Genomic DNA, 115,343 nt, shown 5'->3' with positions numbered 1-115,343 from the left:
TAAACTTTTCGGCCTTACTGGAAATCAGGGAAATCATGGAGAGGATGTGAAAGAGGTTTATTATTACCTCGATAGCACGCCTACCCATTCTTACATGAAATTTTTATACAAATACCCTCAGTCCGAATTCCCATATTCCAATTTAATACTTGAAAATAAAGTCAGAGGTAAACTGGATCCTGAATATGAATTGATGGATACCGGTGTTTTTGATGAAGATAGATATTTTGATGTTTATACCGAGTACGCTAAGGCTGATATGGATGATATGTGCATTCGTATTACAGTTCATAATAGAGGCCCGGAAACATCTACAATCCATTTGATTCCCACCATCTGGTTTAGAAATTTCTGGTCATTTTTGGAAGATCCTTACAGACCTTCAATTTCTGCAGATAAAAATAAGTCACTATTAGTTGAGCATAAAGACTGGGGATTGTACAATCTTTATTACGAAGGTAAACCTGATTTACTGTTTTGTGATAATGAAACCAATCATGAGTTGGTATATGGCCATGCTCCGACTGAAGGATATTGGAAAGATGGTATAAATTTCCATGTGGTAAATGGAAAACCTACTGTAAATCCTGATCTGAAAGGTACAAAGGCAGCATTGCGATATGCTTTGACAATAGAACCCGGACAATCCCAAGAAATCCGTTTAAGACTTAGTGATCAACCTACTCAGGATGCGTTTGAAGATTTTGAATTTATATTCAAATCAAGAATCAAAGAAGCTGATGTATTTTATGATGAACTTGCCGAAGGCATCACTGATCCTGATTTAAAAAAAATCCAGCGTCAAGCTTTTGCAGGAACACTTATTTCTAAACAGTTTTATTATTTCGATGTGTCATTGTGGTTGAAGGGGGATCCAGGATCTACTCCGCCACCGGAAAGACTCCATGGCAGGAATAAAGACTGGATGCACCTGAACAACATGGAAATTATTTCCATGCCTGACAAATGGGAATATCCCTGGTATGCAGCCTGGGATCTTGCATTCCATTGCATAACAATTGCAATGGTAGATCCGGACTTTGCGAAACGTCAGCTGATTCTATTGTTAAGAGAATGGTATATGCATCCGAACGGACAAATACCTGCTTATGAATGGAGTTTCAATGATGTTAATCCTCCCGTGCACGCATGGGCTTGCTGGAGAGTCTATGAAATAGAAAGGGATTTCTTCGGAAAAGGTGATATTAATTATCTTGAAAGAGTATTCCATAAGCTTATGCTCAACTTCACCTGGTGGGTAAACCGCAAAGACAGTGAGGGGCATAATATCTTTGAAGGGGGGTTCCTTGGCTTGGATAATATTGGTGTGTTTGACAGAAGTAGCCCATTGCCGACAGGAGGCAAGATAGAGCAAGCAGATGCGACCAGCTGGATGGCCATGTACTCTCTTAATATGCTTAGAATTTCACTTGAGCTTAGTAAGAATAATTCTTCTTATGAAGATACAGCTTCGAAGTTCCTTGAGCATTTCCTATACATTACAGGTGCAATTGTAAATCTTAATGGATCTAAGTACAGCCTTTGGGATGAAGGAGATGAATTTTTCTATGATGTGCTAAATCTTCATAACGGACAGTTCATACCAATGAAGATAAGATCAATGGTTGGCTTGATTCCGATATTTGCGGTTGAAACACTGGAACCTGAAATAATTGAAAAGTTCCCCCATTTCAACAGAAGACTTGAGTGGTTCCTTAATTACAGACCTGAACTGGCTAAACTGGTTTCAAGAAGAGAAATAGAGCATGAAGGCATAAGAAGAAGATTTTCTCTTATAAGACAAAATAAACTGAAAGCAATTCTGAAGAGAATGCTTGATCCAAATGAATTCCTCAGTGATTATGGTATCAGAGCACTATCAAAATTCCATAAAGATAATCCATATGAATTTCCGACTAAAGACCATGTTTATAGCGTTACTTATAACCCTGGTGAATCGGAGAGTGGAATGTTTGGGGGGAATTCAAACTGGAGAGGTCCGATTTGGTTTCCTGTAAACTATCTTATCATTGAGTCGCTGATGAAATTTTACAATTACTATGGCGATGAAGTGCAGGTTGAATGTCCTACAGGTTCGGGAGTAATGATGAATCTGAAAGAAGTTGCGGAAGAGATAAGCCGTCGTCTTGTAAAAATATTTGAGAAGGACGAGAACGGGAATCGTCCCGTCTATGGTGCGGATGAGAAATTCAGTAAAGATCCGCATTTCAAAGATCACATCCTGTTTTATGAATATTTCCATGGAGATAATGGAAGAGGAATCGGAGCTTCTCATCAGACTGGATGGACAGGATTGGTTGCAGCATTATTGAATACCAGATTTAAAGAGAAAAAAACTGCAAAGAGCAGTGCGAAAACCGCATCCGCAAAAAAATAACTGATTGCTGTTTATTAATTAATGGCAAAGAAGAAAAAAATAAAAAAAAGTTATAAGGCAGAGTCATCAGGCATACCATTTAAATGGTATGCCTGGGGGGCTTTGGCTTTATCCATTCTGACCTTGTATTATGTTTTTCTTTTTCCAAATTTCAAATCCCGTTCTGAAAAATTCTATTACTATCTTCCAGGCAGAGCTTCTTCACATTACCTTGCAGATTTGCTCAAAGAAGAAAATGTATTAAAGTCGTCCCTGACTTTTAAACTGGTAGCGACACTGTTTGACGTAAATGCCGATGAAGGCCTTTATGAATTTAAAAAAGGCTGGAATAATCTTCAGATCCTTTTTTATCTGAAAGGAAAGCCTGCTAAAGAAGCAATGTCCATTGATATTCCTGTAATAAGAAGTCGTAAGAAATTAATAAATCTGTTGTCTAAGGAAATCGGCGTAGAAGCAGATTCTTTAAGGGCAGCATTAAAGGATACTACCTATTTAAAGGAACTTTCAGGGTTGGATAAGGAAGCATTTTACAGTGTGTTTTTACCTGGTGAATTAAAGGTTTATAAAACATGTGACAGCTATCAATTGATAGACTTCGTTTATAGCAGGTATGAACAATTTTGGAACAACTGGAGGGCTGAAAAAGCTGAGGCGGCAGGATTACTTCCTGAAGAAGTTGTGATCTTGTCTTCTATTGTTTATTCGGAATCAAAATTAAAAGAAGAAATGCCAATGATTGCCGGTCTCTATATTAACAGATTAAATAATAATATGAGACTGGAATCAGATCCAACTGTTGTATTTGCACATAATAAATTTGACATTCGCAGGGTGTTTAATAAGCACAAACAGGTCAAGTCAAAGTACAATACTTACAGAAATAAAGGCTTGCCTCCCGGGCCGATAAGCACGATTCCATTATATGTGATAGATTCTGTGCTCAACTTTGTACCACATGAATTCATATATTTTTGTGCGAAAGATGATATGTCGGGATGCCATGTGTTTGCAGAGACCTTTGAAGAGCATAAGAAAAATGCCATCTTATATCAAAAAAAGCTTGACAGCCTGAAAGTAAAATAAAAAGTGCTGAAGTAACAACTTCAGCACTTTTTATTTTACTATTGGATAAGTGATTAGCTTACTTCTTCAGATATTGGAACCATAGTTAATATTTCCATCAAACCATCACTGATCATTCCTTTTACTTCTTCAGGTGTTTTACCTAATCTATCAGTAAGTTTTTCAATAAGTATTTCTTCTTTGGAAATCAGATTTCTTTTCTCACGTTGGGACATCCTGATTTTTCTAACAGCTTTATTGATGTGCCCCTGTACCTGTCTTAAATATCTCGACTTTTTCATAAAAGTATAATTAAAGTTTTCGAATCATTTTAAAAATGTATACCAATAACAGCAATCGTTTTAAATTGTTGTCCTGGATGGAAAATTTGCTGATTAATTTTATTTTGCAACCTTTAAACACAATAATTCAAATTTTCAATCTTGCTGAAAATAGCCTGGTCTAAAGAATTTAATCATCCTCTTCCGGAAGGTCATAGGTTTCCTATGATTAAATATGACCTCATACCGGAACAATTGCTTTATGAAGGAACAATTAACTCAGGAAATTTATTCCAGCCCACTTTTTTAAATGAAGAAAATATACTCTTAACTCATAAGGAAGAATATTGGCGCAAGCTTAGACATCTTGAATTGTCCCCGGCTGAAATAAGAAGGACTGGCTTTCCTTTAAGCAAAGAACTAATTGATAGAGAGGTAATCATTATGGGAGGGACCCATGAAGCATCTCTGTTTGCTAGAAAGTATGGTGTCGCATTGAATGTTGCCGGTGGTACACATCATGCTTATACAGATAAAGGGGAAGGATTTTGTCTGTTAAATGATAACGCCATTAGTGCTAATATTTTGATAGATCAAAAGCTTGCAACTAAAATATTGATAATAGATCTTGATGTGCACCAAGGGGATGGGACTGCTGAGATTTTTAAAAATAAAAATGAGGTTTTTACATTCAGTATGCATGGTGCCAATAATTTTCCTGCAAAAAAAGAAAAATCGGACCTTGATATTCCTTTACCAGATAAGACAGGTGATAAAGAATATCTGAAGATATTGGATATCACTTTGAATAACTTGTTTGAAAAAGTTCAACCTGATTTTATATTTTATCAATCAGGTGTAGATGTATTGTCAACCGATAAGCTTGGGAAATTAGGCCTTTCCAGGGAAGGCTGTAAACAAAGAGATTTTATGGTTCTGGATCTTTGCAAAAGAAATAAAATTCCTCTTACAATAAGTATGGGTGGAGGCTATTCTGAGAACATCAAAGACATTATTGAAGCTCATTGCAATACCTTCAGACTGGCACAAAGTATATTTTTCTGATAAATAAAAAGAGACAGCTTTAAAGACTGTCTCTCTTCTTAATTTTTTAAAATTAGTTTCTAAAACTGATAATAAAGCTGTTTATTTTCTTTCTTACGGAAATCGAATTTTATTGTCATTCCATCTTCAGGAATACAGTTAGCTTTTAGCTTTTTACCATTTAAACTTTTCATGACAAGATCACTTAAACTTGCATCATTGCTTTGAATTTTTTCTACAATGATTTCATTGTTGGAGTCAATATTAAACTTAAGTACAACAACACCTTCTGCTAAGGTCTTATCAAAATCAGGAGAGTTGATAATTTGATCCTTCAGTTTGGACGAAATGAAAGAAGGAGAACAATTATATTTAGATTTTTTCTTATCGTTTGCTGAAAGATCAGAAAACAATGCGCTTATCATCATGAAGGAAAGCGAAAAACAGATGAACTTTTTCATAATAGCCTCCTATGTTTAAGGTATAAGGATAACTTACTCAAAACACGTTAAAAAGTTAACGATATGGTCATAGAAAAATAAGAATAGATTAACATGGTATGTTTTAGAAAGAAATGGCTTATTCAACTGCTTGAAAATAAATAACTTTAAAAGTTATTTATGAATTAGTAATTTTTTAACTGTTTTGATTGGTGCAAATTTGCTGAAAGACAATTGAATCTTCTCATCCTGAAGTTTGAAGCTGAGAAGAGAAGCCAGGCCTATAAATAATATTAATACAGAGAAAATCAAATGGAATGTAATGCCTGCATCTAGCAAAATTCCTGTAATTAAAGGACCGATAGCTGTGCTTAAAATATTTATTGAAGTAAATACAGATTTAAGATTAGCAAGGGATTTTAATCCGTATATCTCTGCAATCATGCAAGATTCAATTGTAACACCAGAACCTACAGAAGCTCCGGCAAGAAACATTGCGCCAAAAATTGCATAAGGATGATTGATATATAATAAGGTAATAATGGACATAGCAAATGGCCATAAAAAGTATGGAAACACTTTGGTAGCACTTATTTTATCTAATAAACTTCCAGTAATAAAGGTTGAAATGAAGTTGCCGGATGCAAAGAATGGAAACGCAAAGGCTATCAGTTCGGGTGAACAGTTTTTACTTTGCGCTATCGGAACAAGGAAAAACATCAATGTTGTCACCAGAAACGACAATATAAATACAGGAAATGCAACGAGATAAAATCTTTGATCTTTAAAAAGCTTTTTAATTGTCCATTTTTTGTTGGAATGCTGTGGTTTTACTTTTGGTTTAGTACCCGGGAATTTTTCGATGACCTTATTTTTTTGTCTCAAAAGAAATATAGCGGGAATCAGTACTATGGCCAAGACCATTGAACTGTAAAAAATAGCCGGTCTCCACCCATAATGATGTACACCCCAGGCTACAACCAGCGGAAGAATCGCTTCTCCAAGAGGAGTGCCTATAATTGCAAGGCTTAGGGCTTTCCCTCTACATCTTTTAAATCTCTTACTTATGATTGTTAAAGAAGTATGATTCATAAGCCCTTGTCCTGAAAGTCGCATACCCAATACAGCAATAAACAGGAACACAAGATTATATGAAAAGGAAAGTAAACTGCAGGATACTACAAGCCCAATGGCTACCATCAATGAATACGTAAATATTTTAGTCTGATCTATAAGTTTACCAAGATAGAAAACTAAAATACCACTGGTAATGGTTGCAATTGAATATATAAGAGCAAAGCCAGTTGTTGTCAGCTGAAACTCTTTTATCATATCAGGTATATATAATGAAAAAAGAAAAGTCTTTCCGAAGCCTGCAAAAAATGTGAGAAGTATAGCAACGAAGAGAAGTTTTTTATTAGAATAAAACAACCTGAAGTAAATCATGTTCATATATACGTATTGGGAAAAAAATAGTGTAAAATTTAATTGCGAAAACTTAGATTTAAGCTGTATTGTTCATAATATAAAAGGAGGACCATATGGATTTAATACAAAAAGCTTACTCCTGGAAAGAAGTACATCGCGATTCGATGATAGTGGCGGGATTGAGAGTGCTTTTAGGTATATACCTGATGGTAAAGGGAGTTTTATTTATCTCAGACACAACTGCTTTACAGAACATTATCTCTACCAGTAGTATGGAGTTCGGAGCTGTGGTTATTGCTCATTATGTAGCGTTAATGCACCTTACGGGCGGAGTGCTGATTGCCATGGGGACTATTACCAGAGTAGCTGTGCTATTTCAGTTGCCTATATTGATCGGAGCTATAATATTTAATGCAAGAAATTATGTAATTACAATACATTCGGAATTGTTGATTTCAATACTTGTCTTGTTGTTACTCGTATTCTTTCTGTTTTACGGATCTGGTGTTTATTCTGCAGATTATTTGCTGAGAAAATATGATAATCAATAAAAGGTTCCGGTTAATCCGGAATCTTTTTATTTTTACTACTCATCTAAATAATTAAAGTGCATAATAATTACTTTTTTATATTCCAATTGGCATCTGAGCTTCGATTTTTGAAAGGTTTCGAGGTGATAGATTGTTTTAGTCAGCAAAAAGAAGAGCTAATTGTTGTGTTTCAGAAAGAGGAAAAAGAGTTTTTTATTCAGGCTTATTTTCAAAATACTTTTTCATGTTTATATTTTCCCGATGATTTCAGAAGGGCAAGGCAGAATTCAGTCACCCTTTTTCAGGAAATAATTGGGCTGAAAGTAACTGAAGTTAAAACCGCATTGAATGAAAGATGTATTATATGTTCTTTGGGGGCAGATAAATCACTTGTATTTAAGCTGTTTGGTAATCGGTCAAATGTAGTTCTGTTTGAACTTGATAAGGTTGTTAAAATTTTTAAGAATAACCTTAAACTGGATTTAGATTTGTCTCTGCAGCATCTAAACAGAACATTGGATCTTTCTCATGCAAGATTTAATGAATTAAACGGAAATCTTAATGTTTTCCTGCCAACCTTGGGAAAGGAAGCCGCTTCTTGGTTGGATAAAAGAGGGTATGAAGGAATGCCTCTTGAAAATAAATGGAGGAAACTAATTTCCTTGCTTTCCCATTTAGAAAACCCGCAGTTTTATATTGTTAAGGATGAAAAAGGGAAGCCTGTAATCAGCCTGTTGCCGGAGGATAATTATCATGAGAAATATGATAATCCGTTAAGGGCAGTAAACTCTTTTTATCGTCAGTACATAAAGGACCTTCATATCCATACAATCAAAGAGGAATTATACAGGGATATGGAAAGAAGGTTGAAGCATTCCAAAGCTGTAGTGGTTGATTCCCAGAAAAGACTCAAGGTGATTGAGGAAAGTATACCAATGGATCAGTCTGCCGATGTTATTATGGCTAATTTGCATACAATTCAGCAGGGCACTGAAAAAATTGTCTTATTTGACTTTTACAGAAATGAAGAGAGAGAATTTAAACTTAATTCAAAACTGTCTCCCCAGAAAAATGCAGAGGTTTTATATAAAAAATCTAAATCAAGGTTTAAGGAAATAGAAGTGCTTGAAAATCTAATTTTGCAAAGATTAGATTTGATTGAACAACTGGAAGTTGACAAAGAAACTGTAAGTAAAATTGACGATCCGAAAGAGTTAAAAAATTACCAGAATAAATATTTTAAAACAAAAGAAACAGAACGGATACTTCAGGAGGGGCCTTATAAAACCTATGATTATTTGGGATACAAAATTCTTGTAGGAAAATCAGCTAAGGCCAATGAAGAACTGACATTTAAAACCGGTAAAAAGGATGATCTTTGGTTGCATGCAAAAGATGTAGCAGGTTCACACGTTATTATTCAGCAAAGACCGGGACAGAATTACCCTACGCCTGTAATTGAGCGCGCCGCATCTCTTGCCGCTTTTTATTCAAAGAGAAAAACGGATTCTCTTTGTCCGGTTATGTATACACAGAAAAAATTTGTGAGGAAAATCAAAGGCGCAGCCCCAGGTATGGTAAAAGTTGAAAAGGAGACGGTGATTATGGTTGTTCCTTCCGGTATGGATTAGAGGTCAGCCTTTCAATCGTGATGATATTTTTCTCCCTTAATGATTGTAAAAGCTCTATATAACTGTTCCGTAAAAAATAATCTGACCATTTGATGAGAGAAAGTCATTTTGGATAAAGAAATTTTGTCTTTAGCTTTTTCATACACTTCATCGGAAAACCCAAAAGCTCCGCCAATTACAAAAATTAAGGCCTGAGCACCAGAGTTCATTTTTTTCTGAATAAATCCTGAAAACTCTCTTGAAGTGAAATCCTTTCCTTTTTCATCCAATAATATAAGTTGATCTCCAGCCGAAACTTTTGCCAATATAAGTTTTCCTTCCTCTTCCTTGAGTTTAAGAGTTGTTAACTTGGAACCTCCCTTTACATCAGGTATAATGATAAACTCAAAAGATATATAATGTTTTAGTCTGGAGACATACTTGTCAATTCCTTCATTCATGAAATCTTCTTCTGTTTTTCCTACGACAAGCAACTTTATTTTCATTATTTTGTATTAATTTGGGAAAAACAATTTTTAAATTGATAATAAAAATATCCTTTTTCCGGTTTTGATTCTGTAAACAAGGTTTCAATTTAGTTAGAATTGACAAAAAAAATAGGTGTGGTTTGAATGAAAAAATGGTTTTTTATACTTTTTATTAATTTCCTTTCTTTTAATCTATTTGCTCAAAATAAGGCTGATTCTTTAATTACAGTTTATCTGCAGGAAGCGAAGGTTTTAATCTCCAGAAATAATTTTAGTGAGGCTGAGAAGGCCATTAGAAAGGTTTTTGATACAAAAAACGTGCTTCCCGATGAGACGGTTTATCTGTATGGAGTTACTCAGTTTGGGCTGGGTAATTATAAAGGAACTATTGCGGCAATGGAAAAATACCTGAATTTAACAGGTAAAAAAGGCGAGTTTTATAATGAGGCACAACAATATATTAAAGATGCACATTGCCATGAATCGGGATACTATGAATCCATCGAATTATGTGACATGTGTTTTGGTAGCGGAGATGAAGAGGCGCCTTGTCCGAATTGCAGAGGTAAGGGAAAAATCTTATGCACTGTTTGCAAAGGTAGCGGTGTGAATCGTGACAGCAAAAGCTATGGGGATTCTTATCATAAATGCAGTAAATGTGAAGGTACGGGGCTAGGGAATTGTGGCCAATGCAAAGGAAAAGGGACAATACACATTGCTTGTATCAGTTGTCAGGGATCAGGAAAAATTAAAGTGAGGAAGAAATGCAATAAATAGATCACCAGGAGTATTTTTTCAGTCTTAATTTTTATTGATTATTTTTCCTGAAAATATTTCCCTTGGAAAATCAATCAGAAAACCAAAAAAGTGAGAAGCTGCTGTTATTTATTTTAGCAGCTATCAATTTTACCCACATCATGGACTTTGTAATCATGATGCCAATGAATCCCGTACTTCAGTCAGTATTGCATATCAATAATAAACAATTCTCCCTTTTAGTCGCAGCTTATGCTGCGAGCGCCGGTATATTTGGCTTTCTGGGGTCATTCTACATAGACAGGTTTGACAGAAAAACAGCGTTGTTAGCTCTATACACTGGCTTTATAATTAGTACTCTTGGATGTGCTTTAGCTCAAAGTTATAGTTTATTTCTAGTTGCAAGATTTATGGCCGGTGCCTTCGGTGGCATACTCGGAGCCTTAGTGTTGGCGGTCATAGGTGATGCTATTCCGGAAGAAAGAAGAGGGAAAGCTACAGGATTTGTTATGGCAGCTTTTTCCGCCGCTTCTATTGCTGGAATTCCTCTTGGTTATTTCCTCGCAGTAAAGATTAACTGGCATATGCCGTTTTTTTTAATTACTGCAATATCGTTGGTAGTATTGGTAGTTGCCTGGAAAACCTTTCCATCTCTCAGAAGCCATATTTCGATGGACATAAAACAAAATCCTTTTGCCTTGATAAAGCATATTTTTGGTAACTCCAATTTGTTGTGGGCTTTGTTATTTACTTTTGTCTTAATGATTGCTGGCCTTACTGTTATTCCGTTTATTAGTGACTATATGGTGAAGAATGTAGGCTTTGAAAAAGATCAAATAGCATATATCTATCTGTTTGGAGGACTTGCCACATTTTATTCCAGCCCTGCAATAGGGAGACTTGCAGATCTACATGGGAAAAGGAAGGTGTTTGTAATAATGGCATTGATTTCAATTATCCCTATTTTGCTTGTAACCAATCTGCCTCAAGTACCGAAATACGTAGCTTTCCTTGTTACTACCTCATTCTTTATTGCCTTCGGAGGAAGATTTGTACCTGCTATGGCCATGATTACTTCTAGTGTTGAAAGAAAGCAGCGTGGTGGTTTCATGAGTTTTAATTCATCTGTCCAACAGTTGTCATCTGCATTGTCTTCTATGTGTGGTGGACTAATTATTTCAACTACTCTTGATGATAAAGTCTCCGGATTTTGGAAGCTTGGACTTATAGCAACTATAGCCACTATCCTTTGTGTATTGATTTCTATGAAGGTTAAACAGGTGGAATAAAATAATAATATCAATGTTTGTCATATTGTATCCACTAAAATCTATATCTCAGAAATGTATAAAGATTCAACAGTAACAGAAGATTTTATTAGGGGGAAAAATGATGTACAGATGGCTCTCAGGGCTTCATCCAAACGCAAGCGGCTTAAGAAGAAAGTAACTATCACAGCCAATGCAAAGGATAAGCTGTATCTGACAATCTATTTTGGTTTGTTGATTTGTCTTGCAACACTAAAATATGTTCTGAAAATTGGATTGATATTCGATCTGGAAGTTTTTAATAATTTTCTTCCACATCAGCTTCAGATTAGTTCTAATCTCATACAAGCTGTCATGAGTGTGATGCTTGTTCTTACTCTTTCCAAATCAATTAAAGTTTTTTTTATAAACAGTATAGAAGAAACAGCAACCAGGTTCAATTTAAATAGAGTCCTCAATCTGATTTCAGGAGTTATATTAGTCTTGATAATAGTATCGATATTATTTGCAAATTGGTACACGGCAGTGGTATCTCTTGGATTGATTTCACTTGTTCTTGGATTTGCCCTTCAGACACCCATTACAAGTTTTATAGCATGGATTTATATCATTATAAATAAACCATTCAGAGTAGGAGACAGAATCCGAATCGGAGATATTACAGGAGATGTCATTGATGTTGGATACCTAGAAACTACTATTTGGGAAACATTGGGGGATGCTTTAGCTTCAGATCACCCTACAGGAAGGATAGCAAAATTTCCGAACTCGATTATCCTGAGCCATCATGTAATTAATTATTCATGGCCTTTGTTCCCTTTTATATGGGATGAGATTTCTTTTTTTATATCGTTTGAAAGTGATCTTGATTTCGTAAAAAAATCAATGATGGAAATTGCAAACAGAAAGCTAGGAGAGGAGTTTGAATCAACGGTGAAGATTTACCATTCAATTCTGAAAGAGACGGCAGTAGATGAGGAACATATAGATGATCGGCCGGTAGTTGATTTTAGAATCCATGAAAATACATGGATTCAGGCAAAGCTTAGATACCTCTCTGAACCATCAATTTCAGGAACACTCAAAACTGAACTTATAACAGATATTATTACGCATTTTAGGAAAAACAAAGATAAAGTAGGCTTGCCTACAACTTGAATGAAAGTTTTATGAGGTCATTTGTTTTATCGGATATTCACGGGTGTGCTATAACACTCAGACATATGGTAGAATCGATTATAAGTCTAACTAAGCAAGACTATTTATATTTCCTGGGGGATTATATTGATCGGGGGCCTGATAGCAAAGGCGTAATAGATTATATTATTGAATTAAAAGAAAGAGGACATAATGTAAGATGTCTTTTGGGGAATCATGAAGATATGCTGCTTCAAAGTTTTTCCGATACCACTTACGAAAAAATGTGGCTGTTAAATGGGGGGGATACTTCACTGAAGAGTTTTGGGGTATCAATAATACATGAACTTGAAGAAAAGTATATATCCTTTTTTAAAGGACTTGAGCTTTATATAGAACTGGAAGACTACATACTGGTTCATGCAGGCTTGGACTTTAAATCTGACAACATCTTTTCGGGAAAAGATGTGCTTGTATGGACAAGGTATTCAGAAGTTGATCCAATAAGAACAGGTAACCGTATTGTAGTACACGGCCATACTCCCATGGATCGTGAAAGGATTTTATCTAAGCTAAATTCTTCTCAGGAAAATTTTGAGATTAATATTGACGGGGGATGTGTTTATGCATTAAACCCAGGGCGAAGCGGATATTTATGCTGCCTTCAGCTTGAAACAAAGGAAATGTTTTTTTTGGAAAATCTCGAATTGGGATAATTACCATTCAACAGCTGGTTTAGAAGGAGTGGGCTTTACCTCTTCAACATGTTTCATAGCTGATTTTAAACTGTTGATTTGATTTTTTATTAGTTTATCATTGTCTGATTTATGATTGTCCCAGGATTTTTGAAATCCGGCAAATTTTTCTTCTTCTAAAGGCTTTTCTTTTCCAGATGGAACATACTGATAGTTCCTGTTTTGCTTATAATATTCAAAAACAAAATCACTAAAGTTGTATCGGTATTTATTGTCTTTTACTTCAATCAGTACATTATATTTGATTGCTCCATGAACTTGTTTTGAAACGACTCCCTTGTTATAAACAAGATAATACCCCTTAGCCATAACCTTACCTTCAGCAGAGTCAAGTTCTATTGATTTTGACGTGGATTGATGATGTTTGTAAATCCAGTTTTTAGCCTGTATATATAATTGTTGAACACTGGCTCCACTGTCAACGATTATGTCAGTATAGGTGATTTTGCCGTTTTGATCTTTAGGTAGATTGTCCTGAGCGAATGATGCCTTAAAGGAAAGAAGCGTAATAGTGATAAATATGAAAATTTTCATATTTTAAATGTATTAAAATAAATAGGTATATAAAACAAAAAAGCCTTCAAATTTTTCAATCTGAAGGCTTTTTGCGGACTGGACGGGACTCGAACCCGCGACCTCCGCCGTGACAGGGCGGCATTCTAACCAGCTGAACTACCAGTCCAATATTTTCAATAACTCTTTTCTAATCTTAAAAACCTAAACTTCTTTTCTGTTTCGGCTACCTCTTTCGTTTAAGGTGGTGCAAAGCTATACCTTTTATACATACAATGCAAGCCCCTCTCAAAAAAAAGTCTATATTTTTTTGATTTTTTTTATAATCTGTTCACTACCAGAATGAAAAAAATAGACAATTTTTGTTTTACATTTTGCAAAATCAGAAATAGGGGGGTGATTAATCTGTTTTTATATTGAGAATTTCGAGAATTGACAGAACTTCATTTTATTGAAATCCCTATTAAACAAAAAAAAGCTACCTGTATGGTAGCTTTTTTTTATAAAGAAGTAAATAAAGTTATTCTTTGGAAATTTTTCTGATAGATTTTCCTCTGTCTGTTTCTACTTCCATAAAGTAAATTCCATTACTCATGCTAGTCACATCAATCTGGTTCTCTGATTTAAGACTGAATACTATGCGACCAAGGTTGTCACGAATGACAACTGACTTGATATTCAGTTCTGTTTCAATAGAAATCTTTTCTGAAGTAGGATTAGGATAAATTAAAATGTCATCAACTTTTTCAATAGAACCTGTAATACCAGTACAAATACCATTTCCGACAACTAATGTACTTGATGTTTTACATCCAAGCATATCAGTCACAGAATACGTAAATGAACCAGCTTGCACGTTACTTAATTTTGAAGTTGCAGAAGACTGATTTTCCCATGTATATTGATATTCTGGAACACCACCACTTACAGCAAGGCTAATACTTCCGTCTGCGGCGCCTGGGCAACCTTCGTTCTCAATTACTGAGGTTACAGTCATTTTGGAAGAACTACTTGCAAGCTCAATTGATTTAGTAGCCTTACAGTTTTGATTGTCTGTAATCACCACTGTATAATTGCCTGGAGCTAGATCGCTGATATCTTCAGTTGTAAGAGCATTATTCCACTCAAATTTATATGGAATAGCACCTCCGCTTACTTTAAGTTCAATAGATCCGTCTTTATCATATGAACATTTCGGATTAGTTATTATTGCTGAAACAGATATTAACTGCGGTTCAGTGATTGTAAAGTCTTTAACTCCTGTACATCCTTTTCCATCTTGCACAAGTACACTATATGTACCCTTTCCAAGATCCGAAATCGAATTACCTGTTGAAGTGTTGCTCCAAGTATAAGTAAATGGAGTCGTACCTCCTAAAACTGATGATATTGTAATTCCTCCATCAGATTTGCCTTCACAGCTTGGATTGGTAATTACAGAATTGATAGTCATTGGATCAGGTTGATTAACTATTTCGGTAAATTCCTTTTTACATCCATTAGCATCAGTTACAGTCACTGAATAGGTTCCCGAAAATAGACTTGTGGCATTTGGTCCCATAACAACTGGAGGATTCCAGCTATAGTCATATGGGCTCGTCCCTCCGGACATCTTCACAGCAATTGAACCAGAGTTATCTGCAAAACATTTGGTATTGGTGACTTCAGTCGTTCCTGTTAATGCAAGTGGTTCAGTCACTGTTACAGATTTGGTAGCACTACAATTTTTACTGTCTTTAATGGTAACAATATAAGTGCCAGGGGCAAGATTGTTGGCAATAGAACTTGTACCTCCCGATGGTGACCAAGCATATGTGTATGCTGGTGTACCTCCAGTAGTCGTTAATGCTGCCCCACCATTTGAAGCCCCAAAACAACTAACATTTGTAGTGATAGCTGTAGCACTTATTGCATCAGGCTGGTTTATGGTAACAGATTTTGTTACTGAGCATCCGATGTCATCTTTTATTGTGCAGGCATAGTTACCCGCAGCAAGTCCGGATAAAGAAGCACTTGTCCCTATTGCCGGGGACCAGGTATAAGTATAATCTCCGCCACCTCCTGTTGCTGTTACACTTATAGATCCATCAGACTTTCCAAAACAACTTACGTCCGTTTGTACTGATGATACCTGAAGTGTAGATGGAGAAGTGATCGTTACAGATTTTTGAATTTTGCATCCGTTGGCATCTGTGATAGTGCATGTATAGATTCCAGCAGAAAGCCCCGTGGCTTTAGCAGCACTTCCTCCTGATGGGGCCCATGAGTACAAATAAGGAGAAGTTCCTCCCGTTGGAACTACTGTGGCCTCTCCGGAGCTTCCATCCAAGCAGGTTACGTTTTTCTGTGAAGTCGTAGCTGAAAGTGCTGCAGAAGGTCCATTTATCGTAACTGACTTTTCAATAAAACAAGATTTTGCATCTGTGATTTTACATACATAGGTCCCTGTGCTAAGATTTGACGCAGTTGCTGTTGTTCCTCCTGATGGTGACCAGATGAAAGTATAACCAGAAGTTCCTCCAGATGGCACAACAGTAGCACTTCCATTGTTTCCTCCGAAACAGCTTACATTTGATTGAGTAGAAGAAGCAGCAAGTTTCTCAGGTTGTGCAATGGTTACAGTTGAGGTTGCTTTGCAGCTTTTAGAGTCTGTGACCGTTAAAGTATATATTCCTGCAGAAAGAGTATTCGCAGTAGAAGCTGTTCCTCCGGAAGGAGACCATGAATAAGTGAATGGAGTATTTCCATTTGATGCAGTCGCAACAGCACTTCCATTATTTCCCCCAAAACAGCTTACATCTGTTTTTACAATTGAAATACCAATAGATGCAGGCTGAGTTATTGTAATTGTTTTTGTTGAATAACAACCTTTGTTGTCAGTAACAGTTACTTTGTAATCTCCGGCAGTTAAACCTGTTGCTGTAGAAGAAGTACTGGAAGCGTTAGTCCATGAATATTGATAAGGTGTTATCCCGCCTGTTGCGGTAATGGCAATAGTTCCGTTGTTCCCTCCATAGCAAGTTGAATTTGTTTGTGTTGCAGAAAGGGCAGGGCCTTGACAAGGAGCTAAAATCATTAGCTTAGGGCCATTACCATTTGTATTTTCTTTGGAGTTAAAATAGATCCTTGGAAAACTTTGATCTATATTTTTAAGAACTAAAGTGATTTTGGTTCTTCCTGCAGCTCTTTCGCTTTTAATATAATTAGTTACATCCCAATAATAAGTATTGTATGTATACCCGTTAACTACTGTTGTATCAAGAGCAATAGATGATATTGCAGGTTGATTGTTCCATGTGATAGTATTTTCTGTCCAGTTTGTTGAAGAAGTATACACACCTACAGCAATTGAAGATTTTTTATCTGTATCTGTTTCTTCTATATAACCATATAGTTTGAGCCTGGCAGACAAAATACTGTCTTTATAGTCAGAAATATCAAAAGTGATAAAAGTATTTCTGTTATTTCCTTCAGGTAAAAGTAATTTTGAAATCAGGAATTGTGGATCAAGTGTTCCGTAAGTCTTACTCTTAAATGTAGTATCGTACTTTGCATTTTGAATATATGCATCGTGTATTGGAGAATAGGAAGATGTATCCTGATAAATTCTTTTAAATACTGCAGTATAGGTTGTATTGGCCAGAGGGGTAGAGATGATCTGATCAGCACTTCCTCCATGAGCCCAATGATCAAATACATACGGAATACCATTAACAGATTGTGGTGAAACCGGACTGATTGCCCTTTCTATACCTTGTACTGAGAGGGTAGAATATGGAGACGTTTTTGGTTGTCCATCTATTTTTACTTGCAGACCGGCTGGCTCCGTAGCTAATGTAATCGTTGATTTTTTAGGGAAAATCTCAACATATGTAGTGTCTGTTAAACCAAGATTGTCTTTAACGACAAGTTTGATTCTGAACCATACATTATCTTCGGTTTCTCCTGATACCGGAATGGTAAAAGTTCCATTTTGTATACCAGTTAAAGGAAGTCCATCATGCACGTGTGTATTATGATGTAAATTAAAGAACCAGGTAAAGGAAGAGGCTGGTAAAGTACCATCTTCAGGGTCCGTTCCAGAACCACTAAATGTGATTACATCGCCACCTTTATAGAGCATTCCATTTGAAGGTGTTAAGATGGTTGCTACAGGTTTTGAATTTTTTGGGCCTACAGTAAGTGTGGCAATATTGCTCGTTACAGAGCCTGATGCATTAGTTACTTTAACTGAATAATCTCCTGCATCAGCTGTTGTAGTTGCAGCTATTGAATATGAAGGTGAATTTGAGTTAGGGATATTCTCTCCATTTTTCATCCACTGATATGTAAAAGGAGCAGTACCTGTAAGGGTTACAGAAAAAGTAACAGGCTGAGTCTCGAAAATGTTAGCACTAAGTGGTTGGTTTACAATTTCCGGGGCAGAATTTCCTGAATAAACTATTTTATAAACGGCTGAATTAGATCTACTCAGATAATAAATATTACCGTCAATTCCTGCATCAATTGCAATAGGAGCTCCGGCAACATTGGACGAAAAGGTCTGTCTCTTAAAGTTGTTGGCAGGGTCAATAAAATTAATCCAGTTGTTACAATAATCCATAAAGAAATACTTGCCAATGTATTTAGAAGGGTAATTAGTAGTTTCAGGATTAAAGAACGTTCCTCCTGTAATTGCACACCCGGTGCTGTCTGAAGTAGGATGTCCATATATATAGACAGGATTAGTAAAGTCAGGATTGCTGGAAACACCTTCTGCTGTAGGCCATCCATAATTCTTGCCGCCAATAGTGACGTCGTTTATTTCTTCCCAAGCATCTTGTCCTACATCATTCACAAAAATTTTACCTGTACCAGGTTGTATGTCAAAGGTAAATGGATTTCTTAAGCCATAAGACCAAACTCTTTTTCTCTTTTCTGAACCTGTGGGAAATGGATTGTCTGCCGGTGCTGTTCCATCAGAATTAATTCTAAGTATTTTGCCAAAATAATTGTCCAGGTTTTGAGAAACAGGAGGTGTTATTTTTTGTTGATTTTCCCCTGTTGCAATATATAGTTTTCCATCTTTTCCAAATGCCATGGCTCCGCCATTGTGGCTGACTGATTGATCACTTAGTGTCTCAAGTTCTAAAAGAATCAATTCGCTGCCTGAAACAACTACATCCCCATTCATAGTAAAACGGCTTACTCTATTGTGGATTCCGCTAGAGTTAACAGTGTAATATAGATATATATAATTGTTGGTCGCAAAATCTGGATCAAATGCCAGGCCTATCAAGCCTCTTTCGCTATAATTACCAAACTGCGGTAGGTAAACTGCTGTTTGAACAGTAACTGCGGGAGTAGACAGTAAATTTCCGTTTTTGATTATTCTGAGTTTTCCTTCCTGCTCACAGACAAAGATTCTACCATCTGGAGCACATACCATTACTGTTGGATTTGCAAGATTTGAAGCAACAACAGAATGAACAAAAGAAGCGGTTGGAACAGAAGATTCAACTAGTGTTAATGTTCCGAATATATCTGCAGTTTTATATGCAACGTTTTTATCAGATCCTGTCACAATTTCAGAGCCCATGAAATTATCTCGGCTTGAAGCTCCGTCATTGTCGCAATAAGCCATTGCCAGACCGATCTTTTTGTTTGCTACAAGATTTGCTTTTGGATTGTTAGCAGCTCCGTATACGAATGCGTCTGTATACATTGTTATGGCTACTTCCCAAGTATATACATCACCGTTTTTTGTCCATTTTACAGTGACATGGTCGTTGAAAAGATGAGGATTCCCGTCGATACCTACATCTACTGCATCCAGCAATGTAGAGATATGATAAGCAAAGGCATTATAATTTTTTTCATGTTCTCCTCCTGATTTATTCTCATCTAGAAGCACTTCAAAACAATCATCTTCCCAATAATTCACAAGTGGAGCTGCTGTCTTGTCACTTAAAGTATTATCTGTGATTTCTCCTAATATATAAAGTTTATTGGAATCCCATGAAGCTTTAAATCTTCCTGAAAAATCTGCTGCAGTCGGTGTTGAGCCCAGCCAAGTCTGATCAATATAATACCAGTTTGCTGAAGCCCAGCAGGCATCGCTTCCAACACCATCTATTACAGGAGCGGTCTGAGCCTTTGGAGCTTCATAGTCTCTGGCAAAAGATAATTGTGAAAACAAGGTGAGCAGCAATACCAGTCCCGTTTTCAATAAAAACTTTAATTGATGTGTCATTGTGTTTTAAAAAGAGAATTTATGATTTTAAAGTCAATCAATTATAAATAAAGTCCAATTTAATAATTTTGAGCCTTTAAATGAAATCAATTAATCGAAATGTTGGGTGAAAACCATACAGTTTTCCACTCATTCTTTTGGAAAAAGTAATCATTTTTAAGTATAAAAAAAGCCGTCAAAATTAAATTTTGACGGCTTTTTTTAATTTGAAAGACCTTTATAATTATACACTCAAGGTTTTCATTGCAGCCTTTCTTTCAACAACTTTCACTGCTGCTTTAACAATGTCATTAGCAGTCAACCCATATTTTTCCATTAGCTGATCAGGAGTTCCACTTTCTCCAAAAGTATCATTTACTGCAACAATCTCAAGTGGCGATGGATAATTTCTGGATAGGACTTGGGCAATGCTTTCTCCTAAACCTCCGCTGATTTGATGTTCTTCAGCAGAAACTGCACATTTGGTTTTTTGAACAGACTTAAGAATTGCAGCGGTGTCTAATGGCTTAATAGTATGGATGTTAATAATTTCAGCATCAATTCCTTTTTGCTCAAGAATTTCGCCAGCCTTTATTGCTTCCCAAACCATATGCCCGGTAGCAAAGATGGAAACATCAGCACCTTCATTTAAAAGAAGCGCTTTTCCAATTTCAAACTTTTGATCTTTGGGAGTGAAGTTTGGTACCGCAGGTCTTCCGAATCTAAGATATACAGGACCGAAATGATTTGCTATAGCAATTGTAGCAGCTTTAGTCTGGTTAAAATCGCATGGGTTGATTACGACCATATGAGGAAGCATTTTCATCATTCCAATATCTTCCAGAATCTGATGTGTAGCTCCGTCTTCTCCAAGCGTAAGTCCGGCATGAGATGCGCAGATTTTTACGTTTTTTTCAGAATAAGATACTGATTGTCTGATCTGGTCAAATACTCTACCCGTTGAGAAGTTTGCAAAAGTACCTGTATATGGAATTTTGCCTCCGATAGTCAATCCCGCTGCCAAACCTATCATGTTGGCCTCTGCAATTCCTACCTGAAAAAAACGATCTGGGAATTCTTTAATAAAATCCCCCATCTTTAATGAACCTATAAGGTCAGCACACAGACCTACGACATTGGAGTTCAATCTTCCTGCTTCAACCAGTCCTACTCCAAATCCTGATCTTGTATCTATTTTTTCTTCGAATGTAAATTTCTTCATTTTCTTAAGAGCAATAAAAATTTTAAGATGGATTAATAATCGCCAAGGGTTTCCTCTAGTTGTGCAAGGGCTTTTGCTAGTTGCTCATCATTTGGAGCTGCTCCATGCCATTTATGTGATCCCATCATATAATCAACACCATAACCCATTTCGGTCTTCAACAAAATTGCAATCGGCTGACCTTGTCCTGTTAGTGATTTGGCTTTTTGAAGTGTTTCTGTAACGGCCTCCATTTTGTTGCCTTCCGAACATTCAAGAACCCTCCATCCAAATGATTCATATTTAGCTTTTAGATTTCCAAGTGACATAACTTTATCGCATGGTCCGTCAATTTGTTGTCCGTTATAATCTACTGCAGCTATTATGTTGTCTACTTTGTGATGAGCAGCATACATTAAGGCTTCCCAAACCTGGCCTTCCTGTTGCTCTCCATCGCCCATTAAGACATAAACCAGTCTGTTATCTTTATTTAATTTCTTTGCTTGTGCTGCACCTACAGCCACAGATAGTCCCTGTCCCAGTGAACCAGAAGCGATTCTGATACCTGGAAGATGCTCTTCTGTTGCAGGATGTCCTTGTAATCTGGAGTTAAGTTTTCTGAATGTCCCTAGTTCTGAAGCTGGGAAATAACCGGCTCTAGATAGAACACTGTACCAAAGTGGTGAAATATGTCCGTTGGATAAGAAGAATAAATCTTCATTTATCCCGTCCATATTAAATTGGGTATTATGCTTCATTTCGCTGAAATAAAGCGCAACAAGATAGTCTGCGCAACCAAGTGATCCTCCCGGATGGCCTGAGCTGCAGCAATGTACCATTCTTACAATATCTCTTCTCACCTGTGAAGCAATTTTCTTCAGCTCCTCCACAGTGGTGGTCTTTTCGACATTTTCAATTAGCATAAATGATTGTTCCTGGTTTTATCCGATTTATTTTCTTGATTAAAAGAATTCTCAAGTGTAAACCTTTTATCAAACTGCTAATTTAATAATTATTTTTTAGCAAATTTTAATTTTTATAGGTGAGAGGTAACAGGAGTTAAGTAAAATCAAAATTATATTGGAAATGATTTGTATGTTTAATTTTAATTTACTGATTTTTAGGTATTTGAATTGTGGTGGGGCGAAAAATAAAAAGAGGCTGTACTTTAAAACACAGCCTCTTTTTTCAAAATTATAAATAATTTAAAGCAAGGTCATACGCCCGCTCATAGTATACGGATAAGTTTTTCCAGTCAAATGTTTCAGAAGAACTTTCAACCAGGTTTCGTTGGGTAATTCTTTCTCTTCTTGCCAGTTTAACAAATGAATAGAGCTGGTCCGTAAGCTGGTTAGCAGCTTCATCAAAGCTCTTGTATCTTCGGTTTACAACATAAAGTCCTTTTTCTTCATGTTGAGGGATGTTTGAAAGGATATAATCGCCAAAACCAGAAAGGTCACTTGTCACAGCCGGCACACCACTTGCGATAGATTCAAGCGGAGTATATCCCCATGGCTCGTAATAACTTGGAAAAATTCCCAAATGACAACCTCTTACAAACTGTCCGTATTCCATACCAAATAATGGGTTTGTAGGAGATATAAAGTCAGGATGATAAACGATTTTTACTCTGTCATACCAATTGTTAACCAGATTAGCAGTCCTTAGAAAACTAAGTATATCATCGTATTGATCGTGTATTAAATTATGCGTTACTACAAATGGAAGATGATTAGATTTCCAAGATTGCAGAGTTCTTCTCAATCTTAATCTCCAATACTCGTCTACAAAATTGTTGAGGTTGGGCATAGTAATGTCACCACTCGCTGCCGCTTCATTGAAAAGCCTTTCTCCAACCTGTTTTTCAATGGCTTTACAATCTTGTCTTATTTCCTCCATTACGGCTCTGGATTGAAGCACTGCTGGATTTATAGAGTGATAAGGTTGTTTGGTTACAAAGAACATGACAACTGTCATATCCATATTTTCCTGCCTCATTCTCCAGTTGAGCCTTGCAAGGGCTTCCAGTGTTAGGTCAAAACCCTTGTTTTTGTACTCATACCTGCCGGAAGTAAAGAAATAAAGTGTTTTATCAAGGTCGAAAGAGTAACTGTGAAAGAAATGACCCATGATAAACTGGTGAATCTTTTCTTTATATTCTTTATGAAGGTTTTGAAATTCGTGTAGAGCGGTAAATCGTTCTATATTTAGACCATTAGGCAGGATCAGATCAGCATTTCTACCAAGTAATGAAGCGCATTCTCTGGCTGTTACCTCACTTACTGTAGTAAATACATGTGCACCATGGGCGGCAGCACGCTCAATTTTAACAGAAGTTTCTATATTAAAATTAACAGCTTCTTTTTCCCAGTCGTAAAAAGGAAGATGGTCATAAAAATGAGCATCATTCATTGCAAGGTATCTCCCTAGAAGTGTTGCATGAGTTGTAAATACAGTAGTTGCCTGTAAGTTATCCCTTCTTATCGCCGGAATTGCGGTCCCAGCCATCCATTCATGGAAATGACCTATAATTTTTTTCTCCGTTACAAGTGTAAGCTCGGCGAAATATAATTTAACCAAATGCCCAAATGCGATAACCTGATTTATAAGATCATCACCTTCGGGAGAAGAAATTCCATGGTGCTCCCACAGAACATACTTAATTTCATTTAATTTATTATAAATACTAAAAGGGTTCAAAAGAATCACTCTGGGTTTTCCAGATACAAGCCAGTAGCCATAGTGAACTTCATATCCAAAACTTCTGAGTTGCTTAGCAGCCTGATAGAATGGATCATCTTCGTTTTCAACTGGTTCAAATTCAGCCGGCATTCTGCTATGAACGTATGGACCGATCAGACAATAGTTTTCATCCCACTTCTCAATCATGCTTGGGACCTTTGAACGAATGACGGTATAAATTCCGCCTACCTGATTGCAAACCTCCCAGGCAATCTCTACTAATAAGGTATCTGCATGTTTTTTATCCATTCAACTACTACTTTAAAGTTTAAAATATGTTAGGTTATTAATTGTTCCAAAATTAATTTTTAAAAAGACATATGGAAATAAAAGCAAGCGAATAGAACGAAAAAAAGCCATTTATGTTATAAATATTTTAAAAGTCCTTTCGTTTGCTGAAGATTATTAGTTCTTCAAACTCTTTGAGATGAAGATGAAAAAACTAAAAAAACCTTTTTTTGAAAAATTTATTCTCTATGAATAAAATAAATTTTAAGTTTAAGTTTTTGATTTTTAGTTGTTTGTATCTAAAGTTGTTTTGGGGTGTATGTTCAGAAATTATATTTTATAAATTTGCAGTAATACTATTGTTAACAAAATATGTTATTGGACTTTGAAAAACCAATCGCGGAACTGGAAGCTAAGTTAATTGATATGAAGTTGCTGGCTCAGGAAAATAATGTGGATGTTTCCTCTGCGGTTAAATCTTTGGAAGAAAAAATAAAGACTTTGAAAAAAGAAACTTACTCTAACCTTACCAGATGGCAGAGAGTGCAATTGTCCAGACATCCGGACAGACCATATACACTCGATTATATTAATGCCATAGCTGATAAATTTATTGAGTTGCATGGAGATCGTTCTGTAAAAGACGATAAAGCTATGATTGGCGGCCTTGCTCAGGTAGGTGATCATTCTGTAATGATTATTGGTCATCAGAAAGGACGAAATACCAAACAAAGACAATTGAGAAACTTCGGGATGGCTAATCCGGAAGGATACAGAAAGGCGCTTCGCCTTATGAAAATGGCAGAGAAGTTTGATGTTCCTATTGTTACGTTTATTGATACTCCTGGAGCTTTTCCCGGACTTGAAGCTGAAGAAAGAGGTCAGGCTGAGGCAATTGCCAGAAATATTAAAGAGATGTTCCTCTTAAAAGTGCCCGTTATCTGTATTGTAATCGGTGAGGGGGCTTCTGGTGGAGCTTTGGGTATTGCAATAGGAGACAAGGTCTTAATGTTGGAAAATACCTGGTATTCTGTCATTTCTCCTGAATCATGCTCTTCAATTTTATGGAGAAGCTGGGATTACAAAGAGCAGGCTGCGGAAGCTTTAAAGCTTACAGCAACCGATATGCATAAAAATAAAATGGTCGATGATATTATCAAAGAACCACTTGGCGGCGCTCACGTAGATCCTGTTGGAACAGCTAAGAAAATCAGAAAAGTAATAATCGATACAATTGATGAATTGTCAAAGTTATCATCTGAAGAAAGAATAGCTCAAAGAATTGAAAAATTTGGTGCAATGGGAGTCTTTGTTGAATAATCTCATTTTCTGAAGAAATAATAAAAGCTGTTTAGGAAACAATTAGAACCTAAACAGCTTTTTGTTTTTTATAAATGTCCGGTACTTTTTAGATCTATTATCTCAATGAATTTACACGTAATAAATACAGGATTTTTTAAGCTTGATGGCGGCGCTATGTTTGGTGTAGTACCTAAAACACTCTGGCAAAAGACTAATCCGGCTGATGATAAAAATCTATGCACCTGGGCTATGCGATGTTTGCTCATTGAAGATGGAAATAAACTAATATTAGTGGATACAGGGATTGGAGACAAACAAGATGATAAGTTTTTAAGTCATTATTATTTGCATGGAGAAGATACTCTGATGGAATCTATACATAAGGCTGGCTTTTCTGAAAATGATATTACAGATGTGATATTGACCCATTTGCATTTTGATCATTGTGGAGGAGCAACTGTATATAATAAAGATAGAACGAAAATTGAACCGGCTTTTAAAAATGCCGTTTATTGGTCTAATGAAGATCACTGGAAATGGGCTTCAATTCCCAATGCCAGAGAAAAGGCCAGTTTTTTAAAGGAAAATATATTCCCGCTGAGAGAAAGCGGCAAACTTGAGTTTGTTGGAATCAGAGAGGAGACGCCTTTTAGATGTATAGATTTTTTATTTGTGGACGGACATACAGATAAACAGATGATTCCTGTTATAGATTATAAGGGTAAGAAAATAGTTTTTGCTGCGGATCTGTTACCTTCTGTCGGACATATTCCTATTCCTTACATTATGGCATATGATACCAGACCATTGATCTCCATGCAGGAAAAGGAAATCTTTTTTACAGATGCAATTAGCAAAGATTATATAATTTTCCTGGAACATGATCCTGTGCATGAGTGCTGCACGATTCAGGAAACTGAAAAGGGATTCAGAGTAAAAGATACATTCAAATTAAAAGAAGTGTTGTAAATGAAAATCGGACTGACACTTTCCGGCGGAGGAGCAAGGGGTATTGCTCATCTTGGAATATTAAAGGCATTAGAAGAAAAAGGATTAAAGCCAGAAATGATTTCCGGCGTAAGTTCAGGAGCAATTGTCGGAGCTTTATATGCTGCAGGACTGAAACCTGAGCAAATTCTTGCCACGCTTATGAAACCCAGGATGTTTAAATACTTCAGACCGGCATGGAGCAAATTTGGCCTTTTAAATATGCAAAGGCTTATACCTATTTACAAACTTTATCTGCCTTGTCTGACTTTTGAAGAACTTAAGATAAAGCTGATAATTTCTGCAGCGGATTTGAAAGAAGGGAAAACCATTTATTTTGACAGTGGTAATCTCATTGAACCAATTCTAGCTTCGGCTTGTATTCCTTTGCTGTTTGCTCCTTTTGTTTATGGAGAAAAGAGGCTTGTAGATGGGGGTGTTATTAATAATTTACCTGTTGAGCCACTTATTGGAAAAGTGGATTTCCTGATTGGGGCTCACGTTAATCCTAATAATCCCAATTTTGAAGTTACATCAATAAAATCAATGGTGGAAAGAACTTTTAATCTGGCAGTTGGTTGTAATGTGAAACCGAGGAAAGATTATTGTGACTTGGTTATTGAGCCACAGGCATTATGTAAATATAGAATTTTTGATATAGGAAAAGCTGAAGAAATTTTTAACATAGGATATGAAAGTGCCTTAGAAGCAATTTGTAAGAATGAAAAAATAGAAAGTTTCCTTAGGCAGAAATTTTAATAATTGTAAATTTTTATTATTTGAAAAAGTAAAATTTATATTACAAAAGAATATCCAATCCATTCCCAAACTCTAATGAGTGAAGGATTTTGGATTTTTTAAGTTTTTATTTGAATTAAAAGTGAATTATTAGGATATTTGATAAGCAAAAAATCTCCACTCTTAGGATATGAAGAAACATTTAATAATTGCCGCCCTAGCCTTTACTGCAATTTCATCCGTTTCCGCACAAAACGACAAAGCAAAAGCATCAAAATCATCACCTTTTACTTATGTAAGTGCTGATGCGAAACTGACTAAGTACCATACCGAAGATGAGCTGAAAGGCCTTGGAAAACTGGAACTTACTCAGTTGTACATGGAAAGAATTAAAATCCTTACAGAAGTCGTTCCTTACCTGGCACTACAATCTAAGCCAGGGGCTACTCTTAAAGAAATGGGGATTCCGGAGACACCTTTGAATATTGAGCACGTTGAGAAAGAAGTAAAAAATAAAGGTACTTATCTCAGTGCGGTGCAAAATACTTTGGATGATATAATTCCTTATGCCGATAAAACCAATATTATCTGGTCTATTATGTTTTTTGAAGAGATTATAAAAAAAGCAGAAGCTGGTCACTAAAAATAAAAAAGTCCCGAATTCCGGGACTTTTTATTTTAATTTACTTTTAACAGGAAGTAATTCTTCTTCCCTTTTTGAACAAGTAGATATTTGTTTTGAAGTAATTTATAATCAATTCGTTGTTCTGATTCTATTTTTACTTTATTAATACTTACACCTCCTCCGGTTATCATTTTTCTAGCCTCTCCTTTAGATGCAAAAATTACATTCCCAGTAGCAACAGAAAGTAGATCAGTGATAGTAGGTGTTTCTGCCAGCACATCTTTAGTTATATCCACCTGAGGTACGCCTTCAAATACTGACAATAGGGTATCCTCGTCCAGACTTTCAAGATCTTCTGTAGTTGATTTGCCGAATAGTATTTCGGAAGCTTTAACTGCAGTCATATAATCATCTTTCGAATGAACTCGAGTAGTTATTTCTTCAGCCAGAGCCTTTTGAATTATCCGCAAATGAGGAGCTGTTTCATGCTCTTTCTCTAAGGCCTCAATTTCTTCTTTTGTCTTTAATGTGAAAATTCTAATGAATTTTTTAGCATCATCATCTGCACTATTTAACCAGAACTGATAGAACTTATATGGCGAAGTCATTGCTGGATCTAACCAGATATTACCACCTTCAGACTTTCCAAATTTGGTGCCGTCAGCCTTTGTCAATAAAGGTGTTGTCAACGCAAAAGCTTCTCCACCTTCCATTCTTCTAACAAGCTCTGTTCCTGCGGTAATATTACCCCACTGATCCGAACCTCCCATTTGAAGACGGCAATTTTTATTTTTATATAGATGAAGGTAATCGTAGCCTTGAAGCAATTGGTACGAAAATTCAGTAAATGAAATTCCGGTTTCAAGTCTCTTTTTAACAGATTCTTTTGACATCATGTAATTTACAGTCAGATGTTTTCCTACATCTCTCAAGAAACCGATAAAACTGAAATCTTTAAACCAATCATAGTTATTAACAACCTCAGCAGCATTATCTCCTGTGAATGCTAAGAATTTCGATAATTGTTTTTTTACACAGTTTTGGTTATGTGTTAAGGTTTCTTCGGATAGCAGTTTACGTTCTTCGGACTTCCCGCTTGGATCCCCAATCATTCCTGTAGCGCCGCCAACCAGAGCAACTGGTTTATGACCCGCGTTTTGAAAATGAACAAGTATCATCACCTGAACAAGATTACCTACCGTTAGTGAAGATGCAGTAGGGTCAAAACCTATGTAGCCCGCTGTAATTCCTTTATTCAGAAGTTCTTCCGTCCCCGGCATGATATCATGTACCATGCCTCTCCATTTAAGTTCTTCAACAAAATTTTTCATCATTCAGATATTAAAAGACCGCAAAGATAGGAAAATCAAACGATTCCTGAAGAAGTAGAACAGCAAATGTCATAATAATAATTTAGGCTCTGTTATTAAAAAATACTTAACTTTAACAGTTAATTAAATATTTAAATCGTGGCTGTAAGTCCTGAGAGTGTAATTAAAGATCTTAAAAGCGGAAAGTATGCTCCGGTTTATTTTCTGCAAGGGGAAGAGCCTTATTTCATAGACACAATCTCTGACTATATTGAGAAAAACTGTCTCAATGAAACTGAGAAAGGCTTTAATCAGACTATTCTGTATGGTAAAGATGTTAACATCAGTACGGTAATGCAAAATGCCAGAAAATTTCCTATGTTTTCTGATAAGCAGGTTGTTATTGTTAAAGAAGCTCAGGAAATTTCGGATTTGGGAAAAGAAGCTGGCGACAAGCTCCTGGATGCATATATTCAGAATCCCCTGGCTTCAACGGTATTGGTTTTTTGCCATAAATATAAAACGGTTGATGGAAGGAAGGCTATTGGAAAAAGCCTTGAAAAACATACTGTTTTCGTTAATTCCAAAAAGCTTTATGACAATAAAATTCCTGAATGGGTAGATGGTTATTTTACTGATAAAGGATTTAAAGTTAATCCAAGAGCAGCAGGAATGATCAGTGAATATATTGGCAATAACCTGAGCAGGATCGCTAATGAAATTGATAAGCTTCTGATCAATTTAAAGGAAAAAGTAGTCATAGACGAGGCTCTTGTTGAGAAGTATGTTGGGATTAGTAAAGAGTATAATGTATTTGAACTTCAGAATACGTTGGTTAAAAGAGATGTCCTAAAGGCAAACAGGATCCTTAAATATTTTGAGGCCGATCCAAAAAGCAATCCGGCTATTCCAATAATTGTCACCTTGTTCAATTTTTATACAAAGGTCCTCATGATCCACGCAGCGGAAGATAAGTCAGAAGGAGGGTTGGCAAAGTTGTTAGGGGTGAATCCATTCTTTGTTAAAGACTATATTGCCGCGGCGAAGAGTTATCCTCCGCAAAAGGTCATTAACATCATTCATTATATTCGGCAGGCAGATCTGATGTTAAAAGGAGTTGACAATGTGAGTGTCGGAGAGGGGGATATATTGAAAGAACTTGTTTTTAAAATTCTGCACTAATTCAAAAACAGGGTAATTAATCCGTTTTTAATTTTGATGATCCGATTCAATTTTTATTTTTACAAAAATAAAAATTGAAATAATACCGTTTACGCTTTAAAAATTCATATTAGTTTTATTAAATAAGGCACTATGCTGAAAAAACTTTTAATTTTTTCTTTTATACTCCTGGCTCCTCTTTTTGTGTTTGCACAGAATACAATGGTCAAAATTTCTTATGACCAGTTATTCAGAGACGGGGTTGAGTTATTAGACAAAGAAAAATATGCCGCTGCTCGAAATGCATTTGAGAAATATGTAGGTCAGGGAATAAATGACCTGAAAACCATAGATGCAGAATACTACATTGCCTTTTCTGCCTTAAATCTCTTTAATCCGGATGCAGAGCCGCTTTACAAGCATTTCATTTCAAAATATCCATATCATGCAAAGGCTTCCCTAGCTCATTTTGATCTTGCTACTTTTTACTACAATTCAAAAAAGTATGAAAAGGCGATTCAGTATTTCGAAAAAGTAAATCATGAAAACCTCAATGAGGAGCAGCAACTCGATGCTAATTTTAAATTGGCCTATTCATATTTAAATATGAAAGCTTTTGACAAAGCAGCTCCATTATTTAACAAAATTAAGGGAGGTCAGCATAAGTATACTTATGCTGCCAGTTATTATGCGGGTTATCTTGAGTTCAGAAATGGTGAATATGATGCAGCTTTAACTGATCTAAAAAAAGCTGAAGAGAATGAATCATATAAGCCGCTTGTGCCATACATGATTGTAAATATTTACTATAAAAAAGGTGAGCTGGATCAACTGATTTCATATGCAGGAACTGTCACAAGTTCTAAACAGGACATACAGAACGCCGATGAGTTTTACTTGCTGACAGGTGAGGCTTATTTTAGAAAAGAAGATTATAAGAAAGCTGAAGAAAATTTTTCTAAATACATTCAGATTGCTAAAATAAAAGCAAATCCGGAGATTCAATATAGATTAGCCTATTCTCAATTTAAGAATGCACAATATGAAGATGCAGCTGAAAACTTTAAAGGGCTGGCAATAGGTAATGACTCCATTTCTCAGGCTAGTGCGTATTATCTTGGTGTTTCTTATTTACAGACGGGAAAGAAGGATTTTGCTGTAACTGCTTTCGACCAGGCGAGAAAAAGTAATCCTAATAAAGAAATTCAGAAAGAAGCTTTGTTTAATTACGGGAAAGTAAATTCTGATCTTGAAAGATATACTGAAGCAATTCCTGCGTTAAAAGAATTTCTGAAAACCTATCCAGGAAGCCCTCGTGTTCCTGAAGCAACCGAAATACTTAGTGAGTCTTTATTAAAAACCAGAGACTATTCTGATGCAATCTCATACATTGAAGGTCTTAAATCCAGAAGCCTTAGAATCAATTCTACATACCAGATTGTAACCTTTTTGAAAGGTACTGAACTGTTAAATAATAATAACTTTCAGGAAGCTATTGACATGTTTAACAGATCACTGGAATATCCGATAAATAAGGATTATGTGGTTTATGCAAACTTCTGGAAAGGTGAAGCTTTGTCATACCTGAAAGATTATAATGCTGCTATAAATGCTTATGCTGCAGTTTTTACAAATAGTAAAGATGACAATGAGTATTACCTGAAGGCTAGATATGGAATTGGGTATGCATATTACAATACCAAACAATTTGATAAAGCTCTACCTCATTTCAGAGCTTATGTAGATAAAGTAAAAGCTGAGAAAAATAAACAGAATTACAATGATGCTTTACTCAGACTGGCCGATTTGTATTATGTTACCAAAGAGTATGAGCAGGCTATAAAATATTATGATGAGGCTGTTGCAGATAAAAGCTCAGATATCGACTATGCCTATTATCAGCGTGGCCTTGTAAAAATGAATTTGGGAGAAGTATTGGAGGCAAAGACAAATTTTGAGGCGGTAATTAAGCGCTATCCAAACTCTTTGTATTATGATGATGCCTTATTTCAGGAAGGACAACTGGAGCTTCAGACAGGTGAAAACAATGATGCAGTAAAAGCATATAGTGCATTGATAGGTATAAAACCAGGGAGTCCTTATGCTCCATATGCATATAGCAGAAGAGCTACTGCATATTTTAACCTGAAAGATTATGAAAAAGCAGTTCGTGATTATCAATTCATATTAGATAATCTTCCAACTCATGAAGAATCTCAAAATGCGCTTAAAGGAGTACAGGAAGCCCTTGCAGCAGCGGGAAGAGAAGAAGAGTTTCCTGCAATACTCGCTAAGTTCAAAGAATACAATCCAGACAATAAAGAATCAGCTTCTTTAACAGTTCTTGAATTTGAAAATGCAAAAGCACTTTATAACAATCAAAAGTACCCACAGGCAATTCAGTCGTTCCTGGCTTTTATCAATGGAAATCCTGATAATCCTAATGTAAAAGAAGCTCAATACTATATGGCTGAATCTTATTACAGACAAAACGAATTGACAAGTGCAATTGAATATTATAAGAAAGTAATTGAAGACAGGTCAAGCACTTATTATAATAAGGCAATTCAAAGACTTGCTGATCTAAGTCTTTTAAATAAGGATTATCAATCGGCGAAAAATTATTATCAGATTCTTCTTGCCCAGGCTAGAGGAAAGAAAGACAGGTCTATTGCAAATGTTGGTCTTGTAGATGCTTATTACAATACTCAGAAATATGATTCAGCACTTTACTATACATCTGAAATTCTGAAACAAGGTAATTCCACGCTGGACGCAGAAAGCAAAGCAATGCTCTATCAAGGTAAGATAGCTATGGCTAAAGGAGAGAATGATAAAGCTGTCGATCATTTTATTCAGACAATAAATGCTGCCAAAGATATCAATGCGGCAGAGGCTCAATACCTCATTGCCAAGATTCAGTACAATGAGAAAAAGTATAAGCAGTCTCTTGAAACTCTTTACGATCTGAATAACAACTTCTCGATTTACGATGATTGGCTTGGACGTTCGTTTTTGCTTATAGCGGAAAACTTTGTAGCTCTTAATGAGCTCTTCCAGGCTAAGGCAACATTGAAATCTATTATAGAAAAATCACCGCATAAAGAAACTGTAGAAAAAGCCAAAGTGCGATTAAGTGAATTGGAATCAAAAGAGAAGGAGAAAGAAATTGAAAAGTTAGAAAAAGGACAGGAGGGAAAGAGCAATGAATAACGGAAAAAAGACTTTTATGAGATCATTTAAAATAGCAGTTATTTCAGGTGTTGCTGTATCATTTTTAAACACTGCTTTTGGTCAGGGCGAAATAGAGGAGAAGGTTGTAATCATTGAAAAAGAAAGGAAACTCGATCTGCCTGAAGCGAACAGAAACTTTGAGAAAGTTCATTTTGATGTGAAGACACCTCCGGCAAAACCTCAGGAGTATAAGCTTGAGGAAGTGAAATTAAATTTACCTAATCTTCCGAGTAAGATAAAATTACTTATGATGCCGGATGAGCCTCTTAAGAAGTTTTATGGCAATTATGTGAAGGCCGGTTTCGGTAATTATGGGACACCTTATCTGGAAGCTTTTGTAAATAGTAAGAGAAGTGAAAAATATCTATATGGACTTCACTATAAACATTACTCTTCTAAAAACGGTCCAGTTGGAAAATCTTTGTCAGGAATGAGTGATAACCTGGCCGAAGCTTATGGTAAATATTTTACGTCAAATCAAGTAATCAGCGGAGGTATTGGATACTCAAGAATGAGGTTCAACTACTATGGTGGAAATGAAAACCTGTTGAAGTTGCAAGACATTAAACAGGTATATCAGTTGTTTAATATCAATGCAGGCGTTGAAAACCTTGATAAAACCAATCAGATCAGTTATAATCTCGGATTTAATTATTATCGATTAAGCGACAGATTCAAAGCAAAAGAAGGCGAATTCCTTACAGATTTTAATGGGGTTTATAAGCTGGATGATGACAGAAAAGTCAATGTAGGTGCAGTACTTTCTTTATCGAATAGAAAAGATTCAAGTAAAGTTAACAGAGCATTTTTTATGCTGAAGCCTTCATATTCCATGGTACTGGATAAAATAAGACTGAACCTTGGATTCAATGTTGCTTATACAAATGATTCGGTTAAATCAGTTAAAGGCGTGCATCTGTATCCTAATCTTAAAGCAGAGTATGATGTTGTAGATAAGCAATTGATCGCTTATGCAGGATTGGATGGGGAAATGCAAAAGAACACACTCAGAAAGTTTGTATATGACAACCCTTATCTAGGAAATAATACGGCAATATTGCATACCAATAAGTCGATTGAATTTTTTGTTGGAGCCAAGGGGCATGTTATCGGAAAACTGAATTATAATGCAAGATTCTCTTATCAGAATTATAAGAACCTTTATTTTTTCAACAACGGAAATCCTGATACATCAAGATTTGTCACCCTTTACGACAAAGGAAATACTTCCCTTACACAATTGACCGGGGAGTTGTCTTATGATGTTTCAAAAGAATTACTGGTAGAGTACAAATTGAATTACTATGGATATAATGTCAGCGATTTTGAATATGCCTGGGAGAGACCATCTTTTTATACATCTTTTAGTGGAAGGTACAATTTGGAGAAAAAAATATTTATAAATGTTGATATTTATTATATTAGCGGATTAAAAGCTAAAAACTTTGTAAAGAATGAAGTCGTAAAGCTAAAACCTATAACCGACCTTAATCTTAAGGTTGAATATAGATTTTCACCGGCTTTCTCTGCGTTTTTGGAATTTAATAATATATTATCTAAAAAATATCAAAGATATTTGTACTACCCCGTTAAAGGAATTAACGTATTAGGCGGGCTAACTTACTCGTTTTGAAAATGATAGACATTTACATAAAAGATTTACTCTATACCTATGATTGCGTGGTGATACCAGGATTCGGAGGGTTTATTACAAACTACTCTTCGGCCGATATTCATCCTGTCAGTAATAAGTTTATACCACCCGTTAAAAAAATTGCGTTTAATGGGCAACTAATCAATAACGATGGCGTATTGATAGGCTATGTGGCGGAGATTGAGGGTGTTGATAGGGAGCTTGCAAATCAAATGGTTGAAAACTTTGTAAGCAACCTTAAAGAAAATCTGAAAAGGTATAATCAATATTTCTTTAAAGGCATAGGAGGTTTCTTCTATAATGCAGATGGTTTGTTGGAGTTTGAGCCGGAGAATAAAATAAATTACCTGGATGATAGTTTTGGATTATCTGAATTATATTTCAAACCAATAGATAGAGATTCTAATATGGCAAAAGTACCAACCAGAGGCCTTAGACCTCCGGTAAAAAAAGCAGCAGAAAAAACAGAGCCTGTTACGCTGGATGAGAATGGTAATCCGGTTGCAAAAGAAAAAAACAAAGGAGTTAAAGTTATTTTAGTATTACTTCCGATTCTTGTTTTGGGAATTGCGGGAGCATTTTTATACAACCAGAAAAATAACAGCTTAAGCAGCGTTTTCCCATTTGACCTTCTTCATAAAAATGAAGCTCCGGTTGCAGAGAAAGTTGAACCACTTATAAAAGACGAAGTTGCCGCAGAACCATCAGAAGTAGCGGAAGCTGTAGCCCCTGTTGCTGAAGCATATCAGCCGGAACATAACAATATTGAATTAAGTGCAGACGTTTCTTCTTCAACAAAAGCGGCAGAACCGGTTAAGACTCCTGCAATATCTGAAAAGTCAGGCCGTTTCTTTATCATTGTAGGTTCTTTTTCTAAAAGAGACAATGCTTACAGACTTAAAAAGAAATTTGACAAAGAAGGTGTAGATGCTACTTTAATTAAACCATCTAAAACCAACAAGTTTTATAAAGTTTCTGTAGCGGATTTCTCTGATAAAGAAGAAGCTAAAAGCAAACTGGAAGATTATAAATCAAAATACGGAAGCTCAACCTGGGTAATGACTTTTTAATTGCCCTGATAAAAAATCAAATCAGTTTGAACTATTATTGAAGTAAGAAACTTAGTAGTTAACTTGAATTTGGAATAGAACGAATGGATAATCAGGAAAAACAAGATATAAAAAACGAAAGAATAGGGGCAATGACTTCCATTGGAATTCATTGCCTTCTTGCTATTTGTTTCTTTTTTCTTTTAGCCTGGGATAAGCCAGATCCTCTTATGGACGGAGATGGTGGAAACGGAAAAGGTGGAGTTGTCCTGAATTTTGGAATTGATCCCGCAGGATATGGAGATCTTCAGAATACTGGTCCGGTCGGAGATTCAGAAAATGATGATCCTGCCCCTGGAGAACCAGCAACAAATGAGATGGTGGATGTAGAAGAACCTGTGGCTGAAGAGATTCCTGAAAGTACTGAAGGAGAGATCGTAACTGGTAGCGAAGAAAGTGCATATCAGTTGGAGGAAAAGAAGAAGGAAGAGCCAAAAAAGAAAGTAGAAAAGAAGGATTTAGAGATAAAGGAGCCAAAGAAAGAGCCTAAAAAAGAACAGACTGTCACTTCCCAAGCGCTTTTTCCTGAAAAAACAGGAGCCGGAGGAACTTCAGGTACCAGCCAGTCTGGATCCAATAATAACGGAGATAGAAAAGGTAAAGTAGGTGATCAGGGTGACCCTAATGGTTCTATAAATTCCAATGCTCTATATGGTACTCCAGGTGATGGAGGTCCGGGTCCTAGACTGGAACTTACAGGTTGGAATCTGGCATTCCGTCCGGAAAAAGATCAGACCAATGAAAACGGAAAAATAGTTTTTAACATAGAAGTTGATGAAGAAGGCGAACTGACAAGAATCACAGTTCTTGAAAAAACAGTTAGTCCTTCACTGGTAAAATATTACCAGGATGAAATAGAAAGAAAATGGAGTGTGGAGCGGACAAGAGATAACGTAAAACCCCCGCCAAGAGCTTCAGGAAAATACACCATTATTGTGCGGTCGAGATAAAGTGAATTCATTTAAGGAAACAGTAAAATATTTATATGAGAGCCTGCCTATGTTTGAAAAGGTGGGCTCCTCTGCTTTAAAGAGTGGCCTCGATAATATAAGAGCGCTTTGCGAAGCTCTCAATAACCCACAGGAGAGCTTTCCTTCAGTTCATATTGCTGGAACAAACGGTAAAGGAAGCTCATCTCATTTTCTTGCTGCTGTATTGCAGTCCGCGGGATATAAAGTTGGTCTTTTTACATCTCCTCATCTGAAAAGTTTTGCAGAGCGCATTAAAGTCAATGGGGAGAATATTCCGGAAGAGGTTGTTGTAGACTTTGTTCAAAGTCATAAAGGACTTTTTGAAAAGTTAAATCCTTCTTTTTTTGAAATGACCACTATACTGGGATTTGATTATTTCAAGTCTCAGAAGGTTGATATTGCTATTATTGAAACAGGACTTGGTGGAAGATTGGATTCAACCAACATCATTCAGCCACTTGTATCTCTAATCACTAATATCAGTTTGGATCATCAGAATATTTTAGGAGATACATTACCTCAGATTGCAGGTGAAAAAGCTGGAATTATTAAAACTGGCATTCCAGTGGTATTAAGTGAAAGACAAGAATCTGTGGCAGATGTATTTATTCAAGTTGCTCAAACCAAAAAATCTCCAATTACTTTTGCATCATCTGAATTCAGTCTGATCAATAAAAGGCTGGAGAATGGGAACCTGATATTAGATGTCTTCAACAATGATCTAATGTTATATGAAGATTTGAAATCTGGTCTTCCCGGTTTGTATCAGTTAAAAAATTTGGCAGGGGTCTTCAAAACAGCAGAGATTTTAAATCAAAAAGGATTTCAAGTTGATGAAAGAGCTATTCGTAAAGGAGTCGAAGATGTCGTTGGTTTGACCGGATTAAAAGGACGTTGGCAGGTATTAGAAACTAATCCCATGGTAGTATGTGACACCGGTCATAATGAGGCAGGAATAAAAGAAGTTTTGAGCCAGCTTAAATGCTATTCCTACAATAGACTTTTTATTGTTTTTGGTGTGGTAAAGGATAAGGATATTTCGAAAATCCTTACACTTTTGCCTAAAGATGCTATCTATTATTTTTGTATGCCTAAAATTCCTCGCGCCCTTGATGCAGATATATTATATCAGGAAGCCAAGAAATATGGCTTGAAAGGAGAGATCGAAAGGGATGTTAATGTCGCTCTTCAAAAAGCAAGGGCCTCAGCGTCACAAGATGATTTTATATTTATCGGAGGCAGCACATTTGTAGTATCCGAGTTGGACAATTTATAGTTAGAAGTATTTATTAAAATGGGGAAGAATAAATTAAAAAGGTTTGCCGTAAATGCTCAAAGAAGAAATGTAGTAGAGCCAGGTAAGGAGATATATGAGAAGATTAAAGGCAATTGGAACAACTTTTTTGATAACAAAAATGAAATAATACTTGAACTGGGATGTGGCAGAGGGGAATACACCACAGGATTAGCTTCACTTTTTCCTCAAAAAAACTATATAGGTGTTGATATTAAAGGGGCCAGAATCTGGAAAGGAAGCTGTGTTGCTGAAGAAAATAATCTTACCAATGCAGCATTTTTACGAGTAAGGATGTATGAGTTGGAGAATTTCTTTGCAGAAGGAGAAGCTGATGAAATCTGGATTACCTTTCCTGATCCAAGACCAGTTGACAAACATGAAAAGCACAGACTGACTTATCCTAGATATATTGACAGTTATTTGAAGATCTTAAAACCAGGAGGGGTACTTCATTTAAAAACTGATAACCTTCAATTGCATGAATATACAATGATGGTTATGGAAAATTATAAAGATCGTATAAAATCAATTATTCATACAGAGGATCTTTATAATTCTCCAATACTTTCTGATCATTACGGTATTCAAACAACTTATGAACGCCGATTCTTAATGGAAAATGCGCTTATCAATTATTTGAAAGTAGAGTTCAACTGATCGGGTTGACCTCTTTTTTCCATTGTATTGATCCAATTATAAAGAGTATTGACATCTTCAAGGTTGCAAAGTTCTGTACCTGGATTCATAGTTGCTGCAGTTCCACAGGCAATTCCATACTTCAGAGCATCCAATTGACTCCATCCTCTTGAAAGAGATAGAACAATACCAGCAACCATGCTGTCTCCGGCTCCCACAGTACTCTTTTTAGCAGCAGAAGGTGCCGATATATGGTTTACTCCATCCTTAGAGGCAATAAAGGCACCGAAAGCACCAAGCGAAACCACCATTATTTCTATCTTGTGTTTTTTGATGATTTCTAACGCCGCTTCTTCCTGCTGATGAATAGTTTTTAATTCTGAACCGATTAGCTCACTAAGCTCCTTTACATTTGGTTTTAAAAGGAAAATACCTTCGTTGATAGCTTCTTTTAAAGCATCTCCTGAAGTATCAAGAACCAGTCTTGCATTTTTTCGCTTACCTATTTTTGCAAGTCTTGCATAGAAATCCGATGGAACGCCCGGAGGCATGCTACCACTAGCCACCAGATAATCAATTTTTTCACCATGAGCATCTATCTCATCAAGGCACTTTATCCATTCTGCCTGAGAAAGCGGAGCACCAGGCATGCCAAACCTATATTGCCTGTTAGTAGTTGTCTCTACAACAATGAAGTTTTCCCTGCTCCAATGCTCAACTTCAATAGGATATTGATTGATACCTTCTTTATTTAAAAGCTGATTCAGTAACTCTCCGGTTGGTCCACCTTTGGGATAAACAGCAATAGAATCTCCTCCGAGTTTTTTAATTGCTCTGGAAACATTGATTCCACCGCCACCTGGCTCGTGAACAGGTTCTGAACACCTTAATTTGTGCTCTGCATATACATGATCTACAGTGCAGCTTTTGTCAATGGTAGGAGAAAGTGTAAGCGTAAAAATAGTTTTCATCTTGTCAGTCATTTACTTCCAGTTCTTCTAATATTTCAGATAATTCGGAAAAATCTTTAAGCCCAGGCTTAATTTCTTCCCCACCTTTTAGCGCTATACCAGATGGGTTAATTGTATCAATAATAAGTGGTAAAGCAGATTGCTGAATACCAAATCCTAGAATAACGGGAAATTTTTGGCAAATTTCTCCAAGTACATCTTTTAAATAATTCAACTCCGGCTCTGTATTATTTTCTAACAGGAAATAAGCTACCTTGTTTTCATATTTTTTCAATACTTCAATAGTTTCAGAAGGCTCATCATTGTTGAAATCTACTTTTAGTATTACTGGTTTTTTCAATCCAGGTAAAAATTCCGGATGTATTAAATGATTGAGCTGTATAAAGTCAAGGTTCAGTTGCTCAGCCAGATAGTTCATGTTATAAACATTGTCGCCAGTAAACTCTCCAACTACTTTAACCCCTGATATCCAGTTTACAATTTCTCTAATAGAGCTTAATTCTATAAATTTAGGATGGTTTTCATCCAGTGGAAATCCTACTAATTCAACACCCATACCAGCACAATAGCGTGCATCACTTAGGTTATTTACTTCACTTACCTTTACTAGTGTTTTTAATGCCATATCCCAATTACCGTTAAATAGTTCAAAAACAAATTAATTTAAAAATAAGTTAAAGTCGAAAGTTTCCGGAACATTTTTTCGGTATCTTTGGACTCAAAAATTAAGTTATGCCAGTTATAGCAGTAGAAGATTCTAATTTTGATGCAGAACTTGCAAAAAATTCCAATGTGATTGTGAAGTTTTATGCGGATTGGTGTGGTTCATGCAAATTGTTTGCCCCGAAATACAAAAGATTATCCAATGATGAGAGATTTCCAGGTATCGTATTTCTGGAGGTGAATGCTGAAAGTAATCCTGAAGCAAGGAAGAAAGCTAATGTCAATAACCTTCCTACTTTTGCCACATTCCAAAACGGAGTTTTAGTGGAAACGCTTTGCTCCAGTAAAGAAGAAGCTGTAGTTGAGGCACTTGAGAAACTTAAATAGTATTGGAATGCAGGGCTGCATTTGGAAATAAAATAATACTTAAATGAAAATACCTGCGATAAAACTACTTGTAGAAAATTATACACCTTCCGACTTAAAACAGGCTGAAAATGATCTGATAGAAGGTGAAGCACTGAAGATTTCTGTAGAGGGAGGTGATGAAGGAGAGCAGCTTACACACGTGATTGCAGCTCTTTGGATTATGGAAGAAATGAGTGCTAAAAATATTGAATTTAAAGAAGCGTTAAGAGAATACACAAAAAAAGTAAGGGAGTCTATAAACTGATTTTTTTCCCTCAGATTTAACTTATGCAATTTTAACCTTTGAGGTTACAGTTGAAGTATTTCCCGGATTAATTAAATAATGAGCACTAAAGGAAGAGTTTTGGTAGCGATGAGCGGCGGAATTGATAGTTCTGTAGCTGCTGTTATGCTTCATGAAGAAGGATATGAAGTGGTTGGTATGACTATGAAGACATGGGACTATGCGTCTTCCGGAGGCACTAAGAAAGAAACTGGATGCTGTAGTCTTGATTCTATTAATGATGCCAGAGATATTGCAGTAAAGCTTGGTTTTCCACATTATATCCTTGATATCAGAGAAGAATTCGGCGATTATGTAATCAATCATTTTACGGACGAATACCTTGCCGGCAGAACACCAAATCCTTGTGTGTTGTGCAATACACATATCAAATGGGATGCTCTGTTAAGACGTGCTGATAAACTAGGATGCGAATTTATTGCAACTGGTCATTATGCTAATATCAGAAAGGAAAATGAAAGATATGTGATATCTAAAGGCCTTGATGAAAATAAAGACCAGTCTTATGCTTTGTGGGGAATTTCTCAGGAAAGTCTGAGCAGAACAAGATTTCCGCTGGGTCACTTAAGAAAGACTGAAATCAGAGCTTTTGCTCAGGAAAGAGGGTTTGTAGATCTGGTAAATAAATCCGAATCTTACGAAATCTGCTTTGTTCCGGATAACGATTACAGAGGCTTCCTGAAAAGAAGAATTCCTGGCTTGGAAGATTCAGTTAGAGGAGGGGAGTTTGTGCTGGAAGATGGCACAATAGTAGGAAAACATGAGGGATATCCTTTTTATACAATTGGTCAGAGAAAAGGCTTAGGAATAGCATTGGGCTATCCAGTATTTGTTTCAGAAATTCAGAAAGATAAAAACCGTGTCGTGCTATCATCTTTAGAAAAGTTGGCTAAAGACGGAATGATGGTGAAGAAGCTAAACATGCTTAAATATCCTGATCTAATTGGCAGAAAATTAGAAACGGTGACAAAAGTCAGATATAACGATGGAGGCACTCCTGCGCTTATTGAACAGTTCGGTGATGAAATGAAGGTACTTTTCCATCAGGGAGTAACTGCAATTGCACCAGGACAGGCAGCGGTTTTTTACGAAGGTAATGACGTGGTAGGTGGGGGATGGATAACATCAAGTTTTAGACAAAACAATGAATAGATTTTTCCCTTTAATTTTCTTTTTTGTTGCATCTTTTTTAATTACCGGATGCTCTAGTGAACAGGATCCTGATGTATCCGACTATCAGTATTTCCCAATTGAAAAGGGAATGTATGTTCTATATTCTGTAGATAAAAAAACATATGGGGTAAGTGATTCGACTCATTCATTTTATTATCTCAAGGAAATTATTGGTGATACATTCAGAGCTGGCGATGAAGTAAAGTACAGAGTTGAAAGGTATACCAAAAAGAGCCTCACCGAACCTTGGCCTGCTCAACCGGATTCAGTATGGAGTGAGTTTAACAGTAAGAATAATGTTACAAGAATGGAAAATAATATCAGGTTTATAAAGATGACTTTTCCTTTGGAAAATGATAAAACCTGGGATGGGAATGCTGAAAACACACTTGGACAAGAGTTCTATAAAGTAAAGGACCTCAAACGTACTTTTTATGTTGATACAATTTATTTCCCCAATTCTGTAAAGATTATCCAGGCTGATAATCAAAACCTGATTGAAAAGAAGTACAAAGTCGAATATTACGCAAAACATGTTGGCCTTATTTATAAAGAAAAAAGGATTTATGAATATGACCAGTCTCCTTCTGCTATAGGGAAATATGTTATAAAGACAGGAGAAACCTTTGTTCAGAAAATATATGCTTACGGCAAAGAGTAAAGCCATTTTCTGCTTCTTTATTTTTTTATCATTTCAAGGTCTTGCTCAGACTAATCTATACTTTGTTACATTTACTGATAAGTCTGCTTCCGATTATTCTCTAAATGCTCCTGAAGAGTTTCTTTCTGCGAAAGCGATCGCTAGGAGAAAGGTTCAAGATATTCAGATTCAGGAAGAAGATTTACCTGTTAATAAAAATTACCTGGATTCATTGAATAAATTGGGTATTACAATCAAAGGATCTTCAAGATGGCAAAATGGTGTGATTGCAGAAACGTCGCAACAGGTTTCAGAAGAACTCAGTAAAAAGAAATTTGTAAAATCAGTAAAGTATCTTCAACCAGCAGAAGCAGCTTCTAATCCATTGAGCCTTTCTTCTGTTTCATCTACTATTCATCGACAATCAACCTCACCTTCTTCTATTGATTATGGTCCTTCTCTGACTCAAAACGCTATGATTGGAGTTCCTGCTATTCATGCTTTAGGATATTCAGGAACGGGTAAACTTATCGCAGTATTGGATAATGGTTTTTTAAATGCCAATACACTTACATTTTTCAATCATTTATTTCAAAATGGAAAAGTTATAGGCACATATGATTTTGTTTCAGGAGAAGAGAATGTTTATGATGATGGGAATCATGGTGTGAATGTATTATCTGTGCTTGCGGGTTTTGAAGAGGGAAAGATTGTAGGGCCTGCTTATGATGCTTCTTTTTTGTTATTGAGAACTGAAAATGACTTTTCAGAAACAATACTGGAGGAATATAACTGGCTAATGGCAGCGGAATACTCAGACAGCGCAGGTGTTGATATCATATCAAGTTCTTTAGGATATAATACTTTTGATTTTCCGGAACAGGATCATACTTATACTGATCTTGATGGAAAAACTACAGTAGTGACAAAGGCGGCGGAGACAGCTTTTTCAAAGGGAATGATCATAGTAAATAGTGCAGGCAATGAAGGAAATAAATCATGGAAATATGTAACAGCGCCAGCTGATGGACCTTCTGTTCTTACTATAGGTGCTGTAAATTCAGCAGAAAAATATGCTGCATTCAGTTCTGTTGGGCCTTCTGCTGATGGCAGAATTAAACCAGATTTAACTGCCATGGGGGCCGGGGTATATGCTGGCAATCCCGATAATTCATTTTCAAACACCAATGGTACATCATTTTCGTGTCCTCTAGTGGCTGGACTCGTGGCTTGTCTTTGGCAGGCCAGACCGGAACTTTCCAATAAAGAAATTACAGATGCTTTGAAAAAAACTGCCTCAAAAGCAGAAAGCCCTGATTTTCAATATGGATTTGGTATTCCTAATTTTGAAAAAGCAATTGCCTTTTCAAGCGCAGATACATTGATTGCCGGGCTTTTTCCAAATCCTGTTACTGTTCCGGGAGATGTAAAACTCATTATTGCAAATGAATTAGTCAGCAATGATGTCCAGGCTGAATTGTTTGACTTAACAGGGAAAAAAATATTTGCAGAAACTTTTTTCAAGGCAGAAAAGATAAATCAGATAAGATTTCCCGGTGACATTCAGAGAGGTGTATATTTCCTAGTTCTTAATAGTCAGAGTGGTCATCAGGTAATAAGAATTATCCTTCAATAAATACGTTTTTCTTTAAGTTAACATCCTTTCATTTTATTTATATTTGTGTCATATGAAACCGATTATAGCCCCTTCAGTACTTTCTGCTGATTTTGCAAACCTGCAAAGAGATGTTACCATGATTAATGAAAGCCAGGCAGACTGGTTCCATGTTGATATCATGGATGGTGTTTTTGTTCCTAATATATCTTTTGGTTTGCCGGTTTGCGCGGCTATTAATAAGCATGCTAAGAAACCTCTGGATGTGCATTTAATGATTGTACAACCAGAGAAATATATAGAAGCTTTTAAAGATGCCGGAGCGGCATATATCAGTGTTCATGCAGAAGCCTGCACTCATCTTCACAGAGTTATTCAGCAGATTCATGCTGCAGGATGTAAAGCTGGTGTGGCTATTAATCCTCACACTCCTGTAAATGTTTTGGAAAACGTTCTGAATGATATTGATCTGGTTTGTGTAATGTCTGTAAATCCCGGATTTGGAGGGCAACAGTTCATTACCAGAACCTATGAAAAAATCAAACAGCTGGATAAGATGAGAGAAGAAGCTAAAGCCAATTTCCTGATAGAAATAGATGGTGGTGTTTCTGATAAAAATGCAAAGCAATTGCTGGATCTTGGTGCTAATGTATTGGTTGCAGGAAACTTTGTATTTAACTCTAAGGATCCTCAGGCTACAATAGCATCCCTTAAATCTTTAGAATAATATTTTCCTGAAACCGTCGTTTAAAACTGAGATGGGTAAAAGGATTTTTTATTTTATTTTTTTTCTGCTTATATCCTCTTTGATGGCTTTTGGTCAGGTCAAAGAGGTGGTTTCAGGGCAAGTTGTAAATGAACAGGGAAGAGTTGTTTCTAATGCTGATATAGTATTGTACGACCAGCAATGGAATACTTTATCTCATATTCATTCTGATTCAGAAGGGCGATTTTCATTCAATTTATCCAGTGACTCTCTTCATACAATCGTCATATCATTTCTTGGTTATGAAAATTTTGTAAAACAGATAAATCCTTCAGAAAGAAATACTGCTACAATCACTTTTCAATTAAAGCCCGATGTTCAAATGCTCAGGCAAATTGAGGTCAAGGGTAAATTTAAGGAGGGGTCTGGAGGACAAGTTAGTACAATTAAAATAGATCCTAAAATTCCGAAATACCTTCCATCTGCCTTTGGTGATTTTAATAAAATCCTATCCACTGTGGGTTTAGGCGTTGTTTCTAATAGTGAACTTACTTCTCAGTATGGCGTGCGCGGAGGTAATTTTGAGGAAAATCTGGTCTATGTTAATGGTATAGAAATTTACAGACCCTTTCTTGTAAGGAGTGGTCAGCAGGAAGGATTAAGTTTTATCAATCCAGATATGGTTGCTGACATTGAATTCTCTGCCGGAGGATGGCAGCCAAAGTATGGAGATAAACTGTCTTCAATGTTGGCGGTAAAATACAGGGAGCCTAAAAACCTTAGGGGAACTATTACAGCAGGTTTGTTAAATAATGCTTTATATCTAGAAAATTCAGCATTTAATAAGAGGTTATCAATTTCTATTGGTGCAAGACAGAAATCATCGCAATACCTTCTTAAAACGCTCCCAGTAAAAGGTCAATACAAACCAAAGTTTTATGACATCCAATCTTATATTTCTCTTGATTTAACTAAGAAAAGTAAGGCTGCAGAGTATGGAAAACGGACTACGTTGGGACTTTTATTAAGCTATTCCAAAAATAAATATCAAGTGTTTCCTTCTAAGAGCAAAGTGCAATTTGGAACGCTTTATCAAGTGATGAATTTGACTGTTGATTTTGACGGCAAGGAAATCATGGAGTATGAGACTTTTCAAAGCGGACTTGTTTTCACACATCGGTTTAGTAAACGATTTAAAACGGAATTTATAGCCTCCGGTGTCAGAACAATAGAAAGCGAGGGGTTTGATGTGGAGGCAGGTTATAAATTATATGAAATGGAAATAGATCCTAGCTCTGGTGTCTTTCCTACACTTAACGCACCACTTATTATAAGGGGAATCGGAACTAGCTTTGAGCATGGAAGGAATAACCTGAAAGCTTCAATTTTTAACTTTACTCATCGAGGTTATTATAATCTGAATTCAAAGAATAAGGTTGAATATGGATATACACTTACTAAAGAGATTATTGATGACCGGTTAAGTGAATATTCTTTTATTGATTCTGCTTCTTATGTAACATTAACAAGATATGTAAACACTTCAGTTGATTTGAATTCATGGAGAAATCAGGGTTATATTCAGAACACCTACACTCCAGACTCTACTCATATTTTAACTTATGGAGTTAGGTTAAATTACTGGTCTTTAAATAAACAATTGCTTGCAAGTCCTCGTCTTCAGTATGGTTGGATCCCAGCCTCAAGACCCAACCTGATGCTGAGAGCTGCAGCTGGTGTATATCAACAGCCTCCATTCTACAGAGAACTTAGGAATTTTGATGGAGAGGTTAATATTAATCTTAAAGCCCAGACTTCCTATCATTTTATTGCAGGTAGTGATCTAAAGTTCATGTCATGGGGAAGAGAGTTTAAATTTATATCAGAGATTTATTATAAATACCTGACAAACGTTGTGCCTTATGATGTTGATAATGTCAGGCTCAGATATTACGGTCAGAATCTTGCCAATGCGTATGCCGCAGGAATAGATTTCAGAGTCAGCGGAGAATTTGTGAGAGGAGAACAGTCCTGGTTCAGCCTCAGTTTATTAAAGACAATGGAAGATGTTCAGGGAGACAATCGCGGGTATATCAGAAGGCCTACAGATCAGAGGGTCACGGCTGCGATATTCTTTCAAGACCACCTGCCTAATAACCCTACAATAAAAATGTATTTAAATCTTGTGTATGGCTCCGGATTACCTTTCGGTCCTCCTGAAAATAAAAACTTAAGAGCCTCTGCAACCACTCCGTCATACAGAAGAGTAGACATAGGTTTTTCAAAATTATTAACTATGCAGGATAAAGAAGTATTGAAAAAGTCTCTCTTTGAATCACTTTGGTTGAGCTTTGAAGTCCTGAATCTGTTTGGTGTAAACAATACAATCAGTTATTACTGGGTTAGTGATTTTCAAAATCATCAATTTGCTGTCCCGAATACTTTATCGGCAAGGTTTTTGAATGTCCGCCTGATAGCGAAATTTTAAACAATACAAGAATAAAACAATGCATACAATGAGAATTTCCTTTAAAGTTATTTTCAGCCTTCTTACAGTTTTAGTCCTTGCTGGTTCATGTACTAAGAAGACGGTTACAAGGGTAAGTCCTGATCAACAGATAGATCTGAGTGGCCGCTGGAATGACGTAGATTCAAGGCTCGTAGCGGAAGAAATGGCTAAAGATATGATTAACAGACCGTGGAGAAATGACTTCATGACAAGAAATAATAAAAAGCCAACAATTATAGTGGGGGTAATCAGTAATAAAAGCCATGAACATATTGATGCTCTTACTTTCATTAAAGACCTTGAAAGGGAATGTATCAATACAGGTACTATAAGAGTGGTCCAAAATGCAGAATTCAGAGAAAAGCTAAGAGAGGAAAGAGCGGATCAGCAACAATTTGCATCTCCTGAAACTCAGAAGAAATGGGGAAGAGAGCTTGGCGCAGATTATATGGTATTCGGTACGATTAATTCTATTGTAGACTCTGAAGGCAAGAGAAAAGTAGTGTTTTATCAGATCAATCTTGAACTGGCTGACCTTGAAACCAATGAGCTTGTTTGGATCGGAGACAAGAAAATTAAAAAATACATAGTTAATTAAATTGCTAAGTACCGGTGGGGGATGGGACGAGTTATAATTTGTTTGATTTTTGCAGGCTTGTGTTTTTCCTGCGTTTCCTATTATCAGAGAAATATTAAGTTCAATACTTACTTTGTTCAGGGGCAGCTCAAGGAAGCAGAGGAAGTATTAGCTAAAGATAAAAAGGGTGCCAAGGGAAAAAACAAGCTTATTTATTATTTAAACAGAGGGGTTGTGGCTTCCATGCAAGGCAACTACGTTGGAAGCAACGACCACTTTGAAGAGGCCTACAGGATTGCCGATAATCACCACAGAAACTTGCTGAATGAAGGAGTATCCTTTCTGACCAATCCTAAAATGGTCGAATACTACGGAGAGGAATTTGAACTCTTAATGATGCATTACTACATGGCATTGAACTATCTGAAGCTGGGACAGCCTGAAGAAGCGCTGGTAGAATGCAAAAGAATGGATATCCGATTAAATCAACTCAGCGATAAATACAAATCGGATAATAAATATAAAAGAGATGCATTCATTCATCTTTTAATGGGAATCGTTTACGATGCCAATAAAGATTATAATAACGCCTTTATAGCTTATCGAAATGCTTTGGAGGTATATCAGACCGATTATCAGAAGATGTTCAATCTTAGCCCTCCTGAACAGCTTAAACATGATCTCTTGAGAACTGCTTACCTCAGTGGTTTTAATGAAGAACTTGTCAGGTTTGAAAAAGATCTTGGAATGAAATTTCAGCCTTCGTCAGGCAAAGATGAAGGCGACCTTGTCTTCATTTGGCATGATGGTCTTGGGCCTGTTAAAGAAGAGTGGAGTATCAACTTTAGTATAGTCAGAGGAGAGGGAGGAGTTGTTACGTTTGTTAATCCTGAATTGGGCTTAAACTTTCCGTTTGTCATTAACAATGATGATTATCAGTCCAGCGGTTTAAGCAAACTTGAATTTATAAGAGTTGCATTTCCTAGGTATGTAGAGAGGCCTTTGGTTTATGAAAGTGCAAGTTTATCCGGAGGAGGAAAGGAAGTACCTTTACAACTAGCCGAAGATATCAATGCAATTGCTTTCAAGTCTCTAAAAGATCGAATGCTTTTGGAGTTAGGAAAATCTTTGCTTCGTCTTGGACTAAAGAAAGCAGCTGAATATAAAATAAGACAACAAAACGGTGATCTGGGAGCGGCTTTCAGTATTGTTAACGCCATATCAGAACAGGCAGATACCAGGAACTGGCAAACTTTGCCACACAGCATTTATTATGCAAGGCTTAAACTTCCCGAAGGAAAGCAAACCATTACCTTTACACCAAAGGGAAGGCAAACTGAAAATAAACAAGAGATTTCAGTAGAGATAAAAAAGAATAATACCAATTTTCAAACCTTCAGTTCGCTTGAAGCAGTGACAGTGCCTTTGTATTATTAATAACTCTGAGTAATTTTCCCTCTTTATTCAATATATTTGATTTCTTATGTTGGTTGTAATGCAGAAGAGCATTGTTCCCTTTGTAATTTTAATTTTAAGTCTAGGATTGTCTGCCAAGGCTCAGAAAGCTCCTCATAAAAGAGAGAACCGTATCTTAATTAAAGAGTCAAAAGCAAATGGTTCTTTCAACTATAAACAGCAGCTTGGTACACAAGATACAATTAAGAATAATAAAATTATCATTGAATCAAGTGAAGACGTCTCGGGAGATCAGAACTATAAACATCAGGCCGGAAAAAATAAAGTTCAAAGTCGGTCTTTCTCCACTGTGATTCCGGGAAGCGATAATAAGGTAAAATCAAAAAAATAAAAAAAATGCAAAAAGCAGTTTTTTGCTGGAGTGGAGGTAAAGACTCCGCTTTTGCTTTATATAGGGCTTTATCATCAGGCGAATTCGAGATATTGGCCTTGCTCACAACTATCAATTCTGCCTTCTCAAGAGTTTCTATGCATGGGGTGAGAGAAGAGCTGATGGACCTTCAGGCAAAGCAAATCGGAATTCCATTGTATAAGGTTTATATACCTGAAGTTTGCACTAATGAAGAATATGAAAAGCAAATGGAGGAAGCAATGTTATTCTGGAAAGAAAAAGATGTTTCTCATATTATTTTTGGAGATATTTTTTTAGAGGATCTAAAACGATACAGGGAGGAAAAACTGAAAAAAGTAGAGATGAAAGCGGTGTTCCCTTTATGGAAGGAGGATACAACTGAATTGCTCTCTGACTTTTTGAAATTAGGCTTTAAAACAATGATATGCTCAGGGAGCTGCAAAAATATAAATGAAAATATTGTAGGGGAAACTCTTACTGAGGAAATTGTTGGAAATATGTCACCAGGCACTGATCCTTGCGGGGAAAATGGAGAGTTTCATACATTTGTTTATGCCGGACCGATATTTAGGAGTGAACTGGAAATAGCCTGTACAGAAAAAGTAGTAAAATTTTACAAAGTAAAAAAAGAAACAGAAGGCAAAATAGAGGAAGAAGAAGTAGGATATTGGTTTGCCGATATAAAATTGAAGGAATAAAAAGATTTAACACTTTTTATTCCTTCATTATATCTTAATGCTGGAAATTAAAGTAATATCCGGATTTTTTCTTCTTAGATTTTTTCGCGCTTTTATGCTTTCCCGGTTTTTTGGGTGTAAAAGCAAATGATTCAGCCATGTTAGCGGTAACAAGAACCAAGGCTAAAATAAATATAACGTGAAGTTTTTTCATGATTAATAGATTTATTATTTCCCAAATAATTGACAATTTAATAAAAAAAATAGACTTTTTGCAATTTTTAATAGAAAAAAACTTAGAGAATCATGCCACTAAAGACTTAATAGTCAAATAATATCGGTAAAATACAATTAGTAATATAATTAAAAATGGGCTTGAATTGTTTTTGGAAAAAATACACCCTGGATTTTAAGTTTGAAGCAGGGACTTCACGGGGAGTGCTTACCACACATAATGTACGATATCTGATAATATCCTCAGAAAAGGATTCTTCAAAGTTTGGGATAGGAGAATGCGCACCATTGAAAGGTCTTAGTGTTGATGACAGGCTTGATCTGGATGAAAAGCTGGATGAAATCTGCAAACTTATTTCAAATAAGAATTCTATAGATGAATGTGAGGAAATTTATCAATACCTACAAGAGTGGCCTTCCATTCGTTTTGCCCTAGAAACTGCTTTACTGGATTTGCAGCATGGAGGAAAAAGAAAACTTTTCGAAAGTGACTTTACTTCAGGTATAAGGGGTATACCTATCAATGGCCTGATCTGGATGGGTGATTTTAATTTTATGGAAAAACAGTTATGGGAAAAGCTGGAGCAAGGATTTAACTGTATTAAGATTAAGGTAGGTGCAATAGATTTTAATAAGGAATGCAGCCTGCTTGAAAAAATAAGAACCAAATTTTCTCCCGAACAGATTGAGATCCGAGTAGATGCAAATGGAGCGTTTACTGATAAGGACGCTGAAAACAAGTTAAAACAACTCTCAGCATTTACAATTCATTCTATTGAACAACCTGTGAAGGCTGGCCAGATTGAATTGATGAAGCATCTTTGTAAGTTAAACATCATACCTGTCGCACTAGACGAAGAACTCATAGGTGTACACACAGAAGATACTAAAATTGAATTACTGCAAAAGATCAAACCTCAATACATCATACTCAAGCCTACACTTCTCGGGGGATTTCAGCAATGCAAAGAATGGATTAAAGCAGCAGATGATTCCCTGTCTGGCTGGTGGCTAACTTCTGCTTTGGAGTCCAATGTCGGTCTCAACGCCGTTGCTCAGTTTGCATATACCCTGAACTCACCAATGCCGCAAGGATTGGGCACTGGAAAGCTTTATCATAACAATATTGATTCTCCTCTTGTTATTCAATCAGGATCTCTGTACTACGATCCTTCTCAAAATTGGAATTTTAATCCCTTGTTTTAATGGCAATAGCAGGATGATATGAGGTATACATTAATTACCGGAGCAAGCAGAGGTATTGGCCTGGCAATGGCAGAATACTGTGCGGCTAAAAATTTTAATATGGTTCTTGTTTCAAGATCCGAAAATAAGCTTTGGGAAATAGCAGCAAGACTAAAAGCTACCAAAAAAATTGATGTAAAAGTTTATCCTGCAGATCTGACAGAAAGTGGTGTTTCTGAGAAACTCTATGATTGGTGTGTAAAGGAAGGTATAAATGTAAATATGCTCATCAATAATGCAGGAGCAGGTTTGTATGGAAAATTTTCTTCATTATCACTGGAAGATCAGCTCAATCTGATAAGGTTAAATCAATGTGCTTCTGTATCGCTGATTTATAACTTTATTCCAATGCTAAAAGCAGAAGGCGGCTATATTATGAATGTAGCAAGTACTGCATGTTATCAGCCAATACCATTCATGAGTGTATATGCAGCAACTCAGTCTTTTCTGCATTCATATACTCTGGCACTACGCGAGGAATTAAAGCCTTTTAACATATCTGTCAGCTGTCTTTGTCCTGGTCCTACTGCAACTGATTTTTTTGAAGAAGCAGGATTGAAAAATCTGCCAGTAGATTCCAGTGAAGTAAAAATGTCTCCGGAAGAAGTAGCTGAAATAGCGGTGGAGGGCATGCTGGAGCATGATTCTGAAATTATTCCGGGAACAAGTAATATGTTTGGAGCCTATTTCAGTAAGATTTTTCCAAACAAGTTTATAGTAAGAACCCTTAACAGGCTTTTTGCTCCAAAAAATTAAATATTAGTGGTTGGTTTGTTTTAAAATTCATTTTCACTTTATGGAAATGAATTTTTTTTTATATTGAAATTATGGAAGATAAGCTACACTCAGGCGGGAACATTTTATTTTTTAATAAAGATTATATTTCCGAATTCGTTTATGGAGGTATTGATGGTGCAATTACCACATTTGCTGTTGTCGCGGGGGCTACAGGTGCAAATTTATCAATTTCGGTGGTGATTATACTTGGCTTTGCCAATCTCATTGCTGACGGTTTTTCAATGTCTGTGGGGAACTTCTTTTCAACTAAGGCGGAGCAGGACACTTATGAGAAAAATAAAGCTGTTGAATATTGGGAAATTGAAAATATGAGGGAAAAAGAAATCGAAGAGGTAAGGGAGATTTATGAGAAGAAGGGATTCAAGGGGGAGTTGTTAGATAAGGTAGTTGAAGTCATTATTTCCAATAAAGATGTATGGGTGGATACTATGATGAAGGAAGAGCTTGAAATGTCTAAAGACGAAAGAACTCCTTTTAAAACTGCCGGTATGACCTTTATATCTTTTGTCACCATTGGGCTGATTCCTTTGCTCGCTTACGTATTTGCTATTCTGGATATACTGGAACCGAATAATTTATTTCTGGTAAGCTGTGTTCTTACCGGTATAGCTCTTGCAATTGTAGGAAGTTTAAAGAGTATCGTTACAGATAAGAATAAATTAGTAGGGATTTTAGAAACTCTTTTTCTTGGAGGCATTGCCGCCTTACTTTCATATTATGTTGGGGCTGTTCTTGAAACAGTTTTTAAATAAAAATCAAGAAAGTGTAAATCCTCAAGCAGATTTGATAACGCTAAATAATTATTTTTAGGTGAATGAAAGTCATTTTTCTTTAGAATATTGGTCTTTAAAGGAATGAAAAATTATTTTAAACATTAGATTTTGATTTCTGTAGAGATGTCAAGCATGGAGGCTCTTTATCTACGGGTATTGCATTTTAATTTATCAAGATAGAATAAAGGATAGCTATTATTTTCTGGATAATTTCCATCGTTTTTCTTAAAAAGGTTTGAGACTCCATACATGCGTCTCATCAAAGAAAAAAACTAACGTCTGTCTGCATTCCAGATTAGCCTGATATTTTCATTTGAATGAGAAACCTCCTGATATAATCCATTGATTTTTCCTCTTGAAATTACCCCATTCCAGAGAATGGTACTCCTGTCAGATGGATTATAGGAGGAAAAGGTAATACCTCTACTGTTGGTTGATCCTTTTATTTTGCCTCGGAAAGGCTTTTTCCCTTTTCTTAAAATTCTACCTTCAACTTTACCAGAATGGTTGATATTAATAAATAATTCAAAAGTACTATTTAGGTTATTGGACGCAAATGAACCATAATAATGGCCAGCAGGATTTAGGGATTCTTTATTCTGAAAAAATTCCCTGAGCGCCCAAAAAGTGACAAAAATACTTATTATTGCTGCTGCTGCTTCTACCTTTCTTACAAATCCTTCATTACTGCTCATAGCATGTTCTTAATAAAATAAAAAGCCAACTGCTTTAAATTTTGTTTAGACATCAACCAAAAAATATAAGTCTTAATTAGGGACAATTGCAGTAACTTCTATTTCTACCAGAAGATCAGGAGATATGAGGCGGTTTACTTCTACCATTGTAGCAACTGGATTTATTCCAATAAAAAACTGACCATGTGCTTTTCCTATTTCTTCCCATTGACTTATATCCGTAACATACATCTTTGTTCTTACCACATCTTTCATACTACTTCCGAAATGAGTGAGGCATTTTTCAATTTTTGAAAAAATAAAATAAGCTTGCTCATAAGCATTTCCTTTGCCAAATACTTGGTCTCCATCCATTGCGGTCGTACCTGCAACTTCTATCACATTACCTATTTTTATAGCCCTGGAATATCCTACAATGTCTTCCCATGGTGTTCCGGATTTTAAAATTTCTCTTTTCATTAGTTAATTCTTTATAAAAATTGTGCATTAATTATCAAAAATAGCAACAACCCTTGCTGGAGCAGCTGAAGCACCCTTTATCTTTAAGGGAAAGACAGCAACTTTAAATCCTGAAGGAGGAAGTGCCTCTAAATTTACCAACTGTTCCATATGCAGATATTCATATTTTTGTCCTACAAGATGGGCCTGCCAGAAGAGTTCAGGATCAGAGGTTTCTTTGGCTTTGGCTGCCATATATCTTAGAGGAAGATCAAAGCCCCACTGATCTATTCCCATCACTTTTATTCCTCTTTCAATAAGCCATTCGGTGGCTTCTTTACTCATACCTGTCCCTTTATTTACATAGTCTTCTCCCTGAATATTTGAACGACCGGTTTTGATAAGAACTATTTTACCAGGAGATATTTCTGCCCCAGACTTCATAAGGTCTGCTTGAATGTCATCGACTGTTATAATATCAAAGTCTGCTTTGTGACTCATATCTATAACAATTCCTTCACCATAAAGCCATTCTAAAGGAATTTCATCGATGGTCTTTGCCTTTTTTCCATTCACCATTTCTGAATAGTGCCATGGCGCATCAATATGAGTGGTTGAATGTACGCCCATTCCAATGATTTTATCATCTGCCCATCCTCTAAACTTTGAAGGGAATAATCGGGCAGGAAGGCCAACAAAAAAACGGATAAGAAACTTACTTTTATTATGAGGTTTATTTTTAATTTTTATCCTCATAAACCAAGGGTCCTTTTTGTTGTATTCAATGGTTTTGGAGAGATCTACTATGCGTAACATTTTATGGTTAAAATTAAGGGGTATACTTTTTACTTTTGATAAAACATTCCATGCAGGCCTATGGGCAAATACACTGGAGAATATGCTCTTGCAATTTCAGTAAAATCACTTGCATTTAATAGCAAAAGAAAAGAAGATTGCTTTTGGATATCAAGCACCACAGATAAAATTATACCATCATCTTCTAATAAACCTCCTGGAGCTCCTACAAACAAAGGTTCAGAAGGATACATGCCTTTGTGATACCAAACCTTTAAATCTCCTGAACGGACATCTACCTTTACTAGCTGGTTGTTCACTTCGATGTCTTGAGTTTCCCTTAAACCAAGTCCATAGACATAATTATAAGATTTGCACGCTCTTGTCATATTGAAAGAAGGCAGGTCCAAAGAAACATCAGAAAGTTGGATAAGGTCAACGGTTTTAGTTTCTAAGTTTATTTTTGTCCTGTATAGTAAACTCATACTTTCTTTTTTTAATCCGTTTTGTTTGAGCTTATCTAAATAAAGATCTTTAATTACAGAAGGATCTTTGTACAGACACAAATCAATTAATACTTCATTATCTTCTTCAAAAGCATTTACAGTATGGAAGAAAAAGAAGGGAGCAGATTTGAAGGTTTTAACTTTTCCGTTCAAACGACTTACAAGATGGAATTTTGTTCCATGTTCTGGTTTCCAATGATAGCAGGCTTCATAAGGCCTATTAAGGAATCTGCTGAACATCAATTGCCAGATGTTGAGCTCAAGAGGTTGTTCAATGAATATAAAATAATTTTTAGTTAATGCATAACTGTGAAAATAAGTATGCTTAGGAGCAGACAAGGATCCGAAAGGTTTTCTTTCAAATGTAGATTCTGAAATTTTTACAAATGAGAAATTCCCTTTGGGGCCCGGCTTTCCTAAGCAGTTAAAGATTTCTTTGGTTTCAGGATCGTAACAACTATGTGCGGCACTAAACATATAATCGTTTCCGAACTGATCAGAAAATTTAATATCTCCTTTAGTTTCAAGTGTATTAAAATCAAATTCAACCATTGAAGAGAAGTCTGATACAGCAGCTATTCTATTTCCATTTTTTAAAATGCTGACACTTGCATTGGATGCTTCGGGTTTGGTGAAAGCACTGAAAAATTTATTGAATATAGATGCACAAGGATCAGCAACTGTGCCCCAACTTCTGTTTTTTATATAATTGGCTGAGGTACTTTTTATATAGTCTTTGGATTGAAGAAACTTACTTTTATAATATACTTTTCCATCTTGAATTGAAAATTTATGAATCATTGAATACCCGTCAAACCAGTGGTTCAGCTTATACTCACCAACTTCAAATTTAGCTGGACCGTTTCTGATAAGGTCACCTGAAAGCCATTCAGGTATTTGTCCTTCTACAGTTAGATTACTGTTCGGTGTTTCCTTCTCAACGCTTTTATAAATGAGTGAATCCATAGTGCTCTATTTAAAAATATGATTTTATAGTCAATTTTTATTAATGAAAATCAGGTCGTCTGTAAGCCTGTTTTTATAAACATTTTTTTACAATTAAGCTTTATTGGTTTAACGGGATTCTTTATTCTATTAAAATAAACCAAAATGAGTTTCAGGTTAAATATAGGGAAAGTTGCGCCGGAAGCAATACAGGCGCTTAACGTTCTGGATGAGTATCTTAAATGTTCCGATTTAGCCAATAACCATAAAAACCTTATCAAAATAAGAGTTTCTCAAATCAACGGTTGTTCATACAGCATTCACAAATATTCTGGAGAAGCCCGCCGGTCAGGGGAAGCAGAAGAAAGAATTTATGGACTCACAGCTTGGAAGACTTCGAACTTATATACAGAGGATGAAAGATCTGTATTGTTTTTGGTAGAAGAGGTAACACTAATCAAAGAAAACCATGTTTCGGATGAGGTGTATGCCAAAGCAATGAATTTTTTTGATGAGCATTATTTCTCTCAGATCATTATGGCTATCATCACAATTAATGCCTGGAACAGACTAACCATTGTTGCTAAGATGCTTCCGGAGAAGAATGGAGAGATTAGATATTAAGCCATTAGTATTTCTACAATCTTTTCTACCCCTGTGCTTGCTTTTTCTTCTATGAGATGAAGATTGGGCCGTTTTCTCACTGCAGGCATATTCGGATCAATTACATAAACAGGAACATCTTCTCTGACATAATCAAGAAGGCCTGCAGCAGGGTATACCTGAAGAGAAGTTCCGACTACGATAAAAATATCTGCTTTCATTGCCAGCTTCATAGCTTTGTCCATCATTGGTACCATTTCTCCGAACCAAACAATATGCGGTCTCAATTGAGAGCCATGGGGACATTTTTCGCCGAGCTTCAATTCCCATCCATCCATATCATAAACCAGGTTTTCATATAGTGAACTGCGGCATTTAAAGAGCTCTCCATGCAAGTGTATTATTTTTGAAGAACCGGCTTTCTCGTGCAGGTTATCTACGTTCTGTGTTACAATAGTGACATCGTATTTTTCCTCCAAAGCCACAAGCCCAAGATGTCCGGCATTGGGCTTGGCATCCAGTGCAGCTTTACGTCTGAGGTTGTAGAACTCTAGCACAAGAGCTGGATTCTTTTTCCATCCTTCAGGAGAGGCTACTTCCATAATATCATGTCCTTCCCATAATCCACCAGCATCTCTGAAAGTAGATATACCGCTTTCTGCTGAAACTCCTGCTCCGGTTAGCACTACAATTTTTTTCATCGGATTGCTTGTTTTCTGTCTAAGAATAAAAATACAGACATAAACGAGAAAAAAAAGATCCATGTTTTTCTGCATGGACCTTCTTATTATTTTTTCTTCGCTGCTTTTTTAGCTGCGGTCTTTTTAGCTGCGGTTTTCTTTACTGCTGCTTTTTTAGCTGTGGCTTTTTTAGCAGCGGTTTTCTTCGCTGCAGGTTCAGAAGCAGTTTTTCTTGCGAATCTACTTTTCTTTTCCGGAACGCTTTCTGCCCATTCAAGTGCTTCAGCGAGGGTTATGCTCTGGGGTTCGCGGTCTTTCGGAATTTTTACATTTTTCTTGCCTACAGCGATATATGGTCCCCAACGGCCATTAAGTACTTTTACCTCTTCGTTTTCGGGAAACTCCTTGATAAGCTTTTCAGCATCTGCTTTACGTTTATTAAGGATCAGTTCAACACAACGTTCTTCTGTTATGTCCAAAGGGTCATCCTCTTTTCCCAGAGAATAAAATTTGTTATCGTGCTTAATATATGGTCCAAACCTTCCTATAGCTACTGTCATGGTCTTTTCCTCAAAGAAACCAGTCTCTCTAGGAAGCTTGAAAAGTTCAAGTGCATCTTCAAGATTTAAAGTTTCAATAAGCTGCCCTTTTCTTAAGCTCGCATATTGAGGTTTTTTCCCTGTTGTTTCATCAGCTTCACCAATCTGAACTATAGGGCCGAAACGACCAAGTCTAGCTATTACTTTTTCACCTGTAGCTGGATGTAAGCCCAGTTCTTTGGATGTCTGAACTACAGATCTGTCGATAGCTTCCGTAGATTCTACTTTTTGATGGAATGAACCATAAAAAGTCTCCAGCATTTTTTCCCACTTCTTTAAACCTGATGCTATTTCATCAAACTCTTTTTCAACTGTAGCTGTGAAAGAGTAGTCTGTAATATTCGGGAAATACTGTACAAGGAAATCAGTTACAATCATTCCCATATCTGTTGGGAATAGTTTTGCTTTCTCTTGTCCGGTGATCTCGGTTCTTTCCTTTTTATTTATTGTATTATTTTTAAGAGACAGTTCTCTGTATTTTCTCTCTTTCCCGTCTCTGTTTTCTTTAATCACATAACCTCTCTTTTGAATAGTAGAGATTGTTGGAGCATAAGTCGAAGGACGACCGATTCCCATTTCCTCCAGTTTTTTAACAAGGCTAGCTTCTGTATATCTAGAAGGTGGTCTTGAGAATCTTTCCACAGCTTTCATCTCATCAAGGTTAAGCTTTTGCCCAACAGTGAGAGGAGGGAGCATGCTGCTATTTTCTTCTTCAGATTCTTCATCGTCAGAAGACTCAATGTAAACTTTAAGGAAACCTTCAAATTTGATTACCTCACCAGTTGCAGTTAATGTTTGAGGTACTGTTGAAATAGCAATGGTAGCCACAGTTTTCTCAATCTGAGCTTCTGCCATCTGAGAAGCTATGGCTCTTTTCCAGATCAGTTCGTACAATCGTTGCTCATTTCTTTCTTCTCCTGCCTGACTTTTGGAAAAATCAGTAGGCCTTATTGCTTCGTGAGCTTCCTGTGCACTTTCTGATTTGGTCTGGTATTGTCTTATATTAACAAACTCAGGTCCGTAGCTTTTGGTAATTTCTTTTTCTGCAGCATTCAGAGCGTCCTGAGAAAGACTTACAGAATCAGTTCTCATATAAGAGATCTTTCCTGATTCATAAAGTCTTTGAGCCAAAGTCATTGTTTGAGCGACAGAAAACCCTAGTTTTCTGCTGGCTTCCTGTTGAAGAGTTGATGTTGTAAAAGGAGGAGCAGGAGATTTTTTAGCAGGCTTCTTTTCCAGGTTTTTAATGCTGAATTCAGCACCAATCACTTTGGTTAAAAAAGCCATCGCATCCTCTTCAGAACTGAAGCGCTCCCCAAGTTCTGCTTTCAGAATTTTACCTTTATCTACGATAAATTCGGCAGAAACCTTAAATGCAGCTTTAGTATTGAATTTTTCAACTTCACGTTCTCTTTCTACCACTAATCTTACCGCAACAGACTGCACTCTACCTGCAGAAAGACCGGTTTTTATTTTTTTCCATAAAATAGGAGAAATCTCAAAACCAACCAGTCTGTCGAGAATACGACGTGCCTGCTGAGCATTTACCAAGTCAAGATCTATACCTCTTGGAGTTTGAATTGCGTTCAGGATCGCATTTTTAGTGATTTCTCTGAATACAATTCTCCGGGTATTTTTTTCATTTAAATTTAAAGCCTCCTTTAAGTGCCAGGAAATAGCTTCACCCTCGCGGTCATCGTCGGTCGCTAACCAAACCATTTCGGCCTCCTTCGCAAGTTTTTTTAGTTGTGAAACAACATCCCTTTTGTCATCAGAGATTTCATATGTCGGCTTAAAGCCATTCTTTATATCGATCGCCTTATCTCCCTTTGGAAGGTCTCTCACGTGACCGTAACTTGACGTTACCAGAAAATCCTTTCCCAGGTATCCTTCTATGGTTTTAGCCTTCGCAGGCGACTCAACAATAACTAAATTTTTTGACATTGAACTAATTATGACTTTAAATCAAAAGCAAATTTGGGCCAAAGATGATTAAAAATTTTTAAAAAAACACTTTGCAAAAATTTTTAGTGCCATATTCAGATAAATTTGTACTTTCGGTGTTATATATTTTTAAAGGGTTATATTTTAATTTATCCATTGATTATGAGTAAGATACTATACCTCGCCAGGCATGCGAAGTCGGATTGGTCAATACCGGGACAAAAAGATTTTGAAAGAGAGCTTAATACCAGAGGTTTGACAGACGCGCCTAAGATGGGGAGGAAACTGCATGAAATGCAGGTACTTCCGGACCTAATTTTATCCAGTCCGGCTGTAAGAGCTAAAAATACTGCCGAATTAATGGCTGAGCAACTTCAATATGATTTGGATAAAATTGCTTTTGATGAAGAACTTTATGAGGCCTCTGTCAGAAATTTAATGGCGGTAATCAGTAGGGTTAGTTCTGAAAATAATAAGATTATGATTTTTGGTCATAATCCTTCATTAACCTATTTTGCTGAATATCTGACTAAAGAAGTGATTGGTAATATCCCTACTTCAGGGGTTTTGGAAATTTCTTTAAATATTGACAGCTGGGAAGAGGTGAGTGGGGAGTTGGGTAAATTAAACTGGTTTATTTATCCCAAACTGGTTTTCGGAACAGAAACGGAAGATTAGTATTTCCTTAAAATAAAGATGGCCGTCTTTATTTTAGTCGGCCACCTTTATTTAATGAGTTTTAACATATCTTTTCTTCTTGTTAGAAGTTTTTCCCTTTGCTTTATTCAACCGTTTTCTGGCTATTTTGTCAGCTCTTTTTCTGGTCTTTTCCTGCTCTTTTTTCTTCTTGTTCTGCGCTTTTTTCTGTTCTTTCAGATAGGACTTTTGCTCCTTGGTCATCCTGTCTTTTTCCACATCTGAATTAGCAGCATCAAGATCTTTCTGAGAATTTCCTTTTTTTCTCTTGGAGCCATTATTGTCGTCCTGAGCTTGTGCTGTGCCGCTTAAAAACAGAATCCCTGCAAAAATAAAAGTAGCTATAATGAAAATTTTTTTTAGGCTCATATTAAGAAGTAAAAACGAAAATGGCAGAATTTAGATTTCTGCCATTTATTATTTACCCAAATTTAAACTTTTTTTACAATAACCAACACTTTAATTAATACCAACCTGATCTTCGCCTTTTGTTATCTCCAGAAGATGCGGACGAGTTTCTTTTGACTTTGGATCTGCTGAATTTGGTTTTCTTGGTACTAAAGTATTTTTTACTACCTCCATTGCCAAAATTCTTTTTGTTGTGTTTGATTTTCAGCATTCGTTTGTTGTATTGAGTACTGATCCTTTCGTCTCTGTTCCTGGCAGATATTCTGTCGGCCCGACTAATTTTCTCTTCGGAATTAGGTCTGGTGGATTTACTCACAGCTTTCGAATGCTTAATCTGTGTTTTATTTTGGGCACTTGCTGGTCGGCTAAGCCAAGCCAGCAACATTACTAATAAAAAAAACAAATTTTTCATACGCCTTCTTAAATTTCTTCCCACTAAAAAATCAACTTCTTTTTTAAAGATTTTGTTAAAAAGTTTCCTTAAAGATTGAAAAAAAGAAATCGGGTATGTGAGTAAATTCTTTTTTGCAATTAGTACATTTGTCAACTTATCAGGTATTATGTCCAATAAAATCAGAACCACATTATTTCTTTTATTGATCTGTCTTTCAGGTATTCTGAAAGCTCAGTCATCATTATTGTGGGAAGTGAAAAGTCCTGATAATAAAAATGTTTCCTATATCTATGGAACTATGCATGTGGAGGACGAAAGGGTATATGATTTCGGAGACTCTTTAATGATTTGCTTTAACAAGTGTAAAGCCTTTGCTGGCGAAATTGTACTTGATAAAGTTAATAAAAGTGAGTTGGCCTCACAGATTTTTATGCCTGGGGATACTACCCTTAAAATGCTCATCGGCAAAAAAAAATATAAGCTGGTAAAACGAAAAGCTAGAAAAAGCTTAGGCGTCTTTGCTGGTCTTATCAATAGGGTTAAGCCTGTATTTACAGCTTCCCTGATTTCTGAAAGCTCCTTTAAAAAAGGTAGAGGTAAAATTCTGGATGAATATTTTCAGGACCTTGCCAAGGAAAAGCAAATGGTTTTGTTAGGTATTGAAAGTCCTTCAGAGCAAATTGCAGCTCTGGATGAAATTCCACTTGCAGAGCAAGCCCAGATGCTTATAGAATCTCTTGAAGCTCCGGCAGAGGATGAAGGAGCGGATGAACTGGTTAAAATATATAATACAGGAGACCTTGACAGTCTGTACAATTATTTTCTGAAATTTGATTTGAGTGATAATTTCACCAGGTCTCTATTAACCAAGAGAAACTACGTAATGAGTGAAAGAATTCATGATATTATAAATGAATATCCTGTGTTCGTAGGTATTGGGGCTGCGCATTTACCGGGGGAAGAAGGAGTTTTGAATCTCATGATAAAGCAAGGTTATATTGTAAGACCTGTACAGATAAAAACAAATAAAAATAAAAAGTAAGTATTAAAATAGTTTGATTGAATGCAAGTAACACATGTTTTAAAAATTGCTGGGGAGTTGAACATTGCTCCCAAATCCGTTGAAGCTACGCTGGAGTTATTGGCAGAAGGAGGTACCGTTCCATTTATATCCAGGTACCGAAAAGAAGCTACAGGCAGTCTTGACGAGGTGGCTATTACTAAAATCAGGGACAGAAGCATCCAACTGGACGAGCTTGATAAGAGAAGGGAAAGCATCATCAAGTCTATCAAAGAGCAGGGGAAACTTACACCTGAACTTGAATCTAAGATTAATGATGCAGAGACAATGACTGTGCTGGAAGATTTATATCTTCCTTATAAGCCGAAAAGAAGAACTAAAGCAACGATTGCAAAAGAGAAAGGGCTTGAACCACTTGCCGAGCTTATATTTAAACAAGAGCTTGCAGATCCAGATAAAGAAGCAGAACTGTTCGTAAATCTGGAGAAAGACGTAAAAGACTTGAATGAAGCCCTTGCCGGAGCAAGAGATATTATAGCGGAGTGGGTAAGTGAAAATCAGGAAGCGAGAGGAAAATTAAGAGAAGTATTTTATAAGCAAGGAACTATCAGAAGCCGTGTAGTTCCAGGGAAAGAGGAGGAAGGGCAGAAATATAAAGATTATTTTGAGTTTGAAGAAGCAATTTCTAAAGTTCCCTCTCACAGATTGCTTGCTATGAGAAGAGGAGAGAAAGAAATGTTTTTAATGTTGGATATCGAACCGGCTGAAGAATCATCTCTTGAAGTACTTGAAGGAATATTTGTAAAAGGAAGAAGCTCTGCTTCCGGCCATGTAAAAACGGCAGTTAAAGATTCATATAAAAGACTTTTAAGACCAAGTATTGAAACTGAAGTAAGGCTGGGTTCGAAGAAGAAAGCAGATGATGATGCAATTCAGATTTTTGCAGAAAATCTTCGTCAGCTTCTACTTGCCGCTCCATTAGGTCAAAAGGCTGTTCTTTCAATAGATCCAGGTTTCAGAACAGGTTGTAAAGTTGTTTGCCTTGACAGACAAGGAAAATTACTGGCTAATGAAAATATTTACCCTCACGAGCCTCAAAGAAAAGTAGCAGAAGCAATCTCAATTATTAAAAGACTTTGTGAAACTCACCAAGTGGAGGCAATTGCTGTTGGTAATGGTACTGCAGGAAGAGAAACAGAGACATTTGTCCGCACAATAGATTTCGGAAGATCTATACCGGTTATAATGGTTAATGAAAGTGGGGCCTCAATTTATTCTGCATCTGATGTGGCCAGAGAGGAGTTCCCAGATTATGATGTAACAGTAAGAGGATCGGTTTCTATTGGAAGAAGATTGATGGATCCTCTTGCAGAACTTGTAAAGCTTGATCCTAAGTCAATCGGTGTGGGGCAGTACCAGCATGATGTAGATCAAAACGCATTGAAGTCAAGTCTGGACGATGTTGTTATAAGTTGCGTAAACAATGTAGGGGTAGAAGTAAACACAGCAAGCAAGCAGATATTAACTTATGTATCTGGCTTAGGACCTCAATTAGCTCAGAATATAATTGATTATAGAAATCAGAACGGAGCTTTCAAATCTAGAAATGACCTCAAGAAAGTGCCAAGAATGGGCGAGAAGGCATTTGAACAAGCTGCCGGATTTTTGAGAATCAACAATGGAGACAATCCTTTAGATGCATCTGCTGTTCACCCTGAAAGCTATCATATCATCGATAAAATAGCCAAAGATCTTAAAGCTTCAGTAGCTGACCTGATGAAAAAATCGGATTTAAGAAAGCTCATCGATCTTAAATCATATGTGACAGACACAATTGGTCTTCCAACACTTCAGGATATATTAAAAGAGATTGAGAAACCAGGCCGTGACCCCAGAGAGAAGTTTGAAGTATTTGAATTTGCTTCCGGAATTGAAAAGCCTGAAGATCTGAGAATCGGCATGAAGCTTCCGGGTATTGTAACTAACATTACCAAATTCGGAGTTTTTGTGGATGTAGGTGTTCATCAGGATGGACTTATACATATCAGTCATCTTGCAGATAAATATGTGTCAGATCCTTCAGAAGTAGTTAAGGTCCACCAGAAAGTTGAAGTTACAGTTATTGAAGTTGACCTTGCAAGAAAAAGGATTGCGCTTTCAATGAAAGGAAATGTTGCTCCGGAAGGCCCTAAAAAAGCTAAGGATAAAAAGGAAGCAGAAAAAGAAGTTTCTTTTGAAGATAAATTGGCAATGCTAAAAGGCAAGTTTAAAAATTAATAAGCTTATAAAAATAAAAGGGCTACTTCATTTGAGGTAGCCTTTTTATTTACACTTTTACTTTTTCAGTTTTAATTTCCTTTTGATCTTTTTTCAGATAGGTTGGGCAAGTTCTGTGTCCATAACAGGAAGCCATTGAAAAAACTACAGTGAAAACAATTAATAAGTTTCTGATTATCATATGCAATTATTTTTTGGAAACACTTACTTTTACGACACCAGGTTTTTGTGGGTTATTGGATAGTTTTGTGAAAAAATAGGAGAATTGTTTAACAGACTTACTAAGCGGTTGTAATATAGGTAGTTTTGAGGAACTATTTTTTTGCTCTTAACTTTAAATTTTTACTTAAGTTCTTCAATTATAGTCACAATCATTTATTTGTCGGCGTTGATTTCTATGAGAACTTTCATATATGTATTCCTTTTATTATTAATTTCTTGTGCAGCGAATGCGGGTGTTTACAATACTGTAAGCGATGGAATGCTGAATTCCAGAATCTGGGAAGGAGGATTTATTCCCAATTTAAAACCAGAAGATACTGTATTTATAAATCATTCAATCAGTTATGATGCACCTGTTAGTTTGGTGTCAGTAGTTGTGATCAATGAAAATGGAAGTCTTAATCTTGAGGCTAATCCTTTAATAATTTTGGAAACAGGTAAGGTTATAGTAAATGGCACACTTAGAGTAAGCTCAGTAATTAATAAAGGAACTTTGGTCAACAATGGCAAAGTGGAAGTTTCTGGAGTTATGTCAGATTTAAAATCATTTTGTTTAAAAGGAGGATTTAGCTTTGAATTGGTGCGCGAACTAGAACATGCCCATGAAAACGTACATTGTGCAGGGTGTTTTACAGAAGGAAAGAAAAACCAGACACAGCTTGAAAGATTTGATCTCTGTTATTTGGGACTTCAGGGGAGATTGAATTTCAAAGCTAACTATGAAAATGAAGTTGTTAAGCTATATTGGGAGACGATACAGACTGACCAATTATGTCATTTTGAAATAGAAAAAAGTTATGATGCTAAAGATTTTAAGAATGAAGGTATTATAACTCCTGAGCAGGCTGAAGGCGGAAAATTTTTGTGGGAGGATCATATAAAGGAGTCACTGGTTACTTATTATAGATTAAAGCTGGTTGATAATAATGGGCAATACATCTATTCTCAACCTGTAAGTGTTGTTTTGAAAAAAGATTGAAGAGAAAAAAGGTGTTTGCCTAGGTATTAAAAGGAGAGTTTAAATAATAGCAGATTTGAATTGTGTATCAAAAAGTTAAAAAAAAGCGTTTCATTAAAAATAAAAAGAGCATCTTTGCATTATTTAAGAACAAATAAATTCTTTTTGATCTATATTTTCACCTTTTAAAATGAAAGAGTTAGGGTTTATTGGTTTTGGAAGCTTTGGGAAATTCATTATTCCATATCTGAAGCCATATTTTGATATTACAGTCTTTGATGTTAAAGATTTTTCTGTTGAAGCAAAGAAGTTAGGGGTAAAATGGGGAGGACTTGAAGAGGTTTCAGGTAAGGAGTTTTTAGCTCTGGCAGTACCAGTTCAATACCTTGAAGATTTACTGATTCAGATAAAGGATTTTGTGAAGCCCAAATCCCTCGTTTTTGACTTGTCATCGGTTAAGGTAAAACCTGTAGAATTAATGATAAAGTATTTGCCGGAGAATGTTGATATAATTGGTACCCATCCTTTATTTGGCCCTCAAAGCGGTAAAAATGGTATTGCTAATCTCAATATTGTAGTATGTCCTGTGAGAACCAAGAAGAACGGTAATCTTATACGTTTTTTTAGTCAGGAGCTGAAGCTAAACGTTCTGGAAAGAACTCCTTTGGTGCATGACCAGCAAATGGCTTATGTACAGGCCTTGACTCACTTTATTGGTCGTGCAGTAAATCAGATGGACATACCTGATGTGGAACAAAAGACACCAGCTTATCAATTCTTACTTAATATTAAAGGTAATCTTGGTCAGGATTCTATGGATTTATTTTATACCATTGAAAGAGAAAATCCATTTGCAAAGGCCGTGAGAGATCAGTTTATTGAAGAGTTGTATAAGCTGAAGGATAAAATTGAGTGTTAATAAAAGTGAAGCGGAATAGCAACTGAAAAGTTATATAATAAAAAATCCCGGCCTCAAGACCGGGATTTTTTTATTTATTTTCTTTTGTCGATCGGAACGAAGTCTCTTGTATTAGAACCGATGTAAACCTGTCTTGGTCTTCCGATTGGTTCATTGTCCTCTCTCATTTCTTTCCACTGAGCAATCCAGCCTGGAAGACGACCCAAGGCGAACATAACAGTGAACAAGTCAGTTCTAAGACCTAATGCTCTGTATATGATACCTGAATAGAAATCGACATTAGGATATAATTTTCTTTCCTTGAAGTAATCATCATTTAATGCAGCTTCTTCAAGACCTTTAGCGATTTCAAGAATAGGGTCATTTACGCCAAGTTTAGCAAGCACAGAATCGCAGGCTTTCTTAATGATTTTAGCTCTAGGGTCAAAGTTTTTGTAAACTCTGTGACCAAAGCCCATCAGTCTGAAAGTGTCGTTTTTGTCTTTTGCTTTAGCAATGTATTTTTTCGCATCACCGCCATCATTTTTAATAGCCTCAAGCATTTCAATTACAGCCTGGTTAGCGCCTCCGTGAAGAGGTCCCCAAAGAGCGTTAATTCCACCTGCAACTGAAGAATATAAACTTGCATGAGCAGAACCAACGATTCTAACAGTTGATGTAGAACAGTTTTGTTCGTGGTCAGCGTGAAGTATAAGTAGAACATTTAATGCTTCAACAACAACCGGATCAATTACATAATCCTGGTTTGGCATTCCGAACATCATGTAAAGGAAGTTAGAAACATAATCAAGATTGTTCTTTGGATACATTAATGGCTGTCCTTTAGAGTTCTTGTATGACCAAGCTGCTATAGTTGGAAGCTTTGCCATAAGTCTTACGATTGTAAGATCAAGAGCTTCAGCATTAGCATCCGGATCAATAGCTCCAGGATAGAATGCTGTTAATGAGCTTACCAGAGATGATAGCACGCCCATTGGGTGTGCATTGGAAGGGAAGCCGTCAAATATTTTTTTGAAATCTTCATGCAGATTTGTATGCTTTGTAATTCTGCTTGAAAAGTTAGATAACTGATCTGCAGTTGGTAATTCTCCGTAAATCAGAAGGTAGGCTACTTCAAGGAAAGATGCTTTTTCTGCAAGTTGTTCAATTGGATAACCTCTGTAACTTAATACTCCAAGTTCTCCATCCAAAAAAGTTATTGAGCTTTTGGTAGCTCCGGTGTTTTTATAACCTGTATCAAGAGTGATGAACCCTGTTGCGCTTCTGAGGTTGGAAATGTCAATAGCCTTCTCATTTTCTGTTCCGACTACTATCGGAAACTTGTAGCTTTTACCATCAAGAATTAGTTCTGCAAATTCAGACATCTGTATGAAAATTTTATTTTTTTGAAGAATTACTTTGAGCGAAAATAAATAAAAAAAGATTTTAAAAAAATATACACAAAACATTTATTGGATTTCGACAAGATTTTTTTTCATATAGATCTTCTTTCCGTTGTGTCCCTAGTGGAAGAAGGCTTCTTTGTAGTTCAAGAATTGACATTGGATGACATAACGCCATGGCCATCAAAGCATGTTTATGGCGGTTGATTTTTATGAGATGTTCTAAAACGTATGTTGCAAAACTCTCCTTTGGGAGAATTAACCTTATAATGCTTGTTGTGTTTAAAAAGAGAAAAGTCAATTAAAAAATGGCGCAAAACATAGAAGGGCTAAAAGCAAAACGAACAATTCAAAATTAATGAATTGTTCGTTTGCTTATTTTGCTCTTTTAAATATCGATTCAGTCAGGAAATAATCGTTGTTTTCTTTCTTCACGCTGACGTAGATCGTCTTATCCGGAAGCTTTACCTGAAACCCTTTGATCTCTTCTGCAGACAAAGGGGCGCCTTCAGAAATTTTTTCGTATTTGGTCTGATATAAGCTTAGTGTTTCCTTGTAGATATTCAAAGCCTTATATTTTGAGTTTTCTTCATTTAAATAAGCTCTTTTGCTAATTACACCTATTAGTTTCAATTCATGAAAAACATAAGTATAAGTAAAGTAAAAAGAGGAATCCGAAAATTCAACGAAAGAAAGATTCTTGTGTCTATTCTTTTCGAGATTTTCAGTTAAAAGCGCACCTTTTTCATTCGCTTTAACCTTTTCAGGAGAATCTCCCCATTTTGCATTTCTAAAGTCCTGAGAATAAGAAGCCAGCGATAAAAAAAGAAAAGTAAAAAATGTTAAATACCTCATAATAACCACCTATTAATTCGATTAAAGTAAAGATACATAATAGTAACGAAAATCAAAATAAAAATTGGATTTTAATTAGAGTACGGGAATTTTTACCTCTTAGTTACTGTAGTTTATATATAAGCGCATTAGACCGTTACGAACAAAGAGAAAGTTTGTAATCAGTTTTTGAAAAAAATACAGGAAATAAATTAATTGATAGCTATGCGGCCCGAAGATAAAACCAAAACAAAAAATAAATCTAGCATTTCTTCTGAAAAGCCATTTATACCTCATGCACCTGGTTCGTTTGTAAAGGACGATCTGGATCCTGAATCTCCGAATCCGGAATCGAATCCTAACTATTCTTACATGCCTGCTATAGCATATCCGGATGGTATTCCGAATTTTAATCTTAAATCAGAATAGAAGGAAATGAGATGGAAAAAAGAAAGAGGCCTTGGAGGCCTCCGTGTTTTTCCTTATCCCTCAGAACCTCTTCTCGTACCCTCTGGCTTTGTCGAAATCCGTAAATTTGCTCATCAGTTCTCCTGGAGCATCTGTTTCATTTGATTTTTCAGCAATGAATTCACTCCCTTCACTTTCGTAATAGAAATTTTTATGAAATGAACGTGTATTTCCACCCTTGTCTAAATTTTCTGTACGCTTGTTCGCTTTCATGACTCAATTTTTAATAAATCAATTTATCCCTTTGGAATATAGCTTGTATCAATCAATACCTCTCTACCCCTAATAATTATAAAACTTACCTATTTTGCCTACTGTTTGTAACCCTTTGTAAATGCTTTTGTATCAGATAGTAGGAGGGAGTAGTGCTTTATGAAATTTTAGGTAATTGTCAATATCCCTATTAGTATTGAACAAATCTGGCCTTTGTCTGTAATTTTTCTTTCTTAAACTCCTCAGCATATGGAAAACTTTGGGCAAAGGAATATCAGCTCGTACTGGAATTCATTTTTACTATCAACCGGGGCCTTTTTACAAAATCTTGGAACATCATTCAGTGAGAGCGCTCAACATACCCGAAGAACAATGATTGAAAACCTTGGAGAGTATCCCAAGGGGCTCGAAGAAACTATTAAATTCCCTCTCATTGAAGCTTTGTATGGAAGACGTGCCAGACGATTTTCTCTGGGAGCTGAAATACCTGATGGTCCCTTAAAATTTAAATCTTCGAAAGCGCCCGTTCCACTTGATGCATTGGAACAAATGCTGCTTTTAAATTCCTGTGCAGGAAATACGGGCTGGCATTCTATGATACACAGAGCAGAGAAATATGCCCCACATCTTTCCAATTATTCTGCTGCTGCCGGAGGCCGGACATTTCCATCTGCTGCTGGTTTTCATACTTCAGAGTTTTTTTATACAGATGATTTCGGCGTTTATTTTTTACCAACCAGAGATGCCCCTTCACTTGTTTCTTATGACGACGATAGGTTTAATCTTAAATATTGGCTGGAAGCTCACGCAGCTAGGAAGATCAGGCTTTCAGATAAAAGACTTTATATTCCCCGTTGCGAACCTTATATGGAGCCTCATAATACCTGGTGTGTAAATAAGCCTGGGAGTACTTTGATTATTCCAGTAGCTGATGTTGCTCAGCATATGCTTGCCATCCTTTGTTTTGCGGTACAGAATGGATATTGTATATATGATGATATCAAAGGTAATCCTATTCCGGGTCTTGATAAATTTAGCAATATTATAGATCTTAAAAATCCATATCCTTTGACTTTTGTAGAGCAATATGCGCTAACTGAAGCAACAGCTGAGCTTTCCGCATCATGCTATGCCGGAATGCTTATGCTTCAGGCTATGGGACTTGGTGGATGGATGTTTGATGGAATAGATAGGTTTTCAATATTGGGAGCAAGTGGAAATCCTGACGTACCTGGACTAGGTTTTTCATTTAACAAAAATCTAAAATATTCTTTGCCTGATATTACCGGTCTTCCAGGCGTATTTGAAGGGGCTTGCCCGCCCCATTTTAAAAACATGGAAGATGCAACAAGAGCTTTAGTCAAAAGGAAGTTTGGAGTTGGTGGTCCTTACCATAAAGATACTGCTGGACCCTGGAAAGAATCAGCCAGGGTAAGGTCAAGCGCGCAAATGCATAACGACGAGTTTATTGCATGTGTGAGCACAATGGCACAATATATTTATGATACCTATGAGCGCTTTCCTGGTACAGTTCCGGCCATATTTTGTCTTACGTATCTTCAGGCGCATCACCTGGACCTTGATTTTTATGATCATTATTACAAGGAGGGGGCTTATCTTAAAACACACAAGCATCATATGGAATGGTGGAGGCATTAAACCTGAAGATTTAGATGGGTTGATAGTTCTATAAAAGATATGTTTATATCTTTACATGGTGAAGGTTGAAAAGATATTTGTATATGGAACTTTAAGAAAAGGAGGAACTGCGAATCATTTCATGAAAGGATGTAAGTTGTTTCACCAGGGAATATCTGTCTCCGGTATTAAACTTTACGATGCAGGAGAATATCCTTTTGCTGTCTACACAGCAGATCCGGAAGATATGGTAATAGGTGATATGTTTGCTATTAAAGATGAAGATATATTAGTATCACTTGACGAGTATGAAGGGGAGGAGTATCAGAGAAAAATATTACCAGGTTTTGATTTTTACATTTATATTTTAAATGATAATAGTAAAACCTCTCATCTTCCTGTCGTATCAGGAGGAGATTGGTTGCTTTACAAGAAATAATTCGTATATTTTTTACAATTAAATATTCACTTTTATGCCTAATAGAAATATATATCAGGTTGATGCATTTACAGATGTCGCTTTTAGAGGAAATCCTGCCGGAGTGATGGTTCTGGAAGCTCCAATGGAAGAACAATTAATGCAGAAAATTGCTAATGAAATGAATCTTGCAGAAACTGCATTTGCTTATCCTCTCAAAGATGGATATAACCTTAGGTGGTTTACTCCGGAAAAAGAAGTAAAGTTATGTGGCCATGCAACTCTTGCTACAGCTCATATTATGTGGCAGGAAGGGATTACTCAGTCAGACAAAATAGATTTTCATACATTATCAGGGGTATTGTCTGCAGAAAGAGTGGGGGAAAGTATTCAATTGGATTTCCCTGCTATTAAAGGGGAGGAAACTAATTCGAAAGAATTGGTGAAAGCTCAGCTTGGAGTTGAACCAGTTGGTTTTGCAGAATCTGATAAAGGCTATATGTTGATTGAACTTAAGGATAGTAATGAAGTAAAAAACTTCTTTCCTGTTTCAGAAAACATACTAAAGTTAGGTGAATTTGTGGTTATCATTACATCAAGAGATAATGAGTTTGATTTTGTGTCAAGGGTTTTCGGTCCTGCTTTTGGAATTGATGAAGATCCCGTAACAGGTTCTGCTCATTGCATGTTGGCTACCTATTGGAATAAGGTTCTGGGTAGGAATTCATTTCAGGCTTATCAGGCTTCCAAAAGAGGAGGTCAAATTAATGTAGTGCTAGATAATGATCGCGTTTATCTTACAGGTAAAGCGGTTACAGTGATAAAAGGAGAAATCTTATTTTGATTTCTCCTTCTTAAGAGAGGTCTTTAAACCAATATAAATATTTCTTCCTGGAGAGGGTTCAAAGTATCTTTGGCCAGCAGCATTGGGAATAACTGAACCGGAATAATTCATGTTAAATAGATTATTTATTCCACCAAAGATATTAAAAGCTAGTGAACCGGCTTCAAAAGTATATCCAACTTTTGTGTCAAAGGTCCAATAGCTTTTATTTATAAATACACCTGTGTTTGCCGTTCCTGGTTCAGAATCATTAAGGTCGTTTGTGTAAACTTTTCCGTTCCATTGACCACTCATCTCAATGATAAAATTCTTAACCGGAATAAAAGCTAGATTGGAATAAACTCTATGATTGGCGGTTCCTGGTACCTTATTACCTTTCAGTTGGAGTATTTGACCTTTTGAGTTGTATTGATAATCAACAAAGGTATAATCCATTAGGGTATAATTAATATTTATTTTTAACCCTCTTATAGGCATAACAAATCCGCTTACTTCTAATCCTTTGTTTTGCGTTGCAGCTGCATTGCGGTAAAAGACCTGATCTCCTCCCGAGCTTGTCTGGTAAGGTATAAGCTGGTTTGTTGTTCTTACATAAAAAGTAGCCACATCAATGTAATAGAATGTTTTGAATATTCTGAGCCCAGCTTCACCGCTATGAGTCCTTTCGGGCTGAAGCTGTTTGTTGAAGCCACTGCCATTTATATTATTACTGAACTCATTTGCAGTTGGAGTTTGAAAAGAGGTTGAAAAATTGGAATAAATATATGAGTAATCATTGACTTGATAAGTGAGACCTGCTCCCGGATTCAGTTTATAAAATGTTTTGCCGCCCGACTGATTAATTGAGTCAGTTAATTTATCTGCTACTGAAAAATTAATCAGATCGTATCTTAAAGCCATAGTCAGCTTGAGCCTCTGTCTCTCAATATCAGAAAGGACATACAATCCTCCGTTATGGATATGTTCATTTTGCTTTAATAAAAACTTTCCCTTTGCTACTGCGGAAATGAGATCCTGTATGGGAAGTTCTGCAAGATCTTTATCAGTAACACCTTTATTCTCATATTCTGATCGTTTATCAGATTGAAACTCATAATCAATCCCTGTTCTGATGTTTATGAAAGTTTTATCGAGATCAATTTTTTTGATATATGCCAATCTGGCTCCTCCTGAATGTCTTGTCAGGTCAATATATCTTCCGATAATAGGATTGTTGAGCTTTCTACCAAGATAAAAGGCTGAAAGATCAAGCTCCTGATTACCTGATAATTTTTTAATGAGGTTGATACCGCTTATTCCCTGAAGCACTGTCTTACCGCTGGCACTTTTCTTTATAGCCATTCTGGTCTTTTGCGGATCGCTTGTCTCTGCATATGTTAATCCGGAAGGATTATAAAGATATGGTGCGTAATAGATGTTTTGAATGAAGGAAAGTGTGTAGTTTTTTTTCAGCTTCTTTTTTACAGCCATATTCAACGTATAAAAACGAGCATTTGAAAATTCTCTGTAACCTTTAATATCAGTTACATTTCCACTTATTAAAAGGGAAGATTTATTATTGGACCTGCTGAATTTAAGACCTGCTTTAAATAACCCATAAGAACCAGAGATAAGAAAGTTTTCAAAGGAATATCCTCTTTGACTAGGAAGGTCAGATTTGAGATAAATCACACCTCCGGATGAATTTCCATATATTTGTGATGATGGTCCTCTTAAAACTTCTATAGATGATATGGAAAACAGATCTGCGCCCGTTAACTGAGTGGTTCCATCTGCGGAAGTAAGTGGAATACCATCCATAAATACTTTAATATTGCGCAACCCAAAAGCAGATCTGCTTCCTTGGCCTCTGATGATGATTCTTTCCCCCTGAGCAAAATTATTTCTGTTTTGAACAAATACACCAGGCACATTTTTTAAGGCATCCTCTATAAATATTCCTGTTCTATTTGTCTGAAACAGATCTTTACCAATGAGGGTGGTTGCTGAAGGTATAGATTTAAGATCTGAATTGTTTCTGCTTGCTTTGATTTCAATCGTAGCTAAAGAGTCCGTCGTCATTTGCGCTTTCAAAGAGAGCGTAGCGTGAGCAAGGATAACAATGATAATGTTTCTGAGAAATATCTGCATAGTCCTGTGCGCTAAAGATATAAAAAGTCTGTTAAATTTTGATTTTACCTTAGTTTAGTGGTATGAAACCGAAAACAGTATTTTATATACTGTTAAGAATATTAGGGTAATAAAATCCGGATTCGTCATATAAATTGTTTTTGTAGTGGTATTCTGGCCGATTGGAAAAATATGCAATTAATAAAAGATATATCTTTACAATCCATTAAGCCACCTGGTGGAAAAACAATAATCAATTCATTTAATAATTCATCATATAGTTTTTTACCTACGAAAAGTAAAAAACTATCATGAAGGTTTACTTATAAGATTTGTTTTTTTATTTATAAAAATCTACTTAACCGATAGAATATATATGATTAAAGAGTCGAGATCTAAAATAGCACTAAATGATGCTTTATTAATTATTAAAAAAATAGGGGTGACAGTGTTGATTTACCTTGCTCCGATAATCATTATAGTTGGAGGTCTTTTGCTTACAGCCAGCATTTTTCAGGTAGAGCAGGAAGCTCCGGTAAACAAAACTGAATCAAGTATTAATCTAAATCAATAAGGCTATGTCTGCACCGGATCCATCAATAAGAAATCGAATTATCAGAAATGCATTGCTGAGTATAGTATTGTACTCATTGCCTGTAGTGGCTTTGTTTATATACCTGAAGGTCACAGGAGAGAAGCCATGGAAGAATAAAGATCAGAAAGCATATTATGGTCAATTTGACAGATATAAAAAGAAATAAAAAGCAAAGCTATGAAAGAAATCATTACATCAGTATTCGAAAACCTTGGCTCCTGGGGGCTATCTGTGATTGTCTTGGTATTAGGTATTACAGAATTTTTAGTAGGTCTGTATGATAAACATGACTGGGATGAAAATGAAAAGGCTACAGACCTAATTTGCTATGCAGCTCCAAAGATTCTATTAGCTCCTGTTTTTGCATTCTTCACTCTGAAAGCATTGCCTGTACTGTTTCCTGGCATGATGGGGATATTTTCTTGGATTCCTTTCTGGTTCGGTTTTGCAATAATAGCAGTAGCAGATGACCTTACTCAGTATTGGTATCATCGTCTTCATCACGAAATTCCATGGTTGTGGAGATTTCACAGAACGCACCATTCTGCTTCCTATATGGGGATGGCAATGGCAAGCAGACAAAACATCATCTACACAGTTTTCTTTTCTCAAACATATCTTACTGCAACGCTTGTCTTTCTAGGATTAGGTTTTCCTGCCTTATTTGTGAAAGGTATAAAGTCGCTTATCACTTTATCAGCGCACTCCAGTATTGCTTGGGATAAACCATTTTATAAGTACAAATTTTTACGTCCCTTAGCATGGGTTCTTGAAAGGCTTATCTCTACACCTGCTACTCATCACGCACATCATGCTGATGCAAATGATGGTGTTGGCCACTATAAAGGTAACTTCGGGAATATGTTCTTTATCTGGGACCTCATCTTTGGTACAGGACTTATTACAAGACAATATCCTGCAGGGTATGGAGTGAAACACTACTACAAAGAAGAGTGGTACGTTCAATTCTTATGGCCTTTCTTCAAGTCAAAGAAAGTCGGAAGTGAACTGGCTGTTGGAGGTCCTGAATTTTACGATGAAGTGGGAGAGACAGGAGGATACACAGTTAAAGACTTAAAGAGTAATCTTCCGGAACCAGCATTGCATAAGGAGCTTCTGGAGGAACCTCAATATAATCAGGTAGCTGTTTAGTATAAATAAATATGAGATAGTCATATCGAATGTCCTTGTTCTGCTCAATATTCAGGAGCAGAACAAGGTTGTTTTATTTTGAATTTAAAATTTTAATTCACCACCAATTAAGCTTAAGCAATGAGAAGATTTAAAATCTACTTCATCATAGCAACGATATTAAGTGCTTTGATATTTATAAAAGCAAAGTTTTTTACAACTGATAAGGGTAAGTCAAACACTGCAAAAAAATCTCCAGATAAGCTCTCTACCCCGGTTTCTGTTTTCGTTGTAGGTAATGAAAGTATACAACCTAAAGTTTATGCTACAGGAACCATACTTGCCAATGAAGCAACTGAGCTGAAAGCTGAGGCAAGTGGCAGAGTAATTTATCTGAATCTTCCAGAAGGGCAATTTGTAAAAAGCGGAACACTTTTATTGAAAGTAAATGATGCAGAATATCAGGCTCAGTTAACAAAGCTAAAAGCTCAGATTAAACTTGCTTCATCAAACGAAGAAAGGCAACGTCAGCTATTGGAAATAAATGGTATCAGCAAACAGGAATACGATAATGCTTTGGCAAATCTTTTAACATTAAGAGCTGATAGCGCTTTCGTGCAAACACAGATTGCAAAAACAGAAATCAGGGCTCCTTTTAATGGTTTGATCGGTATACATTCTCTTGGCCCTGGTGCATATATAACTCCAGCTATCACTGCTGCTTCTATTTATCAGGTAGATCCTGTTAAGATTGAATTTTATCTTCCTGAAAAATATTCTGCAATTATTCAGACAGGTGATGAGATTCAGTTCAGAGCTGAAGGTTTGAAGGATGTCTTTTCTGCTAAAATCATAATTAAAGATCCGGCAGTCGATACTGATAGCAGAAGTGTTCGCTATCATGCAATTTGCGCAAATACCAATGGAAAGCTTTTACCTGGAACATTTGTAAATGTTGAGCTTAAGCAAAATGAAAATTCTAAAACATTATTTGTGCCTACAGAAGCAATAGTTCCGGTAACTAATAATAAAATTGTCTTTGTAGTGAAGGATGGAATCGCTCAAGAAAAGATAGTCAGAACCGGTATTCGTACAGAAGATTTTCTACAGATTGTATCTGGTATTTCAGTTGGTGATTCGGTTGTGATCAACGGAAATTTCAGGCTTAAGAATGAAGCTAAAGTTAAAGTTGTGAAGTCAAAGGAAAGAGTTGCAGTAAACAGAGAGGGATAATTGACTTATGAGTTTATCGACATTAAGTATCAAGAGGCCGGTACTAGCCATAGTAATGAATCTCATCATTCTCTTCTTTGGCTTTATGGGATTCAGGTCGCTTGGTATACGAGAGTTTCCTGTTGTGGAAGCGCCGATGGTTTCGGTAAGGACTTCCTATGCAGGTGCAAGTGCTGAGATCGTTGAAGCGCAGATAACCTACCCGCTGGAAAAGGCCTTGAATGGTATTGAAGGTGTTAAGTCTATATCTTCAACGAGCAGCCTTGGTTCAAGTTCTATTTCAGTAGAATTTAATCTTGACGCTGATCTTGAGACAGCTGCCAATGATGTTAGAGATAAGGTCTCTCAGACGCTTCGTTCTTTGCCTCAGGATTTGGACGCTCCTCCTGTTGTGAGCAAGGACGTAGGTGGGGAGTATATCATTGTAATGACCATTACTAATGATAAAATGACAGATCTGGAGCTCAATGATTATGTAGACAATATGATCCTTCCACGGCTTCAGACAATTAAGGGCGTTGGTTATGTTTATCTTTTCGGAGAGAAAAAATTTGCAATGAGACTATGGCTTGATCCTGTAAAGCTTGCTGCTTTTAAAGTAACTCTTCAGGATGTAAGGCAGGCTTTGGATAAAGAGAATGTGGAACTTCCTACAGGGAGGCTGGAAGGAAACAGAACCGAATTGACTGTAAAAGCCAATGCCAAATTTAAGGATGAAACCGGATTTAATAATATGATTATTAAGGCCGCTTCCGGCAAGGTTGTACGTCTTCAGGATATCGGATACGCGAGGTTAGGTGCAGAGAATGAAGAATCCATTTTCAGAATAAATGATATTCCTAGTTTAGGCTGTTCCATTGTTCCCCAGCCGGGAGCCAATCATACGGAGATTGCGGAAGAGTTTTATAAAAGATATGATCAGCTTCAGAAAGAATTGCCCCCTGATTTTAAACTTGCCGTTTCAACTGATAACACTAAATTTATCACAAAATCAATAACGGAGGTAACAGAAACGCTTATCATCGCAATCTTGCTGGTTGTAATAATTATCTATTTGTTCTTTAGAGACTGGTCTATTGCGCTGCGCCCTTTGATAGATATTCCCGTATCTCTTGTCGGAACATTTTTTGTTATGTTCATTTTCGGTTTTTCTATCAATGTACTTACACTTCTGGCCATTGTCCTTGCTACAGGACTGGTTGTAGATGATGGTATTGTTGTTACAGAAAATATTTTCAAGAAGCTAGAACAGGGAATGTCTCCGTTTCAAGCTGCTATAGATGGTTCGAAGGAAATAACATTTGCAGTTATCTCCACATCCATTACGCTTGCAGCTATATTTCTTCCCATCATATTCATGGAAGGCTTTGTTGGAAAGCTGTTTAAGGAATTTGGAATAGTTGTATCTTCTGCCGTTCTGATTTCAATATTCGTTTCACTTAGCCTCACACCTATGCTGAATGCATGGCTTGTTCATGATCATACTAAAAAGAGCAGGTTTTATACATATTCAGAGCCATTCTTTGTCTGGTTAAATGAATCCTATGCAAGATCTCTGGATAACTTCTTTAAACGCCGTTGGATGGCATTTGTGATAGTTGGTGTAGCTGTTGTAAGCACTGTATTTATCTGGAAGATCATTCCTGCTGAAGTTGCTCCGACTGAAGACAGAAGTATGTTACGTATCACTATGACCTTACCGGAAGGAGCATCTTATGAATATACTGATGAGTTCATGCAAAAGTATGTTCAACTGATCCGCGATTCTATTCCTGAAAATAGACTTGTAATGGCCATCACTGCTTCAAGTCCGGGTGGTTCAAGTTCTGGTGGAGTTAATTCAGGTTTCTCAAGAATACCGTTGGTAGATCCTGATAAAAGGGAAAGAAGCCAACAGGAGATTGTCGATAAGATCAATCAGTTGATGAAAAAGTTCCCTGAAGCTAAAGTGCAGGTTGGACAGGATCAGACAATCAACACAGGTGTAAGAGGACTTCCCATTCAGTATATTATTCAGGCCCCGGATTTTGAGAAGCTTGAAGAATATCTTCCGAAGTTTATGGATGAAGCCCAAAAAGATCCTACATTTTCAATTGTAGATGTGAATCTTAAATTCAACAGACCAGATATTCAGGTTCGTATAAACCGTGAAAAGGCAAGGGAAGTAGGTGTAAATGTTTCTGATATCGCTCAGACTTTACAGCTTGCTTTGAGTGGACAACGTTTTGGTTTCTTCTCAATGAATGGAAGACAATATCAGGTAATAGGTCAGTTTGACAGAGTCAATAGAAATGAGTCTGTTGATTTGAAAAATATATATGTAAGAAATACTTCAGGTAATTTAATCCAACTTGATAACCTGGTGGAGTTTGAAGAGTCAAGCAGTCCGCCTCAGTTGTTCAGGTTTAACAGGTATCAGGCTGCTACGATATCAGCAGGATTAGCTCCTGGTAAAACCATCGGCGATGGTGTGGCGGCAATGGATGCCATAAGAGACAAGGTGCTGGATGATTCCTTTTCAACTGCATTGATAGGTCAGGCAAGAGACTTTGCCGAGAGTTCAACAAATACATCTTACATATTTATATTGGCTTTGATTCTCGTATATCTGATTCTGGCAGCTCAGTTTGAAAGTTTCGTAGATCCATTTATCATCATGCTTACTGTACCTTTGGCTGTTGCAGGTGGAGTAATATCTTTATGGTATTTTAATCAGACCAATAACATATTCAGTCAGATCGGAATGATTATGCTAATCGGACTGGTAACGAAAAATGGTATTCTTATAGTCGAGTTTGCGAATCACCTAAAAGAATCCGGAAGGGATGTTCGAACAGCCGCGCTGGAAGCAGCAAACGGAAGGTTAAGACCGATATTAATGACAAGTTTGGCAACAGCATTGGGTGCATTACCAATCGCTATTGCATTTGGTGCCGCTGCAAAAAGCAGAATGGGAATGGGTATTGTTATAGTAGGAGGATTGATGATATCATTGTTGTTTACACTTTATGTAATTCCTGCAATGTATACTTATCTGTCAAAAGATAAATCAGCTAAAAGAGCTAAAATACTGGTTGATGAACCAGCTAAAGAAGAAAGTTTTGTAAGTGAAATTTTTTAAGTTCGAGTGAAGGTCAAGGGCGTGGGGCGGAGCCTCACGTCCTGTTTTTTTATTTTGAGTTTTAGAAAAACAGGTCTACATTAGAGAGAATTTGAGCTGGTAAATGTCAGCAAAAATTAACCTTTACCTGTTTTAAAATATGAAGGATCAACTGATTGAGCTTCTTAAAGTATATTTTGATAATAGTTTGCCAGACTTTCAACACCTCGAAGGAAAGGTGCTTTTTGAAAAAAAAATTAAAAAGGAATATATAGTAAAAGCCGATTCCCATTCCAGAGATTTTTATTTTATTCTTAACGGGTATGTCAGAACCTACTATCAGGCAGCTAAAGGAGAAGAAATCACAACTGATATTCTCGGCAAAGGAGAAATGACAGCTTCGATATACAGTCTTCTGAAAGGGGAACCAGCATATGAGAATATTCAATGCGTAACAGATTGTGTGGTTTGCAGAATTTCAGAAAAGCAGTTTGAGGAATTGGCATTGCAAAATGCAACATGGTATATGTTGAGTATGAAATTCTTAAAAGCTGCTCTGTTGAAAAAGGAAGAACGTATTATTGATTTTGCAAGACTTAAAGCCAATGAACGTTATGTAAATCTTTTAACTCAACGCCCTGATATCCTTCAAAATGTTCCGGTTCAGTATATTGCGTCTTATCTGGGAGTTAAACCTGAATCTCTTAGCAGGATAAGAAACCAAAGCACTTTTTCCTAACAATTGTTATTTTTTCAGAATCTCCCTAAATGCTTTTTTGCTTAAAAAAAGTATATGGGAAAAACTTCATTGATTACCGGTGTGAATGGGCACCTGGGAAATAACCTTCTTAGATATCTCTTAGACAAAGGAGAAACAGTTATCGGAACTGTCAGAAATATGAATGATAAAAGCCCTTTTAAAGGATTAAATTTTACACCTGTATATGCTGATCTGAACAACAAAGAATCATTGCTGAAAGTCCTTTATGGTGTCGATACTCTATATCAGGTTGCTGCTGTATTCAAGCAATGGACAATAAATTCAGAAAAGGATATTTATGATTCAAATATGAATGGGACAAGAAACATTATTGAAGCTGCAGCAGAATCTGGTGTTAAGAAGATCGTATATGTAAGTTCAATTGCGGCCATGGGAAGAAATAAGTTCCCTATATCTCCTGATCATTTTAATGATGAAAAAGAGAATGTCTATTACAGATCAAAAATAGACAGTGAAAAACTTGCATGGGAGCTTGCAGAGAAGTTTAAACTCAATATGGTAGTAGTTTGTCCGTCTGCTATGATAGGACCTCACTGTACCTATCTTACTCCATCTCATAATATTCTTAAAATGGTTTTGAATAAAGAAGTGTTTACTGATTCACAATTTTATATCAATTGGGTAAATGTAAAAGATGTGGCCGAAGGTTGTTTTAGGGCAGCACAAGATGGTGTTCCAGGACAACGTTATGGACTGGGTACTAAAAAGGCAATTGGAATTACTGAGGTTGTTAAACTGGCTCAAAAGAGGTATCCCGAACTTAATATTAAGACACCTCCCAAAATGCCCCGTTGGATGCTTCATGCAAGTGCGGCTTCAATGGAGCTTATTTCTAAAATCACCCGGACAGAACCTATGCTTTTAAAAAGCCAGGTGCGGATGTATTTTCAGGTTCGTCAGGACATGGATATAAGCAAGTCAGAACGCCACCTGGGATATAAGCCGACTGAACCGGATATTGCCATACAAAATGCTTTAAAGTATTTGTATGAAAATAAGCACATAAAATGATTTGAGTGGAGAGGTAAGGAAAGACTACTAAAAAAAGCTCCCATAATAACAATGGGAGCTTTAAAGAATTATTGATTTGTTGTCTGTAAAAATATTTTACGATAATCTGATATTCAGAATTTCTTCCGTTGGCACCTCAATTCGGTGAAAATATTTCCGGAGTACAAGAGCAGTAATATTTCCTTCCTGATCTGTTTTACTTCCGGTAAGCATACCGTCGGTCTTTCCACTTATGGTGCTTATAAACACATGCTTTCCATCGTTCTGCAATGTGTACTCCTTAAAATCGATCATAGCAGTATATTTATTTATTAGACGAATAAAACCTAATTATATTTTAAGAAATGATGATCGGTTCAAATCAAATTTTCATTCCTTATTACCTTCTAAAGCGAACTACGTGCCAACATGTAAATCTGTTCTTTTAGATAACAATATTTAGGATGTTTAGTCCATGGGTTGAATTTAAATCGTTGATTTATATGTACTTGGTTTGTTTTGTTTTTCTGCTTATTAGCGTGACAAATTTTCAGCAAAAGGGGAATGTTAAAATATTAAAAAAGTTCCTTAAGCTGTAAATAATCTTTAAAACTATTTTTAACACCACCGGTTGCATCATTTAATTTGATGAAGCCGAAATTTGACACTTCCAGCATACAAAGTTCCACTCCCTTTATCCTTATAAGATTAGGAAAAGTATTAATTGTTATAGCATCTGCAATTCCTGCATTAAACATCATTGGGAGATACTTTAATTTTCAACTATTGACCAAAGTAACTCCCGGGCACATCATTACGATGAATCCATTGTCTTCTGTATGCTTTATTGTGTTAGGAATTGCACTCTGGTTGTTGCAAGAGGAGGATGGGGATCAATTTAAATATCAAAGGTTGTTAGCTAGATGTTTAGCATTAGCAGTGACAATCGTCACTTTCTGCAAAATACTTTCACTGGTATTGGGTCTCGAATTTAAATTGGATATTCTTCTTTTCAGAGAGCAGCTTTTTCTGGAAGAAACGCAATCCTGGAACGGTATGGCTCCTAATACTGCCTTCTCTTTTTTTCTGTTAAGCACAACCATCTTTTTCATAGATAAAAAATTTAATGATGGTAAAAATCCATTTCAATATCTCAATTTTATAGTAATACTCATATCTCTGCTTTCAATGTATGGATATATCTATGGCGTAAGATATTTGTATGGAATACTTTCCATGATTCCAATGTCTTTTTACAGCGCTTTGTGTTTGTATTTGTTTTCAACCAGTGTATTGTTTTTGAGGCCATATAAAGGGCAGATGAGAATGCTTATTGGTGAAAATCCCATAGAAGTTGTTTGGATGAGGCTGGCAGCACTTATATTACCTCTTATAATAGGATATCTGAAGACACAGGGAGAGAAGATGGATCTCTATGATAAAGAATTCGGTACTGCCATTTTTACATTAGTTACCTATGCTATATCAATGATTTTATTGGGGAGGAAATCGTCAATACAATTTAAACTAAGGAGCACTAAAAAGGAAATAGAAGACCTTCGTGAGGCAGAGAATGAGCGATTGAATTATCTGTTTGATCATAGCTCTACTGCTATTTATATAAGAGATGTGAAAGGGAAATTTAAATTTATTAACAAGAAATTTGAAGAGATTTTTGGGAAAAGAAAGGCTGATATTGTTGATAAATCTCCTGAAAATATATGGTCTGATGATCTTATCAATTGGTTTAAGTATGATGAAGAAGCTTTAAGTGCCGGAATTGTGAAGGAAAATATTGAAAGCATAAATACTGGAAATGGAAGATTTGACTTAGGTACCAAGAAATTTCCTATTAAACATTCAGATGGAGAAATATATGCTATCTGCGGTATGTCAGCTGACCTCACTGCACTTAAAGATTCAGAAAGAAAAATTGTAGAAAATAATAAATTGATTCACTCAATAATTGAGTTGGTCGGAGAGATGGTATTTGTTGTTGATCAGAAAGGAAATTTCATTTTGTATAATGAAAAGGCTAAGCGAATAACAGGTAAAAAACTCGTTAAATATAAGCAAGTGTTTGAAAGCAAATTTTTCTATCCGGATAGGAAAACTTCCTTTCCTAAAGAGGAGCTTCCTGGAGCGAGGGCTCTTCGTGGACTTGCCACACGTGATCGTGAATTGTTTGTAATAAATGACGCCTTTCCGGAAGGAAAAATTTTTAGAGCAATAGGAGAACCTCTTTTTTTATCTGAAGATAAATTAGTTGCCATTGCGATATACAGGGATATTACCAAAAGAAGAAACTTTCAACAAAGATTGAAGGAAAGTGAAAGGAGGATAAAGGATATACTTTCTACAATTGGTGAGGGAATTATTATATCTGATAAAAATGGCAAGTTCCTTCAGTTTAACTCTGCGGCTGCTAATATTCTGGGAAAGGGGCCGGTGGAAATAAATCCTTCTGAATGGCCTGCTTTTTATGGTCTTTATTTGCCTGATGGAAAAACTTTATATTCAGCTGATCAATTGCCCCTACAAAGGGCTTTACGAGGTGAGTCTGTTTCAGATGAAGAAATTATAATTATAACTGACAGTAAAGAAGTAAAAAGGGTTCTTATCTCAGCAAAACCAATACATAATGATGTAGGATCTGTTATTGCAGGGTTGATTGACTTTAGAAATATAACAGAATTCCGCCATGTAGAACAAGCGATGAAAGAAGTCGCAGATAAATATCAGGAACTTCATGATTTTCTTGATAAAACCCGAGACTAAAACTTTTCATTTTGATCCCGCAGGCTCTGATTTTATAACACTAGTTCTGCCATGAGCCTTGTCAGTGTCTCTTTTGCATCTCCGCACAATCCTGGATGGACTGCTGAAGTCTGAACAATAGTACTTCTGTTTGCTGTCAACCATCTGAATCTTCCCGAGAGCGGAAGACTTCCTATCGGACCTGCTTGTTTTCCCCCTGCGCAGATCCTTTCAAACGCTCTAAGACGTTCTTCCAGTTCTGCAATATCTATATCTTTACAGAATGCCTTTAGCCGCTCTTGATTCAGCTCAAACTTGGTTTGTAAGAATCCCTGTGCTGAGCAAAAAAGTATTACTCCTACATTCAAAAACTCTTCGCGTTCAACCCTTGGTACTACACGAATGACAGCATACTCAAATAATTGCTTTCCTTGCATTTTTTGCTTCGTTTACAAAGATTTCAGAATTAGCAATTCGTGTTTCCAGGAATTTTACATAGGCTTGTCTATGTGCTTCAGCAGTTTCAAAAGGAGATTCAGCCTTTATTAACCACTCATCCGGAATCAGTGCCACTATTGATTGAATGTTTTCAGTTGTCAGTTTTATTTTGAAAGCATCATTGACTTTATCAAGTTCTGATGCTTTAGAAAGCAGGACATGATCTTTTATCTGCGGAAATGGTTTCTTCCCTTGTTCTTCAGGATTGGGCCATGAATGATGAAAATAAAAGGAAGCACCATGGTCTATAAGCCAAAGTTCTTTATTCCAGGAAAGCATGTTGGTATTGCGCGCAGTGCGGTCTACATTCATGATCAGGCAATCCAGCCAGACAATCTTAGAAGCAAGTTCAGGATCTACACTGGTAACCAGTGAGTCAAATGTTATAGCCCTTGAAAGATAATGTAGTCCAAGATTCTGTCCTTCGCTTGTTCTCAACAGATCCTGGATTTCTTCATCTGGTTCTGTACGGCCGAAGGCTTCATCAAGATTGATGAAAACGATCTCAGGTATCAGAAAGCCCAGAAGTCTGGCAATCTCACCAGCTATAAGCTCTGCTATAAGGGTCTTTATTCCTTGGCCTGCACCTCTGAATTTTACAACATACAGAAAGTCATCATCAGCCTCTACTATAGCAGGTAGAGAGCCTCCCTCGCGAAGGGGCGTTACGTAACGGATAACGTTTACTTCTCTGATCTTAGGGGTATAATTACTCACAGAATATTAAGTTCTTGCCGGTCACTTAGAGCTTCCGGAATTTTATACCGAAAGTTATACCATTTTTTTCAGAATCTGATAAGGATTATTCATTTTATCAGCCTGTTAGAATGACATGATCAGTTAGTAGTATTCTAAAAGATTCATCTTAAGGTTATTCTCCTGTGAAAAGGTATTTTATTTTTCTATCTGTTTACGGTATTCCAGGATCCTTTTTTCATCTGCACTTTTGTAACGTCAATCAGATAGTCGGGTAATTCCGGGTTGCTCTTTATCTGAACAAGTTAAAACCTAACATAAATAATTATAAAGAACCAATACTAAAATGAAAACCAGATCTAAATTCTTTAACAGACTTTTAACAGCGTATGCTGCTTCTGTTCTCCTTCCGGGAACTCTTTTCGCTCAGGCTTGGATTGCAAAACATGGAATGAATCCTGCAGAGTATCAGACAGCCTTTAATACAAATACAGCTAATGGCTACAGATTGACTTCTGTAAATGGTTATACCTCTAACGGAGCAGAAAAATACATCGCTCTTTGGGAAAAAGTTTCGGGGGGTGCTTATGTAACCAGCCACTCTATGACAGCTGCAGAATACCAGTCTGCTTTTAATACATATACTTCTCAGGGATACAGACCAACCTTGATATCAGGGTATGCAGTAGGAGGAGAAGCTCAGTTTGCTGCTATCTGGGAAAAGAAATCAGGTGGTGCATGGATTGCCAGACATAACCTCACCGCTGCTCAGTATCAGGCTGTATATGATACTTATACTGCTCAAGGATATCGTCCGACTTATATAAGCGGATATGTTGTAAACGGCGTGGAATATTTCGCAGGTATCTGGGAAGTGGTATCCGGAGGAGGTGCATGGGTTGCAAGACATAATTTAACTGCTGCTCAATATCAGACTGCCTTTAATACTTATACTTCTCAAGGATATATCCTGAAAAGAATTTCAGGTTACAACAAAGGTGGAACTGATCTTTACGCAGCGGTATGGGAGAAGACTAGCTCTCCAATGTGGTCTGCCAGACATGGAATCACTGCAGCAAACTATCAGTATGCTTTTGACAACCATTATTACTCAGGTTACAGACCAGTATTATTGAATGCTTTCGCATCTGGAACCAGCTCTAAATTCAATGGCTTCTGGACTAATACGAATATCTCCAGCGCAAACATGGCAAAAATTGATAATGCTGTTAATAATTATCTTTCCAGCCAAAGTGTTACAGGTCTTTCTCTTGCTATCAGCAAAAACGGAAGACTGGTATTTGCTAAAGGCTATGGCTCTGCAGATCCTACTGTCGGCGAAGAAATGTCCCCTGACCAGCCAGGACGTATTATGAGTATCTCTAAGCCTGTTACTTCTGTAGGTATCATGACTTTGATCCAGAAAGGTTTACTATCTAAAGAATCTTTTGTGTTCGGTACAAACGGGGTGCTTTCTCAATATACTGTACCGGCAAATAAACCTTCATTAAGAAGAATAAGAGTTCGTCACTTGTTGAACCATACATCAGGTCTTAGATCATGCAATGGAGAGTCTGTATTCTGGGATGCAACCAAAACTCCTGATGATGCAATGGGTGTATTGCTGGCTGCAAATGATCTTGTTCTTACAGATACCAGCGTAGCTTTTGAATATTCTAATACCAACTATTTCATTCTTGAAAGAGTCATTGAAAAAGTAAGTGGTAAAAAATATGAAACGTACATCAGAGAAAATGTATTGAACAAAAGTGGTATCGGGTCTACCATGTATGTAGGACAAGCTAATGGTAATCCAAAAGCAGGAGAGATGAACTACACACCGCTAACACAAATGAACCTTCAGTTGTGGGCTGGCTTTGGTGGCTGGGTTGCTCGTCCGATAGATTTATTGAAATTCCTTAACAGGGTAGATGGTGCCGCCACACCGTCAGATATTTTGACTGCTGCTTCTCATACTACAATGACTACGGGATCTTCTCTGAATCCTGGTTATGGATTCGGATGGGGAGTTTCAGGAAACCTTCAGAATCACAATGGTTGCCATGGCTCCTCAAGATCATTCCTTGTTGAACTCGCAAACGGAGTAAGCTATGCAGTGATCATCAACAGCCAGCCTACAAATGATGGTTGTGGCTGGACAATGAAAGCAGCGATCGAAGCTGGTCTGAATCAGGTAACAGGATATCCTTCTTATGACTTATTTGACAATATAGGTACTGGTGCCCGTGCAGATGAGTTTGCAATCACTGCTGAAGAGCAAGGTTTCAATATAAATATGGATGCTTCTTCTTTGAATAAAGTTCTTGCTTACCCTACTGTTAGTACCGACGGAGTGATTAATTTCAGCAATGCTTCTGATATCACATCTGTAACTGTATCGGATATGCTTGGAAATAAAGAAACTTACACAGCTGTAGAGCGCATTCAGACTCAGTTGAAAGGTATGTTGATTCTTCATATTGAAACTGAGAATGGTAAAGTAACTCAAAAAGTAATAGTAGAATAACGACTGGGATTGATGGGATTAAAAGATAGACAGGGTTATCTTCGGTTAATATTACAATCTGTCTTCTTTTAACTCATAAGGCTGTAAAGCTTATCCAGACTCAGTTTAAACTCAAAAAGTAATTTTTAAATAATTGTTTGGTTATATTTTTTGAATGAGGGAGTTCCAGGTCTCCCTCTCTTTTATGACTAGATATGGATGAAGTATCTAAAATAGATTTGAACACTAATACACCCACCCTAAATTGTTTGTTTTGGTATTTTTATGAGGGAGCCTTGAGCTCCCTCTTTTATTGACGGAGACTTATACCGGTATTCAGGGATAAGGAGATGGACAGGATTGTCATCTTTCAACTATCATCTTTTAACTTTCAACTTTCCGCCTTCCGCTTCAGCTTTATAAATGAGTCGATTATCGAAAAGTGACCTTCATATCCTGGTTTGAATTTTTACTAATAGCGTGAATTTCTTAAATTTAATTCCTATTAAACGAATTCCTTATAATCCCTAACACTAAATTTAAAATGTTTTTATGCTTAAATTAACAAAAAAGGCAGTAACATTAAGTCTTTTGCTTAGCCTGGGAATCATTGGAGTAAAGGCTCAGAGTAGCACTGTGTCTGCTGGCGGAGAAGGCTCCGGTAGCGGAGGTACAGTAAGCTATTCTATTGGGCTGACAAGCTTCGAAGCTTCATCAGGTACGTCGGGCTCTGTTTCTACTGGCGTGCAACATGCTTATGTTTCTGTGGTATCTGGTGTTGATCACCCGGAGATTAATTTATTGGCAGAGGTATATCCCAATCCTACTGCAAATACTGTAACACTAAAGGTTGATGGAATAAGCACTGATAATCTGAGTTTTGTTCTGTTGGACATAAACGGTAATGTGCTTGAGCAAAGTCAGCTAAACAGCAATTCTACTACCATTAATCTGGAAAACCTTTCCAATACAACTTTTCTGCTGAAAGTGTTCAGAAAGAAACAAGTGTTAAAGACCTTTAAAATCATTAAAAATTCCTAAGTCATGAAAAAATACTTTTACTTAATAATTATTACTTTGATCAGTCTGCATGCAGCATATGCTCAGACACCTAATTTACTTAGCTATCAGGCTGTGGTGAGAAACAGCAATAATGCTTTGGTTGTCAATACAGCAGTAGGTATAAAAATCACTATTCTGCAAACTTCAGCAACAGGAACAGAAGTATATTCAGAAGCACATCAGACAGAAAGCAATAGCAATGGTCTGATAAGTGTATCAATAGGTGGAGGAAATGTTTTGTCCGGAAATTTTGCAACGATTGACTGGTCTAAAGGCCCATATTTTATAAAGACAGAAATTGATCCTGCCGGAGGTTCTAATTACTCTATTACAAGTGTTTCACAATTATTAAGTGTACCTTATGCATTATATGCAGAAAAGTCTGGTAGTAGTATACCTGGCCCGGTAGGTCCACAGGGCGCTGCTGGACCTCAGGGTGCAACAGGTCCTCAAGGTCCGGCAGGTCCAACGGGAGCAACGGGCCCTCAAGGTCCAGCAGGACCGACAGGAGCAACAGGTCCTCAAGGTCCACAAGGTGTGGCAGGAGTCAGTGTTAAAACTATTACAGGTTATGCAAATCCAAATTCTCTCTTTGGAAAAGGATTTACGTTGGAGCGATTAGCTAACCAGCAATATAAAGTTACCTGGCCTGCAGGTTCCTTTCCGGGATTGAGTTTCCCAACAGTCTTTACTTATGCAGGAGCAGTTCCTTTGGCTAGTTGGTCTGCTGATGGCACTGGTTCAGGAAATTTTGTTACCAGAACCAATGTAGGAGATACGATCTGGTTTACAATAGTAGAGATTAAATAATTTGTTTCTCAATATTGGTATCAGGCGAAGATAGTCTGGTACCAATATTATAATCACTTCAGCCCTTCTTTCAGTTTGAGTCTTAGATTAAGTTCTTTAATTCCAGCTTTGGACATCTGTTACATTTTTTATCTATAATTCTAATTTTATTTGTTTTAGGGACATGTCTTCAATAGTTAATATTATTGAATAGGATGATGTTTTACAGATTCAGATCATATTATTGATATTATTTAGTAAAAAAATGTTTAACGAGGTATATTATTTCCAAGTAAAAAGATAGTGCCTAAATTGGAAGAAATAACTTAATAGCTATTTCAGTTAGAGTAAAAAATGTTGTTAGAATATTCTTTTACTGATAGTTGATATATGAAAATAAAATTTTCTGCTACCCGTATTTGAACTATAAGAAATGTTATCAGGAAGTCATAAGGATATTTATTGAATATAAAATAATAAAAAAAAGAATAATTTCAAGATAGAATTGATTATATTTGATATAAGACGTCAGTTTTTATTTTAAACATTTCATTTATGATAAAACTTTTTACAAAGGTTATTGCAGTTTTTGTTTTTTTGCTAACCTCAAATATCGCGTTAGGTCAATATAAAACAATCTATTTTGACAGCATTCCATTTTACCGTTATGGGAATCCATCATATATGTATAGTCCTACCACTGGTCGTTTAGGGTTGTTAGGTCCTACAGGTGATTTTATCCCTGTGGAAATACAAAGTAAAGAATTGATAGATCAGGATACTGTTTATACTAATAGTTTAGTTGTCAAACAAAATACGAGTAATCGAAGCGATGATTGTTATGCTAAAATCAGTTCGGCATGGGCAGGAAAAAAAATTATACTAACAAAGGATAAGCGAGACATTTTTATTAATGCTGAGAATGATTCAATTATTTTTAGAAAAGATGCAGGGTTAAATGATTCCTGGACTTTCTATTCCAAAGGGAATAATCATTTTACCGCAAGCGTGATCCGAAAAGCTTTCGAACCCATTAGCATTTATGGAAGCATACTGATTGATTCAGTAATGACGGTTATTATTAACTATAAAAATAACTCAGACAAAAGTCCAGCTGACCATATTTTTAATGGAAAGGAATGGAAAATAAGTCAAAAGTATGGATTTGTTAAAACATATGATTTATTAAACTTTCCTAATGATACCAATGCTTTGGTTCTTCAGGGATTTAATAGTAAGGGAGTGAAAAACCTCACAGAACTTGATATCTATAATTTTGAAATAGGAGATATATTCCATACAATGGATTCAAGTGTGAGGATTTATTTCTCAGCCAAAAATACTATCAGTACCGTTATTGATAAAAGGATTACCGATAATGAACTTGTATATAAAATAGAAAATTGGTTTAATAATTATCAAAATGATCCCAGGGTACCTCCAGACTTCCGTCCGCCTGCTGAGGGGAAAGATACTACAGAGATTATAATCAAATTGAATCAGTCACTACCTAACCTTTTAAATAAGTTGCCAACACTAAGATATCCTGATTATTTTAATTATCATGTATATCAATTTGTCGATCAAAAAACTTCTCAATTAAGCAAAGGTACGATAGGTTTAAACCTTATTGCTTCCGAGGAATCACCTGATTCATGTTATACACAAAGTTATGAACCAAGCATAGAGAATGTCTATATGGAAGGGTTGGGAGGGCCTTATTACAATGGTTTAGATTTAGCTCCTATGCCAACCTGGAAAATGAGGAAATTGGTGTATTATAAAAAAGGGACAATAGAATGGGGAACTCCTTTACAAATCGTTAGTGGAATAAATAAAAATAAAATTAATTCTATTGTAAGCCTATATCCTAATCCATCAAATGATAAAATAAAGATTGTCAGTGATGGTATTCAGGATTCTTTTTACAAAATTTATAACTATGAGGGAAGAGAAATTCTAAGCGGTTACTTTACATCAAATGAAGAAGTTATTAGCGTGAAAGAAATTATTTCAGGAATTTACTCTGTGGTTATTTTAAATGAAAATGGAGCTATCTACTCTTCTAAATTTATCAAAAATTAGGGTAGGTTCATCAAGTTCTGAATGGAGCATTGTAACATATGTGTTACCAGCGATAGCAGACTTTTAAGTGAAGATTACATAACCATATTTTGAAAAGTAGCCCTGATAAAAAACGAGGCTACTTTTTTATGAACACAAATTTAACTGGACCTGAATATTGGATAAGGAAGCTAAACTCTATACCAATTGCAATGGTCTTTCTTTAAGTATTGAGGTGTTTTTTTCATAATACAATAATTTATCCTTTGATTTAAGTAACTTTGATTTATATAGCGTTATTTATAGAAATACGAAACATAAAATTTTACTTTTAATCCATTCACTTTTATTCTGTTTAGTAATTTTTTCTTCGTGCCAAAAGGATAAAGATAGTAAGGATAGCACTATTGGCGGTTGTAGAGTCATTAAAATGCCTAATCCGGAAGTTCAAATGACAGTTGAAATAAGTTATAATTCAGAGAATAAAGTTTCTAAAATGTTTAATACAGGCAATTTGTCCTATGTAGACATGATTTACTGCGACTCCACTATAACTTCAATTACTTATTAGCAGGGAAAAGAAACATCACGCACCACTATTGTTCTTGACAAAACAGGAAAGGAAGTAAAAAACATTCGAGATGAAAGTCAGGATGATGCTTTTTTTACAGACACAACATATTATTCTTTAGATTCTGATGGTTATTGTATTCAAGCCCTTCACTATGCAAAATCTATCACTGGACCTAATCAAAGGGGATTTGTATCTAGGTATGTGTATAAGTATGTGATATCAGATGGGAATGTCATAAAATTAACAGAGGAGTCTGTGCCGCCTTTTTCAACACCTAATGTTAACGGGGTGTCTACCTATGAATACTATACCGGAATAGAAAATAAATCAAGGATAGATCAAATTGGCAGGCTTAAAATTAATGTATGGAGTAAGGCAAATAAAAATCTGGTAAAGAAGATTACTGCAATGCAAGAAGGGAAGGCTCCTGCAACCGAAACTTTCTAATATAAATATAATACTAATGGCTATGTCACAGATATAAGTAAGAGTATTAACGATGTTTCTCCTGAAGTTGATGTAAATCTTTCATATGATTGCAGGTAATTAAATATTTATTAGAAATATGTGGATAAACTACATCCACTAATATTTTATAATACCATTTAATGAGAAAACGGAAAGATGGAATTGATGAGTCTTTGACTAAAAGATCGATTTCAACTTGCGCTTTCTATTTTCAACTTTTAGCTTTTAACTTTTAATATATTACCTCGTCCATTTGCCTTTAATCAATCATCTCTGTCTTATCCAGTGAAAAGGTATTTTACTTTTCTATCTGTTTACGGTATTTTATAATTTTTTTTCAATCTGCAGATTTGTTACATCAATCATATATTTCAGTATGATAACAGTATTGTTTTGCTTAAGATAAAATCCATATATACTGAAGCATATCCACTGTTATAGAATAATTGTTTGATTATATTTTATAAAAGAAAGGCTCCAGATTTCATTTTTATTAACTGGCCTCTTTGAATATAACATCAATTAGTACTGACCAAAAGTACCTTTTATAATGAATCTAAAACATTAAACCTATGCCAGAGAACATCAACAAAACCGACATTTTTAAATTTGTAGCACTCAGACCTCCTGTCACTATTGACAGAAGGGATCTTGAAACTAATTTTATCAAAGACAAGAGGAAACCTGAAGAAACTCCTGTTGGCAGACTAGTTAATACCTTCACAAAGAGAGATGGAAATAAAATTTCTGAACAAGTATCAGATTTCATTCGATCTAATAACTACAACATTGCTTATCCTGAAGTAGACGGTGATTACAGACTGTCTCGTATATATGAAGAAGCAAAAGCCATATCCAAAGGCACTTTTAACCTGGAAATTATAAAGGAAAAAATAGGTGGGATCATTAATGACTCCATCTCTTCTTTCCTGGAAAAGGATGAGTCAAAACATTTACTGAACAACATATGGGACAGGTATTATGCCTTTTATATTTTATCAAAAACAGAAAATCAAAATCTGGAAATATTAACTAAAGGCTTAAGAGTTTTCCATTTGTTGGATTTAATCAATCAATCCAGGATTGATAGTTTCTCAGATTTTCGAAGAGCCATCAATGCTCAACCATTGGTAGCACCATTATTTACTAATCTTCCAAAGCCTACAGTCAAAGTTGAAAAGCCAGAAGAGAAGAAGCCGGATCCTGATAAAATAAACGAATATAAAAAGCTGTGGAATGATTTCATCAATACGCACAGGGCTATTGAGGAATTAAGGAAATTAAAGTTTGAGAATAAGCTGGTTTCAGAGACTCAGGATGCTCCTAAGTCAGACAAAAAAAGAGATTATGTAGATACAGGCAAGATTACTTTTGCGAAAAGCATTTCTGTAGTAGATCAAAGGAGTTTTGCTAAACTACACCCGACCACATTGTCCATATTAAAAGAGTATGAAATAGATAAGGAAAATTTTCAGGTAAGTGCACCTGCAGCGGAGCTTCAGCAGACACTGGATACTTTGTATCTGAGAATGTCCAGTATTGAAGATTCGGAGTTCTTAAAAGTGATGCCGATTGAAGCCAGGTCTATTCCTGGTCTATCAAATATTGAAGATAAAATTAAGCAGGCAGGTGGTCTTCAGTTTATACCATATATTCCATCTACCAATGTCAGAGCATCTATCAAACCCTTGGGCATAGGTGAACTGAAAGTTGTAAAACAAAAACTCAAAAACTATACAGCAGGAGAAGTTGCACATATTGAAAATGTTCTGCGCGGGGAATACAAAGAGAGAAAACATCGTGTGCTTGACAGAACGGAAGAAATCTTTACTGTTACCAGTGAAACTTCGGAAGAAACAACCAAAGATACACAAAGTACAGAAAGGTTTGAACTGAAAAAAGAAAGTGAAAAGACCATTGAGGAGCAAATGAGTGTTCAGGCTGGTGTTACTGTTTCAGGTTCTTATGGCGTGGTAACCTTTGGTGCACATGGAGAATTTGCTTATAGTACATCCAGTCAGGAATCAAACAAAAATTCCTCCAATTTTGCGAAAGAAGTTATAGACAGATCTGTTTCTAAAATCCAGAAAAAAACCAAGGAAGAAAGAACAATCAAAAAGCTTCATGAAGTAGAAGAGATTAACACACATGGAGTTGATAATAAGGAGAAGCCGGATCATGCAGTAGGCATTTACAGATGGGTAGATAAATACTATGATGCACAGATCTATAATTATGGAAAGAGAATGATGTTTGAATTCATTATTCCTGAACCTGCAGCTTTCTATGAATATGCTCAGACACACAAGCCAAAGAAAGACATTAAACCTGTTAAGACTCTTAGCCCAACACTGACGCATAAGAGTATTACAGAATTCAATTATCAGGATTTTATAAGGGACTATAATATTCAAGGAATAACACCGCCTCCTCCATACTATAAAACAGCTTCAACAATCCTGTCAAGTGATGCAAGTATCCAGAATGGTACTTCTCTGTCTAAAAGCACTAAAGAGTTGATTATTCCGGAAGGATATTCTCTTACCAATATAAGCTTTAGCTTGTCTACCATATATGAGAATAATCCTCAGTTTAAGTTGTCCATAGGTTCTAATGATATAGGATGGGCATTCATTACAGATAATGATGCAAGAAGGAGATGGGATTTTCAGGCAGGTTCTATGAATTATGTTGATGGGATCATTCCTGTATCACTGAACTGTTACGATATGAACTCTTTCTTTGTTAATGTTACTGCAGGCTGTGTGCGTAGCGCTGCGAAGTATGAGCAATGGCAGATTCAGACTTTCGAAAAGATTATGAATGCTTATAAAGCATTGCAAATGGAGTACGAAGAGAAAATAGCTGCTCAGGAAGTTCAGCAGGGTATTGCAGTTACAGGTCAGAATCCTCGAATCAACAGAGAGATTGAAAAGGTTGAGCTTAAGAAACAATGTGTGAAACTGTTGATGGATACTTACCTCTTCGGATCATTCAATGCTATGAAAGAAAATGGTACCAGTTTTCCTGACTTTGATATATTTGACGCAATTGATGAAGGTAAGACGATTCAGTTTTTCGAACAGGCATTTGAATGGGAAAATCTTACTTACCTTTTCTATCCTTACTTCTGGTCAAGACAGAACCAATGGATGCACAAGTCTACCATCTATGATAATGATCCATTGTTTACAAAATTCCTGCAAGCGGGATCTGCCAGAGTTGTAATTCCTGTATATCCTGCATACAATGATGCTGTGATGTATTTCCTTGAAAACAATGGAGCCATCTGGAAAGGAGGAGAGCCTCCAAGATTAAATGATCCCCTGTATATTTCTCTTGCTGATGAACTGAGAGATGAAACAGATGATCTTGGAAATGCATTACCAGAAGGAACTCCATGGGAAGTTGTTCTTCCAACTACTTTAGTCTATTTGCAAAACGATTCGAATTTGCCAACTTTTTAATCTTAAAAAAAATGGAATTACAGAATCCTCCTGTAAGTGGCGCTAATGATTGGCTTCTATATGACAGACTGGCTTATACCAGGCTGTCAATGGAGACCAGTCCGCCCTGGCCAGATGCCATCATCAGACAAAATACCTTTTGTAATGCTTGTTTGAACATTACAAGAGCAAGGAGAGCAAGCGAGTTTACCTCCGTACGACAGCGAAATGCATATTATGATTTTATGTCCTACGTGTTTGAATATTCTTCTTTACCAGACAGACGATCGAGGGGTATTAAGTTCTTCCACGCTACAACTGTAGTTACAACCTGGGCTGCTCTTGGAGCGATAGAAGGAGTTGCCCGATCTTTAGTCTTGAGTCAGGCAACGATAAATGTACTATCGGAAGTAAATCGTCTTCTTTTAGAAGAAAATATGTATGTGATTTATTGCCTTTTGTACACTACAGAAAATAATTTTCCTTTCGCATTTGTAAATAACTCACCATGCGTGATACATCCGAGAGAGATCAGCTGTTTTGATTTTGATATTCAGATGGTACGTTTTGAGCAATCGATTGTTGAAAACTATATTACTTCACATAATGACCAGTTTACAGACACTGTGAGAAATGAGATCAATGCTACATTAAATCCTTCAGGGCCCATAATGTCAGCAGTTTCAGCAGTTACAGGAGGTATATCAAGAGAGGCGATGAACATGGCAAAAAGAGCCCTTGGGGTTTCAGATCTTAGTTTTATGAACTATCGTCATAGAACTGCAATCGGATTTGCTACTGTACATATCTTTCAACGCAGGACTTCTGATTATACCACTTTTTTAAGATCAATCGGATACATATAATAAAGATTGGGGAATTGAAACTGTTTCAATTCCTTATTTTTTTCAAGGAAGCAGAAACCTATTAAGTAAATACCAATTAAAAATTCAAACAGTTATGAGAAACAACTTAAAAGTAAAATTTCATTTTGATCGTCTGCATTGCCATGATGAAGCAGATGGCTGGGGAAATGCAGAGCCTTACATGTGGACAGTATTTTTTAAAATTGATGGTACAACCTGTCGTTTAAATGATTCATTAATGTTAGAAGGGAGCGCTACCATTTTTCCAACTCCAGGTAGTCACGGGAATTTAGGTGATTCTGATGTAGACGCCGGTGATACTGTTCCGATACCATCCGCTATTGGATTGAAAGAGATGACATTGACTCCCATACCTGTACCTGATATAGTGAAGAAGCTTGGTACGGATGATGTTCCGGCTGTTGCAGGATGTATTGTGGTATTAATGGAAGAGGACAATGTTTCTGATGATGGGGCAGAAGCTGGTCATCATGCTTTAAATGTTGGTGTACAGCAAGCATTAAATAGCCTTATACCTACGTTAGGATTTACGAAGCAGGATATTTCTGATGATGATATAAAAAACCTGACTGGTAAAATTCAAAGTAAGATTGAAGACGCCATTAAGAATCAACAAAACTTCTTTGAAAATTTCTGGAGCTGGATTAATGCTGATGATACCATTGGAACAGCAGTGTTTAAATTTTCCGGTGATCAGCTATTAGAACAGAATCCATCTTCATTGCATAAAAGATGGACGAATGATAATGGAGACTGGGAATTATTTGGTTCTGTAGATACGCTAGAGCAGCCAAGCTGTCCTGCCAATGTTGTAAAAGGAATTATTGACGCAGTGTTTGGTGAGTCTTCTTCTAAAAAAAGCATGAGTGCCATGCATGACTTCAGGAATAATGAATTTAAAAGATTTGAAGGTTTGGAGTATTGGTGGACGATCGCGCAAAGGAATAGTCACTATCTTAAGTTAGCATTGAACAACAGAGAAGCTTCAGAAGCTGCGGTTTCTTTATTTCAGGATATCCCAGAATTATTAAGTAACAGAGATAAACCACTCAGTGATTTTCATTTTAATTGTGCATCTAAAGTTTTAAAACATATCGCAACGCTAAATGAAAAAGATCGTCAGTCAAGAAAGGATATCAACAGGTCTATAGATGCTTTGAATATGCTTCAGGGAAAGAGTTTGAATGATCTGTTTGAATCATTGTCAAAAGTAAGACCTGCAAGGTATCCGACAATTAAAGCTCTTGGAAGTGATTTAAAATTGAAGGTTCAAAGGAGAGAATCAGGTAGGTAAAATTATTTTTTCAGAACCACCAGTTTTCCGTCCTGTGGCTTGCAGGACGGGATTCTTATCATAGTACTGAATTGAATAGTATTCATATCTTTTTAATTTTAATTTTTGGGTTTAACCAGTTGATAACATTATTTAATGTTTAGAATTTCCACTTGTACAGACGAATCTTTATCAATTTTTAAAATGGATGAAGTTCTGGTTTTTTTGCTTAAATAATAATTTTTCTTTTGATATAGTGCTTATCAAATAATTTAGTTTATTCTAAATAAAAAAAATATATGGTACTCATAATGAAGTCTTTGATTTTATAATTCAACTATTGCCAATTTGACCAGGAGTTCCTTTCCTGCTATTAGATTTTTGTCATATAGGTTTAAATAAATGATTTTTTATTTAAAAATTTAAAATTCTTATTTTTGAATAAATATTTTAAATATGAAAAGATATCTATTGATTTTTTTAGCATCAGTTTTTTTCCTTCAAGGTTCTATCGCTCAAGATAGAAAATGGGAATGGATGGTTAATGGCAGCAAGTCCAGAGGTTCTTCATCTAATGCGATGACCATGGATTCCGAACGAAATATTTATGTAGTTGGTTGGTTTGATGGCAATTTTGAAATCGACGATGTCACTTTAACCGGGAAAGGTAGTAATGATATTTTTCTTGTTAAGCTTAAAGAGAATGGGGATTTAATATGGGCAAGAGGATTAGGAGGTCCTAATTTTTTTGATCTGGGATATGCTGTTACTGTGGATAAGCAAGACAATGTTATAATAACAGGATCTTTTGATATTAATGCAGTTGTCGGTTCGGAGACATTGACGAGTACTTATTATAGAGATGTTATAACTGTGAAGTATGATAAGAATGGTAACATACTTTGGATAAGACAGGGTAAAGGGACAGGAGCAGAAGATTATGGGTATGCTATAAAAGCTGACTCATTGGATAATGTTTATGTTGCTGGTATAAATTCAGGTGTTATGAATTTCGAAGGGACTTCAATCGAACAAGGTGGATTCATAACAAAATATGATCCTTCAGGAAACTTGATTAAAATCATTTCTATACCTGGTCAATCAACGGAAGTTACCTCCATTTCCTTTGACAGAAAGGAGAATATTTTAGCTGTAGGAATGTTCACTGCTAATACTGCTTTTGAAAATATTACAATTCCCGGAGTAACCGGTTGGAGAACGTTTTTAGCGAAATATAATTCTTCGGGTGATATTGAATGGATTAAAACTCCTATAGCTAATCCAGGTTCTGCTACAGTAAAAGAGGTAGTGACGGACGAATTTGGAAACTCTTATATTGGAGGTATGTTTATGGATACGATCATAGTTGAAAAAGATACTCTTACTAATCAAAGAAAAAGAGTCGTGACTTTTAATCCTTTAACAATGAAGTTCGATACAACTTATTCTATGATTTGGAATGCATTCATTGCAAAATATGATTCATCAGGTGTTTTTAAATGGATAAAAAAGATAGGATCTGAACAAAATGCAGAGGTGAGAGGATTGTTTTGTGATCAAAAAGGTGGTGTATTTATAAGTGGCATTTATATGGGAAAAACTAAAGTAGGAAATGCGGAATTTGATTCAAATACCCATACAGGATATTTTTGCAAGATGGATTATAATGGGAATTTTGAGTTTGCAGAGGATATAAAGTCAACAAGTGGATTCACTGTTTATTTAGAGGATGTCTATGCAATTAAAGGTACATATTATATTACAGGTTTGGCAAGCCAATTAAAATTGGGGGATTTTGAGTTTAAGAATGATATTTCTAATCCTCAATTTTTTATTGCAAAGAATAGTTCTAAATCATATGCTCCGGAGATTAAATCTTTTTCCCCATCCTATGTTGCAGCCCTAGACTCTGTTACAGTGAAGGGTAAGTATTTTACTGGAGTTACAGATGTGTTCCTCGGTTCAGAAAGTCTTAGTTTTACTATTGTTAGTGATAGTGTACTAAGGTTTAAGACATATTTGGCTTCTGTAAATAAATTCTCATTGGTAAATCAGGGAGGAACTACATTTTCTTCAACACCTTTGGAAGTAGTCTTTGTCACAGGAATAAAGAGCGCTGAGAGTGAATCTATAGTAGCATATCCAAACCCCGCAAACAATATTTTATACTTCAAAGGCTTAAATAATCCGGGGCAGATTTCTATTATGTCAATAGATGGAATGATGCTTAAAAAAATCTCAACATCAGAAGTAGAATGCTCTTTAAATGTTGAAGATATCTCAAAAGGAACATATTTATTTGTTTTCGAAGGAAATACGGGGGGTAGAAAGGTCGGAAAAATTACGATTATTAAATAGTTTACTTCTGATTATAGAAGATGACAAAGCTTCTATGTTACTTTAAAATCCAAATGCCTCGGATAGTTTATCTGAGGCATTTTCTATTTCGTAGAGACGCCATGCAGGGCGTCTCAAAAACTGTGATAGGGAGGCGCATGAGATAACTGCATACAATTATGATTATTAAATGTCCTTAGTTTCTTATTAATGAAGATTGTTGTGAAAGGATAATATGGTACATGGTGGAGGAGGAGGCGCCATGCATTGAGTCTCTACCTGTGATAAAGAGGAACAAGAAAAAAATCCATTCAATTATGATTAATTATTGAATTCCTCGTCTCCGTTTTGCTGGGCTGTGTTGAAAGGGTAATATTGTTCATGGTGGAGAGAGAGAGACACCATGCATGGCGTCTCTGCGAAGGATAAATTTTAAAATGTCAGTTTAATTATTCTATTTCCCTCCATACACATAGTATTCATATCCTAACATTCCTTTCGCTAGACAAAGGTCAATACGATCACCCTCTTTGTGATGATCATAAAAAGATTTACCATAACTTAATTCTTCCAATCCTCCTTTGCCTAGTATGATAACCCGGTAGTCTTTATGTCTGGAGCCTCTTATCATTTTGCGAACAATAGGATAGGACTTACATGACCTTGATACAGGTGCAGCTTCATTAACTATTTGTCCAAGGCCAAAGAAGCTGAATATAGTGAGGACAACAAGCTGAGGATAAAAACCTACATTCTTTACATTCTTATAACTGTCTAATCCGGAGATATAGTAATCAAGAACAAAGTAAAGAATCGTTGCAAATAAAAATGCAGCAGTGACAATTGTAAAGGAAAGCGATATCCAGTGGGTATATTTATCAATATTTTTAAGTCCGTAAGTGAATAGGGTAAATGCCGCTATAGCGCAAACAGGCATAATGATATTAAGTCTTTTAACAGTATTGTTTTTCTTTGGTAACATTCAGGTAAAAAAAATAAACTAACTTGATTAAGATACGGATAAAATCTACATCTTTTAAAACCTTTCCCTTTTTACTTTCGGATTTTAAGCCTTTCGATTTCTGCTAAAGAATTTTTTTATACAAACATTTGAAATTTAGTGTTTTATTTTATGATTATGCTGCACAATCAGCTATTGCAAAAAGAGTTCACCAGCTAAAGAATATCTTCCTGCAACATGCTCATCGATTTTAAGGCTTAATTTTTCAAGCATATAATTTATTTATTAATTAAACTTTTACACCTATGGAAGAGCAAAAACCATTACCAAAATTTGATCCTGAAAAAACGGCAGATTTACTTATCAAACTGAAAAAACTGAAAGCTCGTGTTGACACAATAATGCTTTCGAATGAAGAGTTAAGGAAGCTTTGGATTAAAAGTTATACTGATAATCGGAATTAGGAGATTCACCAGCTATTGAAGATCGGAATTCAACATGGTTAATCTTTTTTAAAGCTTAATTTTTAAAGCACATATTTTATTTATCAACCAATTTAAACATTTCAATTACTATGGGATATCAGAAATTATCCGCAAAGCTGGATGCCGAAAGAGTGGCACGAATCATCAGCAAAATTCAGGAACTGAAAGCTGAACTTGATTTTGTAATCAACCTGTCTAATGAAGAACGAAAGACTCTTAGAAAGGTCGCTGAGAAGAGGCAAGGTTACGTTAATGATGTTTTGATTGCTGTAAAGGCAAATCCTAAAACAATTCCGGGCGTGCTCGACACTGAAGATTATTATTACAGAGCTAAGTTGTATCTTGATCTTGCTGAAATCAACATGCATATTCAGCCTGTTATGGAAGGAATAAGCGATACCATGATGGTAGCAGGCAATGAGGCGATCACTCTGACAGATCAGTGTTACGGCTTTCTGAAACAGCCAGCCAGAGGCAACAGCAACCTTACTGACACTGTTTCAAAATTGTCCAAGCATTTTGCAAGCAGGAGTAAGCCAGCAGAACCGGAAGATAAACAACCTACCGATTTGTAAATCAAAAGCCCATTCGAAAGAATGGGCTTTTTTTATTTAAGAAGACCAGAGATCAAGTTGAGATATTTGAATTGTTATAATGACTATTGTATGCACTGAATGGAATAATCGTGCTTCCGAAGTTCGAAATCGTACCTCTGAGGTCCGCCATCGTACTTCCGAGGTACGACATCGTAGTTCCGGGGTTCGAAGTCGGACCTCCGAGGTCCGTCGTCGTAGTTCTTAGGTCCGAAATGGTACTTACGAATTGCGTCAAATGTCTGAACCACATTTCAAAATCTCATTGACCTTTGCTCCCTACACCGTGGCATATCCCGACAGGCCACGGTGTAGAGAGTATGTTGAAGAGGAGAGAGTTGTTGGGCACGTGTTACAAAAGCGCGCCAGCCAGTTATACCCCTAGACTGTCGCATGATTATATAAAACTTATGATGATTTTAATTCAAACCAGTAATGTAAAAGCATTTTGGGTTTTATACTTTTCAAATTATTCTCATGATTGTTACCGGTCATAGATATTATCATAAAACTACATTATGAAAAAAATGAACTTTTTAATTTACCTTTTTAAGCAGCTGATTGTAGATGTAAAATTCCATTTAAACCGGAAATAAAATTTGATTGATATTAAATCAAATATAGAAAGGGTTTCATCTCTGATTAAGAAATAATTTAGTATGAAGAAAATTGGTCTGCTATTTATATTGGTGAATATGCTGAATATTCATTTGTATGCACAAAACATAATAACTGTCAATTTATCCAATAAAATCCGACCTGTCACACACTGTGCATCCGGTTCTTTATATGGGGTCATTGAAACCTTGCCCTCCGATATTGCTAGTCTGGTCGCTCCTCTGAAGCCACATGTTTTTGCCAATCCTGCACAAAGTGGTTCGGGAAAACAACAGCCTGTCGGAGATGCTATAAAAGTTTCTGAACGACTGCAAAACACCACAGCCAAGGTGCAGATACGTCTGCCTGATGTTTTGCCTGGATGGCCATATAAATGGCCTGGTACTCAATCCTATTTAAATATCTGCCAACAAGTAATTGATGCAAAGAAAGCTTCAGGTAGAACTAATTATGATGGTTACGAAATCTGGAATGAACCTCAGGGAACCTGGAACGCATCTAATGGTAACTTTAACACCACCTGCTGGAAACCCACTTTTGATCTGATCCGTTCGCAGGATCCAGGTGCAAGAATAATCGGGCCGTCACTGGCATATTACAACAATAACTATATGCGCGATTTCCTGACTTTCTGCAAGGCTAATAATTGTATTCCGGATGTTGTCTGCTGGCATCAATGGGGAGCAGGTGGGTTTGTAAACGCGTACAACCAGTACCGTGCGCTTGAAAAGGAATTGGGAATTTCTGCTAGGCCAATCAGCATTAATGAATATTCTTCAAAAACCAGTGATCCCAATGAAGGTTGTCCAGGGTATTCTGTACCATTTATCAGTAAATTTGAAAGACATGGAGTCGAAAGCGCCTGTATCTCCTGGTGGTTTACCAACCTGCCTGGCAGATTGGGAAGTTTGCTGACCTCCGGTAACCAGAAAGGCGGAGGATGGCATTTGTACAAATGGTACGGAGATATGACCGGAAACATGGTACAGGTAACTCCCCCGAATGATTTAAGCGAAGGCTTGGATGGTTTTGGTTGTATAGACGATGTCAGTAAATATGCGAGTATCTGCATTGGTGGAAATTTTACAGGAAATGCTTCTGTAAAAATAACCGGAATTCCTGCCTATTTCGGTAGCAGTGTCAAGGTGAAGCTGGAATATGTTTCATGGTCTGGTAAAGACAATCCTGTAGCTGGTACGTCATTGATATCCAACTCTGTTTTTAATGTGAACAATGGTGCTGTTACAGTGCCTGTAAATGTAACAAGTATTTATTATGCTTATCGCATTTATTTAGAGCCATCGGTGAATACACCTTCCGTTACAATTACTGTTCCTGCCAAGGATACAGTGGTTGCCAATCCGTCAGATGTGTTGGTTCGTGCAAATGTTTCAGACCCATCAGCAATTACTGATCTGAAGTTTTTTGTCAATGGTGTGCAGTCTGGAAAAACGCTGACAGTTCCTCCTTTTACAACCACTTTGAATATCAGAACAGCAGGTGTTTATACCGTTACAGCAGAACTTACTGATAAAAACAATAACAAAGTTGTTTCGTCTGGTAAAATCATAAGGACCGCAATTGCACAGGTTGGTTATAACTATCAGTCTCATACTATTCCAGGTACAATTCAATCTGAAGAATTTGATCTGGGAGGAAACGGCATTGCTTATCTGGACAATACATCGGGAAGCAGCGTCACTCCACTGGTAAATTACAGGACCGACGAGGATGTTGATATAGAAAACTGTACAGATGCTGGTGGAGGATACAATGTAGGATATGCAACAGCGGGTGAATGGCTGGAGTACAGTATAAATGTAGCTAAAACAGGAAAATACAACCTTGCTCTGAGGGTAGCTTGTAATGGCGATGGACGAACGGTTAATTTAACAATTGACGGGAACACTTTAACCTCAGCTATAGCTATACCAAACACCTCAGGATGGCAAAGCTGGAAAACTATTTCTGTTAAAGAATTGCAAATGTCTGCAGGGGAACACATCCTGCGATTGACCATAGGAAATGTGGACTATGTCAATCTGAATTATATGGTTTTTGAAGAGGTGGTTCAGGTGCAACCACCGGCGATCACATTAATTTCGCCAGGTAACCGGACAACTATAAGTGTAAACGAGAAATTAACACTATCTGCAGATGCAACCGATCCTGACGGAAATATCATCGGTGTATCTTTTTATCAAGACGGCAAATTGCTCACCACAGTAAATACTGCACCTTTTTCTTACCATTGGATACCAACATTTCCGGGAGAATATTCATTTTATGCTGAAGCATTTGATACCGATGGCTTAAGTACCAGAACAGATACAGTGAGTATTACAGTTCAATCAATTGTCACGGGGCTTAATGGTGTGGAGATCATCTCATTTCAACCGCATCCGAATCCTTTGAATGAAGAAGGTTTTTCGCTGAAAGGAATGGGAAGCTTTGCCTATCGCATTGTTGATTTTAAAGGTGCATTGGTAGAAAGTGGCGATGCTTCAGAGGCAATAAGAATTGGAAAAGGTCTGGCCCAAGGTATATATCTTCTGACGATAGAAAATGAAGAGAACCGGTTTGTCTGGAAGATCGTCAGGAAGTAGGCCGGTTCATTAAAAGACTTTTGTAAAATATAATAACTGTAATCTACACGAGGGATTTCATAGACATTGCAACAAAATAAAATTTTTGGATTAGGTATTTAGTTCGCATTTCAAAGTAAATGGACCTCATCCCTAACCCTTCTCCTGAAGGAGAAGGGAACAGTTCAGTAAAAAAATCACGTGATTTTAAAACAGATAGAGCTATTAACATACACGTCAAAGTCCCTCTCTTTCAGGAGAGGGATTTAGGGTGAGGTTTTTAGTGAGTCTGCTACACAAGGCTTCTAAGCAGTCTTTGAGTAAGGAGAACTAAATACCTAACCCTATAAAATTTATCTGTAATTTACACCGTGGCCTGTCGGAGGACAGGCCACGGTGTAGCAATGACATTAACGAAGTGAATCAGATGTATGAATCAAATTTCAAATCTCATCAACCTTTGCTCAAATACTTTTAGCTTTCAACTTTTAGCTTTCAGCTTTAATTTTCATCACCAGGATTTATATTTCTATCCTTAGCCTTTAGATCTCTGTTTTTATTTTTAAGCCATCTCTCCAATTTAACGCTATCTCTGTTTTTAGTTTCTGTTCTTACGGTTCTGTGCCGGTCTTTTTCCTCATCAGGGATATCTTTTTCATCTGCCTCTTCTGTTCCGGCGGCTACACGATCGGCATGATATCCTCCTCGTTGTCCCAATGGCTCTGATTCACCAACAGTGGTATCTTTAGCTGTCTGGTGTTCCATTTCAGAATTTATTTCTGCACCGAGAAGAACACAAATGCTTGTAATCTGAAACCACAGCATCAGGATAATGACAGCAGCTATAGCACCATAGGTGGCATCATAATTACCGAAGTTATTGATGTATAAACTAAACAGAAGAGAAGCTCCGGTCCATAAGGCAGCAGCTATACATGCACCCCAGGTGACCCACTTAAACTTAGGATTATTTCTGTCAGGTGCAATTTTATATATTACAGATAATGAAACAACGATGAATGCAAAAAGCAAAGGCCAACGCGCCAGTGAAATGATATCTGATACAGTAGAAGGCAATCCAAGTTTATCAATTATAGCCGGAAAACCGATTACCAATGCTACTGCTATTAATCCTACAAATATTCCCCCCAGTGTAACGGCAAGGGTTATTCCATTTAACTTAAAGAAATTTCTTTCTTCATTTTGGTTGTAAGCTATATTAATACCATCAAAAAGCGCCTTGGTACCGCTGTTAGCAGACCACAAACTAAGCAGAATACTGAAAATCAATGCTAAACCAAGACCCTGTTGAGGGGCGCTGACAATCTTATGTAATTGTGGTCCAATGATATCCTGAGCTTGTGGCGGCAGTACTGCACCTAACTGACTCAATTGTTGTTCTACCTGAGCTGCGTCAAATACAAGTCCATAAATGGCAACCATAGCACTTATCAAAGGGAAAAGCGCCAGAAAGAAATAAAACGCAACTCCTGCTGCTACTATGCTGATATGATCATTGGTAAATTCCTCCTTTACCCTTAGAAATATATCCTTCCATCCTCTTGCGGGGATCTCCTTTGGTCGATCCGCCATCGTTCCTCTATTCCTGCTATCCATTTTTCCATTTTCAGTGTTCCTAAATTGGTAACCGAAAGCTTAAAAATATAGTTTAATAAAGCTCCTGAAGTCTTCATAAGGACGATGCGGTAATTACCTGGTTAGTTAAAGATTTTTATGGTATAGTAAGTTGATAAGGAGTTGAAACAACGAAATGTGGTTTTAAAAATATTCAGAATCAGAGTCTAATTAACAAAAGGAGAATATCACCTTCCCTGCGAACTTATAAAGTGCGTCTCAGGTTTGACTGAACCACGATTTCAATTCTCATAGATCTTTTGACATCATTTACTTAAAACTTATAACTTAAAACTTACAACTTATTTCATCCACTTCCTTCTTCCAAGTGAAAACAGCACAAACGGTGTTAGCGGCAATTTTTTCCTTTTAAACTCAATGGTTACAACAACGAGATCATAGATAAAGAGGAAAGGGAATACAACATATTTTAAGATCTTCATAGCGGTTAGTGGGAGTTAGGTCTGTTGATCAATGTTAATTTAGCATCTATCAATGCAAAGTGCAGTTCCTGAAAGTCAATAGGCTTTTGGAAATACCGGAAAAGCGTGCCCTGCTCCAAAGCCATATCCAGCACCTGTGTATCTCTGTGTACAGTGAGCGCTATAATGATAGGAGGTGAGTTATTAAAACGTGCAGCACTCACAAACTCAAACCCTGTAACCTCTGGCCTGGGTTGATCAGCAATGATGATATCAATCTTTTCGGTATGCAGGGCAAAGACCGCATCGATGCCCGTCTTGAAGAGGTGAATATTATATTCCTTGAATTCCCGGAAATAAGCACGGAAGGCATTTAGGTTGTGTTGCTCACTGTCGACATAGAGCACGCCGGTTGTGTGTTTCATATTTAGCTGGTTTTTAGATGTATTAAAAATAGTTTTCAAATAGTCAGGTCATATATGGAGGACAGTCTGATATTTCCATATATGGCTGATTTTATTAGCTTTGTATATAAGATCAAAAATAAGTGGTATTTTATTCATCACAAGAATAAGATATTCATAACAAAAGAATATCTTATAATGTAAGTATCAGATTAATTTTTAAAGAGTTATGCTAACGTTAGGAAATAAAATAAAGAAAGTAAGAGAACTGAAAGGTCTGAAACAGGAATACATGGCAGAGGTATTAGGCATCAGCCAGCCCAGCTACAGCAAGATTGAAACGGATGAAGTGTCGGTGAGCCCGGAGAGGCTGGAGCAGATTGCGAAGGTGTTGCAGGTGACTGTGCAGGATATCTTGGCGTTTGATGAACGCATATTTTTTAATATCACGAATAGAGATCAATCTTACGGAAGCGGATATTTCGTTCAAAATAATTCTGCAATTTCAGAAAATGAGAAGAAGCTTTATGAGGATAAGATAAAGTTGTTGGAGGAGTTGGTGGAGATGCAGAAGAGGGAGATTGAGAGGTTGAAGGGGGAGAAGTAGGAGATTTTATATGTTGTAAAAAGCCGGATAAAACTAAAGATTTGAAGTTTTGTCCGGCTTTTTTTATTGGTGAGAGAAAATTTTTAAGGAAAAGCTGGGATTATTTTTTGTTGCGCAGTTTGGTTGCGTAGGTGGTGTTTTGTTTTACATTATTCAAAATAAATCAATAGGAGGAGATGGATATAGAAATAAAAATTCTAAAATTTAAAAGTAAGGTGAAAAGTTAAATTAATAAATAAGTAATAATATGGATTATATAAATTTGGAAATTGATTTCATTGATAGGACCTTAAAGGCTATCAGGCAATATGAAAGATTTTTAAAGGAAAATCAGAATGAAGAAGCTTTTGATGTTACGATGTATATTAACTCATTAACAGGTCTAATTATCTTTCCCAAAGAAAATGGATTTTTAAAGAAATTTTTGCCAAATGACAGAATTGAGGAATGGTATTTAGGGGGAAGCGTTAAAGATGATACAATACTAACAATTAAAGATCTAGCTATTCAGTTAAGACATTGTATTGCTCATGCCGACTTTGAATTTGGTTCAGATAATGAACGTCAAATTGATAAAGTGATTTTTAAGGATACTAAAGAAAAAAAAGGAGTAATTGCTGAGTTCAGGATAGATGATTTTAAAAGCTTTATTGAGCTAATCTCTGAAGCTATGATTGAAAATGCTCGGAAGAGGAATAGTATATAAACAGGTTAAGGTTGTAAAGTCTCCAAGTTTATTTAAAAATTATGTCACTTGTTATTGTTTTATCAGTAGGTGGTAGAGCACCTATCTTCAATCCAGAAACTTCAATTTCCCTTAAAGGAGGAGATGCAGATTATTGGTATTTATGGCCAACTATGATTAAAGAAATAAAAGAAGAAACGGGAGAATTAATAGACTTATATGATGACGCAGAGTTTTCAGGAGATAATTTGCCTAAAGTTGAAGAGATTGTGATAAGGCAATTGGAAAAATTAAAACAGAAGAAGGAAAAGGAGTGGCAAGTACATATAGGGACACAAATTGAACCTGTAAAGCAAGAAATTTTTAAATCATTAATAAAGAAAGACCTTGAAAGAAAACTAAGGCATTTTTTGAAAATTATGGAGCAAGCAAGATTAACAAACGAAAAAGTAATTTGCATTGGTGATTAAATAGAACCATAGGAGTGAAAATATATGGTTTTGGCTTATATCAATCTTGTGGAAGTAGAAGTTAGTAGGGAAAGCGTTGCAAATGACCAGATGACGGCACCAATAACTTCAGCCGTATTAGATAATTTTTGTCAGTTAAAATTAAATAATTTGATACATATAAATGAAAAATATACACACTTGGTGTGTATATAAAAAAGTTAGCAACAATACATGCATGAAAATTGAAGTAGAAATAGAACATCTCAAAACGCAAACAGATCTATACACGGAAGCAATATTTGCAATTTCAGCATCTACAATTGGCTATTCTGAACTAACTTCAGTAATCGGACCTATGTTGAAACTGAATGAAACAACTCTGATGAGTATAATATTGCTTGCGGAGAATAACCACTATAGAGACCTAGTTATTCTTTCTCGACCATTTTTAGAATCAATTATTAATGTAGGATTTATTTGTGCAGAGGATGAAAAGGCAGTTGTTGCCTCAAAAAAATATGCTTATCAAAAAGGGTATAGGGATTTATTTCGGGGAATAGAAGTTAATGACTTTAAAATAACAAGTGGATTTTCTGATTTCCTAAAAGAGTTTGAAAAGGCTACTACCGAAGAAATGAAAAATGCTTTAGCTGAATATACAACAAAGAAGGGAAGAGAAGTAATGGAGTGGACTCCTGAAACAACAAAAGGTAAGCTGGGAATAATCGGTAAAGAGTATGGAGTGTATGTAAATGGCCTTTTGACTTTTGCCTTCTTTTCAATTTACAGGGATGTTTCAGAAATAATTCATAACAGCTACTATGGGGTTCGAATATATTTGGGAATGCAGCAAAAAGACATGTCCATATTCAAAAATGCGAATGAAGCGGCTGAATATTTCGGGGATCATCAGAAAAAACTTGCGATTTTGATATTACAACAGATTAATATCTCACTTAATGCAATATTAAATATTCTAAATCAAAAATTTAAACTGAACAGTACTAATATGATTTTTGAAAAGTCTAATTCAAAATTAGTCGAATATGCGAATTCAATTAAATAACTTCCCTGGGCTAAGTCTGGTGTTTTGTCTGGCTTAAGTTTTTAACTTAAGCCCACAAATGAAAGCAAGTTTAAAAGTATGAAAGTTAAAATTTTGGATGTTAAAGGAGATGAAGTGAGATTCTCTTGCTCAATAGGAGATGGAGCCGGCATCTGTAAAGAAAGGAACCTTGTAGTTGGGATGAGCTGTGATGTGGAGATAGATATTTTTGAGATACTAGAAACTAGGGTAAATACAGAGATCAGTAAAGATAAGCTCTTGTTTTGGCATTATAATGGAGGAGTGAATATGATAAATGTTAAGGTTGAGAGTATCGATATTGATAATTCAATTTGTTTGCGATTGACGAAAGACTTCATCGTTATGGTTGATTATGTAGCCAGAGGCATATCAGTTGGTGATGTATTGCTTATAAAGGTTAAGTTGTCAGAAGTTGCAATAACCTTAATTGGGGTATGATCTTAGGCTTAAGTTTTCAAAACTTAAGCCTAAAAATGAGAGTAAGTTTTTAACTTGCGGTTTGTAATGCAGATTCAAATAAAATAAGATACATTTAGATATATAGTCTCGAAAAAAGCGGGGCATTAGTATAATATGATAGAGTTTGACACTAAAACCTTAGAAAGACTAAAAAATCCGAAAACTAAAGTAGAAGACAAATTATTTTTATTTGCTAGAAATATCGAAGAGAAGAATAAATTTGAAATCCAGCCAAACTATTGGGAAGATGCATTCGAGTTGATGGAATCTAAAGAGCGGATCTTTTATAAAGTTTGGCTTTGGATGAACTATGTTGAATGGGAAAGTTTTGTCCGGCCAATTCCGGAGTTTAAATGTGTTTTTGGAGTGGATAAAGAGTATGAGTTGAATAAATGCTTAGAAGACGAAATTGAATTAGACAATCTGTATAAATTTTATACACTAGGTGGTAAGGCCGGAGAGATTCTGCTTGATTGGGCTATTAAAGAATTACAAACCAACTTCTATAATGTATAGTCAAAAGTTAACCAGTTCGATAAAAAGTTCCTCGTGTGTCGTCCTAAAAAAAGTTTACCTGTGTCGTCCTAAAAAAAGTTTACAGTTTGGATTGGTAATCCGATTATAAATTTACACTTTTTTATTAATCCTAAAATCGCTTTACATTTGATCATCGGATGAAGCGGAATCAGGCTCTGCTGAGGAGCAACCTGCCAGGATTAATCCGGTCAGATAGCATAATTAATCCGATAATAGGTTTACACCGTTGTCGGATTTGCTTTTTTATGCATTCTGTAAATGCCTAAAAAAACCTTTATTCCGTCATAACCTCCTTGTTTCTCCAATGTCTTTTTAATATTCCATCCTCAACGTGAGCCCTTTCTGGGGTCAACAAATCACAGCTGAGGTGTGGCCTCTTTTCG

102 protein-coding genes and 1 tRNA gene (1 of these 103 running past the window's edge) are annotated in these 115,343 nt (G+C 36.3%); 70 read left to right on the top strand and 33 right to left on the bottom strand.

The window, feature by feature from the left end; all coding sequences use genetic code 11:
* Both K350_RS30280 and mltG read left to right on the top strand, forming a co-directional pair.
* Nucleotides 1–2,398: the 3' portion of an MGH1-like glycoside hydrolase domain-containing protein gene (locus K350_RS30280; RefSeq protein WP_051313642.1), read on the top strand. Its footprint begins 269 nt before the window's first position; the window shows 2,398 of its 2,667 coding nt (coding positions 270–2,667); its start codon lies off the left edge, out of view; it ends in the stop codon at nt 2,396–2,398.
* Nucleotides 2,399–2,419: 21 nt separating this feature from the next.
* Nucleotides 2,420–3,481, top strand: coding sequence for an endolytic transglycosylase MltG (mltG, locus tag K350_RS0124480; RefSeq protein WP_028982162.1), 1,062 nt, complete (start codon nt 2,420–2,422; stop codon nt 3,479–3,481).
* Nucleotides 3,482–3,534: 53 nt separating this feature from the next.
* On the opposite strand, the gene K350_RS0124475 is transcribed toward mltG, so the two are convergent.
* Nucleotides 3,535–3,762 (bottom strand): hypothetical protein, encoded by a 228-nt coding sequence (locus tag K350_RS0124475; protein WP_028982161.1) that lies wholly within the window; start codon nt 3,760–3,762, stop codon nt 3,535–3,537.
* 141 nt (nt 3,763–3,903) lie between these two features.
* Here K350_RS0124475 and K350_RS0124470 point away from each other — a divergent pair, with 141 nt between their 5' ends.
* Complete coding sequence (locus K350_RS0124470) at nt 3,904–4,806, top strand: histone deacetylase family protein (RefSeq protein ID WP_028982160.1); 903 nt, start codon at nt 3,904–3,906, stop codon at nt 4,804–4,806.
* Nucleotides 4,807–4,865: 59 nt separating this feature from the next.
* Here the strand turns inward: K350_RS0124470 and K350_RS0124465 are convergent, their stop codons facing one another.
* Both K350_RS0124465 and K350_RS0124460 read right to left on the bottom strand, forming a co-directional pair.
* Nucleotides 4,866–5,246: a hypothetical protein gene (locus K350_RS0124465; protein ID WP_156027189.1), complete on the bottom strand. Its 381-nt coding sequence runs from the start codon at nt 5,244–5,246 to the stop codon at nt 4,866–4,868.
* Nucleotides 5,247–5,399: 153 nt separating this feature from the next.
* The gene (locus K350_RS0124460) at nt 5,400–6,677 is read right to left on the bottom strand and encodes an MFS transporter (protein ID WP_081671136.1); all 1,278 of its coding nucleotides are present in this window, start codon (nt 6,675–6,677) and stop codon (nt 5,400–5,402) included.
* An 89-nt stretch (nt 6,678–6,766) separates the two neighbouring features.
* Between K350_RS0124460 and K350_RS0124455 the strand changes: the two genes are divergently transcribed.
* Entirely contained in the window at nt 6,767–7,204 is a 438-nt protein-coding gene (locus K350_RS0124455; protein ID WP_028982157.1) for a DoxX family protein, read from the top strand.
* Between the two features lie 122 nt (nt 7,205–7,326).
* A complete protein-coding gene (locus tag K350_RS0124450; RefSeq protein WP_156027188.1) occupies nt 7,327–8,814 on the top strand; it encodes an NFACT RNA binding domain-containing protein in 1,488 nt (495 codons plus the stop codon).
* 11 nt (nt 8,815–8,825) lie between these two features.
* On the opposite strand, the gene rlmH is transcribed toward K350_RS0124450, so the two are convergent.
* A complete protein-coding gene (gene rlmH / locus K350_RS0124445) occupies nt 8,826–9,299 on the bottom strand; it encodes a 23S rRNA (pseudouridine(1915)-N(3))-methyltransferase RlmH (RefSeq protein ID WP_028982155.1) in 474 nt (157 codons plus the stop codon).
* 126 nt (nt 9,300–9,425) lie between these two features.
* On the opposite strand from rlmH, the gene K350_RS0124440 reads away from it, so the two are divergent.
* The 4 genes from K350_RS0124440 to K350_RS0124425 all read left to right on the top strand — a co-directional run bounded on the left by K350_RS0124440 (nt 9,426) and on the right by K350_RS0124425 (nt 13,158).
* The gene (locus K350_RS0124440) at nt 9,426–10,058 is read left to right on the top strand and encodes a tetratricopeptide repeat protein (RefSeq protein ID WP_028982154.1); all 633 of its coding nucleotides are present in this window, start codon (nt 9,426–9,428) and stop codon (nt 10,056–10,058) included.
* Between the two features lie 62 nt (nt 10,059–10,120).
* The gene (locus K350_RS0124435) at nt 10,121–11,326 is read left to right on the top strand and encodes an MFS transporter (protein ID WP_028982153.1); all 1,206 of its coding nucleotides are present in this window, start codon (nt 10,121–10,123) and stop codon (nt 11,324–11,326) included.
* 54 nt (nt 11,327–11,380) lie between these two features.
* The gene (locus K350_RS30275) at nt 11,381–12,463 is read left to right on the top strand and encodes a mechanosensitive ion channel family protein (RefSeq protein ID WP_051313638.1); all 1,083 of its coding nucleotides are present in this window, start codon (nt 11,381–11,383) and stop codon (nt 12,461–12,463) included.
* 11 nt (nt 12,464–12,474) lie between these two features.
* Nucleotides 12,475–13,158 carry a metallophosphoesterase family protein gene (locus K350_RS0124425; protein ID WP_156027187.1) on the top strand — a complete coding sequence of 228 codons (684 nt, stop codon included), beginning with the start codon at nt 12,475–12,477 and terminating at the stop codon, nt 13,156–13,158.
* Here K350_RS0124425 and K350_RS0124420 read toward each other — a convergent pair whose 3' ends face one another.
* The 6 genes from K350_RS0124420 to K350_RS0124390 all read right to left on the bottom strand — a co-directional run bounded on the left by K350_RS0124420 (nt 13,159) and on the right by K350_RS0124390 (nt 24,113).
* Nucleotides 13,159–13,731, bottom strand: a complete 573-nt coding sequence (locus K350_RS0124420) for a DUF4468 domain-containing protein (RefSeq protein ID WP_028982151.1) — start codon at nt 13,729–13,731, stop codon at nt 13,159–13,161.
* A 74-nt stretch (nt 13,732–13,805) separates the two neighbouring features.
* Nucleotides 13,806–13,879 (bottom strand) — tRNA-Asp (locus tag K350_RS0124415).
* A 351-nt stretch (nt 13,880–14,230) separates the two neighbouring features.
* Nucleotides 14,231–19,942: a PQQ-dependent sugar dehydrogenase gene (locus K350_RS31700; RefSeq protein ID WP_051313636.1), complete on the bottom strand. Its 5,712-nt coding sequence runs from the start codon at nt 19,940–19,942 to the stop codon at nt 14,231–14,233.
* A gap of 223 nt (nt 19,943–20,165) precedes the next feature.
* The gene (locus K350_RS0124400) at nt 20,166–21,143 is read right to left on the bottom strand and encodes a transketolase family protein (RefSeq protein ID WP_028982150.1); all 978 of its coding nucleotides are present in this window, start codon (nt 21,141–21,143) and stop codon (nt 20,166–20,168) included.
* A gap of 32 nt (nt 21,144–21,175) precedes the next feature.
* Entirely contained in the window at nt 21,176–22,045 is an 870-nt protein-coding gene (locus K350_RS0124395) for a transketolase (RefSeq protein WP_028982149.1), read from the bottom strand.
* Nucleotides 22,046–22,316: 271 nt separating this feature from the next.
* Nucleotides 22,317–24,113: a glycosyltransferase gene (locus K350_RS0124390; RefSeq protein ID WP_028982148.1), complete on the bottom strand. Its 1,797-nt coding sequence runs from the start codon at nt 24,111–24,113 to the stop codon at nt 22,317–22,319.
* Between the two features lie 351 nt (nt 24,114–24,464).
* Here K350_RS0124390 and K350_RS0124385 point away from each other — a divergent pair, with 351 nt between their 5' ends.
* The 4 genes from K350_RS0124385 to K350_RS0124370 all read left to right on the top strand — a co-directional run bounded on the left by K350_RS0124385 (nt 24,465) and on the right by K350_RS0124370 (nt 27,762).
* A complete protein-coding gene (locus tag K350_RS0124385; RefSeq protein ID WP_028982147.1) occupies nt 24,465–25,412 on the top strand; it encodes an acetyl-CoA carboxylase carboxyltransferase subunit alpha in 948 nt (315 codons plus the stop codon).
* A 105-nt stretch (nt 25,413–25,517) separates the two neighbouring features.
* On the top strand, nt 25,518–26,363 hold the full coding sequence (locus tag K350_RS0124380; protein WP_028982146.1) for an MBL fold metallo-hydrolase: 846 nt from the start codon (nt 25,518–25,520) through the stop codon (nt 26,361–26,363).
* Nucleotides 26,364–27,140, top strand: a complete 777-nt coding sequence (locus K350_RS0124375; RefSeq protein ID WP_028982145.1) for a patatin-like phospholipase family protein — start codon at nt 26,364–26,366, stop codon at nt 27,138–27,140.
* Between the two features lie 169 nt (nt 27,141–27,309).
* Nucleotides 27,310–27,762 (top strand): hypothetical protein, encoded by a 453-nt coding sequence (locus K350_RS0124370; protein WP_028982144.1) that lies wholly within the window; start codon nt 27,310–27,312, stop codon nt 27,760–27,762.
* A gap of 35 nt (nt 27,763–27,797) precedes the next feature.
* On the opposite strand, the gene tyrS is transcribed toward K350_RS0124370, so the two are convergent.
* Nucleotides 27,798–29,075: a tyrosine--tRNA ligase gene (tyrS, locus tag K350_RS0124365; protein ID WP_028982143.1), complete on the bottom strand. Its 1,278-nt coding sequence runs from the start codon at nt 29,073–29,075 to the stop codon at nt 27,798–27,800.
* Nucleotides 29,076–29,213: 138 nt separating this feature from the next.
* On the opposite strand from tyrS, the gene holA reads away from it, so the two are divergent.
* From holA to trmB, 7 genes are all read left to right on the top strand, one after another.
* Nucleotides 29,214–30,236: a DNA polymerase III subunit delta gene (gene holA / locus K350_RS0124360; RefSeq protein WP_028982142.1), complete on the top strand. Its 1,023-nt coding sequence runs from the start codon at nt 29,214–29,216 to the stop codon at nt 30,234–30,236.
* Nucleotides 30,237–30,368: 132 nt separating this feature from the next.
* The gene (locus K350_RS30260) at nt 30,369–33,428 is read left to right on the top strand and encodes a tetratricopeptide repeat protein (protein ID WP_051313634.1); all 3,060 of its coding nucleotides are present in this window, start codon (nt 30,369–30,371) and stop codon (nt 33,426–33,428) included.
* A 16-nt stretch (nt 33,429–33,444) separates the two neighbouring features.
* Entirely contained in the window at nt 33,445–35,082 is a 1,638-nt protein-coding gene (locus K350_RS0124350) for a TonB-dependent receptor (RefSeq protein ID WP_028982141.1), read from the top strand.
* Between the two features lie 2 nt (nt 35,083–35,084).
* On the top strand, nt 35,085–36,173 hold the full coding sequence (locus K350_RS31695) for an HU domain-containing protein (protein WP_051313630.1): 1,089 nt from the start codon (nt 35,085–35,087) through the stop codon (nt 36,171–36,173).
* A gap of 83 nt (nt 36,174–36,256) precedes the next feature.
* Nucleotides 36,257–37,162 (top strand): hypothetical protein, encoded by a 906-nt coding sequence (locus K350_RS31690; protein ID WP_051313628.1) that lies wholly within the window; start codon nt 36,257–36,259, stop codon nt 37,160–37,162.
* A gap of 1 nt (nt 37,163) precedes the next feature.
* Nucleotides 37,164–38,459: a glutamate ligase domain-containing protein gene (locus K350_RS0124335; RefSeq protein WP_028982140.1), complete on the top strand. Its 1,296-nt coding sequence runs from the start codon at nt 37,164–37,166 to the stop codon at nt 38,457–38,459.
* Nucleotides 38,460–38,477: 18 nt separating this feature from the next.
* On the top strand, nt 38,478–39,137 hold the full coding sequence (gene trmB / locus K350_RS0124330) for a tRNA (guanosine(46)-N7)-methyltransferase TrmB (RefSeq protein ID WP_028982139.1): 660 nt from the start codon (nt 38,478–38,480) through the stop codon (nt 39,135–39,137).
* Here trmB and K350_RS0124325 read toward each other — a convergent pair.
* On the bottom strand, nt 39,113–40,087 hold the full coding sequence (locus tag K350_RS0124325; protein WP_028982138.1) for a 1-phosphofructokinase family hexose kinase: 975 nt from the start codon (nt 40,085–40,087) through the stop codon (nt 39,113–39,115). The two genes, trmB and K350_RS0124325, sit on opposite strands and share 25 nt — an antisense overlap.
* Before the next feature lie 4 nt (nt 40,088–40,091).
* The gene (trpF, locus tag K350_RS0124320; RefSeq protein ID WP_028982137.1) at nt 40,092–40,712 is read right to left on the bottom strand and encodes a phosphoribosylanthranilate isomerase; all 621 of its coding nucleotides are present in this window, start codon (nt 40,710–40,712) and stop codon (nt 40,092–40,094) included.
* Between the two features lie 107 nt (nt 40,713–40,819).
* Here trpF and K350_RS0124315 point away from each other — a divergent pair, with 107 nt between their 5' ends.
* From K350_RS0124315 to K350_RS0124265, 11 genes are all read left to right on the top strand, one after another.
* Nucleotides 40,820–41,137 carry a thioredoxin family protein gene (locus tag K350_RS0124315; protein ID WP_028982136.1) on the top strand — a complete coding sequence of 106 codons (318 nt, stop codon included), beginning with the start codon at nt 40,820–40,822 and terminating at the stop codon, nt 41,135–41,137.
* Nucleotides 41,138–41,180: 43 nt separating this feature from the next.
* Complete coding sequence (locus K350_RS0124310; RefSeq protein WP_028982135.1) at nt 41,181–41,423, top strand: DUF6952 family protein; 243 nt, start codon at nt 41,181–41,183, stop codon at nt 41,421–41,423.
* Between the two features lie 78 nt (nt 41,424–41,501).
* Nucleotides 41,502–42,614, top strand: a complete 1,113-nt coding sequence (gene mnmA, locus K350_RS0124305; protein ID WP_028982134.1) for a tRNA 2-thiouridine(34) synthase MnmA — start codon at nt 41,502–41,504, stop codon at nt 42,612–42,614.
* Nucleotides 42,607–43,296: a hypothetical protein gene (locus K350_RS0124300; RefSeq protein WP_028982133.1), complete on the top strand. Its 690-nt coding sequence runs from the start codon at nt 42,607–42,609 to the stop codon at nt 43,294–43,296. Before mnmA ends, K350_RS0124300 begins: the two co-directional genes overlap by 8 nt.
* Nucleotides 43,277–44,911: a S8 family serine peptidase gene (locus K350_RS30245; protein ID WP_051313626.1), complete on the top strand. Its 1,635-nt coding sequence runs from the start codon at nt 43,277–43,279 to the stop codon at nt 44,909–44,911. Before K350_RS0124300 ends, K350_RS30245 begins: the two co-directional genes overlap by 20 nt.
* Nucleotides 44,912–44,963: 52 nt before the next feature.
* Nucleotides 44,964–45,617, top strand: coding sequence for a ribulose-phosphate 3-epimerase (gene rpe, locus K350_RS0124290; RefSeq protein ID WP_028982132.1), 654 nt, complete (start codon nt 44,964–44,966; stop codon nt 45,615–45,617).
* A gap of 31 nt (nt 45,618–45,648) precedes the next feature.
* Nucleotides 45,649–48,084: a TonB-dependent receptor gene (locus K350_RS0124285; RefSeq protein ID WP_028982131.1), complete on the top strand. Its 2,436-nt coding sequence runs from the start codon at nt 45,649–45,651 to the stop codon at nt 48,082–48,084.
* Between the two features lie 28 nt (nt 48,085–48,112).
* Nucleotides 48,113–48,703 carry a penicillin-binding protein activator LpoB gene (locus tag K350_RS0124280; protein WP_028982130.1) on the top strand — a complete coding sequence of 197 codons (591 nt, stop codon included), beginning with the start codon at nt 48,113–48,115 and terminating at the stop codon, nt 48,701–48,703.
* 21 nt (nt 48,704–48,724) lie between these two features.
* Nucleotides 48,725–50,119, top strand: a complete 1,395-nt coding sequence (locus K350_RS0124275) for a COG3014 family protein (protein WP_028982129.1) — start codon at nt 48,725–48,727, stop codon at nt 50,117–50,119.
* A gap of 46 nt (nt 50,120–50,165) precedes the next feature.
* A complete protein-coding gene (locus tag K350_RS0124270; protein ID WP_028982128.1) occupies nt 50,166–50,489 on the top strand; it encodes a hypothetical protein in 324 nt (107 codons plus the stop codon).
* Nucleotides 50,490–50,494: 5 nt separating this feature from the next.
* Nucleotides 50,495–51,208 carry a Dph6-related ATP pyrophosphatase gene (locus tag K350_RS0124265; RefSeq protein WP_028982127.1) on the top strand — a complete coding sequence of 238 codons (714 nt, stop codon included), beginning with the start codon at nt 50,495–50,497 and terminating at the stop codon, nt 51,206–51,208.
* Nucleotides 51,209–51,242: 34 nt separating this feature from the next.
* Here the strand turns inward: K350_RS0124265 and K350_RS32640 are convergent, their stop codons facing one another.
* Nucleotides 51,243–51,401, bottom strand: a complete 159-nt coding sequence (locus tag K350_RS32640; protein ID WP_169716571.1) for a hypothetical protein — start codon at nt 51,399–51,401, stop codon at nt 51,243–51,245.
* Nucleotides 51,402–51,556: 155 nt separating this feature from the next.
* Between K350_RS32640 and K350_RS0124250 the strand changes: the two genes are divergently transcribed.
* From K350_RS0124250 to K350_RS0124240, 3 genes are all read left to right on the top strand, one after another.
* Complete coding sequence (locus K350_RS0124250; RefSeq protein WP_028982126.1) at nt 51,557–52,627, top strand: o-succinylbenzoate synthase; 1,071 nt, start codon at nt 51,557–51,559, stop codon at nt 52,625–52,627.
* Nucleotides 52,628–52,645: 18 nt separating this feature from the next.
* Entirely contained in the window at nt 52,646–53,422 is a 777-nt protein-coding gene (locus tag K350_RS0124245; protein ID WP_028982125.1) for an SDR family NAD(P)-dependent oxidoreductase, read from the top strand.
* 71 nt (nt 53,423–53,493) lie between these two features.
* On the top strand, nt 53,494–54,216 hold the full coding sequence (locus K350_RS0124240; protein WP_156027185.1) for a VIT1/CCC1 transporter family protein: 723 nt from the start codon (nt 53,494–53,496) through the stop codon (nt 54,214–54,216).
* A gap of 293 nt (nt 54,217–54,509) precedes the next feature.
* Here the strand turns inward: K350_RS0124240 and K350_RS0124235 are convergent, their stop codons facing one another.
* The 4 genes from K350_RS0124235 to K350_RS0124220 form a co-directional block, all read right to left on the bottom strand.
* Nucleotides 54,510–54,932, bottom strand: coding sequence for a hypothetical protein (locus tag K350_RS0124235; RefSeq protein WP_028982123.1), 423 nt, complete (start codon nt 54,930–54,932; stop codon nt 54,510–54,512).
* A 72-nt stretch (nt 54,933–55,004) separates the two neighbouring features.
* A complete protein-coding gene (locus tag K350_RS0124230; RefSeq protein WP_028982122.1) occupies nt 55,005–55,391 on the bottom strand; it encodes a RidA family protein in 387 nt (128 codons plus the stop codon).
* A gap of 27 nt (nt 55,392–55,418) precedes the next feature.
* On the bottom strand, nt 55,419–56,186 hold the full coding sequence (locus K350_RS0124225) for a cyclase family protein (protein ID WP_028982121.1): 768 nt from the start codon (nt 56,184–56,186) through the stop codon (nt 55,419–55,421).
* 29 nt (nt 56,187–56,215) lie between these two features.
* Entirely contained in the window at nt 56,216–57,637 is a 1,422-nt protein-coding gene (locus K350_RS0124220) for a carotenoid oxygenase family protein (protein WP_028982120.1), read from the bottom strand.
* A 144-nt stretch (nt 57,638–57,781) separates the two neighbouring features.
* On the opposite strand from K350_RS0124220, the gene K350_RS0124215 reads away from it, so the two are divergent.
* Entirely contained in the window at nt 57,782–58,240 is a 459-nt protein-coding gene (locus K350_RS0124215) for a carboxymuconolactone decarboxylase family protein (RefSeq protein ID WP_028982119.1), read from the top strand.
* On the opposite strand, the gene K350_RS0124210 is transcribed toward K350_RS0124215, so the two are convergent.
* Together K350_RS0124210 and topA are read right to left on the bottom strand one after the other, a co-directional pair.
* On the bottom strand, nt 58,237–58,920 hold the full coding sequence (locus K350_RS0124210; RefSeq protein ID WP_028982118.1) for an SIR2 family NAD-dependent protein deacylase: 684 nt from the start codon (nt 58,918–58,920) through the stop codon (nt 58,237–58,239). The genes K350_RS0124215 and K350_RS0124210 overlap by 4 nt on opposite strands.
* An 86-nt stretch (nt 58,921–59,006) precedes the next feature.
* The gene (topA, locus tag K350_RS0124205) at nt 59,007–61,442 is read right to left on the bottom strand and encodes a type I DNA topoisomerase (protein WP_028982117.1); all 2,436 of its coding nucleotides are present in this window, start codon (nt 61,440–61,442) and stop codon (nt 59,007–59,009) included.
* A 162-nt stretch (nt 61,443–61,604) separates the two neighbouring features.
* On the opposite strand from topA, the gene K350_RS0124200 reads away from it, so the two are divergent.
* Nucleotides 61,605–62,120, top strand: a complete 516-nt coding sequence (locus K350_RS0124200; protein ID WP_028982116.1) for a SixA phosphatase family protein — start codon at nt 61,605–61,607, stop codon at nt 62,118–62,120.
* A gap of 51 nt (nt 62,121–62,171) precedes the next feature.
* Here K350_RS0124200 and K350_RS30240 read toward each other — a convergent pair whose 3' ends face one another.
* Both K350_RS30240 and K350_RS0124190 read right to left on the bottom strand, forming a co-directional pair.
* Complete coding sequence (locus K350_RS30240; protein WP_051313624.1) at nt 62,172–62,507, bottom strand: hypothetical protein; 336 nt, start codon at nt 62,505–62,507, stop codon at nt 62,172–62,174.
* Nucleotides 62,508–62,601: 94 nt separating this feature from the next.
* Nucleotides 62,602–62,958, bottom strand: coding sequence for a hypothetical protein (locus K350_RS0124190; protein ID WP_156027184.1), 357 nt, complete (start codon nt 62,956–62,958; stop codon nt 62,602–62,604).
* A gap of 97 nt (nt 62,959–63,055) precedes the next feature.
* On the opposite strand from K350_RS0124190, the gene K350_RS0124185 reads away from it, so the two are divergent.
* From K350_RS0124185 to K350_RS0124170, 4 genes are all read left to right on the top strand, one after another.
* The gene (locus K350_RS0124185; protein WP_156027183.1) at nt 63,056–63,982 is read left to right on the top strand and encodes a TraB/GumN family protein; all 927 of its coding nucleotides are present in this window, start codon (nt 63,056–63,058) and stop codon (nt 63,980–63,982) included.
* Between the two features lie 21 nt (nt 63,983–64,003).
* On the top strand, nt 64,004–66,238 hold the full coding sequence (locus K350_RS0124180) for a Tex family protein (protein WP_028982113.1): 2,235 nt from the start codon (nt 64,004–64,006) through the stop codon (nt 66,236–66,238).
* A 397-nt stretch (nt 66,239–66,635) separates the two neighbouring features.
* Nucleotides 66,636–67,439, top strand: a complete 804-nt coding sequence (locus K350_RS0124175; RefSeq protein ID WP_028982112.1) for a hypothetical protein — start codon at nt 66,636–66,638, stop codon at nt 67,437–67,439.
* Nucleotides 67,440–67,608: 169 nt separating this feature from the next.
* Nucleotides 67,609–68,337, top strand: a complete 729-nt coding sequence (locus K350_RS0124170) for a prephenate dehydrogenase/arogenate dehydrogenase family protein (protein WP_028982111.1) — start codon at nt 67,609–67,611, stop codon at nt 68,335–68,337.
* Between the two features lie 74 nt (nt 68,338–68,411).
* Here the strand turns inward: K350_RS0124170 and K350_RS0124165 are convergent, their stop codons facing one another.
* Nucleotides 68,412–69,701, bottom strand: a complete 1,290-nt coding sequence (locus K350_RS0124165; RefSeq protein WP_028982110.1) for a citrate synthase — start codon at nt 69,699–69,701, stop codon at nt 68,412–68,414.
* 393 nt (nt 69,702–70,094) lie between these two features.
* Complete coding sequence (locus K350_RS0124155) at nt 70,095–70,574, bottom strand: hypothetical protein (protein WP_028982108.1); 480 nt, start codon at nt 70,572–70,574, stop codon at nt 70,095–70,097.
* Nucleotides 70,575–70,778: 204 nt separating this feature from the next.
* Between K350_RS0124155 and K350_RS0124150 the strand changes: the two genes are divergently transcribed.
* Nucleotides 70,779–70,982: a hypothetical protein gene (locus K350_RS0124150; protein WP_028982107.1), complete on the top strand. Its 204-nt coding sequence runs from the start codon at nt 70,779–70,781 to the stop codon at nt 70,980–70,982.
* 60 nt (nt 70,983–71,042) lie between these two features.
* Here the strand turns inward: K350_RS0124150 and K350_RS0124145 are convergent, their stop codons facing one another.
* On the bottom strand, nt 71,043–71,234 hold the full coding sequence (locus K350_RS0124145; RefSeq protein ID WP_028982106.1) for a hypothetical protein: 192 nt from the start codon (nt 71,232–71,234) through the stop codon (nt 71,043–71,045).
* 249 nt (nt 71,235–71,483) lie between these two features.
* On the opposite strand from K350_RS0124145, the gene K350_RS0124140 reads away from it, so the two are divergent.
* From K350_RS0124140 to K350_RS0124130, 3 genes are read left to right on the top strand one after another with little or no spacing between them, the layout of a single operon-like run.
* A complete protein-coding gene (locus tag K350_RS0124140) occupies nt 71,484–72,893 on the top strand; it encodes a hypothetical protein (RefSeq protein WP_245598696.1) in 1,410 nt (469 codons plus the stop codon).
* A gap of 55 nt (nt 72,894–72,948) precedes the next feature.
* Nucleotides 72,949–73,311 (top strand): gamma-glutamylcyclotransferase family protein, encoded by a 363-nt coding sequence (locus K350_RS30235; RefSeq protein ID WP_051313622.1) that lies wholly within the window; start codon nt 72,949–72,951, stop codon nt 73,309–73,311.
* Between the two features lie 34 nt (nt 73,312–73,345).
* Nucleotides 73,346–74,134: a PhzF family phenazine biosynthesis protein gene (locus tag K350_RS0124130; protein ID WP_028982104.1), complete on the top strand. Its 789-nt coding sequence runs from the start codon at nt 73,346–73,348 to the stop codon at nt 74,132–74,134.
* Here the strand turns inward: K350_RS0124130 and K350_RS0124125 are convergent.
* On the bottom strand, nt 74,126–76,264 hold the full coding sequence (locus K350_RS0124125) for a TonB-dependent receptor family protein (RefSeq protein WP_028982103.1): 2,139 nt from the start codon (nt 76,262–76,264) through the stop codon (nt 74,126–74,128). The genes K350_RS0124130 and K350_RS0124125 overlap by 9 nt on opposite strands.
* A gap of 355 nt (nt 76,265–76,619) precedes the next feature.
* Here K350_RS0124125 and K350_RS0124120 point away from each other — a divergent pair, with 355 nt between their 5' ends.
* The 7 genes from K350_RS0124120 (at nt 76,620) to K350_RS0124090 (ending at nt 84,094) form a co-directional block, all read left to right on the top strand.
* Nucleotides 76,620–76,817, top strand: coding sequence for a hypothetical protein (locus tag K350_RS0124120; protein WP_028982102.1), 198 nt, complete (start codon nt 76,620–76,622; stop codon nt 76,815–76,817).
* Nucleotides 76,818–76,821: 4 nt separating this feature from the next.
* On the top strand, nt 76,822–77,004 hold the full coding sequence (locus K350_RS30230; RefSeq protein ID WP_037577225.1) for a hypothetical protein: 183 nt from the start codon (nt 76,822–76,824) through the stop codon (nt 77,002–77,004).
* An 11-nt stretch (nt 77,005–77,015) separates the two neighbouring features.
* Nucleotides 77,016–77,990 carry a sterol desaturase family protein gene (locus tag K350_RS0124110; RefSeq protein WP_028982101.1) on the top strand — a complete coding sequence of 325 codons (975 nt, stop codon included), beginning with the start codon at nt 77,016–77,018 and terminating at the stop codon, nt 77,988–77,990.
* Nucleotides 77,991–78,110: 120 nt separating this feature from the next.
* Complete coding sequence (locus tag K350_RS30225; protein WP_051313620.1) at nt 78,111–79,202, top strand: efflux RND transporter periplasmic adaptor subunit; 1,092 nt, start codon at nt 78,111–78,113, stop codon at nt 79,200–79,202.
* Nucleotides 79,203–79,209: 7 nt separating this feature from the next.
* Nucleotides 79,210–82,323, top strand: a complete 3,114-nt coding sequence (locus K350_RS0124100; protein ID WP_028982100.1) for an efflux RND transporter permease subunit — start codon at nt 79,210–79,212, stop codon at nt 82,321–82,323.
* A gap of 139 nt (nt 82,324–82,462) precedes the next feature.
* The gene (locus K350_RS31685; protein ID WP_051313618.1) at nt 82,463–83,041 is read left to right on the top strand and encodes a Crp/Fnr family transcriptional regulator; all 579 of its coding nucleotides are present in this window, start codon (nt 82,463–82,465) and stop codon (nt 83,039–83,041) included.
* A 54-nt stretch (nt 83,042–83,095) separates the two neighbouring features.
* Nucleotides 83,096–84,094 carry an NAD-dependent epimerase/dehydratase family protein gene (locus K350_RS0124090; RefSeq protein ID WP_028982099.1) on the top strand — a complete coding sequence of 333 codons (999 nt, stop codon included), beginning with the start codon at nt 83,096–83,098 and terminating at the stop codon, nt 84,092–84,094.
* A 96-nt stretch (nt 84,095–84,190) separates the two neighbouring features.
* Here K350_RS0124090 and K350_RS0124085 read toward each other — a convergent pair whose 3' ends face one another.
* Nucleotides 84,191–84,388 carry a hypothetical protein gene (locus K350_RS0124085; protein ID WP_028982098.1) on the bottom strand — a complete coding sequence of 66 codons (198 nt, stop codon included), beginning with the start codon at nt 84,386–84,388 and terminating at the stop codon, nt 84,191–84,193.
* Nucleotides 84,389–84,721: 333 nt separating this feature from the next.
* Between K350_RS0124085 and K350_RS0124075 the strand changes: the two genes are divergently transcribed.
* Complete coding sequence (locus K350_RS0124075) at nt 84,722–86,851, top strand: PAS domain-containing protein (RefSeq protein WP_081671135.1); 2,130 nt, start codon at nt 84,722–84,724, stop codon at nt 86,849–86,851.
* A gap of 32 nt (nt 86,852–86,883) precedes the next feature.
* Here the strand turns inward: K350_RS0124075 and K350_RS0124070 are convergent, their stop codons facing one another.
* Complete coding sequence (locus K350_RS0124070; RefSeq protein ID WP_028982095.1) at nt 86,884–87,267, bottom strand: DUF3037 domain-containing protein; 384 nt, start codon at nt 87,265–87,267, stop codon at nt 86,884–86,886.
* Nucleotides 87,245–88,045 (bottom strand): HipA family kinase, encoded by an 801-nt coding sequence (locus tag K350_RS0124065; protein ID WP_028982094.1) that lies wholly within the window; start codon nt 88,043–88,045, stop codon nt 87,245–87,247. Before K350_RS0124065 ends, K350_RS0124070 begins: the two co-directional genes overlap by 23 nt.
* Nucleotides 88,046–88,370: 325 nt before the next feature.
* Between K350_RS0124065 and K350_RS31680 the strand changes: the two genes are divergently transcribed.
* The 9 genes from K350_RS31680 (at nt 88,371) to K350_RS0124020 (ending at nt 103,451) form a co-directional block, all read left to right on the top strand.
* Nucleotides 88,371–90,551, top strand: a complete 2,181-nt coding sequence (locus tag K350_RS31680; protein ID WP_051313616.1) for a serine hydrolase — start codon at nt 88,371–88,373, stop codon at nt 90,549–90,551.
* Nucleotides 90,552–91,082: 531 nt separating this feature from the next.
* A complete protein-coding gene (locus K350_RS0124055) occupies nt 91,083–91,571 on the top strand; it encodes a T9SS type A sorting domain-containing protein (RefSeq protein WP_028982093.1) in 489 nt (162 codons plus the stop codon).
* 3 nt (nt 91,572–91,574) lie between these two features.
* Nucleotides 91,575–92,402, top strand: coding sequence for a collagen-like protein (locus K350_RS32765; protein WP_051313614.1), 828 nt, complete (start codon nt 91,575–91,577; stop codon nt 92,400–92,402).
* Nucleotides 92,403–92,936: 534 nt separating this feature from the next.
* Nucleotides 92,937–94,466 (top strand): T9SS type A sorting domain-containing protein, encoded by a 1,530-nt coding sequence (locus K350_RS0124045; RefSeq protein WP_028982092.1) that lies wholly within the window; start codon nt 92,937–92,939, stop codon nt 94,464–94,466.
* A 754-nt stretch (nt 94,467–95,220) separates the two neighbouring features.
* Nucleotides 95,221–95,466: a hypothetical protein gene (locus tag K350_RS0124040; protein ID WP_156027182.1), complete on the top strand. Its 246-nt coding sequence runs from the start codon at nt 95,221–95,223 to the stop codon at nt 95,464–95,466.
* A gap of 593 nt (nt 95,467–96,059) precedes the next feature.
* A complete protein-coding gene (locus tag K350_RS31670; protein ID WP_051313613.1) occupies nt 96,060–98,954 on the top strand; it encodes a hypothetical protein in 2,895 nt (964 codons plus the stop codon).
* 11 nt (nt 98,955–98,965) lie between these two features.
* Entirely contained in the window at nt 98,966–99,799 is an 834-nt protein-coding gene (locus tag K350_RS0124030; protein ID WP_028982090.1) for a hypothetical protein, read from the top strand.
* Between the two features lie 94 nt (nt 99,800–99,893).
* Nucleotides 99,894–101,114 carry a hypothetical protein gene (locus K350_RS0124025; RefSeq protein WP_028982089.1) on the top strand — a complete coding sequence of 407 codons (1,221 nt, stop codon included), beginning with the start codon at nt 99,894–99,896 and terminating at the stop codon, nt 101,112–101,114.
* Between the two features lie 435 nt (nt 101,115–101,549).
* Nucleotides 101,550–103,451, top strand: coding sequence for a T9SS type A sorting domain-containing protein (locus K350_RS0124020; protein ID WP_028982088.1), 1,902 nt, complete (start codon nt 101,550–101,552; stop codon nt 103,449–103,451).
* Between the two features lie 433 nt (nt 103,452–103,884).
* On the opposite strand, the gene K350_RS0124015 is transcribed toward K350_RS0124020, so the two are convergent.
* Nucleotides 103,885–104,412, bottom strand: a complete 528-nt coding sequence (locus K350_RS0124015) for a hypothetical protein (protein WP_028982087.1) — start codon at nt 104,410–104,412, stop codon at nt 103,885–103,887.
* Nucleotides 104,413–104,696: 284 nt separating this feature from the next.
* Between K350_RS0124015 and K350_RS32485 the strand changes: the two genes are divergently transcribed.
* A complete protein-coding gene (locus K350_RS32485) occupies nt 104,697–104,855 on the top strand; it encodes a hypothetical protein (protein ID WP_156027181.1) in 159 nt (52 codons plus the stop codon).
* 110 nt (nt 104,856–104,965) lie between these two features.
* Nucleotides 104,966–105,451, top strand: a complete 486-nt coding sequence (locus K350_RS0124000) for a cytochrome P450 family protein (RefSeq protein ID WP_028982086.1) — start codon at nt 104,966–104,968, stop codon at nt 105,449–105,451.
* A gap of 52 nt (nt 105,452–105,503) precedes the next feature.
* Here the strand turns inward: K350_RS0124000 and K350_RS32480 are convergent, their stop codons facing one another.
* Nucleotides 105,504–105,722, bottom strand: a complete 219-nt coding sequence (locus K350_RS32480; RefSeq protein WP_156027180.1) for a hypothetical protein — start codon at nt 105,720–105,722, stop codon at nt 105,504–105,506.
* Nucleotides 105,723–106,128: 406 nt separating this feature from the next.
* Between K350_RS32480 and K350_RS32155 the strand changes: the two genes are divergently transcribed.
* The gene (locus K350_RS32155; RefSeq protein WP_081671134.1) at nt 106,129–108,693 is read left to right on the top strand and encodes an Ig-like domain-containing protein; all 2,565 of its coding nucleotides are present in this window, start codon (nt 106,129–106,131) and stop codon (nt 108,691–108,693) included.
* Between the two features lie 480 nt (nt 108,694–109,173).
* Here the strand turns inward: K350_RS32155 and K350_RS30190 are convergent, their stop codons facing one another.
* Together K350_RS30190 and K350_RS0123980 are read right to left on the bottom strand one after the other, a co-directional pair.
* Nucleotides 109,174–110,289, bottom strand: coding sequence for a YihY/virulence factor BrkB family protein (locus K350_RS30190; RefSeq protein ID WP_081671133.1), 1,116 nt, complete (start codon nt 110,287–110,289; stop codon nt 109,174–109,176).
* 466 nt (nt 110,290–110,755) lie between these two features.
* On the bottom strand, nt 110,756–111,136 hold the full coding sequence (locus K350_RS0123980) for a response regulator (RefSeq protein ID WP_162144207.1): 381 nt from the start codon (nt 111,134–111,136) through the stop codon (nt 110,756–110,758).
* Nucleotides 111,137–111,362: 226 nt separating this feature from the next.
* Here K350_RS0123980 and K350_RS0123975 point away from each other — a divergent pair, with 226 nt between their 5' ends.
* The 6 genes from K350_RS0123975 to K350_RS0123950 all read left to right on the top strand — a co-directional run bounded on the left by K350_RS0123975 (nt 111,363) and on the right by K350_RS0123950 (nt 114,939).
* On the top strand, nt 111,363–111,740 hold the full coding sequence (locus tag K350_RS0123975; protein WP_028982084.1) for a helix-turn-helix domain-containing protein: 378 nt from the start codon (nt 111,363–111,365) through the stop codon (nt 111,738–111,740).
* Nucleotides 111,741–111,987: 247 nt separating this feature from the next.
* A complete protein-coding gene (locus K350_RS0123970; protein ID WP_028982083.1) occupies nt 111,988–112,446 on the top strand; it encodes a HEPN family nuclease in 459 nt (152 codons plus the stop codon).
* Nucleotides 112,447–112,487: 41 nt separating this feature from the next.
* Nucleotides 112,488–112,895 (top strand): hypothetical protein, encoded by a 408-nt coding sequence (locus K350_RS0123965; RefSeq protein ID WP_028982082.1) that lies wholly within the window; start codon nt 112,488–112,490, stop codon nt 112,893–112,895.
* Nucleotides 112,896–113,112: 217 nt separating this feature from the next.
* On the top strand, nt 113,113–113,943 hold the full coding sequence (locus tag K350_RS0123960) for a DUF5677 domain-containing protein (protein ID WP_156027179.1): 831 nt from the start codon (nt 113,113–113,115) through the stop codon (nt 113,941–113,943).
* A gap of 78 nt (nt 113,944–114,021) precedes the next feature.
* A complete protein-coding gene (locus tag K350_RS0123955; RefSeq protein WP_028982080.1) occupies nt 114,022–114,402 on the top strand; it encodes a hypothetical protein in 381 nt (126 codons plus the stop codon).
* 135 nt (nt 114,403–114,537) lie between these two features.
* A complete protein-coding gene (locus K350_RS0123950) occupies nt 114,538–114,939 on the top strand; it encodes a hypothetical protein (protein ID WP_028982079.1) in 402 nt (133 codons plus the stop codon).
* Nucleotides 114,940–115,343: the final 404 nt, after the last annotated feature.

Source organism: Sporocytophaga myxococcoides DSM 11118, assembly GCF_000426725.1.
Lineage (GTDB): Bacteria > Bacteroidota > Bacteroidia > Cytophagales > Cytophagaceae > Sporocytophaga > Sporocytophaga myxococcoides.
Note: the sequence above shows the minus strand (reverse complement) of the source record. Positions and strands in the feature narration are given on the sequence as shown.

What these genes read in the sequence shown, in the direction of transcription:
- K350_RS0123965 (WP_028982082.1), top strand. Translation starts at nt 112,488, where the DNA reads ATGTCACTTGTTATTGTTTTATCAGTAGGTGGTAGAGCACCTATCTTC.
- K350_RS32640 (WP_169716571.1), bottom strand. Translation starts at nt 51,401, where the DNA reads ATGAAAAAACTTCACGTTATATTTATTTTAGCCTTGGTTCTTGTTACC.
- K350_RS0124440 (WP_028982154.1), top strand. Translation starts at nt 9,426, where the DNA reads ATGAAAAAATGGTTTTTTATACTTTTTATTAATTTCCTTTCTTTTAAT.
- K350_RS0124390 (WP_028982148.1), bottom strand. Translation starts at nt 24,113, where the DNA reads ATGGATAAAAAACATGCAGATACCTTATTAGTAGAGATTGCCTGGGAG.
- K350_RS0124240 (WP_156027185.1), top strand. Translation starts at nt 53,494, where the DNA reads ATGGAAGATAAGCTACACTCAGGCGGGAACATTTTATTTTTTAATAAA.
- K350_RS31700 (WP_051313636.1), bottom strand. Translation starts at nt 19,942, where the DNA reads ATGACACATCAATTAAAGTTTTTATTGAAAACGGGACTGGTATTGCTG.
- K350_RS0124465 (WP_156027189.1), bottom strand. Translation starts at nt 5,246, where the DNA reads ATGAAAAAGTTCATCTGTTTTTCGCTTTCCTTCATGATGATAAGCGCA.
- K350_RS0124265 (WP_028982127.1), top strand. Translation starts at nt 50,495, where the DNA reads ATGCAAAAAGCAGTTTTTTGCTGGAGTGGAGGTAAAGACTCCGCTTTT.
- K350_RS0124310 (WP_028982135.1), top strand. Translation starts at nt 41,181, where the DNA reads ATGAAAATACCTGCGATAAAACTACTTGTAGAAAATTATACACCTTCC.
- K350_RS0124140 (WP_245598696.1), top strand. Translation starts at nt 71,484, where the DNA reads ATGGAAAACTTTGGGCAAAGGAATATCAGCTCGTACTGGAATTCATTT.
- K350_RS31695 (WP_051313630.1), top strand. Translation starts at nt 35,085, where the DNA reads ATGATAGACATTTACATAAAAGATTTACTCTATACCTATGATTGCGTG.
- K350_RS0124165 (WP_028982110.1), bottom strand. Translation starts at nt 69,701, where the DNA reads ATGTCTGAATTTGCAGAACTAATTCTTGATGGTAAAAGCTACAAGTTT.
- K350_RS0124325 (WP_028982138.1), bottom strand. Translation starts at nt 40,087, where the DNA reads ATGAAAACTATTTTTACGCTTACACTTTCTCCTACCATTGACAAAAGC.
- K350_RS0124025 (WP_028982089.1), top strand. Translation starts at nt 99,894, where the DNA reads ATGAGAAACAACTTAAAAGTAAAATTTCATTTTGATCGTCTGCATTGC.
- K350_RS0123970 (WP_028982083.1), top strand. Translation starts at nt 111,988, where the DNA reads ATGGATTATATAAATTTGGAAATTGATTTCATTGATAGGACCTTAAAG.
- mnmA (WP_028982134.1), top strand. Translation starts at nt 41,502, where the DNA reads ATGAGCACTAAAGGAAGAGTTTTGGTAGCGATGAGCGGCGGAATTGAT.
- K350_RS0124110 (WP_028982101.1), top strand. Translation starts at nt 77,016, where the DNA reads ATGAAAGAAATCATTACATCAGTATTCGAAAACCTTGGCTCCTGGGGG.
- rlmH (WP_028982155.1), bottom strand. Translation starts at nt 9,299, where the DNA reads ATGAAAATAAAGTTGCTTGTCGTAGGAAAAACAGAAGAAGATTTCATG.
- K350_RS32485 (WP_156027181.1), top strand. Translation starts at nt 104,697, where the DNA reads ATGGAAGAGCAAAAACCATTACCAAAATTTGATCCTGAAAAAACGGCA.
- K350_RS0124425 (WP_156027187.1), top strand. Translation starts at nt 12,475, where the DNA reads ATGAGGTCATTTGTTTTATCGGATATTCACGGGTGTGCTATAACACTC.
- K350_RS30190 (WP_081671133.1), bottom strand. Translation starts at nt 110,289, where the DNA reads ATGGATAGCAGGAATAGAGGAACGATGGCGGATCGACCAAAGGAGATC.
- K350_RS0124245 (WP_028982125.1), top strand. Translation starts at nt 52,646, where the DNA reads ATGAGGTATACATTAATTACCGGAGCAAGCAGAGGTATTGGCCTGGCA.
- K350_RS0124285 (WP_028982131.1), top strand. Translation starts at nt 45,649, where the DNA reads ATGGGTAAAAGGATTTTTTATTTTATTTTTTTTCTGCTTATATCCTCT.
- K350_RS30260 (WP_051313634.1), top strand. Translation starts at nt 30,369, where the DNA reads ATGCTGAAAAAACTTTTAATTTTTTCTTTTATACTCCTGGCTCCTCTT.
- K350_RS0124300 (WP_028982133.1), top strand. Translation starts at nt 42,607, where the DNA reads ATGAATAGATTTTTCCCTTTAATTTTCTTTTTTGTTGCATCTTTTTTA.
- trmB (WP_028982139.1), top strand. Translation starts at nt 38,478, where the DNA reads ATGGGGAAGAATAAATTAAAAAGGTTTGCCGTAAATGCTCAAAGAAGA.
- K350_RS0124045 (WP_028982092.1), top strand. Translation starts at nt 92,937, where the DNA reads ATGATAAAACTTTTTACAAAGGTTATTGCAGTTTTTGTTTTTTTGCTA.
- K350_RS32480 (WP_156027180.1), bottom strand. Translation starts at nt 105,722, where the DNA reads ATGTGGTTCAGACATTTGACGCAATTCGTAAGTACCATTTCGGACCTA.
- tyrS (WP_028982143.1), bottom strand. Translation starts at nt 29,075, where the DNA reads ATGAAAAATTTTGTTGAAGAACTTAAATGGAGAGGCATGGTACATGAT.
- K350_RS0124155 (WP_028982108.1), bottom strand. Translation starts at nt 70,574, where the DNA reads ATGAGGTATTTAACATTTTTTACTTTTCTTTTTTTATCGCTGGCTTCT.
- K350_RS0124380 (WP_028982146.1), top strand. Translation starts at nt 25,518, where the DNA reads ATGAATTTACACGTAATAAATACAGGATTTTTTAAGCTTGATGGCGGC.
- rpe (WP_028982132.1), top strand. Translation starts at nt 44,964, where the DNA reads ATGAAACCGATTATAGCCCCTTCAGTACTTTCTGCTGATTTTGCAAAC.
- K350_RS0124280 (WP_028982130.1), top strand. Translation starts at nt 48,113, where the DNA reads ATGAGAATTTCCTTTAAAGTTATTTTCAGCCTTCTTACAGTTTTAGTC.
- K350_RS31685 (WP_051313618.1), top strand. Translation starts at nt 82,463, where the DNA reads ATGAAGGATCAACTGATTGAGCTTCTTAAAGTATATTTTGATAATAGT.
- K350_RS32765 (WP_051313614.1), top strand. Translation starts at nt 91,575, where the DNA reads ATGAAAAAATACTTTTACTTAATAATTATTACTTTGATCAGTCTGCAT.
- K350_RS0124100 (WP_028982100.1), top strand. Translation starts at nt 79,210, where the DNA reads ATGAGTTTATCGACATTAAGTATCAAGAGGCCGGTACTAGCCATAGTA.
- mltG (WP_028982162.1), top strand. Translation starts at nt 2,420, where the DNA reads ATGGCAAAGAAGAAAAAAATAAAAAAAAGTTATAAGGCAGAGTCATCA.
- K350_RS0124230 (WP_028982122.1), bottom strand. Translation starts at nt 55,391, where the DNA reads ATGAAAAGAGAAATTTTAAAATCCGGAACACCATGGGAAGACATTGTA.
- K350_RS0124385 (WP_028982147.1), top strand. Translation starts at nt 24,465, where the DNA reads ATGTTATTGGACTTTGAAAAACCAATCGCGGAACTGGAAGCTAAGTTA.
- K350_RS0124020 (WP_028982088.1), top strand. Translation starts at nt 101,550, where the DNA reads ATGAAAAGATATCTATTGATTTTTTTAGCATCAGTTTTTTTCCTTCAA.
- K350_RS0124070 (WP_028982095.1), bottom strand. Translation starts at nt 87,267, where the DNA reads ATGCAAGGAAAGCAATTATTTGAGTATGCTGTCATTCGTGTAGTACCA.
- K350_RS0123950 (WP_028982079.1), top strand. Translation starts at nt 114,538, where the DNA reads ATGATAGAGTTTGACACTAAAACCTTAGAAAGACTAAAAAATCCGAAA.
- K350_RS0124150 (WP_028982107.1), top strand. Translation starts at nt 70,779, where the DNA reads ATGCGGCCCGAAGATAAAACCAAAACAAAAAATAAATCTAGCATTTCT.
- K350_RS0124075 (WP_081671135.1), top strand. Translation starts at nt 84,722, where the DNA reads ATGAAGCCGAAATTTGACACTTCCAGCATACAAAGTTCCACTCCCTTT.
- K350_RS0124370 (WP_028982144.1), top strand. Translation starts at nt 27,310, where the DNA reads ATGAAGAAACATTTAATAATTGCCGCCCTAGCCTTTACTGCAATTTCA.
- K350_RS0124180 (WP_028982113.1), top strand. Translation starts at nt 64,004, where the DNA reads ATGCAAGTAACACATGTTTTAAAAATTGCTGGGGAGTTGAACATTGCT.
- K350_RS0124250 (WP_028982126.1), top strand. Translation starts at nt 51,557, where the DNA reads ATGGGCTTGAATTGTTTTTGGAAAAAATACACCCTGGATTTTAAGTTT.
- K350_RS0124225 (WP_028982121.1), bottom strand. Translation starts at nt 56,186, where the DNA reads ATGTTACGCATAGTAGATCTCTCCAAAACCATTGAATACAACAAAAAG.
- K350_RS0124190 (WP_156027184.1), bottom strand. Translation starts at nt 62,958, where the DNA reads ATGAAAAATTTGTTTTTTTTATTAGTAATGTTGCTGGCTTGGCTTAGC.
- K350_RS0124055 (WP_028982093.1), top strand. Translation starts at nt 91,083, where the DNA reads ATGCTTAAATTAACAAAAAAGGCAGTAACATTAAGTCTTTTGCTTAGC.
- trpF (WP_028982137.1), bottom strand. Translation starts at nt 40,712, where the DNA reads ATGGCATTAAAAACACTAGTAAAGGTAAGTGAAGTAAATAACCTAAGT.
- K350_RS0124475 (WP_028982161.1), bottom strand. Translation starts at nt 3,762, where the DNA reads ATGAAAAAGTCGAGATATTTAAGACAGGTACAGGGGCACATCAATAAA.
- K350_RS0124455 (WP_028982157.1), top strand. Translation starts at nt 6,767, where the DNA reads ATGGATTTAATACAAAAAGCTTACTCCTGGAAAGAAGTACATCGCGAT.
- K350_RS0124220 (WP_028982120.1), bottom strand. Translation starts at nt 57,637, where the DNA reads ATGGATTCACTCATTTATAAAAGCGTTGAGAAGGAAACACCGAACAGT.
- K350_RS0124085 (WP_028982098.1), bottom strand. Translation starts at nt 84,388, where the DNA reads ATGATCGATTTTAAGGAGTACACATTGCAGAACGATGGAAAGCATGTG.
- K350_RS0123975 (WP_028982084.1), top strand. Translation starts at nt 111,363, where the DNA reads ATGCTAACGTTAGGAAATAAAATAAAGAAAGTAAGAGAACTGAAAGGT.
- K350_RS0124315 (WP_028982136.1), top strand. Translation starts at nt 40,820, where the DNA reads ATGCCAGTTATAGCAGTAGAAGATTCTAATTTTGATGCAGAACTTGCA.
- K350_RS0124090 (WP_028982099.1), top strand. Translation starts at nt 83,096, where the DNA reads ATGGGAAAAACTTCATTGATTACCGGTGTGAATGGGCACCTGGGAAAT.
- K350_RS0124175 (WP_028982112.1), top strand. Translation starts at nt 66,636, where the DNA reads ATGAGAACTTTCATATATGTATTCCTTTTATTATTAATTTCTTGTGCA.
- K350_RS30275 (WP_051313638.1), top strand. Translation starts at nt 11,381, where the DNA reads ATGTATAAAGATTCAACAGTAACAGAAGATTTTATTAGGGGGAAAAAT.
- K350_RS0124270 (WP_028982128.1), top strand. Translation starts at nt 50,166, where the DNA reads ATGTTGGTTGTAATGCAGAAGAGCATTGTTCCCTTTGTAATTTTAATT.
- K350_RS0124200 (WP_028982116.1), top strand. Translation starts at nt 61,605, where the DNA reads ATGAGTAAGATACTATACCTCGCCAGGCATGCGAAGTCGGATTGGTCA.
- K350_RS0124210 (WP_028982118.1), bottom strand. Translation starts at nt 58,920, where the DNA reads ATGAAAAAAATTGTAGTGCTAACCGGAGCAGGAGTTTCAGCAGAAAGC.
- K350_RS31690 (WP_051313628.1), top strand. Translation starts at nt 36,257, where the DNA reads ATGGATAATCAGGAAAAACAAGATATAAAAAACGAAAGAATAGGGGCA.
- K350_RS0124015 (WP_028982087.1), bottom strand. Translation starts at nt 104,412, where the DNA reads ATGTTACCAAAGAAAAACAATACTGTTAAAAGACTTAATATCATTATG.
- K350_RS0124215 (WP_028982119.1), top strand. Translation starts at nt 57,782, where the DNA reads ATGAGTTTCAGGTTAAATATAGGGAAAGTTGCGCCGGAAGCAATACAG.
- K350_RS0124235 (WP_028982123.1), bottom strand. Translation starts at nt 54,932, where the DNA reads ATGAGCAGTAATGAAGGATTTGTAAGAAAGGTAGAAGCAGCAGCAGCA.
- K350_RS0123955 (WP_028982080.1), top strand. Translation starts at nt 114,022, where the DNA reads ATGAAAGTTAAAATTTTGGATGTTAAAGGAGATGAAGTGAGATTCTCT.
- K350_RS0124130 (WP_028982104.1), top strand. Translation starts at nt 73,346, where the DNA reads ATGCCTAATAGAAATATATATCAGGTTGATGCATTTACAGATGTCGCT.
- K350_RS0123960 (WP_156027179.1), top strand. Translation starts at nt 113,113, where the DNA reads ATGAAAATTGAAGTAGAAATAGAACATCTCAAAACGCAAACAGATCTA.
- K350_RS30235 (WP_051313622.1), top strand. Translation starts at nt 72,949, where the DNA reads ATGGTGAAGGTTGAAAAGATATTTGTATATGGAACTTTAAGAAAAGGA.
- K350_RS0124460 (WP_081671136.1), bottom strand. Translation starts at nt 6,677, where the DNA reads ATGAACATGATTTACTTCAGGTTGTTTTATTCTAATAAAAAACTTCTC.
- K350_RS0124395 (WP_028982149.1), bottom strand. Translation starts at nt 22,045, where the DNA reads ATGCTAATTGAAAATGTCGAAAAGACCACCACTGTGGAGGAGCTGAAG.
- K350_RS0124350 (WP_028982141.1), top strand. Translation starts at nt 33,445, where the DNA reads ATGAGATCATTTAAAATAGCAGTTATTTCAGGTGTTGCTGTATCATTT.
- K350_RS0124375 (WP_028982145.1), top strand. Translation starts at nt 26,364, where the DNA reads ATGAAAATCGGACTGACACTTTCCGGCGGAGGAGCAAGGGGTATTGCT.
- K350_RS30230 (WP_037577225.1), top strand. Translation starts at nt 76,822, where the DNA reads ATGTCTGCACCGGATCCATCAATAAGAAATCGAATTATCAGAAATGCA.
- topA (WP_028982117.1), bottom strand. Translation starts at nt 61,442, where the DNA reads ATGTCAAAAAATTTAGTTATTGTTGAGTCGCCTGCGAAGGCTAAAACC.
- K350_RS0124170 (WP_028982111.1), top strand. Translation starts at nt 67,609, where the DNA reads ATGAAAGAGTTAGGGTTTATTGGTTTTGGAAGCTTTGGGAAATTCATT.
- K350_RS0124125 (WP_028982103.1), bottom strand. Translation starts at nt 76,264, where the DNA reads ATGCAGATATTTCTCAGAAACATTATCATTGTTATCCTTGCTCACGCT.
- K350_RS0124030 (WP_028982090.1), top strand. Translation starts at nt 98,966, where the DNA reads ATGGAATTACAGAATCCTCCTGTAAGTGGCGCTAATGATTGGCTTCTA.
- K350_RS0124400 (WP_028982150.1), bottom strand. Translation starts at nt 21,143, where the DNA reads ATGAAGAAATTTACATTCGAAGAAAAAATAGATACAAGATCAGGATTT.
- K350_RS31670 (WP_051313613.1), top strand. Translation starts at nt 96,060, where the DNA reads ATGCCAGAGAACATCAACAAAACCGACATTTTTAAATTTGTAGCACTC.
- K350_RS0124275 (WP_028982129.1), top strand. Translation starts at nt 48,725, where the DNA reads ATGGGACGAGTTATAATTTGTTTGATTTTTGCAGGCTTGTGTTTTTCC.
- K350_RS0124120 (WP_028982102.1), top strand. Translation starts at nt 76,620, where the DNA reads ATGATTAAAGAGTCGAGATCTAAAATAGCACTAAATGATGCTTTATTA.
- K350_RS30245 (WP_051313626.1), top strand. Translation starts at nt 43,277, where the DNA reads ATGCTTACGGCAAAGAGTAAAGCCATTTTCTGCTTCTTTATTTTTTTA.
- K350_RS0124145 (WP_028982106.1), bottom strand. Translation starts at nt 71,234, where the DNA reads ATGAAAGCGAACAAGCGTACAGAAAATTTAGACAAGGGTGGAAATACA.
- K350_RS31680 (WP_051313616.1), top strand. Translation starts at nt 88,371, where the DNA reads ATGAAAACCAGATCTAAATTCTTTAACAGACTTTTAACAGCGTATGCT.
- K350_RS30225 (WP_051313620.1), top strand. Translation starts at nt 78,111, where the DNA reads ATGAGAAGATTTAAAATCTACTTCATCATAGCAACGATATTAAGTGCT.
- K350_RS30240 (WP_051313624.1), bottom strand. Translation starts at nt 62,507, where the DNA reads ATGAGCCTAAAAAAAATTTTCATTATAGCTACTTTTATTTTTGCAGGG.
- K350_RS32155 (WP_081671134.1), top strand. Translation starts at nt 106,129, where the DNA reads ATGAAGAAAATTGGTCTGCTATTTATATTGGTGAATATGCTGAATATT.
- K350_RS0124420 (WP_028982151.1), bottom strand. Translation starts at nt 13,731, where the DNA reads ATGAAAATTTTCATATTTATCACTATTACGCTTCTTTCCTTTAAGGCA.
- K350_RS0124000 (WP_028982086.1), top strand. Translation starts at nt 104,966, where the DNA reads ATGGGATATCAGAAATTATCCGCAAAGCTGGATGCCGAAAGAGTGGCA.